Origin of the sequence: Enterobacter cloacae complex sp. P2B, assembly GCF_014895985.1 — a bacterium.
GTDB classification, from domain to species: domain Bacteria; phylum Pseudomonadota; class Gammaproteobacteria; order Enterobacterales; family Enterobacteriaceae; genus Enterobacter; species Enterobacter bugandensis.
Genome location: NZ_JADBQQ010000018.1, coordinates 115113 through 197388, shown reverse-complemented (window position 1 = coordinate 197388; position 82276 = coordinate 115113). Strand labels below are relative to the sequence as shown.

Here is an 82276-nt window from a genome sequence, read left to right as displayed (position 1 = left end):
AACCGTCCGCAGTCCGGGTCGTAATACCGGAACAGATTGTAGTGCAGCCCTGTCTCACGGTCCAGGTATTGCCCCTGCATCCGCAGGTTCTGAGAATATCCTGATACCTGCGTCTCGCTTTCCCGCAGCAGCTTGCCCCAGGCGCTGTTCACGCCTTCCCAGCGCACCTGCCCTTCGATATCCGTCATCCGCTCCGGCGTGCCGTTGGGCTGGCAGTGGAACCAGAAGATCTCCGGGGCATCAACGCCGTCTATGCGCGCCAGCGGATCGTAGCTGTCCTGATCGCTGTAGACGTAGGTCAGCGGCACGTCCCCGTGCACCTCCTGCAACAGCCGCAACCCTTCCCAGACAAATCGGGTGGTGACCGGCTTGCCGGTTGGCTGTCCGCCCAGCATCTGGCGGCGCGTTTTGCTGATGCGTCGCCCGAGCGGATCGTAGCGGAAGCTGACCTGCGTCTGCGGCCTGTTGCGGTCCCGCGGCTGGCTGATCACCTCCGTCAGGCGGTGCTCACCGTCGTAGCGGTAGTGCCAGCGGGTCTGTCCGTTATCTTTCTCCACGGTGCGGCCGTGGATGTCATAGCGCCAGCGAATACCGTTCAGCTGCGTCAGGCGGTTGTGCGTGACCTTCTCAGCAGTTCCTTCGAGCGGGTTACCCGCCGCATCCCAGCGCCACTGCTCCTGGCCGGGTAGCGTACCGTCCTGAACGAGCAGACGCCCGGCGCTGTCGTACTGCCAGCGGTACCAGCTGAACGGGTTATCGTCCCGCTCTTCCCTCACCAGGTTATTGCGATAGTCGTAATCCCAGCGGCGGGACCAGCGGCGCGGCGACGGGCGCTGGGCATTGCCGGTAAAGACGTCCCGGCGATGCAGTCGGCCAAGACGATCGTATTCGCTGCGGGTGGTCAGCAGCCCCTGCGTGCGGCTGGTTTCACGGTGAAGCTCGTCGCGGGTAAAGTCGGAGACCGACAGCTTATCGAGGGCAATGCTGAGCAGATGCCCGCTGCCGTAGTAGAACTGTTTCAGCTCGCGGCCATCGGGCAGCGTGACGGAGGTGCGGTTGCCCAGCGCGTCATACTCCCACGCCAGTTCGCCGTGCTCGCCCGCTTCGCGCGTGACGCGACCAAGCGCGTCGTACTCAAAGGCAAGCTCCTGCTCTGCCTCGGTGGTCCACGCGTCGACTGAAAGCGCAGGATGCAGCCCAATCCGGCTTAACAGCCCGGACGGCGTGTAGTGGTAGCGGGTCTGCCCTTCTGGCGTGGTGCGGGCGACCAGCTGACCGCTCGCGCTCCAGGCGAAGGCGTGGGTGATAGCCTCCGGATGGCCGGCGGCAAACGTGCGCGCTATCGTGCGTCCGCAGGCATCATAGCGATACTGCGAGGCCACGCCATCAAGCCCTACCTCTTCCAGCAGCAGCGAGTCAGCGCCCCAGCGGAACTGGTACGCTTCGCCGTTCTCGTTTTCCAGGGCAATCAGACGCCCGCGGCTGTCCCAGCGGCGACGGACCTCTTCACCCTGCGTATTACGGGTGGCGGTTAAGCGCCCCGCCTCATCGTATCTGAACTCACTCTCTTTCCCGTCGGCGCCCGCGTGCCTCACCGGCAGGCCACGTTCGTTCCATTTAAGCGACTCCGTCCAGCCTTCCGGACGGTCGAGCTGCACCGGGCGCCCTGCGGCGTCGTAGCGGTAGCGCGTCTCTTCACCGTCGGCGCTAATCTCTGCCACCAGCCAGCCCAGCGGGTGATAGCGATAGCGGGTAATACGCCCGGAACAGTCCGTCGAACGGACAATCTGCCCGGCCTCGTTGTACTCCTGATAGCGGCTGTTGCCGGCGGCATCGACCTCTTCAACGACCTGGCCGAACTCGTCCCGGCGCAGCTGCGTCGTCTGCCCCATCGGATCCAGCACACGCTTCAGTCCGTGGTGTTCGTCGTACCAGAACCGGGTCGCGCTGCCGTCTGCTTCAATGATTGACGAGGGGAGTGCGCGGTGCTCAAGCCAGGTGGTGGTGCGGGTATTGCCGTCGGCATCGATTTCCTGCACCCGGTTGCCCATCTCGTCGTAGACGAAGGTGACGGCGTTGCCGAGCGGATCGATGCGACGCGTCAGAAGCTCGTTATCGTCCCACTCGTAGCGCCAGTTTTCACCGCGCTCGTCGACGTAACACACAATCAGATTCTGCGCGTTCCAGTAGTGGCGTCGCGTCTGGCCGTCGTAGTGCTCGACGGTCGTCAACCCCGCGTCTAAATCGTAGCTAAAGCGGCAGCCATCGCCGGTGCTGGTGCGGTTTTCCACCACGCGCCAGTGATCGAATTGTTTCCAGCGGTATTCGCTCTCCAGCCCCCCCGGCAAGCGGTGCCAGACCATCAGGCCGTGGTCGTTGTAACGGTATTCACGCGTCACCACGCCGGAGGCGTCCGTCGCGCTCGCCAGCTGGCCGCGCGCATCGTAGCCCCACTGCATCAGCGGCCAGGTTTGGTTGCCGTCGAAATGGCTAGCTGCGGTAACCCGCTGCGGGAAACGTTCATCCTCATAGCGCAGGGTGACGTCTATCGCCCGCGGCTCGTCGTGAAGACCAACCAGCCTGCCGTGCTCGTCCCACGCCGTCAGCAGCGCGTTGCCGTATTCATCGCTGAGGGAGGCCAGACGCAGGATAGAAGGATTCGCGCGGGTCGGTTTGTACAGACGCCACACCGCGCCGTCATCGTCGGCAATCGCCACGTCGCCGCTCTCATTGCGGCGGATAATGATGCCTTCGCTGATGCTGTAAAACGCGCGGTCGACAGGCGGCAGCTCGAAGCTCAGCTCGCGCCCGGTTTCATCGAACCAGGTCGCATTGTTATCTTCCAGCGTCAGATAGCTGTCAAAAGTTGTAGCCCAGCCCAGACCGAACAGCCCTTCGCGGGTGGTCAGGCTGTTATAGCTGCGCTGCCAGCGCAGCGGGAAGCGCCCCGGCAGCGAGAAGTCGAGCTCGTCGTCGTCATTCAGCACCTTCACGCCGGTGGCAGCATGAACCGGGTGCGAGGAGCCAAACACGGCATTCACCGCCATATCCGCCAGCATCCCACCGCCTGCCGCCGCCAGCGCACAGGGCATGTTTTTCAGGATCTTGCCCGGACGCCCGCGCAGCAGGGAGAGCGCAATCATCCCCAGCGCGAGACCCGGCGTTTTACCGCTTTTGATATCGCGGACCGTGAGCGTGTCCCCGCCGATGATCACGTTAGGAGAGACATCGTCGGAAACGGTGCCTTCGCAGGTGGTGCGATCTTTCGCGCGCACCGCAGGCTGGCCGTTGATGAAGACGCTTTTGGAGCCTTCCGCCAGATACTGCGGCCCGGAGTGTTTTTCACACGCCACCTTGTCTTCTTCCAGCGGCGAGGTTCCCGCAGCGGCAGAGGCCACGCTCGGCTGCCACATTTCGCTGCCAAACTGTCCGGCGGCGGAAAGCAGCATGCCCGCGTAATCGGCAAAGCTGCCCGGCGACTGCGGCTCAGGGGGCGGGGTATCGGCGGGCGTGAGCGTGCCTGCCGCGCGCGCGGCAGGGATTGCGTTGGTCAGAACGTTGTTCGAACCGGTGGTGATTTTGCCCGCAGGCGACGGCGGGAAAAGCGCATTACCTAACCCTTCCGCGGCATTGCTGATATCGTCTGTGATCCCCGCCACGTTCGCCAGCACGCCGCCAATGATGCCGCTTAACAGACAACTGGATCCAATTGCTGCCACGCCTGCAGCTGCTGCCCCCGCCCCCAGCAATGGCGCCGCTACGGTTGCTGCTGCGCCTACCGCCGCACCGATCACCGCATAGGCGGCACCTTCCGCCACAATGCTGGTGATGTCAGCAAAAATGCTGGAGTGAATAATCTCGTCGCCCTTACGGGCCGCGTTGTTATCGCTCATGCCTTACACATTCCGGTTGTCGTTTAGCGTCAGACTCTGCTTAAGCGCGCTCCAGCGCACCTCGTCCTCTTCAGTGAATGCTCTGAGCGCTGAGAGGGTAAAAATCATCAATACCGGTTTGCCCGGCGTCTGCACGGCCAGCTGTTTTTGCCACAGACGCTGCCCGTTGCGGTCAAAGGTGGTCTCGACTTCCAGTCCGCTAATTTTTCCATCAGGCCCGGCTTTTACGCTCCGGAATTCGCTCTGGGCAATCTCACCCATCTGAGGACGCAGCACGTCCCACTGGCGGTGAAACTCTTGTTCGTAGTCGCTGCCGTCCGGGATAACGCCGCGGCTGACCACCACGGACAGCCCGCTTTCGTCATCGCGAATGATGTTCATGCTGTTATCCTGCCAGGCAGCAGGAAAAAGGGAAAATGAACCTTCCTGGAGGGTGTATTTCATAAGTGAACTCGGGATGATTAATATTGAGAGAAACAAAAGAGGCCAATCCATGCTGGCCTTTTGGCTGGCTGTTTTATTTAAGCCACTGGCCTGACTGTTCGACTAAAACATGACTGCCTTTGCTGACAACCAATTTCACAGGTGCATACGTCACGGTATAAGCGATCTCGCCATTCTTGTACGTTGAGCCGATTATTTTACCTGCGGAGTCGTGTAACGTTTTACCCCTTAAGGAGATCGTACTGTTATCGCTTTTGCGCACGCCGAGATAAACCATCTCGTCACATTTGCTCTCAAAATGGCCGCATTTGTTTATCAGCGAAATAGTGAATTTATCGGTGTCCAGTTTTCTGGTTTCCGCGTTTTGAACCGAAGCGGCTTTACGTAATGTATACCGCAGCGGGGCATAGTAATTTCCTTTTTGAGGAGGAGTAACTAAACGCCATTCCATTTCACGCCCCTTTATTTCCAGAACAGCCCGTCCACCTACGCCGCCAAATGATGAGTTGAACTCAACGCTGGCACGATTGCCAGCGATCGTACCGCTAAGATTTTGCTCATCATCTTCCGGGCAATCTATGCGGTTTCCTCTCTGGGAGATATAGCAATAAGAGCCGATGATTCGGTTGTCTGATTCAGCTAACCGCAGGGTTAACGTCGAGTCGTTCTTGTATTCGCCAGCCCACTCCCCGTCAAATACGAGTTTTGATTGGCCGAACGTTGCAAAATGCATCGCATTAAATCTGGCTGCCCACTGCTGAATATCGGCATGAATAACCGGGCTATTATCAGATGACTGGTAATGAATAACGTCCGACGTCGGAACCACCCAGGCTGCAAAGATTTTGCCGTCAGGATTGATGACCAGCGCGGATGCATTCTCCTGAAAGAGATCTTTTAACCAGCCTTCAACAAACAACCCACCACCTGTGGTGGTATGCGGTTCACCGAAGACATCAAAGTTATCAATAAGGTCTGGTAATGATTTCCCAGCGTTTTCCTGAGATTGTCTGTCACTTCGCTGTCGTTAACGATGTGACTGACCGTATCGAGCTTATTATATTGCGATAATTCAAGCGCCGTTGTGGTTTCAACGACGCCTGTCAATAACGCCGTGAACAAAACGACTGCCAGATACTTTTTGGTCATAAATCACTCTGAAGTACCATTTTCGTAATTCATTGTTATTTTTACAACCTTACTGTCTTTAAGCTCAAAAGAGAGCAATTTCTTTCCCAATTCATAGGAAACCCACTGCTCCCCGGAATCATTTTCGACCTGACCACTGCCGTAAGCTTTATTAAGTTCATTTATTGTTGAACCAATATGGATCCCGCGAACTGTTTTGCCATCCGGAGCAGTTAACGTAATCTGCGCCACAATATAATCGTCAACACTTCGCTCGGTTTTATCCCACCAGAGATTGGAACTGAATATTCTTAACCCAGTCTTCTGATGCTGGTAGAATTTATAGTTCGTTCCGTCAAAAGGAACTTCACCGACAAAACTACCTTCCACAGAAACTGCAATTTTACGCGCAACCTCAGGAGTCCATCTCTCACCCAGTGCCACAATCTGGTCGTTTAACTGCAGAGAAAAATCATCTTTAGCCAGAATGAGCGGCATAGTCTGAGCCATTACTTCATAACTGCTCAGAAAGGTAGACATGAGGGTAAAAAAAAGAGAGACAGAAAGGCGTTTTTTCACGTTAATCGTCATTTGTTGGATAAATGTTATGCTACTCACTACTTTAAAAAGCAGTGAGTAATGAAATAAACATTTTTAGTCAGCGCTAATAGCGACCCCACCCAAGCAGTCAGGTTTTTTTACCGTGAAACTGAAGCTTATTTTTTGCCCATTCATATCCTTTAGCGCTGTATAACTGGTCACTTCGTTCTCCGAACGGCCTCGTGGATAATCAGTTAACGTCAGTTGCGGATAATGTTTTTTAACAGTGTCGAGAGTGATGCACTGGCCGGACGGTGAAAAATTCAGTAACGGTGCCATCCCGTCACTTTCTTTACTTAAACGTAAATCAATTGCAGTAATGTTCGTTCCATCCGCCAGTTTGATATCGTCGGCATTGTAGAAATTGATATATTCATTTTGTTTCGTTAGCTTGAATGACAACGGAGCGTTATCCAGACTGTTAACGGACAATGTTTTGAGCGATGCGCTCATTTCTTCAATGAACTGCCAAAGATCCTGTTTCTGCATGTTACCTCCTGCCATTCCCGTCGTTAATAAAGCCGCAAGCACCGCACCCGTTTTTAGACTATGGATAATTTTTATCATACCAACCGCCATAATAATCTTCGTAATATTGCCCTGTGGTAGACGTTTGTTCGCCTTTGCCAAAGATACGGCCTATCTGCGTACGCGCTTCACTTTCCTTTATAGCCCCACGTTCGAGAGAATCATAGATACGATTATATTGTGTCTGATTTGCCGGATTGCCTGCAATACCTATATCCCCACCCTTGTTGGCTATGATTTCGCGTTGGACCCGGATATTGTTCAAGGTTGCAGCGCCTTCATCACTGAGTGTGCTGTTGAGATAGGCGTCGCGCGAAGAAAAATCAATGTTAGGTTCATATAAAGCGTGACCACTTTCATGTGACAGAGACTGAACGACTGCATTCGGGTTACCGAGCTCATTTTTATCAACGGTAATAACGCGCTTTTGACGATTGGCAAACGTCCCCTTGCCTGCTTCACCTTCTTCAAATGTCCAGCCTCGTTTCTTTAACGTCGCTATGTCATTTTTCATCGTCGGTGATTTATCGACAAGACTATCTACATCCTTTCCATATCCGCTTGAAGGAACATTGGATGCTGGAGGCGTAGCGTTTTTAGAGGTTTCGGCTGGTGCGCTGGCAGCCACACCAGCCTTACTCTCCTTTCCCGGCGTAAATTTCGCCTGCACCGCCGCATCAATATCCCCTTTATGCCCAGAACCCGGCGCCGTTGTGCCCGGCTTGGTGCCAGAAGTATTCAGATGCAGCTTACCGCCCGTGGTGATATAACCATCCCCTTCCACGAAGAAGTTAAACTCTTTGCCGATCAGGTTAATCTTGCCGTTAGCGTTCAGCTCAATAGCGCTCTCACCTGAGACCAGCCGCAGCTTCGTCCCGGATGCAATAACATACTGCTCGACCGCCGCATCCAGCTTGCCTTTCCCCGTCAGGATCTCGGTTCCACCTTTCACCGCTTGAGTCTGGTTTGCTTCCACACGATGCAGCTCATTTTTCTTCACGTAATGGCTGCGCGCCCCGCCGACGCTGTGCGTTTCATCATTTTTAACGCTGGTATCCATATTGCGCTCGGCCTGGATCCATACCTGTTCTGCGCCCGCTTTATCCTCAAAGCGCAGGGCGTTGGCGTTGTCCACGGAGCCCCCTTTCGTGCGGCTCATAAAGCCCATCTGCGTCGCTGCGGCCGGAAGCGCCCACGGCGGCATGCTCGCGTCGTTATACACGCGGCCGGTAATAATCGGACGGTCCGGGTCGCCGTTGATAAAGTCCACCACCACCTCGTCGCCGACGCGCGGGATCTGCACCCCGCCGTAGCCCTGGCCCGCCCACGCGCTCGACACGCGAACCCAGCAGGAGCTGGTGTCATCGCCCTTCGCCAGCCGGTCCCAGTGGAACTTCACCTTCACCCGGCCATATTTATCCGTCCAGATACTCTCCCCCTTCGGCCCCACCACCTTCGCCGTCTGCGGGCCGTAGGTGCGCGGCCAAGCCGTGCTCTGCGCCGGGCGGTAAACCACCGCCGACGGAATGACCGTGAAATCGGTACGGTGTATGGTCTCCCCCTCGCCGCTCGCGTAGCGGTTCTCCTCGAAGTGGTAGCCCGCTGCCGTCACCAGATACTCCCCGTTGTCGCTAAAGAACGGCGCGTTGGTTAACGTGAAGGAGTGCCCTGGCGCTATCCCCGCCGCCGTGGCGGTGGCCTGAATCTGCTGATGCTCCACCTGCCAGCGCTCCTGACGGATACGGGCATAGAACTCCCCGTGACCTTTGTCCACAAAGCGACCCGGCCAGTCGTACACGTCAATGCTGCCCGGCTTCGGCGACGCCGGGTTCTGCTGGGCCTGGAAAAGCCACGCGTTCGGCTTGCGGAAGTCATAGTCGTCGAGGCTGTAAATCCCCGGCGTCACGCTGTCCTCCAGCGCCCACTGGCTGATGCCCTCTTCATCCGTACTGCCGCCGGACGGCGTCTGGTGGTAAGGAATGACCTCATAGCCGCTGAAAGGCTGATGCTGCGTGGCGGCGTCAGTCAGCACCAGGGTGTGCTTGTCCGCATCGTGGCTGAAGTGATACGCAATCCCCTCCAGCTCCATCAGGCGGCTGATGAAGTCCAGGCTCGACTCCTGATACTGCACGCAGTAGTCCCAGACCCGGTAGCTGCCGGTGAGTTTATCCTCAACGTTGACCTGATGCTCACCCAGCAGGGTTTTCACAATCTGCGGCACAGTCTGCCCCTGGAAGATACGCAGGTTACGGTCGCGCTTCATTGGCCACAGGTCCGGCTCCACCGTCAGCTGATACACCGCATAGCGGGTGCCCGTCAGCTCAACGGCGCTGACCGCCACGCGGGTAATTTTTCCGTTAATATAGCGGGACGTCAGCAGATTCTGCGTCGGGATGGTCACCGTGACCGGCTGGCCCAGCAGCTTACTGCGGTCGATGCGTGCGTTCGTGCCGAGCACGGTCAGCGCCAGCGCGAACGACTCGGACATCGCCTCGCGGCCCGTCAGTTTCCAGAAAAGCAGCCCCTCCACCGGGAGCTGAACGGTAATTCGGTTGAGCATAATCATTATTCCACTATGGACTAATCTCAGTGCCAGAAGTTAACTCATTTCAATACGCAAAGCGTAAACGCTGCTGGTTTGATAATGAGTAGCTGTAAGATTGACTTCTCATGCCACAAAAAAACCACTTTTCCTGAATTTTCATCGAGATAAACAGTTACAAGAAAGTGTCTTCAGGGGCTCTATCGAACAATTCACCAGCCATTTTGGCGATACGTTCATGTTGTACGAGTTTATTTTTCCACTCCTGCGGAATAGCGGAATAACCATATAATGCTCCCGCTATTTGTCCCGCCGTTGCCGCAACGCTGTCAGCGTCATCGGCAAGATTGGCAGCCAGCAGAATCGCATCCCGGAAATTATCAGTATTCCATACGGACCACATCGAGGCCTCAAGCGTATCGATTACATAACCACTTGAACGAATCTGATCGCGAGTTTTTTTCTTATATTCACCCGCGTTGATAATCATTACACGTGGCTGAAGCGGCATGACATGCGGAGAAAAAATAAAATCTTTATTGCTACCATTAATCATATGCACAAGCAAATAACTTAAATACTGAGTGCTATTTATTGCTTCCGCGGCACCGTGTGTTGCGATACTTTGTTTTTTTGCTTCATAAAACGATTTGTTTAATGATTTTCTAAAAAAAATTGAGACAGGTGCTTGTCTGATAATGGATGCATTACCTGCAGTTTCTGGCGCAGTATTACCGCTCCACCCGGGACCAACAGTTAAATATTGATCTAAAGCAAATCGAGTTGTATTACCTATATCAAAACAGATGCCATTTGAACTGTTATAACCATGCTGATACCAGTCCAGAAGCTTATTCCTGAAGCATATAGTATCAGCATCACCTTTCTCAAGAAGCGTTTCCGCAAGACATAATGCCATGGATGTATCATCCGTCCATTCACCTGCGCGGAGTCGAAATGGCCCACCACCTATCATATCTTTGACATGTGCTTTGTCACGAGGTAAAAATTCAAGCGTTGTACCTACGGCATCTCCAACAGCAAGACCAATAAGCGCACCGACAGCACGATCCCGTGATTCCGCGAGTGAGATGTTACATTGTGGTGTTAAGTCCCATTGTTTTTGTACATCGCAATCAAAAGATGATTCTAATAGTTTATCATTATATTTATACTGCATCTTCTGCTGGACTGAAAGACTGCTAACAGGTAAGTACTTACGATATATATCTACATATTTTAACAATACATTCAAATTAGCATGTAAGTCTATCACCATTCACCCATAATAAAATATTTTTAATATCAACCCCTAGAATTCATCAGGATATTTCATTTTAAGATTATGTTGTTTCATTCTGTAATTGGCATCAACCTCATGCGGCAGTCTAACCTTTAAGCCTCGGCGGATTTGATCCACAATAAACCAGGCATCCGACAACCTTTCAAAAAACAACTCATCAGAGTTATCGAACTCCTTCACTGCATACATACCGAACGTCATTTCCCATAATTTCGCTTTATCCTTTTCCTTGCCTTCAATTAAATCCCAAAGAAATAATAATTGTTGTACAATAGAGTCGTACATTTGTAAAAGCGGAGAGTGAGGATCCTGATTTTTGACCTCAGCATATCTCTTTTTTGCTAAAATTAATGCTTTTTCAACATAACCAAAGATTGTCATTTTATCCTTTGCATGGGATTTAGTTAAATTAAAGCATCACACCAGATTGAAGTCATTAGATTCCACCGTTTATCATTGGCAATTCTAACTATAAGAAATTATCCTCAGGTGCTCTATCGAATAATTTACCCGCCATTGTAGCTATCCTTCGTGTTGTACGAGTTTGTTTTTCCAAGCCTGCGGAATACCGGAATAACCATATAATGCTCCCGCTAATTGTCCTGCCGTCGCCGCAACGCTGTCAGCGTCATCGGCAAGATTGGCGGCCAGCAGAATTGCATCCCGGAAGTTGTCAGTATTCCATACGGACCACATCGCGGCCTCAAGCGTATCGATAACATAACCACTTGAACGAATCTGATCGCGAGTTTTTTGCTTATACTCACCCGCATTTATGATCATTACGCGCGCGCACAGTGGGAAAACATGAGGGGAAAAAGCTTCTTCTTTTTGATAACCGTTAATTAAATAGTGCAATACCAATCCGAGAAATTGGCATGCGTTAATTGACTCTACCGCGCCATGCGTTGCTCGACTCTGAGCCTGGGATTCGAAGTAAATCGCACGCAGCGATTTTCGACGAAAGATAGACACCGGTGCTTGACGAATAACCCCAGCATTACCAGCAGTGTGTTTCTCTGTATTACCATACCAGGAAGGTCCGACACGCATATACTGTTCAAGTGCGAATCGCGTCGTATTCCCGATATCGAAGCACCGACCATTACTACTATTCTCTCCGTCAAGATACCATTTCAGGAGATATTTTCTAAGCACATCGGTGTGCATTCTGTTTTCTGAAAGATAAGTCTCTGCCAGACATAATGCCATGGACGTATCATCTGTCCATTCACCAGGTTTTAATTGAAAAGGTCCCCCACCAATCATATCCGCTACATGTTCGCTGTCTCTGCGTTTAAATTCAAGAGTAGTGCCAACAACATCTCCAACAGCCAAACCCACTAACGCCCCAAGTGCTTTATCGCGTGAAACATCTTCATTTGTGATTAAAGGTAATATTTCATCCCATACATGAGAGGAATTTGAATCATCAATGCTGCTTCTTATTACCTTACGAACATTAACTGGCATATAGTTACGATAACGATCGGCATAATGATTAATTACTGAGTCTTCGCTGTAAAGATCTATCATCCCGCACCCTTTAATCAAACGTTGTTTACCACTTGCGATATCGTTTTTGCCTTTTCAAATACTCAACGTCTTGCTCATGAGGGAGAATAAACTTCAATCCTTTTCCCATTTGCGAAGCTATATAATTAACATTGGACAAATGCTGAGCAAGTTCTGCATCGGTTGTATCAAACTCTTTTGACGCAAGCACTCCAAGATTTAATTTGTGCAATTTACTTTTATCTTTCTCAGACCCCGTTAGAATAGACTTAATATAGTCCAACTGATTCTTCGCCATAACATATAAAGAAAATGTAGGATTTTCATATAATCGATGATTAATTGCATCAATAGCATCATTGATATAATCCAGCGCGGTGTAATTTTCTTTACTCATGAGTCACCTCAAATACTGCCCTGGCGATGGCCTGAACCTGCGGATGCTCCACTTCTACCTGTTACACAGCATAGTGCGTGCCCGTTCTCTCAACGGCACCGTTCGCCACATGGATAATCTTGCCGTTAACATAGCGGGATGTCAGTTTTCAGAACAGAATATCCACTCCCGCGAGCTGAACGATAGTTCAGCTGAGCATGATTTTTTATTCCACGATGATCTGTTCTCAGTGCCTGAAGTTAACTAATCCTCAGAACGAGGGCGGTTATGATATTATTTCTGTGAAACAAAAAATAAAACCACATTTCTATGGTTTTATTTAGATGGCCATGAATTAACTTTGTCAGCTCATCGTTTTTCTATGCGAAACGTAGAAAGAATGATTTCCATGCATCGTTTATTGGCTTCGTAATAATAATCCTGATGATTACGATGAGGCCCAACCACCTCAACGTAACACCACAAATCATTCATTTTAAAAATACGCATATCGTAATAAGCCCTGATATTCTCAGCAGCACTGACTACCTCTCCCGTACAGCTATAAAGATCGCCTGTAAACGAGGGATTGATATCATTTGGGATGCTGGCAATGTCCGATGTCGTAAGAGAGACCGCACTATCGTGGCGGTTAAAGCGCGCAGTTGCTTCATCGAAAATAGCCTGCGCAGCGGGATAATCAGCCTGACGGAAAAGACAGAAATTAATCACTCCATGGTTGACGTTACCTATTGTGTGTTCAATTACCAGACGATTATCATCCAGCGTATTCACCAGCCATGAATCCGGAATTTTAAATCCACTGTCATTTTTGTTGCTAAGGCTGACTGTTTTCAACAGTTCTGAAAGCATCAAATTGCTGCGATGCAGTAAATCCCAGTTGATAGCAATCAGGAAAATAGTATCGGCAATCGTGTTGTAATCTTTCGACGCACAAGCCGTTTTCAAAAGGAAGTAATTTCCCCCACCATTTACAGGATTATAATCCTTCTGCACCGTATATCGTGAAACGACCTCATCACCCGATGGCATCGTTTTAATTGACAGGATATCCGCAAACTTCCCGCTTCCTGAAGGATGCGTAATTATTCTTTGGCTCAGTACTTTCTCACCCATTAAATCGAGCTTATTTATAAGCCAGTCTGACGCATTCATCTCCCACTGACAGTGTTCATATGCAGCCCAGACTTCAATATAGGGGCCGGTGTCATCGGCGATGTATCGTCCGATATTCGTCAGCCCAACCTCCTGAAATGTGATCGGCTTTAACTCTGCTGGCTTAACATTCTGGGGTAACAATAGCCAGTAATGAAGCATCTCTTTTTCTGCAGAGGTATAGAGACATTTCCAGAAATTTTCCCGAATCTCTTTTTCCTGATCCTTCATCTCAAGAGGAAAAAAATATTGTTTTTCAGCAACCATAATGCAACCTCACTCGTCGCGCTTACTTAAGCCATAAACCCGAAAACATAAGGAAGCTTCCGAGGGTAATTAAGCTTTTAGCAAAGATAAGTAAGCCAGGCGCCACGGCACGTGTCATAGACGATAATTTTTCATAATTTTCCGCGTTGTATCTTTTGTGCCCCCCCATAATCCCGGAAAATAACGTGCAGAGCAGCACTACTGTGATCTTTAATCCCCAAACACACAAGAAAGACATGGATAAGATGATCGAATAATGCTTGGCCGTTGCGACGGAAAATAATGACATTGACTGAGCAAGCCATTTCAACGTAAAGCCAATGACGACCGTAGCCACTAACACTAGAACGAACATTAACCCCGCAAGGAGCCATTGCTTTTTGTTAAATAAATCTTTTCCATTCCAGATAAGCGCTAGCGTCCAAATCATAAAGACTATAAAGAAAAACCAATGCATCACAACGTTCCCCATTTACACATTTTAATCTCCTATCAGGACTGTAACACAGCCAGTCTTAATCACACCATCGCCACTGCCCGCCGCTGGGGACGGCTTACTTTCATCATCGTCATAAATCCAGTCAAGGATCGGTTTGAGAGCAAATTTGATACTGGCATCCCCTCCCAGACCGAGCGCCGCTGCAAGCTCACCGGACACCTTAAGGTTGAATGAATAATCAGTGCTATCAATCCAGGTTCCCACGCCTGCAGAAGCGCCAGCGCTCCCTGCACTCCCTGAAAGCTTGCCATCGGCAACGACTACGCCATAAAAATCGGCTTTAGCCGTCGCCTCTCCTTTGACCGCCGCGGCTTCTGCGCCAAGTTCAACATTAAAACCATAACGCCCTTTATTTCCGTCATATAGTTCACTGACGGCCTTCGCTTCAGCGGTTGCCAGGTATACATCCCCACCGACGCCGCCGTATTGTTGCCCTTCTTTTCCAATGCTTCCCGAGGCGCCATATTGTATTGCGGTGGCGTTTGCATTGAGATTAATCGCCCCGTAATCAGCTCGATCGGTCACTAACGTGCCGCTGGCAGTCGCCACCCCTACTTTAGTACGTACCTCGCCTTTATATTTATCCTGACTTTTTGTATTCCCGACCGTGATATCGGCAAGTGCGAATCCGGCTGAAGCCGTATCGGGTTTTCCAAAGCCGGATTTATCTTCAAGGCTTGCATAGGCGCCAAGCACACGGGCGTCGTAAACATCACCATGTATAGCACCATCTTTACCCGCATCCTTCGCCGCCGTTCCGCCCCAGTATTGCGGAGGTGCGGGTTGAGTGGATGCGACCGCAGGGGTCGCTGAGGTATTGCAACCCGTCTTGTCACCTTCCCTGGCGAGAGGCAAACCATTCACAAATACCGTTGTTGAACCACTGAGAATACTTCCCTGACCATGTTGGGAGCATGAAAGCGGGTCGCCTTTTCGTGCTGCCGGAAATCCGCCAATAATTACGTTGGGACTTCCGCTTTGAATTGGGCCAGTATGTGCGCTGGAATCAATGCGCGCTCTGGCGGCTGGTTTTCCCATAATAGCGTTCTCTGTACGCAGATTAACTGTTAACTTTTACAATCGCGCCCTTAATATCGGTAAGGTTAGTTCCCGTTATACTCACCGTATCATTTGCTTTGAGCTCGGTATTGATCCCATCACCTAGTCTTGTAAGCTCATCACCTTTGAAGATGGCTTGTTCCACAGCCTCTGCTTTGAGGTTGCCTTGGCCTACGTGAATCTCAATGGTATCCGGGGCGATCAGAATATAGTTGTCTTTAACTTTGAGTTTAATCGTGGTCACAGATTCCAGCAGCGCGTTACCTTCTTTATCCATGGTCAAGACGGTTTGATCTTTCCCAACGTTTATAACGTGCTTGTTACCAATATTATGCGTTTCATTATTACCTACATCTGATTTCAGGTTCCGCTTAATCGTAATATTCTCATCCTGTCCGATGGTTTTTCTACGATCGACACCGACATCATGAGTTTCAGAATTTTCAATATCCGTATCCATATTTTTTTCTGCATGGATCCAGATCTGCTCGTGCCCGGCTTTATCTTCAAAACGGAGAATATTGGCATTGTCTTTATGGCCATCTTTGCTGCGGCTATAAAAGCCCATCTGCGTCGCCGCAGCCGGAAGCGCCCACGGCGGCATGCTTGCGTCGTTATACACGCGGCCGGTAATAATCGGACGGTCCGGGTCGCCGTTGATAAAGTCCACCACCACCTCGTCGCCGACGCGCGGGATTTGCACCCCGCCGTAGCCCTGGCCTGCCCACGCGCTCGACACGCGAACCCAGCAGGAGCTGGTGTCATCGCCCTTCGCCAGCCGGTCCCAGTGGAACTTCACCTTCACCCGGCCATATTTATCCGTCCAGATACTCTCCCCCTTCGGCCCCACCACCTTCGCGGTCTGCGGGCCGTAGGTGCGCGGCCAAGCCGTGCTCTGCGCCGGGCGGTAAACCACCGCCGACGGAATGACCGTGAAATCGGTACGGTGTATGGTCTCCCCCTCGCCGCTCGCGTAGCGGTTCTCCTCGAAGTGGTAGCCCGCCGCCGTCACCAGATACTCCCCGTTGTCGCTGAAGAACGGCGCGTTGGTTAACGTGAAGGTGTGCCCTGGCGCTATCCCCGCCGCCGTGGCGGTGGCCTGAATCTGCTGGTGCTCAACCTGCCAGCGCTCCTGACGGATACGGGCATAGAACTCCCCGTGACCTTTGTCCACAAAGCGCCCCGGCCAGTCGTACACGTCGATGCTGCCCGGCTTCGGCGACGCCGGGTTCTGCTGGGCCTGGAACAGCCACGCGTTCGGCTTGCGGAAGTCATAGTCGTCGAGGCTGTAAATCCCCGGCGTCACGCTGTCCTCCAGCGCCCACTGGCTGATACCCTCTTCATCCGTACTGCCGCCGGACGGCGTCTGGTGGTAAGGAATGACCTCATAGCCGCTGAACGGCTGATGCTGCGTGGCGGCGTCAGTCAGCACCAGGGTGTGCTTGTCAGCCTCGTGGCTGAAGTGATAGGCGATCCCCTCCAGCTCCATCAGGCGGCTGATGAAGTCCAGGCTCGACTCCTGATACTGCACGCAGTAGTCCCATACCCGGTAGCTGCCGGTGAGCTTATCCTCAACGTTGACCTGATGCTCGCCCAGAAGGGTTTTCACAATCTGCGGCACCGTCTGGCCCTGGAAGATACGCAGGTTACGGTCGCGCTTCATCGGCCACAGGTCCGGCTCCACCGTCAGCTGGTACACCGCATAGCGGGTGCCCGTCAGCTCAACGGCGCTGACCGCCACGCGGGTAATCTTGCCGTTAATATAGCGGGACGTCAGCAGTCTCTGCGTCGGGATGGTCACCGTGACCGGCTGGCCCAGCAGCTTACTGCGGTCAATGCGCGCGTCCGTGCCGAGCACGGTCAGCGTCAGCGCAAACGACTCGGACATCGCCTCGCGGCCCGTCAGTTTCCAGAACAGAAGCCCCTCCACCGGGAGCTGAACGGTAATTCGGTTGAGCATAATCTTTATTCCATTTAGCTTATGCGATGCAAAAAAGCGGGTCGCATCTCTGATAAAGCATCATTCAAGAAAGGGGCTTTTCCCGCTCGTTCATCCAAAAAACAAGAGAGTAGATTTTCAGTGACTCTGATGTGACAAATAACCCTACATTCAACCAGACGTTTGAAATTCCAAACACGCTTACTAAAAGAGGGAAAAATGAGACTGAACATCTGAATGAAATCAAACGAAATAATTCCTGAGCAAGAGCAAATTTGACTGCGCCGTTCTTTCGTTTGAAGAATAACCAGGCCGAAGCAAACAAAGAGAGTAGTAAAAGTAAGTCAAGCACAAAAAAAAGCATGACCAAAATGCTGAAACCATCACCTGCAAAATAATTCAACGAAGCACTAAATGCTTTTGCGTCAGAAAGAAATGGGATTCTGTTGTGGCGTACTGAATTCGCGCAATAAATTAAAATTGCGAGAAGATCCATACTTCCCCAGAAATACCCTGATTTACTCTTTAAATGAGCGACATTTTGTATATACACGTAATTAACACTGACAAAAATGGAATTCCGCATCTTCGCTTCAGCTAACTCTCCGGGGTCGGAGACAAAAGGGCCTGTCGTTTTTCACTGACGGTGGTCAATTAAGACCACCGCTACTAAGCCAACTGAGCTTTCAATCCTAAAGCGATTTTGTACATAAAGAGGAGAGACGCTCTTCGAACACCTTTGGAATAAGTCTCTGGCCTTGAAGATCGTGCATTACTAAGGATTCACCAGCCAGGTGCCCGGCTTGCTGATATCCAGCGTCTGGCTGCGCGTTCTCCCGTTGCCCTGCAGTTCAATCTTCGCCTCTCCGGCTGGCAGCTTGAGCGAGGCATAGCCGTTGGTCGCCGGACGCAGCGCTTTTGGTTCGCCGTTCACTTTCAGCATTTCACCGTCCTGGATACGGATATAGACCAGCGCAATCGGGCTCGCGGCAGGCGGTGGCGTCTGCTGTGCCGTCGCCGGCTCGCTCACCGTCGCCGTTTCTGGCTTCACCTCTGGCGCGTTCGCGGCAGTTTCTGTCGGACGCGTCTCTGACGGAGCCTGGGCAGCCTGCTCAGGCGCATCATTCCCACCGCTGAACAGCATCGCCCCGGCGACAACGCCCACCAGCACGCCCGCGGCAACCATGCCCGGGATCTTATAGCGACGCCAGTCGAGCACCGAAGCTGGCTTCTCTTCCTCAACCGGAACCAGCATGGTGCCGGTCTTTTTGGCGGTGAGCACGTCGTTGATCCCGGCGACCGGCATCTCAATCAGCGCCCCGAATTCGTCGATAGACTGCGGACGGTCCTCCATGTGCAGCGCCAGCGCGCGGTCGATGGCCTGCAGCAGCGGGATGGAGTAGCCCTGCGGCATGATTTCCACCAGCGGCTTACAGGTATCCTGGATGGAGCGCACCACGCTGACCGGCGGCGGAGAACCCACAATCAGGGTACGCAGCACCGCGCCGAGGGCGTAAATATCCGTCCACGGCCCCTGCTCGCTCTCGTTATCGTCTGTGTACTGCTCAATCGGCGCAAAGCCGGGGCGCAGCATGGTTTCCGTTTCGTCGGAAAGGTTACCGATGGTGCGGCGCGCGGAGCCGAAATCGAGCAGCACCGGCAGGCCGTTATCCTGGATCTGAATGTTATCCAGAGAGATATCACGGTGCAGATAGCCTTCGTCGTGGATGGTCTTGATCGCGCCGAACAGCATCGGCAGCGTGCGGCGGATCCAGGCCTCGTTGATCAGCTCCGGTTTTTCTTCGCGCAGGCGTGAAAGCGTGGTGCCGCTATAAAACAGCGTCCCCATGTAAGCCGTGTCGTTTTGCACCCAGAAACGCAGGACGTGCAGCAGGTTCGGGTGGTTAAAACGCGCCAGCAGACGCGCTTCCTGAATAAAGCTGTTCAGGCCCGCGGAAAATGCTTTGCCAAAGCGCTCGCTGCGCAGCACCAGGGTCATGTCGTCGCCGCGCACGGCGAGCGAGGAAGGCATAAATTCTTTGATAGCGATAGTGCGTTCGAGCTGGTGATCCCACGCGCGATAGACAATGCCAAAACCGCCGCCGCCGATCACCTCTTTGATTTCAAACTCGTTGAAGCGGTACCCGACCGGGAGCGCGTTTGGGACAGTCCGATTGTTATCATTATCCGTCATCTTTTACAGTTCTCTTGATGATTATTACGCGGCAAACTGACAGTGAAACTCGCCCTGCTCGCAGGTGACATGCAGGCGTCGGAACTGCTCGTCGCTGCGGCTGGCGGTAAGTAAGATCTGGCTCATCTGAGGCAGCAGGGTGTTAGTCAGAATAGCATCCACCATGCGGCCACCGGACTCCACCTCGGTGCAGCGCTGAACAATCTGTTCCACCACGCTGTCGTCAAACTCAGAAATAATGCTGTGATTCTCTTCCAGACGACGCTGAATGCGCTTGAGCTGCAGGCGCACAATCTGCCCGAGCATCTCGTCGCTGAGCGGGTAGTACGGCACCACCAGCAGGCGGCCCAGCAGCGCCGGCGGGAATACTTCCAGCAGCGGCTGGCGCAGCGCGCCGCTTAACGCGTCAGGCTCCGGCATCAGCTCCGGATCGGCGCACATGGCGCTTATCAGCTCGGTACCCACGTTGGACGTCAGAATGATAATGGTGTTACGGAAATCAATGTGGCGCCCCTCGCCGTCCTCCATCCAGCCTTTGTCGAAGACCTGGAAGAAGATCTCATGGACGTCCGGGTGCGCTTTTTCAATTTCGTCCAGCAGCACCACGCTGTAAGGGCGACGGCGCACGGCCTCGGTTAACACGCCGCCTTCACCATACCCTACGTATCCCGGAGGCGCACCTTTTAAGGTGGAAACGGTGTGCGCTTCCTGGAACTCGCTCATGTTGATAGTGATGACGTTCTGCTCGCCGCCGTACAGAGATTCCGCCAGCGCCAGCGCGGTTTCAGTTTTCCCGACGCCGGACGGGCCGCACAGCATAAAGACGCCCACCGGTTTGTTCGGATCGTCGAGCTTCGCCCGCGAGGTTTTCACGCGTCGGGCAATGAGATCCAGCCCGTGACGCTGGCCGATAACGCGCTGGTTCAGCGTATCGGCAAGGTTCAGCACCGCGTCGATCTCGTTTTTCACCATCCGGCCCAGCGGGATCCCGGTCCAGTCAGAGACGACTGCGGCGACCACGTTTTCATCTACCGCGGCAAACAGCAGCGGCTCGTCACCCTGTAAGGCGTTCAGCGCCTGCTGCTGCTCCGCCAGCTGGCCGCGCAGCTCGGCGGTCTCTTCCTCGCCCGCCGCAAACAGCGCGGCGCGCAGGCGGATGATCTCCTGCACCAGACCGCGCTCGTCTTCCCAGCGCCGGGCCAGAGCTTCGCGTTTTGTTTCATACGCGTCGCGCTCTGTGATTAACGACGCTACGCGGTCGGCCTCACCGGCGCCGACGCGCGCTTCGCGTTCAGCAATTTCAATTTCCACGTCCAGCGCGGCAAGATGGCGCAGGCAGTCTTCCAGCTGCGCCGGCGGCGCGCTCTGGCTGACCGCGACGCGGGCGCAGGCGGTATCGAGCAGGGCTACGGCTTTGTCCGGCAGCTGACGCGCCGGAATGTAGCGATGGGACAGCTTCACCGCCGCGCTGACCGCTTCGTCGAGCAGCAGGACCTGGTGGTGCGTCTCCAGCGGCGACACGGTGCTGCGCAGCATCAGAATCGCTTTCGCTTCGTCCGGCTCGTGAACCTGTACGGTCTGGAAACGGCGGGTCAGCGCCGGGTCTTTCTCAATGTACTTTTTGTATTCCGCCCAGGTGGTGGCACCGATGGTGCGTAGCTGACCGCGCGCCAGGGCCGGCTTCAGCAGGTTCGCCGCATCGCCTGTTCCCTGCTGGCCGCCTGCACCAATCAGAGTGTGGATCTCATCGATAAACAGAATAATCGGCGTGGCGCTGGACTGGACTTCGTTAATGAGCGCCTGCAAACGGGCTTCAAACTCGCCTTTCATGCCCGCGCCTGCCTGCAGCATGCCGATATCCAGCAGCCACAGCTGAATGTTCTGCAGTGGCTCCGGCACGTCGCCGTCGGCGATACGCAGCGCCAGCCCTTCAACGACTGCGGTTTTGCCGACCCCGGCCTCCCCGGTCAGCAGCGGGTTGTTCTGGCGGCGACGCATCAGGATATCCACCATCTGGCGGATCTCCTCGTCGCGCCCGACAACCGGGTCAATCTTCCCGTCGCGGGCGCGAGCGGTCAGGTCCTGGCCGTACTGGGCCAGCGTACCCTGAGCCGCCGGGACCGCACCCGCGGGTGCGTCGACGGCGGCAGCGGCCTGCTGCGTCTCTTTGCTGTTGGCGCAAATAGCGTCGAACTGCTCGATCAGAACTTCGACGTTGAGGCGGGTGAACTGCAACGAGATGCTTTTCAGCACGTTGGCCAGATTCCAGGTCTTGAGGATGCCGATCAGCAAATGGCCGCCGCGAATGCGGCTGACGCCAAACTTCAGCGAGCCGAAGACCCAGGCGCGCTCCACGGCGCTGTCGATATGTTCGGAGAGATCGGAAACGGAACTTGCGCCGCGCGGCAGAGCGTCCAGCGCCGCCACGATATCGCGCGTTAACTGCTGTTCGTCGAGGGCAAAGTGGCGGATGACCTGCTGCAGATCGCCATCCTGCTGCTGCATCAGCTGATGCAGCCAGTGCACCAGCTCAACGTAGGGGTTGCCGCGCAGCTTACAGAAGGCAGTCGCGCTTTCCAGAGAGGTAAATAACAGCGTATCCAGTTTGCCGAAAAGCACGGCACGGCTAATTTCTGACATGTTCGGTTCCGTTGATAACAATGCGTTAGAAAAATTTATCGCTCTGCGCGATACACCAGATCGCCACGCGGGACAGGCTGCGGCTGATGCCCCAGCCAGGTGTTAAAGCCTAATCGCCCATCGCTGCCGAGCGTGGTGCCCTGCACCGCGTCTTCACGCAGGATCACCCGTGTTTCCCATTCAAACTCAATTCCCGCGTACTGGCGCACCCAGTCGCGCAGCTCGGTGACCCACGCTTCGCCCGGCAGAAAGCGGTTGTACTCCTCCGCGCTCAGCGGGCCAATCTCGATACGAAACTTATGCTGCACGTCGCGGACGGCGACGCCGAGAAAAGCGGATTCCCCCATGCGCGGCATGCGGCGTCCTGCTCCCAGCTGCGCCTGCTCGCGGGTGGAGAGCGGCATCCACTGCGGCACGTTGCTCACCAGCTTAACCGGCGCTTTAAAATAGCTGCGCAGGATCTTCTCCAGCCCTTCCGGATCCCGCCCGTGGCGGGTCAGGTGCCCGGCGTGGGTAAAGCGGGCATGGGCGCTCAGGCTGCCCTTGTTCATCTGACCCGGCTGCCCCATGCCGATCAGCGACGCCAGGTAGCCCTCAAAGCGCTTATTGTCGGCGCGATCGAGGGAAACGGCAGGCTGCGCATCCGCCCAGGCGCGGTAAAACAGCAGCGCCAGACGATGATGGAACAGATCGGCAAACGCGCTGAGGCTGGTGTCCTGATGATGATGAATCCGCTCGCGGGCATACTCGGTCATGTGGACCGGCAGCGGGCCGTTCGGGCCAAACAGGCCAAAACTGAGGATCGACACCTCATGCAGCCCGCTTTCCTCACGCTGTCGTACCTGGGCCAGCGTCGACGGCGCAAAGCTCATTGAGGGCTGCTGGCCAATGCGCAGCGGCTCAAATTTCGGCAGCGGCGCGCGTCCCAGCGGGTAGCGCTCGCCGCCCTGTGCATCAATGCGCCTTAACAGCTGAAACAGATCGTAGCGCCAGGGCGTCTCGCGGACCCCGTGCCAGAACGTATCCGGCAGCTTCGTCAGGCGATGCACGCGCAGCGGTGCGGTGGCAGCGTCACTCATACCAGCGCCCTTTTACCCATGCGCGGCGCCCAGTAGCCTATCTCGCCGCGCTGCTGACTCTTCAGGGTGAACTCGGTGAAGCTGTTGATGGAGACCAGGCGGGCAAAAAGGCGCTCCATCACGCTGCCGAAAAGCCACGGGCTGGCGCCGGAAAACGCCCGCTCGTCCACCGTCAGGGTGATGCCAATTCCGCGGGCGAAAACGACCGGACCGGGTTCAGGCACGCGGCGGTGTACCGGCTCCAGCACGCAGTGGCGAACCCCCTCCACCTGACGCGCAACCGGCGTTTCGGCCAGGTTGGCGTACAGACCTAACAGCTGGCGCAGCGCCGCTGCCCCCTCTTCATTTTCGCTGTCCATCAGGCTGAGGTAGTTCATCTGCAGCTGGCTGATGAGCCGCCAGGTGCTGAACCCTTCCGCCAGCGCCGGACGCGGCGGCGTCGGGCCTTTGCGCAGGGTTAACCCCTTCACCGGCATGGAGTCGGCCATAATGAACTGCCCGAGCTCCTGCTGGAGCATCAGCGGCAGGTCGCGGCTGGTACAGAGCACCTCGGCAGAGATGTAGCGCAGGTTTTCCTGCCACGGGGCATGCTGCTCATCCACCAGCGAGACAAAGACTTCCGAGCCGATATAGCCGGTACGGGTGCCGTAGCGCAGGGCGTGCTCGGAGAGCACGCGCTGTTCCCGGCGCAGGGAAAAATAGGCCCCGTAGTTGCCCGCGTCGCCGCTCCAGGTACTCCAGAATGGACGAAACGTCTGGTCGTCGCGCTGGCCGTCGGCGCTGCCAAAAATTTTATTTACCGCATAAATTTCGTAGTCCAGCGGGCGGATGTTATCGACTACCAGATGGTATTCATGCTGGCCTTCATTCAGCTTCTGCCGGGCCGCCACTTTCGGGAACAGGTTGATGACCGGCGTGCAGTGCAGCGCCAGATGGCTGGCGTCGACCACGCGCTCCAGCTGTTCATCCGACTTATCCAGCAGAATGAAGATATCGAAGGCTTTTTCGTTTTCACAGCGCTGGATAAGCGTGCTCAGACCGCTCAGGCTGATAAAGCGGAAGCGGGCCGGAAACGCAAAATACTCCTGCAGCAGACGGTAGCCGTCAAAGTTGCGCAGATCGTCCGGGAGGAGCGCCTGGTCCGGCGCAAAGCCCTCCTGACGCAGCGCATCCGTTGCCAGCAGCTGTCGCTGCGGCTGCGGGCTGACCGTCTGGCAGACGATCCCGGCGTGGTGCTCCATCACCAGCTCCAGCAGCTTCAGCGCCTCAATGTCCGGGCCGCTGAGGAAAAACTCCAGCCGGTCAAAATTCAGGTGCCCGAGATTTTGCGGGCCGTCGCAGGCAATGCGGATCCGCAAGGCGCTGTTGATCCCCCGCTGGCTTAAGCCGAGCTGCGCCAGCGGCAGGTCAGCGGGCACGCCGCCGAGCTCCACTTTGTCGATTTTCAGCGGCAGCAGATTGACCTCGTGCGCGGTGGTATAGCTGCAGGTTACGCCGGTTTTTTTCAGCGCCAGGCTGTCCATCATGGTGCCGCGCGGCACGATAAAGCCGTTGCTCAGATCGCCGCGGCTGCTGTCGGGCTCAATTTCCGCAATCGCCATTGAAGGGGTGGGCGCGAGGTAGTTCGGCGCGATCATCTCCAGCAGACGCTGGGAGAAACGCGGAAACTCCGCGTCCATTTTCATTTGCACGCGGGAGGTCAGAAACGCGAAACCTTCCATCAGGCGTTCGGTGTACGGGTCCGCCACTTCGATGCCGCGCATGCCCAGCCGCCCGGCGACCTTCGGATAGCGTTCGGCAAACTCGGCCCCCATTTCGCGCAGGTAGGCCAGCTCACGGTTGTAATATTCGAGCAGTTTACTTTCCATGATTACCCCGCATCTTTCAGTTCAAAATGGCCGTTTTCCAGATCGACATCGGTGCGAAACAGAAACTCCAGCGGGTACGGCACACACCATAAGCGCCCTTTAATCTCAATGGAGAGCACGTTGTGCAGATCCAGCGAGGAGGTATCCGACACGCAGCGGACCTGCAGCCCCTGCGGCAAAATGCGCGGTTCAAAATTGATGATGGCCTCAGTGAGCTTGCGCTGAATGTCGTGCCATTCGATGTCCGACATCCTCTTCCCGGCGAGCGGCGCGACGCCGAAGTTAACCACCGAGCGGCTCACGTGCGGTAGCGCGCTTAAATCGCCGGAGGCATCGTGGTTGATGGTGTTAAACAGCCACTGCAAATCCCGCAGCACGTTACGACGCAGCGCGGCGTGGGTGATCAGGTTGCTGTTGGCCGGCTCGCGTTTTTTTTCCGGATCGTTATCGGTGAGGCGATCGAGCAGCGAAGGCTGCATTTTGTCGCGCGCCCCCACCTTCTCCTGCCTGCTGCGGGCTTGCCAGCCGCTGCGCAGCAGATCGCCTTCGCCAGCGGGATTACTCATCGTCTCCATCCATCGCAAACGACACGAGGCTTAACGACAGCAACGGGCTTTCGCTTTGCTCGCTGAGCCAGGCTTTCTGGCCCATCCCTTCGTACAGGGTGCCGTCCTCGTCGAGCGGCTGCCACTCGGTAGTGCGGCCCAGTTTGATCGCATCCGACGCATCGGCAGCAAACGGGTAACGCGCCGGGATCTGACATACCTGCTCCGTACCGTCAGTCAGGCGCACCAGCGCGTGACGCCAGACCAGATCGGTCACGCTGGCAGGCGCCTGGAAACGGATCTCGGCGATAGCGTTAAACGGCAGCCAGAAATAGCGGCCGTTCACGATGGTTTCGCACACCGGGCCGAGACGGGCATCGCCGTCCATCAGCCAGTCAAACGCCTGAGCTTCATCGTTTTCGAGGCTGATGTGACCGGGAGTGGCCTGCGCTTGGTCAAGCGCTTCCAGGCGCAGCGACCGGGCACGCTCGCCCTCCTCGCGGAGCGCCGCGGCCAGGGTGGTCAGCCACGGCCACTGCGTTTCAGGCATGGCCGGACGCGCCTGCCCCGCCATCACCTGTGCGCGCTGCAGCTCGCCCTGAATGGACTGCTCCAGCAGCGTGACGGTGGGTTTCGCCTGCGGCTTCAGCGCCAGCCAGCTTTTCAGCTGGGTCAGCGCGCGCGTCCCGTTGCCGCTGAGGATTAAAAACTGCACGAACGCGGCGCGGAGGTCTGCATCTGCCGGACGGGCTTTGATCTCCGCTTCAAGACGCGCCAGCGCGTCGTTGAGCGTTTCACCCGCCAGGTGTTGATAGAGCGTATTCATAGCCATTCCTTAATTCGCCGCGCGCCAGGCGCCCACTGCCGGATCGCGCAGCTGAGGACGCAGGGTATCAATCAGAACGATATTCAGCGGGGTGCCTGGGGCAACCCAGGCGCTCCAGGTTTTCTTCACCGCCGCAATACGCGCCTGCAGTTTTGCATCGTCGCTGGCGGTCTCGCGGGTTATTTCTACCGCTACCGTGCCGTTGCTCTTCCAGCTGTTCAGGGTGCTGTCGTAAGGCAGGATCATCCAGCTCTGATCGCTGTCTGACGTGCTGAATACCATGCGCTCTTTATTGACGGAGGTGATCAGCGCGTTTTCCGGATCGGCGCTCTGATTCAGCCCCATCACCGGGAAGCCGTGAATGTAGGTCACCGCCATCTCTTTCTGCCCGCCGTTGCGGGACTGCGACACGACGGTGTGACCGCTCAGCCAGCTGCCGTTACCGCAGCGGGTGGTGTCAGAATCCGGAATAAAGAGCGCCGGAGCGGACGCGCCGCCCTCCCAGAAGGTGCGCAGGTGGCAGCCATCCTGCAGGGTAAACTCCTGCCACGGCGTGCGGTCGGCGGCAACGGTGCGGGAAGCCACGTTCTGATCGGGTGGCAGTAACGCGCCGCTGGCTGGGGTTGCGGTGACGGTCTCGGCAGGCACGGCCTGCTGCTGTTTCACCACCAGCGCCCAGTCCTGCGCTTTAGCTGCCGTGCCCTGCGCCAGCGTCGTCCCCTCGGGATCGTTGAGCGTCCAGCTGAGTTTATTCACTTTGCTGCACTGGTGTTCCAGCAGCGAGCCAAGGCGCGGCACAAAGTTTTCCAGCACGGAGACGTCTTTCTTGCCGTTCGCCACAATGCGCAGCGCCACCTCAGGCTTACACCAGCTCTGCGGGGTGTTGTCTTTGATGTTGTCGATCCAGATATCCAGCTTCTGCGCAGGAGACTGCACGATGCGGAAATTTTCAGCCTGCGCGGTGGAGGTCGCCGCCAGAAGTGCCAAACCCGATAGCCAAAGTTTCATATCGTTCCTTGTGTGTCTAATCAGTTCCGCAGGGAAGAAATTGTGCTGCATCAGAGAGGGTGTGCAGCAAAGTGGTGTCCTGAGGGTTGCCCATCCATACCGCCAGGGCGGTATAGTTATCCTGCGCATTCCCCTCCTGCTCGCCATTCTTTTGAATGATTTGGTTCATTAAGGTCAGCCACTCCTGCGGCGTATTGACCATGTGCAGCGACTGCTTCATTTGCTCTTCGCTGACGCCGTGCCAGAACCCGTCGGTGCAGAGTAAAAAGGCATCGCCGTCTTCTACCTGCACCACGTCGCTGTAGCTCGCTTCCGGTCCGCCGTTTTCAATTCCCAGCGCCAGATAAAGCAGGTTGCTGTTGAGATCGTCCGTCTGATGCCCGGCATCCTTCATCTGCTGCACCAGACTGTGGTCCGTGGTGACGTGCCACAGCCACCCCCGGCGAAACAGGTACAGGCGGCTGTCGCCGGCATGCGCCCAGTACGCCAGCCCGTAATCCCGGTCAATGAAAAGGCTGACCAGCGTCGTGCCCATCCGGCGATAGTCCTGAACGGCCTGCTGTTCGCTCAGAATGGTGCGATTCGCCGTCTGCACGTAGTCGCGGATATGCTGCGCGTTGAGGTGCTTGTCGCCATCGAAGCGGGAGATAATGCTGTTACGGGCCAGTTCCGCGGCGACTTCACCACCGGGCAGACCCGCGATGCCGTCGCAGACGACAAAGCAGGCCGAGCGTTCCCCTATGGTTTCTCCCGTCTGATCCTGGTTGCTGGCGCGCGTCCCCTGGCGGGAGAGAGAAGCGGTTGCGATATTCATTTGTCTTCCGATCCGCTCTGTGAGTCTTTGTACTGATTCACCTCCATGTCATATGCATGAAGGAAGGCTTCGCCGAACAGGGTGTGGAAGTCATCCTCAATCTCGCCCGCCGTCTCGCCATAGCTACGAACAAAATAGTCCCACAGGGCGGCTTTGCGGCTGCCCGGCAGCGCCAGACGCGAGGTCATGCCGTTCTGCTTCGCCTGCTCCTCCAGCTGTTCCGGGTTAAAGGACTGCAGCATCGCGGCGATGATGGCGCGGATACCGGAGATCATCCCCAGCTGGTGCGCCTGCAGGTCGATCAGCGCGTCGCGCACCGATTTGGTCGGCGGCATAAAGCCCGGCATCGGGGTGCCGAACATCTGAATTAAGACGGTTTTCCCGGTCGGCAACAGCTTGAACGGGTTGTTGGCATCGTCCAGCACCATGGTCATATCGGCTTTTACGCCGCGTTTCAGGATGGAGCGCGACGAGAGCAGCGCCACGGTGCCCTGCGAGAACATGCCGAGAATCTGCCCCAACTGACGCATATTTTCCCGGTCAAACTGCGGAACAGGCTGCATTTCGCTCAGGCCCATACCTTCAAGCAGCGCCTGCAGCAGCTCGCCCTGCAGCACTTCACCCTTCTCGCCATTATTCGGGCTGGCGGTTGGGGATGCCGCGTTATTGACCGGGTCGATGCGCAGGCGCCCCTTCGGTGCCTGAGCGCTGCTGCGCGCAACGGCCTGCGGCGTAGGCATGGTGAAGCCTGCGTAATCCGGCCGCGCCGGCTCTTCTTCACGCGGCGTTTCCTGCGGCTCTGGGGCGAACAGCGGAGAATCGGCAAGCACGTCCTCTTCCTGCTCCGGTTCAGGCGTTGATGCTGGCTTTTCGTCTGCAATATCATCCGGGTGGGTTAACGGTGCTCCGCCCATCAGCCCGAGCGGGTCATCATTGCGCGCGGCTGGCGCGCTGGCCTTTCCACCGAACAGCGCCAGCGGGTCAAGCTCGTCCGCCGCGTCTTCTTTAGGTGCGGGTTGCCCCTCAACCGGCGGCACCAGCGTAGAAGGCGTCACGTCGTCAAAAATGCTCTCTTTTTTGAACAGCGCTTCGTCGCTGAACAGCGTGTCCGGGTCGACGTTCTTGCGCTCAAGCGTTGGATCGCTGTCGTTGAACATCGCCAACGGATCTTCGGCATTACGCTCCGGCGCGGCGGGCTGGGAGAAGGGATCCTGTGAGGCCGCAGGCTGCGGTTTTGCTCGGTTGCTGGAGATGCTGTCGGAGATGGAGAACTCCTGCATCAGGCTGTCCCAGATTTCGGAAGGCACGGCGGTCGGTTCCGCCTTCCCGCGTGGCGCGGGGTTAGCAGGCTTCGCTTGCGCTGCGGGCGCAGCGGGTGCGGCTGTCGGACGCGCCTGCTGCTGCATGCTGGCCGCCATACGGCTCACCGGCTGTGTGTCGTGGATCAGTTCGGTCACTTCGATACGGTAGTCATCAATACCGAGAATGTCGCCATCCTGCAGTTCAACCTGACGTCCGCGCTCCAGCGGAATATCGTTTAATACCACGCGGGTGACGCTGCCACGGTTGGTGACGCGGCATTCGCCCTGAGCGTCAACGTGGACAATGGCCTGCAGACGCGAGATGGTGCGGTCATTGTCCGGCAATACCAGATTGTTATCCGTACCGCGCCCAATGGTGCCGCCCGGGGCGTAAAAATCACAGCTGCTTTGCGGCGGCTGATGACCGGGTTTCGTAGAAATAATCGTGAATCGCATGGCGTATTCCTGCTGGTATGATTAGCGCTCAAACGCTGCCGCTCTCGGGAATGAGAACGGCGGGGTTTGGGGGTTAAGAACTGATTAGAGCTATTTGACTAAATTCAGGAAAATAATGCCGATAAGCAGCCATAGTGTAAAAAATAAGGCCTGAATTTTATAGCATCGATGCAGTTTTAATATCCAGCCAATTCTCTCTTCCGGTAAAGCCTGAATGAATTTATAGGCATCATCCTGAACATCTCTGTCTTTGGTAAACTTCATCTTCACGCCTTTGCGAAGACGAACAAACCAGATTATTTTTTGATAATTCGCCAGCGAACCAAAAAATGATGCGGAATTTGTCACCAGATCGAGATCGTAGCCTTTTTGCCTATATTCTGAAAGAAGTAGATTATATTCAGTTTCGTGTCTTTTAAAATAACGAGAACTAACGAGATCCATGATTACGACAATTAAGAATAAAACTACGATCAGAAATAAAAGAATATTTTCTACATTCACCATAGTTTATCCATTACATATTCCGTTGCTCCACCGGCTACTTCGCCACCAACGTATCCACCCGCAGCGGCGCCTACCACGGAACATGCGAGCAACCCTACACCACCTGTTGCCACTCCCAATGCAACACATACGCCAGCGCCAGCCATGGCTCCATATTTTCCGCCATAAATCCCGCCCGCAAGACTTGCACCGAATTGACTGTACTTCTTAACGGCGACTTTGGAGCAATTCTGCTCTCTACCTACTGTACAGGCATCATAAACTTCATTGGTTGTGTTTGCACCAGCGAAGCCGATAGCAAGCCATCCCCCCATTTTCAGGTAACGGGCAGCTTTTGATGCATTGTCTACATATGTTGAATACCCTCGTATCGAGGCAACACCTGCGGTACTCCATTCGTGGACAATTGACCTGCTTGATAAACCTAAAGCGTGCTTGATTTCTTCATAAGGTTTCAGTTTCAGCGTTAGTCTGGAAAGCTTATTTAATAAAACGTCCAGCTCAGAAAAAAGTTTTTGTCTCTCAACAAAAAACTGCTGCCCGATCAATGTCCCTTGCGTTCTGTATTGATTTTGATAAGCCAACTCAATAGCTTTTAATTTCTTTTCTATTTCGCTAAAGTACCTTTCACCCGCATCAGCAACCACCCCGAGGGATTTATCCATAAAATTTGTTAATGCGGCGATGGTATTAAAATGTTTGTTAAAGAAATTGGCCTCATCTGTATTTAGCTCAGACAAGGCTCCATTAACCTTTTGCTTTGCATTTTGTAATTGTTTTAGCTGAACAGTATTCTCAGCACCGGGGGTATTAAGAATTAATATTTGCCCTGGCTTCAACCATGCTGTATCCCTGTTGATTTGCATAAAGTAACGCGCTGCTTCACTATCAGGTTTACTGAACAGAAGTCTGGCCTGGAAATCTAATGTCCCCGCCTGCTGCACAACGCAATAACCCGGGGAAATCATTGATTTTACGCTCATAATTCATTCTCTAAAAAATAAATTAAGCCTTCCGAATAATGACCGGGGATATCTCCCCGGCCATATGCGCAATTACGCTTCTTTGTTTTCTTTGATGTTCCAGCCAGCGCTGCTTTCAGCACCTTTACCACCCGACGTGGTCTGCTCCCAGTACTGCTGTTTCACTTTCGCAGCCTGGAATGCATAGGTCACACCCACGGTGTCGCCGTTGTCTGCACCGGTGTACTGAACGGAAGTCACCAGCACATCTTCCAGCGTAATGCGGGAGTATTCCACCTGCTGACCGCCCGCTTTACAGACGGACAGCTCAACCTTAGTCAGGTGTTTACCGCTGGCGCAGTGTTTCAGGATAGCGGTGGTGGATTTGTCGATCAGCGCGTTAACGTGCAGGTCGTTAAAGTTAACTTTACCGGCACCGCCGCCACCGCCAACGCTCATATTACCTGGCTGGGAAGCGCCCCAGGAGAAGGAGGTAATATCAGTCCAGCCGGTGTGGTTAGAATCTTTAGATTCGCCCGTAACACCCTCGACCTTCAGAAACATATCAATAGCCATAATATCTACTCTTCGTGGATGAACAATATTGCTTTCGAAAAAGCCCTTATATGGCAAACAGGAAAGCATGGGGCTGAATAAAACCGTCCATATTTTACCTCTGCCTCATATCAAACGACCCATGTCATTTGACAGTCTTACATTCCCCCTGAATGAAAGGAAAGAATGTGAAGTCTTTTACTCTTGTGGATTATCCTGTAACCAGGTGCGGTCAGGATTTCCGATGATTAACTGAGGTGCAAGTTCGTTAAGTTCGTCGCTGTGATAAAGTCGTAAACAGTTTAAGGTTACGCCTTTGACATCGGGTTTTCGCTCTGAATGAAATCCGTTAATTTGATTTATATATTTCCCAATGAGGACATTCACTTTATCCGTGCCATTTTCGGCATCAAAAGGAATCCATTCAATGAATGCACTCGCACTGCGAGCCGCATCAGCAGAAAACTTACTGCCTTTATCTGCCACCTGCGCAAGGCAGCGCGCCAGAACTAAATCTTTTAAAACCTGCCGGTATGTTTGCTTATGATAAAAATCAGGATAGCTATTTCCGGCATTTACATAAGAAGTCATAAACACGAGGAGATAACCCAAATATTTCATCTGATATCCTTTTCTATATACTCAGTAACACACTGACCAGCATGAGGAACTAACATTTCTCTTTCCGCTTCTCTGCAACAACGTATATACCTATCGCTAATGCATTAAGTCCAGTACATAAGGATCCATGCATTACGATTTGCCGGACATCGTCCGGCCAGTTAAATATAAAGAAATAGTAGCCAGATACTGTCACAAATAGCACGAATGAAATAATGAGCAATGTATAACTGATTAAATAGCTGATGAATTTTCTTGTTATCGTTTTTAAAGGTAAATTCATTAGCTATCTCGAATTAACAGTAAAGCTGCCGGCCCCTGCGGGCCGGCAATCGTCATCACGCGTCTTTCGTCTTCAGCGACGGCAGTTTAGAAACCAGACGCAGAGAAACGGTCAGACCTTCCAGCTGGTAGTGTGGACGCAGGAAGAACTTCGCGGCGTAGTAGCCCGGGTTGTCTTCAATCTCCTGCACCTGAACTTCCGCAGCCGCCAGCGGTTTGCGGGACTTGGTCTCCTGGGAGGAGTTAGCCGGGTCACCGTCGACGTAGTTCATCACCCAGTCGTTCAGCCAGCGCTCCATCTCTTCGCGCTCGCGGAAGGAGCCGATTTTGTCGCGCACGATGCACTTCAGGTAGTGGGCAAAGCGGCAGCAGGCGAACAGGTACGGCAGGCGTGATGCCAGGCGCGCGTTGGCGGTCGCATCCGGATCGTGGTACTCCGCCGGTTTTTGCAGGGACTGCGCGCCGATGAAGGCGGCAAAGTCGGAGTTTTTGCGGTGTACCAGCGGCATAAAGCCGTTTTTTGCCAGCTCGGCTTCGCGACGATCGCTGATGGCGATCTCGGTCGGGCACTTCATGTCCACGCCGCCGTCATCGCTCGGGAAGGTATGGCACGGCAGGTTTTCCACCGCCCCGCCGGACTCCACGCCGCGAATCGAGGTGCACCAGCCGTACTCTTTGAAGGAACGGTTGATGTTGGCGGCCATCGCATAGGCCGCGTTCGCCCACGAGTAGCTGTTGTGGTTTGCGCCGTCGGTCTGCTCTTCAAAGTCAAAGCTGTCCACCGGGTTAGTGCGAATGCCGTACGGCAGGCGCGACAGGAAGCGCGGCATCACCAGCCCCAGATAGCGGGCGTCTTCGGATTCACGCAGTGAACGCCAGGCGGCGTATTCGGTGTTCTGGAAGATCTTGGTCAGATCGCGCGGGTTAGCCAGCTCCTGCCAGGACTCCATCTGCATCACGCCCGGCGCGGTACCGGTAATGAACGGACAGTGCGCCGCAGAGCCAATGCGCGCCATTTCCCCCAGCAGCTCAACGTCCTGCGGGCTGTGGTCGAAGTAATAGTCGCCGACGATGCAGCCAAACGGCTCGCCGCCGAACTGACCGTACTCCTGCTCGTAGATTTTCTTGAAGATCGGGCTCTGGTCCCAGCCCACGCCCTTGTAACGTTTCAGGGTGCGGCCCAGCTCCTGCTTGGAGATGCTCATAAAGCGGATCTTCAGCATCTCGTCAGTTTCGGTATTGTTGACCAGGTAGCTCAGGCCGCGCCAGGCGCTCTCCAGCTTCTGAAACTCTTCGTGGTGAATGATCTGGTTCACCTGCTGGGAGAGCTGCTCGTCGATACCGGCAATCAGGTTCTGAATGGTGCGGTAGGTGTCGTTCGAGAAGGTGACGGTATTTTCCAGCGCCTGCTGCGCCAGGGTCTTGACCGCACTCTCCACGGCGGAACGCGCCTGATCGGTTTTCGGGCGGAACTCTTTGTTCAGCAGCGCGCTGAACTCATCCTGGCTGAACGCCTGACCCGCCTGCTGATCGTGTTGTTGAGTCTGGTTGCTCATCGATTATTCCTCGCTACCTTTCGCACTTTCGTCATTTTTTGGCATCTGGCTCAGGGATTTGAGCAGCGTCGGATCCTGAAGGATTTTTGCGATCAGCTCTTCCGCACCGTTTTTGCCGTCCATGTAGGTCAGCAGGTTAGAGAGCTGCGTGCGCGCCTCCAGCAGCTTGTTCAGCGGCTCGACTTTGCGGGCCACCGCGTCCGGCAGGAAGTCGTCCATGCTGTCGAAGGTCAGATCGACGTTGAGCTTACCTTCGCCGGTCAGGGTGTTATCAACCTGGAACGCCACGCGCGGCTTCAGTGCCTTCATGCGTTCATCGAAGTTATCGATGTCGATTTCCAGGAATTTACGCTCGTCGACGGCTGGCAGGTTTTCCACCGGCTTGCCAACCAGATCGGCCATAACGCCCATCACAAACGGCAGCTGAATTTTGCGTTCTGCACCGTAGATCTCTACGTCGTATTCGATCTGCACGCGGGGAGCACGGTTGCGTGCGATGAATTTCTGTCCACTGTTACTCATTGCCATGATGTTCTCCATCAAAGATGCGCGGTGAAGGTGAAACGGCAGACTCCATGCCTGTCGTCATAATGCCAGGACGCGTCATTCGCGGCGTCCAAAGATGTTTTCCAGTTGGTTAACGCCGTCTGGCGCCAGGTCGCGAATAATGTCCATAAAGTTAAGTTCTGACAGCCGCTGCACCCGTTCAATCATCAGCGGCGCGGGGTGGCTCGGTTCGTACTGCGCGAAATACTGCTTCGCTTTTTCCAGCATTAGCTGCGCGTCGGCGCGGCTGGTAACCTGCACGCTGCGCCAGTCGGTGACTGGCTGAACGGGCTGCGCTGCCGCAGGCTGCGGCTCAGCGTGCTGTTCAGCCTGCGCTTCACGGTTCGGCAGCAGCTTGCTGATGTCGGTCACCTGACACGCGCTGGCGACCAGCCCCACGGTTTTCAACAGCTGTTCCATTTCCGGTACGCCGCTTTCACCGAGATGCCCGGTGAGCAGCTCGCGGATGGCCAGCAGTCGTTCGTTAATCACAATGACCGCTGTGGTCCCCGGCTGGTCGCCGCGGGCCAGTTCGTCAATCAGTCTTGGACGGCCGCCGGGATAGTCTGGACATTCGGTTTTACTGCCGTCCAGCAGCGCCTGGGCGTCACGCAGCGAAATTTCATCGCCGTTTGAACGCAGCAGCGAGGCGTTACGTACCGCGACGGTGAGCTCGGATTTATCGCTCAGCCCTGCCAGAGCGTTAATGCGATAGAACGGGTCGGTTTCGCCATACTCTTCCAGCAGCGGATAGAGCGGCTCCCAGTAGCGCGCGATAGCTTCCTGCACCAGCAACAGTCCGTCGGCGTAGCCTGCAAGACCGCGACGGCGGGTCCAGGCGTGGGTTAACGCCAGCATCACGCGAAGATCTTTGGTGCGGCTCAGCAGGCTGGTAGCGAATTTTTCTACCGTGTTCCAGTCCGCAGGCTCTGCCGGGATGATGGTGTCGCCAAACTGCTGTTCCGCTTTGCCCTGACTGGCCTGGTTCATCGCCTGGAAATCAGCGTCATATTCCAGATTGTCGCCACAGGGCTTGTCGGGACTTATTGGCGCGAGAAATTCTTCGATATTCATGAGATCCCTGCTTATTCAAACATAGGCGGATAGAGACCGTGACGCCCCGGGCGGGCGCCCCCTGCCGGGTCGAACAGCAGGGTAAAAAGCTGCCCGGTGAAGTTGCCGCTGTGAACGTGGGTGTATAGCGGGTAACCGTCGCAGCGGTTAGTCCACCAGTAGCTGGTCTGACGCAGCGGGTCAAAGCACTCTGCCGCCTGCGGCCAGCCCAGCGTGCTTTGGCCGTCCTCGTCGTAACCAATGACGTCGAGGATGTCAGAGCGCTTCTGTGGCCCGACGGGCTGCGGCGCCGGAATGGACATCAGCATCTCATCCAGCTGCGAGGCGGAAAAGCTGTTACGCACCGCGTGCAGCCCCAGACGACCAATTTGCTGATACCAGCTCTCCGCCTGGCTGAGCAGGCTGGTCGACCACTCTGACGGGGCGAAACTCAGCTGAATGCAGACCGGGTACTGTCGGCCAACGCTGTCGCGGCCGGGCAGCAGGCAGCCCATCTGGATCATCTGGCTGCCCAGCATCGGCGGGACGACGAAATTCCAGACCGGAGCTTTGGTGAACTGGCGCTCGCCGCTGCGCTGCTCTTCCTGCTGCCAGGCCAGCAGGCCAACCTGAAACCAGTGCGACCACTGGCGCTGTAAGGTGTCAGGAAAGCGACGCTGCAGGAAATCTCCGGCGCTGGGTAATTTGCCATACCAGCTGTAGCGGTTCATCGCAGGGGTATTCGTCATACGGCTGTCCTTGCGGTTATGGGCATGAAAAACGGGGAAGCTGGAACGGGTTGCGGATGCTGTTTGGCGCAAACTCCAGCGTGACCTGATGTCCGTCGACGTTGAAGGTGGCCTGACGGCTCAGGCTTCCCGCGCCCGGGCTGGTGCTCGCTTTGTCAAAAAAGCGGTTGAGCGCCCAGGAGCCGTTGGTCACAAGCGTCGCGGTGCTGCCGTTAGCCAGACCCAGCTGCATACGGACCTGGTTGGTGCCGCCCGGCCCCGGCCAGTTCATGATCTGCACCGCCTGCGGACCGTGGCTGTAACGCAGCAGCTGGCCGTCGACATCCAGCGTCAGGTTCAGAATGGTGTTATCCATTCGAACGGTGCGAACCGTCACCTTGAAAGACGGCGTGGTTGCGCCGTTAGCAAAGAAGGCGTCGCGAATCGACTGGGCCTGCTGGAACGGTCTCAGCAGCCCTTCGCTGCCCGGCAGGGTTTTACCGTCGATACCCGGCATAAAGCGCCAGTTTGCCTGCGTCGTATCCACTTTGCTGGTCAGGTTATCGCGAAAGAAGGTATCCATCAGCCCGGTGCCCGGCGCGAACATGCGGGCGAGATCGTCCGGAGTGACCTCAGTGCTGGCGCTGCGCACTAGCGGGTAGCGACCGGCGATCGCCTGACGGCAGAAACCGCCGACTTCAACGTTGATCCGCTTACGCACGTTTTCCAGATCGCGGCGCTGGGTATCGCTGCTGGCCCCCACCGCCATGTTGCTGAACATGGTTTGCAATCCGCCCGGCAGTCGACCGGCGCTGGCCTGCAGACGGCTGATCGCCTCGCCGCCCGGTGCCGGCATACCGCTGTTGGCGGCGTCCTGCACGGCGGTCAGGTAACGATAAAGCTCATCCACCTGCTTAAGAAAATCATCAAAGACGATGGTCTTGCCACCCTTTTCCAGCGGCTGGGCCAGCTCAATCATCGGCGCGTAGTGGTCCGTCACCAGCTGCTCCGGCGCCTGAGTAATCGCGGCGGCCTGCGTCGGGGCATTGTCATTATTGCTGAACAGCGCTTCCAGCGTGCGGGTGGCGCGGTTGCTCTGCGCCTGCGCTTTATCGGCATCTTCCGGTGCCGGGGTATCTCGGGAGAGCGTCAGCACCTGGCTCAGGTTCTGCACCAGACGGCGCAGGGGCGAGTTTGCGCCAGAGAGCAGGCGCGCAGTGTTGATGCGCTGGGAGAGATCGGCGCTGTTGTTAAGCTGGATGTCGGCGAGAAAGCGATCCCAGTTCGCGATAAAGTCGCGCATGTAGAGCTGGCGTACGGCGTTATCGATCTGCTGTTTATCTTCCTGCGCGGTCGCGGCGCCCAGCACCCAGGCGTCGTCTTCATGCAGAGCGGTCGTTACGCTGTCAATCTGGCTGTTAAAGCTTTTCCAGTAACCGTCCGGCGTATAAAGACCCGGCACCCCTTCGCTCACCGGCTTACCGCTTTTGCGGGAAAACACCAGCTCGCTCTGTGGCCCGCCCAGGTCGGAAAGGGAGACCGGTTTGAGGTTGTCGTCATGTTCCAGCAGGCGCTTCAGGCGACCGTAGACGCGGGTTGAAAGCGGCTGCTGGTTGATCAGCGCTCTTTCACGCGCCACCAGGGATTCGTCCTGCGCGTACGGCGAGGCCTGAATTTTCGGCTCCAGCAGCTGGGTGAGGTGCCATTCGAGCTGCTGCAGCTGCGCCTTCGTGACGTTTTGCGGCAGGTTGCGCTGCAGGTTGAGCATCACCCAGGAGTGCAGGAATTTGCCGTCGTAGTGCTTCGGCTGATAGAGCATCTGATAGGCTTTCAGCGCCTCGTAGCTGTACTCCACGTCGCTGCCGTTGTCGTTGCGCAGCCAGGTGGTGATGTGCATAGCAACGGCGGGCAACAGCAGCTGATCCAGCGCCTTCTGGTACAGGGACTGCGAAGCATCGCTGACGTCATCCCCACGGTAAAGCCCCATGCGGCGGGAGACCGGCGGATCGTTGACATCAAACGCATCGCTTTTCGGCAGGTCCACCAGGCCATTCAGCAACGGCAGCAGATCGAACAGGTCACGCTGCGGCTGGTTCTGCAACGCTTTGCTCTGCTGATCCAGCAGCGGCACCTTCGCATCCACCTCTTCCAGATAGGCCTTGTTTTTAGCATAGCTGGTCAGCCACAGCCCGCCGAGGATCGCCAGTAGGGCCAGCAGCGCCACGTAGCCGGACCAGATCACCGCCCGGTTGCGCAGTTCCCACCAGCGGTTTTCCCCGGCGATCCCGGCTTCCTGGAAAATAACGTTTTGCAGCAGGTTCTTGATGAAGAAACTCTGGCCCTTCGCGCCCGGGATTGGGGCTTCTTTACTGACCGAATCCCAGTTATCGCGCTCTGCCCCTTCCGGCAGGGAGAGCGCGCGGTTCAGTTCGCCCATTACGCGGTCAAACGGCATGCCTTCCTGCGTCCCGCTGGCGAAGTAGATCCCGCGCGTGGAGAACTCAGTTTCGAAGTTGGAGCGCGCAAAGACCGTGCTCAGGTAGTCCGCCAGCAGCGGACGCAGCGCGGCGAACTCCTGCGGGAAGAGATACGCTTCGGCGCGGGTTTTCGCGTCATGCTCTTTGAGCATGGTTTCCGGCAGCCCGGCATCAAGACGCTGCTGTAACAGAGAAAATTCCTGCTGGAAGTTGCCCATCAGGTCGTAATCGGCGTGTTTGGTCTGCTCCCACGGCAGCGTGAAGCCCCAGATCTGGTCGCGCTGCGCTTTATCGTAGTCGGCAAACCAGGCGCGGAAGCCTTTAAGCAGGTCGGCCTTGGTCACCATCACGTACACCGGGAAGCGGATACCCAGCTGTTCATGCAGCTCGGACAGGCGCTGGCGCAGGTTCACCGCCTGCTGGCGGGACGCCTCGGCAGACTGGGTCAGCAGGTCCGAAATGCTGATCGTGACGATGACGCCGTTGATCGGCTGGCGGCGACGGTACTTGCGCAGTAGCCCCATGAACTGCAGCCACTCACCGGCATCCTGCGCCTGCTCGCTCTCCTGGGTGGTATAGCGACCCGCGGTGTCCAGCAGCACGGCCTCGTTGGTGAACCACCAGTCGCAGTTGCGCGTGCCGCCAATACCGCGCAGCGCGGTCTTACCAAAACGGTCGGCCAGCGGGAACTGCAGCCCGGAGTTCACCAGCGCCGTGGTTTTACCGGAGCCCGGCGCGCCGATAATGACGTACCACGGCAGTTGATAGAGATATTGCGTGCTGAAGCGCTGGGTCCACTGGGCGCCCTGGCCCGCTTTGCTGAAGTGCGCTTTTTTAAGCATCTGCGCGGCTTCATCAAAACGGCTGGCGAGGATCTGCTCCTCACTGTTCAGGCGCTGCTGCGGATCCGCCGCCTCCGGGCTGGTAGTGTTCTCGTTGAGCTTGTCCATCAGCTTGCGGTTCAGCCAGGCGTTATAAAGGCGCGGCAGAATATGGCCCTGCGCCCACAGCAGGTAGACCACGGCGATACTGATGATGCGGTTCTGTTCGGATTCGAGCGGTCGGGTGTCCACGATGGACAACAGCGGGCCAATCATCCAGATCACCGCCGCCAGCGCCGTTACGCCGAGGAAGCTCCACAGAATGCGGTTGGTCAGAATGGAAAGAAGTGTAGTCAGCATCCTTAGTTTCCTTGCGGCAATCCGTTCAGCTCGGCCTGGGTGTTTTCAGGCGACACCAGCAGAGTAATTTCCACACGGCGGTTACGGGCGCGGTTTTCCGGCGTCGTGTTCGGCGCCACCGGGTTAATCTCGCCCCGCCCTTCCGCCTTCACGCGGCCAGGCTGAGAGAGGCTTCCCTGCAGCATTTTCTGTACGGAGCGCGCGCGTTCCAGTGAGAGCTCGTAGTTAGAGGCAAAGCGCGCACTGCGGATCGGCACGTTATCGCTGTAGCCCACCACCAGAATTTTGCCGCTGACGTTGTTCATCGCCTGCGCAATGCGGTTGATGACCGGTTCATAGCGGTCGCGCACGACGGTCGAGGCAGAGGCAAACAGCCCATCGCCCTTCAGGATCACGACGCTGCGATCTGCCTGGTCTTTTACCGCCACCAGGCCCGCCTCAATTTCAGGCTTCAGGAAGCCGCGCAGGTTAAGCACCGCGGGCAGCTGACGCGCCGGCTGCTGGATGGTGGTTTCCGGCAGCTGGGACTGATAAATCTTCGCCAGCACCGGGTTGGTGTTGTCGCCAAGGCGCCAGTTAAGCACGATGTAAAACAGACAGGCGATAAACCCGGCCAGCGCTACGCAGGCCCACAGGGGAACCATCGGCCGCCAGAGCTTGCGCAGCACCGGACGATCTTCCGGATGGGGAGAAAGCGGCGGCGGATAGCTACCGCGCACGCCGCGGATCATTTGCCACAGCCGCTGCTTGATGGTTTCAAGCTGGGTGCGGCCATTGTCCAGCACCCGATAGCGCCCCTCGAAGCCGAGCAGCAGGCAGTAGTTGATCATCTCCAGCAGCAGGATATGCTCGCGCGGGTTCTGCGACAGGCGCGCCAGCAGCTGGAAGAACTTTTCGCCGCCCCAGGTTTCGTTATGGAACGTCACCAGCAGGCCATTGCTGGACCAAACGCCGCTGCTGCCCCAGGGAGTCAGCGCGGCGGCCTCGTCCAGCGCCGTGCACAGGCAGTAGCGCGCCCCGACGATCACTTCGTAGGGCAGCCCCGCCTGCTGACAGCGGACTTCAAAACGGCGAATCTCATCGATCAGGCGCTGGCGTAACGCCACCTGATCATCATGTGATACCGAATGACGGATCTGCGGAATCGCGTTGAGCAGCGGATTGGCGGCCGCCACCAGCTGATTGTTGCTACTGGCTCCGGTAAACGCGGCATCACTGCCGCTATCCTGTCGTTCCTGCATATTAAGCGCTCGCTTTATTATTCTGTCGGGCTACGGATGGCCCAAAACTCCATATCCAGCCCCGGGAACTCCCCTGCAAGGTGCAGGGCGAATGCGCCGGACTTATCCATCTCGTGCCACAGCTCGCTGCCCTTCTCCAGCTCAAAGTAGCTGTAGCCGGCATGCCACGGGATCTGCGGCGGCGCGACCGGCATGGCGCGCAGCATAATGCCCGGCAGCTGCAGCTGAACCAGATCGCGAATTTTCGAGACCGGGGCAATTTTCATCTGCGCCGGGAAGTGGGTTTGCAGGTGTTCGCCCGGCACGTTGGCTTTCACCGCCAGCACGAAGCCAAATTCGCGCACCATGCTGGTTTCAGGAACGGTGGCGATGTTCAGGCCATGCGAGCGCTCGTTAAGCGGCAGCTGAATGGCGTGGTCTTCCATCACCAGCGACAGCCCCTGGCGCAGCATCAGCATCAGCTTGCTGAAGCAGTTCGCCAGATCGTCGTGATCGTAGATCGGCAGCACGCTCTCGGTGGTGCGCTGCGACGTCCAGGTCGTGAGCTCGGTGGCAAACGGCAGCCAGCTGCGCCAGAGCGTTTCCGGGTGCAGCAGCGGCAGCGTTTTTAAATGTGAAACCTCGCCCAGATGACGGTTCACGAGCGAAAGCAGCGTAAATTCAATCAGTTCAGAGGTGTTAAAGCGGCCAGGCTGACGCAGGCGGCCGCCAATCTGCTGGCTGCGCTGCACCAGCAAACCGTGCAGATCGTTGATCATGCTGTAGATCTGCGGGCTGTTATTGGCGTTCAGCATCGGCGGGATGTAGCTGTTATCCAGCCGCACGTGGTTGTCGTTGCGTTTTTCAGTCACAAACGCCACGCCGATGGATGTCCATTCTGCCGTGAGGTCTTTTTCCAGCATCAGCGTCAGGCGCAGGCGGCCAAACTGGACGGTGGCATCACCCACCGACATGGCGTTATCGTCCTCCACCTCCTGCTCAAACGCGACGAAGCGGGCCAGTGAGGCAGGCTCTTCGCTGAAAATCACCTCTTCCCGCTCGCCACGACGAACCGGCAGCGCGAGCACCACCTTTTCGTTGGTGAGATTGTCAGGAATTTTTAGCGGCGCGGGACCATTGCGTCCGTTGCGGACCTGGAAAAAGGTGCCGTCCGGCAGTAACCCGCTGCAGTAGCTCAGGGCAATGCAGCCCTGGCGAAGCATCGCTTCGTCCAGTTCTACGTCGAGAAAGCCCCAGAGATAGGAACGCTGCAGCGCACCCCACTCACGAACATGGTTGAGCAGATAACTTTCAGTCCGCTGAAAATGGTGTGGACGCAGGAACATGCCTTCGGTCCAGACGACCTTTTCTGCTTTGGTCATGATGATGTGTTTCCTGTTGTGAAGCGCGTTACTGGCTGATGACCCGAATGCCGTTTACGTCGAGAAAAACGTTGGCCTGGAGTTCATCCGCGGACCATTTCCAGAACTGGTAGATATGATTTTCGCCTGGCACAGGCAGCGGGAGTGAAACGCGCCATTTTTTACCGTCCAGCTTCTGATATTCCGCCATCACGCCGATATAACGCGCCTCAGGATCGCTCTGACCGCTGAGGGTTTTGGACAGCTGTCCCGGCATCAGGAAGAAAACGTCGCTGTTCAGCAGATTCGCGCCAAGCGTTGCTGACGCGTTGTTCTGCAGGGAATAGAAGTCGCTGGACATAAAATCCGCATCGGATTTCAACAACAGCACCCGGACTTTAAGTGGCGCAGAATCATTGATTTGTGGATGAGCCTGAAACTGCAGATTGTAGCGGGAAGGGTCGCTGTGTGAAGACGACGTACAACCACTGACAAGGGCGAAAATCGCCGCGTAAAAGACTAACCACAGCCTATGAAACTTTTTATTATTCATAAAAATACGCCCACGAAAGCCGTTTAGTTCAGGATCCAGGTACCGTTAGCGCTGTCTTTGCAGGCTTTGCTGTTGCCATCCACATCGACGCAGGTCGCTTTTTTACGCACCTTAGGACGAATGGCCTGTTTGCGGACGGTGGCTTCGTACTGGTCGGCTTTGATAACGGCACGCATCGGGACGTAGCCAATCAGCTGGTCGTTCCCCTCATCGGCGAGCGCCATCCAGTAGTGTTCAACCTGCCCCAGCACTACATAGGTTTTTCCGGTTTCCAGCGTACGGATAACCTTTCCGCCAAAATCAGGACGGCTCATCAGGGAGGCCGGGTACATGGCACGATAAGGCTCGTTGAGCTGGGCGAATTCCGTTGGCGGCACCACGGCGTGACGGTGGGTCAGGGTGACACCGTTGACCTGGCTGGTCACGATCGTGTCGTCGGTGATTGCCGGTTTCTGTGGCGCTTTACAGCCCGCCACCGCCATTACAAACAGAAGTGAAAACAGTACGCGCATTTTCATATGCTTTTCCGTAGCGATATTTTGATGATGGAGATAAGGGGATGAAATTTGACTTAGGTGCTATTGTTAAAATAGTCAGGATAATTTCGGGGCGTTACTAATTTAAAGGCATAGCTACCGCACGAGCCCTTCAGAATAAGGCCCAGCGTCTTCCTGACATATTTTGACAAACGGTAAACAAGTTTACATGAGCTTTGCTTCAATTCAATATTTACCGCAGCGTAAGTGGTGGTAATTGAAGCAGCCAAAACATTATAGGAATAATCTGATAAAAAAACCCGACATGGCCTGGATCTACTTATTTCAACACCAGCTAATGATATAACACACTGTTATTAAAGCACAAAATTCAAAAGAGAACGGATTTCATTAACGCAATAATGCTATTATCGCCACTACCATAATTAGTAGAAATGTCGTTTTGGTGATATCAGAAGAAGATATCGACGATGAATTATTTGTTGCACTAACAGGGTATGTTTAATATTGCCGCATCACCTGACGACACCATCACTATTTAACTTATTGACTGCGCCTTTAATTTCACGACTCAAAATAACTTATATTTCATGTTGTGATAATAACCCTGTAAGTGATTATATATTTCCATTAATCATTAAGCCTGAGTAAACCTTCTCGTCACTATTTCGAATACCGACGTAGCTACAGTGCCTGTCAGCCGCCATGTTTCCACTTTTGAGCGACCGTCTCTTTCATTCGAAATTTTACCTTCGCTACATACTTTCTCTCTCGACGCTATCTATCCTGCCTACCGGATGATAGATACAATTTATTATTAAAATGATAAAATTTCGTTATAATTTCTTTAAATAGTTGCATGCCAACACTTTTAACTCATTGTTATAAAGATAATTACAGGCAAGAGCCGTAACTCGACCGCGTGGATTTCCATCTCCGCCAGTCATTGCTTTTGCTTATTACCCAGCCGTTGCGCGACCAAACACGTCAGGAGTCAGTATGAACACGAAAAGACGCTCAGTTCCCGGTATCAGACACTACGATGGTCCTGCCGGCGGCTGGGGCGCGTTGAAGGCGACGGCCATTGCAGTTCGTACCCAAATGGATACCCTGGACGCTCCCGCGACGCTGCTGCGTACCAACCAGCCGGACGGTTTTGACTGCCCCGGCTGCGCGTGGCCCGATAAAGAGCACAAGTCGACATTCCAGTTCTGCGAGAACGGCGCGAAAGCGGTAACCTGGGAAGCGACCAGTAAGCGCGTGACGCCCGATTTTCTGGCGGAAAATAGCGTCTCCTCGCTACTGGCTAAATCAGACTTTGAGCTGGAAGGTTATGGTCGTCTGACGCATCCCCTGCGCTATGATCGGGCCAGCGATACCTTCCGGCCCGTCGACTGGGACGAGGCGTTTCAACGCATCGGGGAAATATTGCGCGGGCTCGAACCGGACCAGGTCGAGTTCTATACTTCCGGGCGCGCCTCTAACGAAGCGGCGTATCTGTTCCAGCTGTTCGCCCGCGAGTACGGCACCAATAATTTCCCGGACTGCTCGAATATGTGTCACGAGGCCACCAGCGTCGGCTTGCCGCGCTCCATCGGAATTGGGAAAGGCACCGTCTCGCTGGACGATTTCGACAAGACTGAGCTGGTGATCTCCATCGGTCACAACCCCGGCACCAACCATCCGCGAATGATGGGTACCCTGCACGAGCTGGCGCGTCGCAATGTGCCGATTATCGTTTTCAACCCGCTGCGCGAGCGCGCCCTCGAACGTTTTGCCGACCCGCAAAGCGTGATTGAAATGGCAACCTATAGCTCTACGGACATCGCCTCGACCTACTTCCAGGTGAAGGCCGGGGGCGATGCCGCCGCGCTGAAAGGCATTGCTAAACACCTTCTGGAGATGGAGGCCGAACGCGGTGACGTGCTTGACCGCGCGTTTATTGCAGAACACACCCGGGGTATTGAAGATTTTGCCGCCGATATCGCGCAGACCCGCTGGGACGACATTGAGCGCGAGTCGGGGCTCAGCCAGGCGGCGCTCAAAAAGGTGGCCGAGGCCTATGCCAAATCAAACGCCACCATCATTACTTACGGAATGGGGATTACCCAGCACAATAAAGGCACGGCGAACGTCCGCCTGATTGCTGACCTGCTGCTTCTGCGCGGGAACATCGGCAAGCCCGGCGCGGGGATCTGCCCCCTGCGCGGCCACTCTAACGTTCAGGGGAACCGGACCGTCGGGATTAGCGAGAAGCCTGCCCCGGCCTTCCTGATCCGCCTGAAAGAGGTGTTTGGCTTTGAGCCCCCTTCCCGTCACGGACACGATGCGGTGCAGGCGACGCGGGCCATGATCGACGGTCGCGCAAAAGCGCTCATTTGCCTCGGCGGTAACTTTGCCGTCGCGATGCCCGACCACGAGAACGGTTTCCCGGCGATGGGTAACCTGGATCTGAGCGTGCACGTCGGGACCAAGCTGAACCGTACCCATCTGCTGGTGGGTAAAGAGACCTTTATTTTCCCGTGCCTCGGCCGCACGGAGCTGGATATGCAGGCCACCGGCCGTCAGTCCATCACCGTCGAAGACTCTATGTCGATGGTGCATGCTTCCTCCGGCAAGCTGAAACCCGCCTCGCCGTTGCTCCGTTCGGAGCCTGCCATAGTCGCTGGCCTCGCAAAGGCTACCCTGCCGGAAACACGCGTGGACTGGCTGACGCTGGTCGAGGATTACGACCGCATCCGCGATTTGATCGAGCAGACCATTCCGGGCTTTGAGAACTACAATGCGCGGATCCGTGTTCCCGGCGGCTTCCGCATGCCGCTGCCTCCGACACAGCGTATCTGGCCGACCGCAACGGGCAAAGCGATGTTCTCGGTTTTCGACGGCGTACAGGAAAACGCCAGCGGTGAAGGCGAGCATGTGCTGCGCCTGATCACGCTGCGCAGCCACGATCAGTACAACACCACCATTTACGCCCTGGACGATCGCTACCGTGGCGTATTTGGCCGCCGCGACGTGCTGTTTATGAACGAAGAAGATATGGCGCAGTCAGGGCTGGAACACGGCGATCGCGTGGATATCGAAACCGCCCTCCCCGGCAGCGCGCAGCGTCTGGAAGATATTACGGTGGTGGCGTACAACATCGCCCCGGGCTCCGTCGGCGCGTATTACCCGGAGGCCAACGTGCTGGTGCCGCTCGATTATCTTGATAAGGACAGCGGTACGCCGTCGTATAAATCGGTTCCGGTTCGCATTACCCTGCGCTCGAAAGAGATCCGCATGCTGTAAGGCTTTACGCGCAGAGAAGAGTGATGGACATAAAACAGTTAAAATATTTACTCGCGCTCGACGAGACCCGCCACTTTGGTAAAGCGGCATTGCGGTGCAACATCACCCAGCCGACCCTCTCCATGCGCATCCGCAGCCTCGAAGAGGAGCTGGGGCTGGTGCTGATCGTGCGCGGGCAGCGTTTTGAAGGGTTTACGCCGGAGGGAGAGCGCATCCTAGCATGGGCGCGCGCGCTTCTTGCCGCACACGACGGATTGCAGGCGGAAGCCGCGCTGTGTAAAGGCCAGGTGGTGGGAGAAGTACGTCTGGGGATGGTGCCGCTGGCGAGCGTGGATCCGATGATCTTTATCCGCCTGCTTACGCAAAAGTACCCGGATCTGACCTACAGCCTCTATTCTATGTCTTCGGCGCAGATTGCCGACGGCGTCAGCCGCAATCAGCTTGAGCTGGGGATTTGCTACCTGAACAGCATCGACACCAGCCTGTTTGACATTATCCGGTTGCCAGAAACGAAAATGGGCCTGCTGCACGACACCCGTCATTTCCAGCTTACCCCGGAGACGCTGACCTGGCACGACCTGACGGATTTTCCGCTGGGGTTCCTGACCAAAGGGATGCACTACCGGGCGCATATGGAGGCCAGCTTTAAAGCTGCTGGCATCGAACCGACGGCCGTTTTTGAGAGCGACTCCACGTTCCAGATCATTCAGGCAGTTCAGAGCGGCGTATGCTGCGCCGTGATGCCGCTGAATAACGGGCTGGAAGCCCTGAACGGCACTTTCAGGATTATCCCCATCGCCGACGCGAACATTGAGGCTCCCATCGGCCTGATTATGCGCAGGCAGAAACCCGTCTCTTCGCTGGCGCTGCGCTGTTTTACCGACGCGCAGGCGATTTATCATGCGGGCAAGGAGGCGTAAGCCTGGCGCGTCACCACGCTGAAACCGCCGATCAGCACCGCGGCGCAGACCTCCCGGTATTCCGGCGCACTCACCAGCTCGCGCAGCGCATCGCGAATGGCGCTGAGCGTTTCGGGGGACGTGCGTCGCGACGTGATTAATGGCAGCCCTGGCGTCAGCGGCGTTCGATCGAACGCCGCCAGCCCCGCAAGCCGTTCCGGCTCATGACGCTCCAGCAGCGCCCAGGTCACGCAGTCTATGGCGGCGATATCGCTCTTCCCGCGCTGCACGTCAATCAGCGACTGACGGTGGCTGCCGCTGAAGGACGTTTGTGAAAAAAATGGCCCGTCAACAATCAGGGGAGCCACCTTTTTGCGCAGCGCGTTATAGCCGGACTGCGAGTCTTCCGAATTACAAACCGCCCGACGTCCGCGAAAATCCGCCAGCGTGAGATGCCTTTCCTCCGCGCGCGCTACCAGAAAACTGCGGTACTGGCTCCCTTCGCAGCCCGCGGCGGTGTAGTGAAAACAGCCCACCACCTGTACCTCCGGGAGCTGCGTCACCAGCGGGTAGCCGCATGTCTGGCTGAGGATAAGCTCAGGCTGCTGCCAGTGGGCCAGCAGGTCAGACTCCGGCCAGCCGGGAGCACCACCGACGGGCACGCCACGCGCGGCCAGCAGATGCTGCACCGCCAGCCAGAGCGCGCGGGTATCGCCGCGATCCACGGCGTACATGGGAAACGCCAGCAGGTTACTCATACCTCTCCTCCTGTTGTTTTCCGGGATGGACGGTGACCTCCACTGGCCGGGTCCAGAACTGGCGTAGCCATTCACCGTAGCCCCGGACCACAAAGCCGTGGTTACGCAGCCGGTACGCCTCCCGGTTTTGCCGGTAGATCGTCGGCAACCCGTACCAGGGAACGCCCGGTAAATCGTGGTGAATAGAATGGTAGTTGAGATTCAAAAACAGCACCCGCCAGACTAGCCCGGCCTCGTTAATGACCGAGCGCGCGAGCGGATCGTCCGCCGCCCGATGTTCGTAGAACGAGCGGACTTTGGTCAGCGCCAGCGCCGGATAGCTTACCGCCAGCACAAACCAGACGGGTGAAAAGTCGTGATGCACCATCCACGCGAAAAGTGCCGCCAGCAGCAGAGCGTGAACCAGCCACATCGCCATCGCCCGCAGGTGAAAATGACGAAACGCCGCCCCGGCGCTGCCCAGCGTCTGAAGGATATCCAGCAGCGGCGCCAGCAGAAGCCGCCCGGCAAAGGTATTCCGGGCCCGGATCAGGCGCTTCTGCCACGGGGAAAAGCGCGCCCAGCTCGCCTCGGTGAAATAATACGACTCCGGGTCATCCGCCGGAAAGGTCAGGCTATCGTGACGGTGATGGGCCAGATGGGAATCCCGGTACAGGCCGTACGGATACCAGACCGCCAGCGGGAGCGTGCCGAACAGCTGGTTAAGCCAGGCAAAACGGGTGGGATGCCCGTGGATCAGCTCGTGCTGCAGGGACATGTACCAGGCGGTAAACCAGATAAGCAGCAGCGTGGCGGGAAGCAGGCCGAGCGTTTGCCAGAATGTTAGGGTGGAAAACCAGCCGGTATAGATAATGACGATCAGCAGCCACGTAGGGAGTTCACTTCGCCACAGAACCCCAGATGCAAGTCGGTGGATGTGATTGCGCTGCTGCGGATGTAAATAGAGGGAGCTTCGTTTACTCATTCCTTCAGATGCCGTTTCGCCAGAGACAATACTCTGACGATCGGGGATAACGCCTGAAATGACAAAGAACTTAAATCGCTTTGCTTTGCCGGAAACACAGGGTCACGCCCGGCTTGACTTATTCTGTGGTAAATGTACTTTTCAGGACATGAAGAAAATATTAATTATCGTACCTGACGGCGGCATGCTGTTTGAGGCCGCCGGTATCGCCGACATTCTGATGCAGGCCAACCGGCTGCATCCGGAAGGGCTTACCCAGCCCCGCTACCGTATCATCATTGCCACCACGCAGCCCCACCAGGTGATCCACGGCCAGTCTGGCCTGAACCTGCTGGCGGACTATCGTCTGCCGGAGCTGGATCCGCGCGAACCGCTGGACACCATTATCATCACCGGACGCGGGATCAACGAGCAGGAGAGCACGGCGGTGGTGGACTGGCTGCACCTCGCTGCCCCGCACGCCCGGCGGGTCGCCTCCATTTGCGGGGGCGCGATGCTGCTTGCCCAGACCGGCTTGCTGGACGGCCGCCGCGCAACCACCCACTGGCGGCTGCTGGAGACGATGCAAGCCCAGTACCCGGCTATCCACGTCGAAGGCGGCCCGCTGTATATTCAGGATGGCCCCATCTGGACCTCCGGCGGCGTGAGTTCCGGGTTCGATCTGACCCTGGCGCTGGTGGAAGACGACTACGGATTTACCCTCGCCCGCGACGTGGCGCAGGATATGGTGATGTATCTGCGTCGCCCCGGCGGACAGCTGCAGTTCAGCCGCTATAGCCTGCAGCAGTCTGGCGCATCGGGGCCTATCAGCGAACTTCAAACCTGGATCCTGCAGAACCTCACCGCCGACCTGTGCGTGGAAAATTTGGCCGAAAAGGTGGCGATGAGCCCGCGCAATTTCACCCGGGTTTTTACCCGCGACGCGGGCGTCTCGCCTGCCCGTTACGTGACGGAAGCGCGCCTGGCCGCCGCCCGACAGCTGCTTGAGCAGACCCATGATCCCCTTGAGCGGGTTGCCGAGCAAAGCGGGTTTGGCACCAGCATTAACCTGCGCCGCGTGTTTGAGAAACAGCTCCACCTCACGCCAGGCGAGTACCGCCAGCGCTTCCACTGCCGCAAGATGGCGTAATCTGATCCTTTTTTGTCGTTTACGCCAACCGGCCCCGCGCCTACAGTGACTCCAGACAACAGAGATAAGGAGTGCACCATGGTTAAGGTCGGTATTAACGGTTTCGGCCGTATCGGACGTAATTTCCTACGCGCGGCGCTGGGTAACCCGGATCTTCAGATTGTGGCCATTAACGATCTGACGGACAGTAAAACCCTCGCCCACCTGCTGAAACATGATTCCCTTCTGGGCAAACTGCCCGCGCCCGTTGAAGCGGCTGACGGCGCGCTGCAGGTGGACGGTCAGCGGATTGTGGTGTTTAGCGAACGCGATCCGGCAAATATTCCGTGGCGCGATGTTGGTGTTGACGTGGTAATTGAGGCCACCGGCTTCTTTACCGATCGGGAAAAAGCGGCGGTGCACGTCACGCAGGGTGGCGCAAAGCGCGTCATCATCTCCGCGCCCGGCAAGAATGACGATCTGACGGTTGTGATGGGAGTGAACCACGATCGCTACGACCCGGCTCAGCACGTGGTCGTCAGTAACGGGAGCTGTACCACTAACGGTCTGGCGCCGGCGGCTCAGGTGCTGCATCAGCAGTTCGGGATCGAGCATGGTCTGATGAACACGACGCACGCCTACACCAACAGCCAGGCGCTGCACGACCAGCCGGAAAAAGATCTGCGCGGCGCGCGCGCGGCGGCGCTGTCGATTGTGCCTTACTCCAGCGGCGCGGCGAAAGCGCTGGGCAAAGTGATCCCCTCCCTGGACGGCAAGCTGACCGGGTACTCCCTGCGCGTGCCGGTGCCGGTGGTGTCGATTGTGGATTTAACGGTAACGCTCAGCCGTAGCGTAACCGCCGAAGAGGTGAATGAGGCGTTCCGCAACGCGGCCGCCAGCGGGCCTCTGAAAGGGATCCTGGGCTATAGCGATGAACCGCTGGTCTCCAGCGACTACCAGGGCGACCCGCGCTCCTCCATTATCGACGGGCTTTCCACGCTGGTGATTGGCGGGAACATGGTGAAGATCCTGGCGTGGTATGACAACGAGTGGGGCTTCTCTAACCGCCTGGTGGATCTGGCGGTGCTAATGGATAAGAAAGGGCTGTAAGCCTGGAGCCGGGTGGCGCGAACGCTCACCCGGCAAAAAATCATTCCGCTTTCACTTTCACGCCCATCAACACAATCACCATCGCCGTCACCAGCAGGAACCCGCTTCCGGCGAATACGCCGCTGGCACCGTTAAGGTCAAATACCGCCCCGCCCCCGGCCGCACCGGCGCTTATCGCCAGCTGGATTGAGGCCACCAGCAGCCCCCCTGCACTTTCGGCTTCATCCGGAACGGTGGTGGCAAGCCAGGTTGACCAGCCCACCGGAACCAGACCAAACGCAAAGCCCCACAGCGCCACCAGGAAACCGTCCAGCATTGCCAGATGGCCAAACGCCACCATCGTCAGCGCCAGTATGCCCATGGCGAACGGCACCAGCGCCAGCGTCAGGCGCAGATTACGTGCCAGCAGATGTCCGGCAACGGAAGTACCGACAAAGTTCGCCAGCCCAAAGCCCAGCAGGATCAGTGAAATGGTCTCAACGTTCGCCTGCCCCACCGTTTCCAGAAACGGGCGCAGGTAGGTAAAGAAGGCGAAATGGCCGCTGAAGATCAGAATAGTGGCCAGCATGCCGCCGATCATGCCCGGTCGACGCAGCACGCGGAACAGCGTGCTGAGGCTACCGCTGCTCTCGGGCTTCATGGACGGCAGCACCCAGATCTGCCACAGCAGCGCCAGTACGCTCGGCAGTATGCAGAGCACAAAGACGTTGCGCCAGCCGATCAGGCTACCCAGATAGCTCCCCAGCGGGGCAGCAACCACGGTGGCAATCGACACGCTGGAGAAAATCACCGCCAGCGCCTTCGGTACTTTATCCGTCGGAACCAGGCGCATCGTGGTGGCCGTCGACATCGCCCAGAAGCCACCGATGGCGACTCCTAACAGCAGACGCCCCATCAGCAGGACGTGCAGCGTGGGCGCAAAGGCCACCAGCAGGCTGGAGATGATTTGCAGCACGGAGAAAAACATCAGTACCCAGCGACGGTCGATACTTTTGGTCGCCGGCGTAATCAGAAGCCCGGTGACAAGCGCCACCAGCGCGGTGGCGGTGACGGCCTGCCCGGCCATGCCCTCGCTGACGCCCAGGCTCGCGGCCATCGGCGTCAGCAAACTGGCTGGCAGGAACTCAGCCGTTATCAACCCAAACACGCCCAGCCCCAGTGAATAGACGGCCCGCCAGGCGGGTCTGGCAGGCGCCACGGCCTCTCTCGCCACGACACATGAATTCATCTGTTGTTCTCCCGTTATAAAAATGTGACAACTGTCGCAAAAGCATAGAGGGTTCACCGTGGACGATCTATGACATATAATCTCCACTTATTGATTATTCGTCCGGAGTTGCGCCATGACCGTTCAGTCCCCCGATTTGATCAGCGAACTCTTACGCGGCATGCGCCTGTCGGGTGTGAAATACCGACGGATTGAAGCCAGCGCGCCGTTTGGCGTGGCGTTCCACCAGGCGCCCGGTAAGGCGCAGTTCCATTTTGTGAGCCACGGTAGCGCCCTGCTGCGTATGGAGAGCGGTGCGACCTTCGAACTGAGCGGCGGCGACGCGCTGTTTATTCCTGGCGGGAATGCCCACGCCCTGCTCTCTGACGCGCAGGCAGCCATTACCCCGGTGAACGCTTTTCCGAGCGAACCTATCTGCGGCTCGGTGTGCGCCATTACCTGCGAGCCCTGTCCGGAGAGCGAGAACACCATCATCTTTAGCGGGTGTATGGATTTTGAGCTCGGCGGGATGCAGCCGCTGATCAAAGCAATGCCGGAAGTGATGATGGTCAGCCGGCTGATGTCCACCTGGCCGGAAATTCATCCGCTACTGGCGGCGATGGAGCGAGAATCCATGACCCGTCAGGCCGGGTTCGCCGGGATCCTTGCCCGGCTGGCTGATGTGGTGGCGGCGTTAATTGTGCGCGGCTGGGTTGAGGGCGGCTGCGGTAAAGCCACCGGCTGGGTGCAGGTTTTACGCGATCCGCGCCTGAGCCGGGCCATTTACGCCATGCACCAGCAGCCTGGCCTGAACTGGAGCGTGGCGGATCTGGCGAAAGAAGCGGGCACCTCACGCTCCGTGTTTGCCGAACGGTTTCTGGCCGCGACGGGGACGACCCCGGCAAAGTATCTCAGCGAACTGAGAATGCGGCTGGCGATTCAGTACATTCGTCACGAAAATCAGCCGATTGAAACGGTCGCCCTGCGGCTGGGTTACGGATCGCTGGCGGCGTTTAGCCGGGCCTTTAAGCGCATCATTGGCCATGCGCCGGGCACGCTGCGGGAAGCCGGCCAGGCCCCGGAAGAGGTCTGACCGGCAGGCTGGCATCAGAAAGAGTATTTAAAGCGCACGCGGCCACCGTAGCGATCGTCGTTTTTCTTATCGCCCGCTTTCGGGGAAGCGTTGACCCAGGACGCATACGCGCCCAGATAGATGTTGAAGTTTTTCATCTTCAGGACGTTCGGGATCAGATCGTATGGATGGTATGAATATCGTACTCGCCCTTCGCGTCCAGGTAAGCGGTGTTGAGGTTGATGACCACGCCGTTCTCCGGATCGGTTTTAAGCCCGTCCCAGGTCATAGTAAACCCGTAGCCGTCGCTGTAGAGATCGTCCGACTTTAATTTCCCCGTCGTTCACAGAACCGAAGAAGAATACCGCATCATCGAGATACATTTTCCCGCCGAGAGGCTGAACGGAAAATCCGGCAAAATTGCCGTTATCCCTTTTTCGATAACCATCAAAACCTCATAAATTACGCCCGTTAATATCCCAGCGTTCTTTATATCCCGGTGCCTGGTCGCTATTAGCGCTTTGCTTAATGGAGGTCAGACTGCCTGTATTACTGGCGGCATCTATATTAAACTCCACGTCACCATAAAATTTAATATCACCAAACCCTGAAAGCGTCAGCTTTGGCGGTTCGGCTTTGCTCACCGGCTCTTCGGACTGCACAACAACGGCGGGTGCTGCCTGCGCGGCGGCCGCCTGCTGCTGTCTAAGCGCCGGAATAAAATGCACTTATCAGTATTACCGTTTTTTTTAATTTCATAAAATCCATCCTGATTATAAAAGTGAATACGCAAATAGAGAGCATCGCCATTTCGACTACATAGCCTTTTGGGTTCTATTATTTTTTTTGTTGCACAACAAATCCTTCCGGACAGGGCGTGCGAAGCGGTAAATTGTCTGGTTCTGCGCAAAATGGGATATTCAACACGCGAAGCGGGCAATATTCGTCTAAGGTTTTCAGGTGATTGATAACAGCGGTCACGCTGCTCAGGAATACAGGAGACGAACCGATGATAAGACCTCGTACTTTACGCCCTGCTCTTTTGCACCTCGCGCTGGGAGGCGCGCTGCTCGGTGTGGCAACGATGAGTTATGCTGAAGAACAACCAGCCTACCAGAAAAATTCACCCGATATTTTGCTTGGCCCTCTGTTTAACGACGTGCAGAGTGCCAAACTGTTTCCCGATCAGAAAACCTTTGCCGATGCCGTTCCCAAAAGCGACCCGCTGATGATTCTGGCGGATTACCGGATGCAGCACACCCAGACAAGCTTTGACCTGCGCCACTTTGTGGAGATGAACTTCACGCTGCCTGCGGAAGGTGAAAAATATGTGCCGCCTGCGGGACAAAGCTTACGTGAGCACATTGACGACCTCTGGCCTGTGCTGACGCGCACCACGGATAAAGCCAGTAACAAATGGGATTCCCTGCTGCCGTTACCGAAACCTTACGTTGTGCCCGGCGGGCGCTTCCGCGAGGTCTACTACTGGGATAGCTATTTCACCATGCTGGGCCTGGCGGAGAGCGGCCACTGGGACAAAATCAGCGATATGGTGGATAACTTTGCGTATGAGATTGATACCTTCGGCCATATCCCCAACGGCAACCGCAGCTACTACCTGAGCCGCTCCCAGCCGCCGTTCTTCTCACTGATGGTTGAGTTGCTGGCGACGCATGACAAAGACGCGCTGAAAAAATACCGTCCACAAATGGAAAAAGAGTACACCTACTGGATGGAGGGTGTAGAAAGCCTTCAGCCAGGGCAGGCTAACCAGCGCGTGGTGAAGCTCGATGACGGTTCCGTACTCAACCGCTACTGGGACGATCGCGATACCCCGCGCCCGGAGTCCTGGCTTGACGATATCACCACGGCGAAGAGCAACCCTAACCGGCCTGCGACGGAAATCTACCGCGATTTGCGCTCCGCAGCGGCCTCGGGGTGGGACTTTAGCTCCCGCTGGATGGACGACCCGCAAAAGCTCGGCACCATCCGCACCACCAGCATTGTGCCCGTCGATCTGAACGCCCTGATGTTTAAAATGGAAAAACTGCTCGCGCGAGCAGGCCAGGAGGCGGGCGACAGCGCGGCGGCGAGTAAATACGAGGCATTAGCCACCGCGCGTCAAAAAGCCATTGAGCGCCACCTGTGGAACGATAAAGAGGGCTGGTACGCCGATTACGATCTCAAGAGTAAGAAGGTGCGCAACCAGCTCACGGCGGCGGCCCTCTTCCCGCTCTACGTGAAGGCGGCGGCACAGGATCGCGCCGATAAAGTGGCCGCGGCCACCTCCGCGCGCCTGTTGAAGCCGGGGGGTATTACCACCACCACCATCAACAGCGGCCAGCAGTGGGATGCGCCAAACGGCTGGGCGCCGCTGCAGTGGGTGGCAACGGAAGGGTTGCAGAACTATGGGCAGGATAAGGTTGCAATGGACGTGACCTGGCGCTTCCTGAAGAACGTTCAGCATACTTACGACCGCGAGAAGAAGCTGGTGGAGAAATATGATGTCTCTTCTACCGGTACCGGCGGTGGCGGCGGTGAATATCCGCTCCAGGATGGGTTCGGCTGGAGTAACGGCGTGACGCTGAAAATGCTGGATCTGGTTTGTCCGAAAGAGAAACCGTGCGACAGCGTGCCGGAAAATCAGCCTGCGGCGAACGATGAGGCTGCGCCGATGAAAGCTGCGGCGCAGTAAGGGAGTATTGCCGGGTGATGGCTACGCCTTACCCGGCCTTCATTTTGAACTCACAGGGATTTAGAAGCTGTAACTCGCCCCTAGCTGATACGTCCTGTCACGCCCAATCCAGCAGTTGGTCGCATCGTAGCAGGTCAGCGTCTCTTTATTGGTGATGTTCTGCATACTCGCCTTAAGCGTCAGCCCCGCCAGCGAAGGCAGAATTTCGCCCATCCGGTACGACGCCGCCAGATCGTACTGCGTAGTGCCCCCCAGCTTACCCGCATCGTTAGACGGTGAAATCTCCATCGGCCCGGTATAGCGCGCCCCGGCGCCCAGCATCAGCCCCTTCAGCGGCGTGCTCTCGAAGGTGTAGTCCCCCCACAGGTTGAACGCATTTTCCGGCACCTGAGTAGGACGCTTGCCCTGGTATTTATCATCTTCGGTATTAATTACGTGGGTGTAGGCATAGTTGGCAATCAGCGTCAGGTTGTCAGTCGGGCGGCTGATGGCGGAGAGCTCCGCGCCTTTGGATTCCACTTCACCAGTCTGACGGTAGTTCAGGAAGCCCGGGTCGGAGGTGACGACGTTTTTCTGCCGGATGTTAAACACCGAGGCGGTAAACGTCGTGGCGTACTCTGCCAGCAGATATTTTACCCCGCCTTCCACCTGCTTGCTGGTGGTTGGCTTGACGTCTTTCGCCGTGAGCGTCCCCTGCGGCGAGACCGGTGCAAAACCTTCTGAATAGCTGATAAACGGCGAAATACCGTTATCGAAGGCGTAAAGCGCCCCCAGGCGTTTGGTAACGCGATCCTGCGATACCCAGGCCTTATCGCCGTTTTGCAGGTAATCGGTGGTGACGGAGCGGTAATCGTCGTAGCGCAGGCTGCCTAACAGATTTAAGCCACCAAATTCCACCTGATCCTGCAGGTAGTACCCGTTCTGCTGGTAGCTGAGACGGTTTTTCTGGGCGGTGTAGAGCCCCAGCGCGCTTTCGTGGATTTGCGAATAGTCCGGATTACGCATATCCATGCCCGGCGTAGTCGACGCGTAGCGGTAGTGGAAATGGGAGTTCAGCCTCTGATAGTCAAACCCGGCCAGCAGATGGTGTTTCCATTCGCCCAGCGCAACGGTTTTAGTCACCTGGTTGTCGATGTTGAAGCTCTTAAGATCTTCATCGGTGGTATAGGCAAAGCGGTTAAGCTGATAGACCTCACTTCCCGTTCCCGTCGCGTAGACGCTGTTCTGGTGGGTATCGACGTCGAAATAGCGCGCTTTCTGATTAAAGCCCCAGCCGCTGTCGAACTCATGCTCGAAGCTGTAGCCCAGCATCCACTGCCGCTGCTTAAACCCGCTCCACTCATCTCCGGCGTAATCCCGGCGATCGGCATATTTGGACCGCAGGTAAGCGAGCGGCAGCGGGTTAGACGGCGTCAGGCTCGGGGAGTTTTGCGCCAGCGCATCCAGGGTGAGGCGGGTTTTACTGTCGGGTTGCCATGTAACGGACGGGGCGACCAGATAATTTTCATAGCGGCTGGTGTGCGGCTGATCTTCATTCTCCGTCGCCTTACCCAGCAGGCGGTAATTCCAGTCGCTGTCGGCAATTTGTCCGGTCGAATCGAGGTAGCCTTCTTTCAGATTACGGTTCCCGGTGTTAAAACCGACCTCGGTTCGGGCTTCCCGCTGCGGCTTTTTGCTTTGAATATTTACCAGCCCGCCCGGCGAACCGCCGCCGTAAAGCACCGATGAAGGCCCTTTCAGGATATCGACGCTCTCTATTAACAGCGGATCGATGCGCGCCTTGGTGTTGCCGGTGACGTTATAGGGTAGCTGCAGCCCGTTGTAAAACTCCTGATCAACGGTAAAGCCACGAATTTTGTATTCGCTCATATAGGAGGTATTCCCCCGCACCTCGGTTGAGACGCCTGGGGCATAGCGCAGGATTTCATTCACGGAGTTCGCGTGACGCTTTTCGATCTCCGGCGCAGAGAGCGTGTTGATAACCTGCGGCGTTTTACTTTCGGCAACGGTCGATTTGGTGGCGCTGTTGGTCCAGGCCGGCAGCGCGCTGCCCTGCTCTGAGCCCGTGACGACAATGGTTGATTCTTCGGCGAAAGCCTGGACCTGCAATGCCAGCGTGACGGCACCCGCCAGGGTGCATAACGTAAAACGTGAGGAGTTCATAATGTCGTCTTGTTATTACATGTAATACGGAACGACAATTATTATCATTTAGATTAGCAAATCAATATAGCGGCAAAAAAAACGGCCCTCCGCAGAGAGCCGTTCTGTCATTTTATGCTCGTCGCAGTAATCTGAATATGCCCAGCACGACAATGGCTCCCACGACAGCGACCAGGAAACTGTGCATGTCGAAACCACTGATGTCACCACCAAAACCAAACATCGTCGCCAGCCAGCCGCCTACAACCGCACCAACGACCCCGAGTACGCAGGTCAAAATAAAGCCGCCGCCATCGTTTCCCGGCATGATCAGTTTTGCGATAGCGCCGGCAATAAGGCCAAAGATAATCCAGGCGATGATACCCATAGCAATGCCCTCTTGCAGATTAAACGCATGTACAGAAAACCTTCTGCACAGCTAACTTAAGTATAGGTCATCACCGGAAAACCAGTTTCGTCTCACCGACTTATCCTGCGGACAACGGTAAAAAAATCTCACCGGTTTGTATTAAGTTTGAGGGTGGATTGCCGATAACGCTAAGACAGTCTGTCATCAATCAAGGAGCCATCCGGCGTGAGTCATTACAGTGAGCAGTTCCTCAAGCAAAATCCGCTGGCTGTATTAGGGGTATTACGCGACCTGCAAAAAGGCGAAGTGCCGCTGCGCATCAGCTGGTCGAATAATCAATTTATCAGCAAGATCCTTGACGTCTCGCAGGAGAGGCTGGTTATTGACCTGGGCAGCCTGGAGTATGAAAACCGCGCGGCGCTGAAAGCAGAGAATATCGTGGTCATGGCCGAAACCCATGGGGCCAAAGTGGAATTTGTCCTGCCGCGACTGGAACTGAGCGAATACCAGGGACTTCCGGCTTTTGTTACCCTCCTTCCTGGCAATCTCTGGTTTGTCCAGCGCCGTGAATATTTCCGCATCAGCGCCCCCCTTCATCCTGCCTATTTTTGTAAGGCCAAAATGCCGGACAAAAAAGAGATCCGCTTCCGTCTCTTTGACCTGTCGCTGGGCGGAATGGGCGCGCTGATGGATACCCCGAAGCCGGAGGGTCTGGTAGAAGGCATGCGGTTTACGCAAATAGAACTGGATATGGCGGGCTGGGGCCGCTTTTATTTCGATGCACAGCTGATTGCCATCAGCGAGCGCACGGTGGTGGACAGCAAAAATGAAACGATTACCACGCCGCGTCTGAGCTTCCGTTTTCTGAACGTCGGGCCCGGCGCGGAGCGCGAGCTGCAGCGCATTATCTATTCGCTGGAACGGGAAGCACGGGAACGTGCGAATAAGGTTCTGTAGGAAAAGTCGGGCAGCGAGCGCCGCCCGTTTGCGGCATTACATGGCATCCATCGCTTTCTGTACTTTCCAGATATAGCGAGGCGCCTGCGGTGCCGGATGATTTTTCGCCACATGCTCGACGAACTCATCTTTGTCCATGTCGTTGATCTCCTCAATCGCCTCTTTGCGGTCAGAGGAGAAAGTTCTGAGCAGCGCCCCGGCGCCGTTCACGTACGAGACCACCAGCGCGTATTGCATCACTTCCGGATCCTCAATGCCCTTCAGCACGCCGTGTTCCAGAATGCTCAGGTAAGCGGTCCCCATAGAAATGTTGCGTTCCGGATTCTTCAGCTCGCTGGTCGACGGCTGGCCGCTCCAGCCCATATAGCGGTAGACCTCTCTCCCCGCCGTAGAGGCTTTCAGCTGCATCAGCCCCACCGCGTTGGATTTGCTGACAAGCGTGGGATTGCCGCCGGACTCCACCGCAATAATGGCGGTGATCAGCCGAGGGCTGACGCCCCATGCCTTCCCGGCTTGTTCACTGATCGGCATCCACTGCATGGCCCGTTTCACCGGCACTTCCGGGTTCCAGGGCGGGTTTTGATAATCATGTTTTGAACTACAGCCAGCCAGCAAAACAATCAAAAAAGCAAACCATCTCAATTTCACGTCATCTATCCTTATAGCCGGTCATCGCGGTGCGCCGCCCTTGAAGCAGGCGACGTATACGCGGCATGATATAGACAATTAGTTTCTCATTCAGCAAGGAATTGCCATGTCTCAGTTTCATCTCATCGCGCCATCGGGCTACTGTATTAACCAGGACGCGGCGCAGCGGGGCGTTCAGCGCTTACTGGAATCCGGCCATCAGGTAGAAAATCAGACAATTATCCCACGCCGCCAGCAGCGTTTTGCCGGAACAGAAGCGCAGAGGCTAAATGATATCAATAGCCTGGTGAACCTGAAGGGCGAAAACCGAATAGTCCTTGCGGTGCGCGGCGGCTATGGTGCGAGCAGGCTGCTTGAGAGCATTGACTGGCAGGGCCTGGCACAGCGCCAGCAGCAGGATCCGCTGCTGATATGCGGCCACAGCGATTTCACCGCCATCCAGCTTGGTCTTCTGGCGCTGCATAACGTCATCACGTTTAGCGGCCCGATGCTGGCCGGTAACTTCGGCGCGCCGGAACTGGACGCGTTCACCATGGAGCATTTCTGGCGCGCGCTGCGCAATCCCACCTACAGCGTGGAATGGCAAGGCAATGGACCGCACTGGGAATGTGAGGGCCAGCTCTGGGGCGGTAACCTGGCGATGCTGGTCTCGCTCATCGGCACGCCGTGGATGCCGCAAATCAAGGACGGCATTCTGGTGCTGGAGGATATTAACGAACATCCGTTCCGCGTCGAGCGCATGTTATTGCAGCTTTATCATGCCGGTATTCTCGATCGCCAGTCCGCGATCGTGCTGGGCAGCTTCAGCGGCTCTGCCCCGAATGACTATGACGCGGGTTACTCCCTGGAAACCATGGTTGAGTTCATTCGCTCGCGGCTGGATATTCCAGTGATCGCCGGTCTGGATTTCGGCCATGAGCAGCGAACCGTCACCCTGGCGCTCGGGGCGCACGCCGCCCTGACCCATAATGATGCCGGCTCCCGGCTGACCATCAGCGGCCATCCTGTCATAAAGGCATAAAAAAGCCGTTATACCCGCTTAATAAAACGCTGTTGCCGTCGTTAATATGTTAGGGTTTTAGTAACAGCGTTAACATTGAGGTGGGAGTAAGAGAACATTGGATGCCGCAGCGATAATCAGCCTTTTCATTCTGGGTTCGGTCCTTGTAACCAGCAGTATTTTATTAAGTTCATTTTCATCGCGTCTCGGCATACCTATTCTTGTTATTTTTCTCGCCATCGGCATGCTGGCCGGCGTTGACGGCATCGGCGGTATCCCCTTCGATAACTATCCCTTCGCCTACATGGTGAGTAACCTCGCGCTGGCGGTGATCCTGCTCGACGGCGGGATGCGCACTCAGGCGAGCTCCTTCCGCGTGGCCTTAGGGCCTGCGCTGTCGCTGGCGACCGTCGGCGTGTTGATCACCTCCGGCCTCACCGGGATGATGGCCGCCTGGCTTTTCGATCTCAATCTGATGGAAGGCCTGCTGATTGGCGCAATCGTTGGCTCTACCGATGCGGCGGCGGTCTTTTCCCTGCTTGGGGGTAAAGGGCTTAACGAACGCGTTGGCTCAACGCTTGAGATTGAATCCGGCAGTAACGATCCGATGGCGGTGTTCCTGACCATCACGCTGATAGAGATGATCCAGCAGCACGAGACGGGCCTGAGCTGGATGTTTGCCCTGCATATTCTGCAGCAGTTCGGGCTGGGGATTGTCATCGGCCTGGCAGGGGGATACCTGTTACAGCAGACGATCAACCGCATTTCTCTGCCCTCGGGGCTTTACCCTCTGCTGGCGCTGAGCGGCGGCATTCTCATTTTTGCCGTCACCACCGCGCTGGACGGCAGCGGTATTCTCGCCGTCTACCTCTGCGGGTTCCTGATGGGCAACCGCCCTATTCGCAACCGTCATGCTATTTTGCAGAACTTTGACGGCCTGGCGTGGCTGGCGCAAATCGGCATGTTCCTGGTGCTGGGCCTGCTGGTGACCCCGTCGGACCTGCTGCCGATCGCCGTTCCGGCGCTGCTGCTGTCGGCGTGGATGATCTTCTTCGCCCGTCCGCTCTCCGTATTTGCAGGCCTGCTGCCGTTTCGCGGTTTTAACCTGCGTGAGCGAGTCTTTATCAGTTGGGTCGGCCTGCGCGGCGCGGTGCCGATTATCCTTGCGGTGTTCCCGATGATGGCCGGTCTCGACAACGCGCGGCTGTTCTTCAACGTGGCGTTCTTCGTGGTGCTGATTTCCCTGCTGTTCCAGGGCACGTCGCTCGGGTGGGCGGCGAAAAAGGCCAAAGTGGTGGTGCCGCCCGTAGGCTGGCCGGTCTCCCGCGTGGGGCTGGATATTCACCCGGAAAACCCCTGGGAGCAGTTCGTCTATCAGCTGAGCGCCGATAAATGGTGCGTGGGGGCCTCGCTGCGCGATTTGCACATGCCGACTGAAACGCGCATTGCCGCCCTGTTCCGCGATAATGTCCTGCTGCACCCGACCGGCAGCACCCGCCTGCGCGAAGGGGATATTCTGTGCGTCATTGGCCGCGAGCGCGACCTGCCCGCGCTGGGCAAGCTGTTCAGCCAGTCGCCTCCCGTGGCGCTGGACCAGCGTTTCTTCGGCGATTTTATTCTGGAAGCCAGCGCCAAGTTTGCGGATGTGGCGCTCATTTATGGCCTGGATGAAGGTGCAGAAGACGGTGATAACCCGCAAACGCTGGGCGAAATCATTCAGCAGCGGCTTGGCGCTGCGCCGGTTGTGGGTGACCAGGTGGAGTTTGCCGGGATGATCTGGACGGTGGCAGAAAAAGAAGATAACGCGGTGCGGAAGGTCGGTTTGAGGCCGATGGAAGAGGACGAGGAGTAGTTTTTTTACCGGGTGGCGGCTTCGCGTCACCCGGTAAAGATACAAGTTACACCGTCACAACCGGCACTCTTGGTGCCAGGGCACACATCAGTTCATACCCTACCGTTCCCGCCGCGGCCGCCACGTCATCAATTTTGATTTCATTGCCCCACAGCTCGACCGGTGAACCGATGCCCGCCTGCGGGCATGGCGTCAGGTCAACGGCCAGCATATCCATTGAGACGGTCCCCACCGTGCCCGTGCGCACCCCATCCACCCAAACCGGCGTGCCGGTCGGCGCGATACGCGGATAGCCGTCGGCATAACCGCCCGCGACGATGCCAATCCGCTGCTCGCCCTTCGCCCGGAAGCGGCTGCCGTAGCCTACCGTGTCGCCCGCCTTCAGCGTCTGCACGCCGATGATCTCGCTGCGCAGGGTCATGACCGGCCTCAGGCCGCTGTTGGCGATATCCTGCCACTGGCCTGAGGGTGATGCACCGTACAGAACGATCCCCGGACGCACCCAGTTATAGTGGGCTTCAGGATGCCAAAGCGTCGCCGCCGAGTTCGACAGGGAGCACGGACAATCGAGCCCTTCAGCCGCCTGCTCAATGCGGACCATAGCATCAGCAATGCCGTCCGGTTTTTCCGCATCGGCAAAGTGCGCCATCAGCGTCATTTCGCCGACGTTTTTCAGGCCACGCAGCTGCTGCCAGACCGTATGCACCCGCTCGGGCTGGAAGCCCAGGCGGTTCATGCCGCTGTTCACCTTGAGATAAATATCCAGCGGAGCGTGGAGCTTCGCATCCTGAATGGCTTTAATCTGCCAGTTGCTGTGAACGCTGGTGGTCAGGCGATACTTATCCAGCAGCGGCAGATCGTCCGCGTGGAAGAACCCCTCCAGCAGCAGAATAGGCCCTTTCCAGCCGCGCTCGCGCAGCAGGATTGCCTCTTCCAGATTGAGTAACGCAAAACCGTCGGTCGCGCCGAGCGCGCTCCATATACGGTCAATACCGTGGCCGTAGGCGTTTGCCTTGACGACTGACCAGACGCGCGAACCAGGTGCTGCCCGGCGAACAATTTGCAGGTTTTCCTTCAGGGCCTGCAGATCCAGCTGAGCCAGAACAGGACGGGACATGACAACTCCTTAATTATGCGCGCCGTGCAGGTGCTGAGGACGCGATGGCGTAAATCCTGATTGATACCGCGCAGCACTTAAATCGTCAAACGGAATTGCCGGCGTGCGCCCGGAAATCAGGTCGCTCAGCAGCTGGCCCGAGCCGCAGGCCATCGTCCAGCCGAGCGTGCCGTGTCCGGTATTGGTCCACAGATTTTTGTATGGCGTGCGGCCCACAATCGGCGTGCCGTCCGGGGTCATCGGACGCAGGCCGGTCCAGAACGTCGCCTGTTCCACAAACCCGCCGCGCGGGAAGAGATCGCCCACCACCATCTCCAGCGTTTCACGACGCGGCTGCAGCAGCTCGGTGTTGAAGCCGACAATCTCCGCCATGCCGCCGACGCGAATACGGTTATCGAAGCGGGTAATGGCGATTTTATAGGTTTCATCCAGGATGGTTGACACGGGCGCCCCGCTCTCCTCTTTCACCGGGATAGTCAATGAGTAGCCCTTGAGCGGGTAGACCGGAATATCGAGGATGCCTTTCAGCATGGCGGTGGAGTAGGAACCAAACGCCATCACGTAGGCATCCGCCTTTATCACCTCGTCGCCGCACTTCACGCCGTAAATTTTTTCGCCTTCCGACAGCAGCTTGTCAACGGAGGTATTAAAGCGGAATTTCACCCCAGCCTGCTCGCACATCTGTGCCAGACGCTGGGTAAAGAGCTGACAGTCGCCGGTTTCGTCATTCGGCAGACGCAGACCGCCGGTCAGCTTGTGGGCCACTTCGGCCAGCGCGGGTTCCACCTGCCCCAGCTGGCTGGCTTCCAGCAGCTGATACGGTACACCGGCATCTTCCAGCACGGCGATATCGCGGGTGGCGTTTTCATACTGTTGCTCGGTGCGGAACAGCTGCAGCGTGCCGCCCTGACGGCCTTCGTACTCAATCCCCGTCGATGCGCGCAAGGCTTTGAGGCAGTCACGGCTGTATTCCGCCAGACGCACCATGCGGCCTTTGTTTTCCATGTAGTGCCGGGTGTCGCAATTGCGCAGCATCTGCCACATCCACTTCAGCTGGAACTGCGTGCCGTCAAGGCTGATGGCCAGCGGCGCGTGGCGCTGGAACATCCATTTGATTGCCTTCAGCGGCACGCCGGGCGCCGCCCACGGGGCCGCATAGCCAGGAGAGATTTGACCGGCATTTGCCGCACTGGTTTCAAGCGCCGGGCCGGATTCACGATCGATAACGGTAACCTCATGTCCCGCCTGACTTAAATACCAGGCGCTGGTTACGCCAACGACACCACTTCCCAGTATGACAACACGCATAGCCACTCCATTATGAGCAAAAGAACAATCATCTAATTACAGATTGATAACCTAGTTGAAAATATTATTCAACATACGACTTTTTTATGGTGACTTACCTCACACATCCCCCAGCATCAGGGGACAGGGATAATTTGGGATCTCCTGCTGAGCTTTATTTTTAACCAGCATAAAATTCTGATGAGTGCGCTTTTTTTGCCGTATCAAAAACGGGAAATCGCAAAGAAAAAATTTCTGCGCCAGCACGCTTTTTAACACGTTGATCTATGCTTGAAAGGAGGCTCTCCAGACAGAGAGAGCACCCACAACGAGGGCGCGCTAATGGCTACTATTGATTCCCTGAACAAGGACAACACACGTCTGAGCGATGGACCCGACTGGACCTTCGAGCTGCTGGATGTCTACCTCGCCGAAATCGACCGGGTGGCAAAACTGTATCGCCTGGATACCTATCCCCATCAGATTGAGGTGATTACCTCCGAGCAGATGATGGACGCTTACTCCAGCGTCGGGATGCCGATCAACTATCCGCACTGGTCGTTTGGTAAAAAATTCATTGAAACGGAGCGGCTGTACAAGCACGGCCAGCAGGGGCTGGCGTATGAGATCGTCATTAACTCCAACCCGTGTATCGCCTATCTGATGGAAGAGAACACCATTACCATGCAGGCGCTGGTGATGGCGCACGCCTGCTATGGCCATAACTCCTTCTTTAAAAATAACTATCTGTTCCGCAGCTGGACGGACGCCAGCTCCATCGTCGATTACCTGATCTTCGCGCGTAAATACATTACCGACTGCGAAGAGCGCTACGGCGTGGACGAGGTAGAGAAGCTGCTAGACTCCTGCCACGCGCTGATGAACTACGGCGTGGACCGCTATAAACGCCCGCAGAAAATCTCACTGCAGGAGGAGAAAGCCCGGCAGAAAAGCCGCGAGGAGTATCTGCAGAGCCAGGTGAACATGCTGTGGCGCACCCTGCCGAAGCGTGAGGAGGAAAAAACGATTGCCGAAGCGCGTCGTTATCCGTCCGAGCCGCAGGAAAACCTGCTCTATTTTATGGAGAAGAACGCCCCGCTGCTGGAGCCGTGGCAGCGCGAGATTTTGCGTATCGTGCGTAAGGTGAGCCAGTATTTCTATCCGCAGAAACAGACCCAGGTGATGAACGAAGGCTGGGCAACATTCTGGCACTACACCATTCTCAACCATCTGTATGACGAGGGGAAAGTCACCGAGCGGTTCATGATGGAATTTCTTCACAGCCATACTAACGTGGTGTTCCAGCCGCCCTACAACAGCCCGTGGTACAGTGGGATTAACCCGTATGCGCTGGGCTTTGCGATGTTCCAGGATATTAAGCGCATCTGCCAGTCGCCAACGGAAGAGGACAAGTACTGGTTCCCGGATATCGCCGGTTCTGACTGGCTGGAAACGCTGCATTTTGCGATGCGCGACTTTAAGGATGAGAGCTTTATCAGCCAGTTCATGTCGCCGAAGATCATGCGCGATTTCCGCTTCTTCACCGTGCTGGACGATGACCGCAACAACTATCTGGAGATCTCCGCGATCCACAACGAGGAAGGATACCGGGAGATCCGCTCCCGCCTCTCCTCTCAGTACAACCTGAGCAACCTTGAACCCAATATTCAGGTGTGGAACGTGGACCTGCGCGGCGACCGCTCCCTGACGCTGCGCTATATCCCGCACAACCGCGCGCCGCTGGATAAAGGACGTAAAGAGGTGCTGAAGCACGTGCACCGCCTGTGGGGCTTTGACGTACAGCTGGAGCAGCAGAATGAGGACGGCAGCGTGGAGCTGCTGGAACGCTGCCCGGCGCGGTTGAATACGCTGTAGCGCCACCGGGCGAAAAAAAACCTCTCGATTGAGAGGTTTTTTATTTTAGCGGCTCTGAATCGCCAAATCGCCCGGCAGCGTTTTCTGCATACGGTGCCAGATTTCACCGGAGTCGTGGCCGTAGCGGCGTACGGTTTCATAAACCTGATCGTGCAGGCCTTCGGTGCACAGCTTGCTCAGCTTATGGTAGAAGCCCAGCGCCAGACTGCGGGCTTCAGGGTTAGCGAAGTAGTGACGACCAATGCGGGTATAGAGCCCTTTCATACCGTTGAGGATCAGGCCGTAAACCGGGTTGCCGGAGGCAAACGCCAGGCCGCGAAACACGTTGTAATCGAGGGTGGCAAAGGCGTCGGCGTGATCTTCAACTTCATTCGCGCTGGCCAGCACCGCAAGCGCATCTTCAGGATGCTGACGGAAAGCGGTACGAATAAAAATAGTCGCGATGTTGGTGCGCACGGAGAGCAGATTATCAATCAGTTGCGGCACGCTTTCGTGGTCGAGGCGCGCCAGCGTTTCAAGAATGTTCAGCCCCGAGGTTTCCCAGAAGTTGTTTACCTTTGTTGGCTTGCCGTGCTGGATCGTCAACCATCCATCACGCGCCAGTCGCTGAAGCACTTCACGCAGCGTGGTGCGAGTGACGCCAATCAGTTCAGAGAGTTCGCGTTCAGCCGGAAGAATGGACCCCGCAGGGAAACGATTATTCCAGATGCTTTCAATGATGTACTCTTCCGCGAAACCCGCCGGGCTCTGCGCCTTAATGACCATAGTGAGATTTCCATTACACAGCTTTTTGCAAATTGGACTCATCATACCAGAGGCGTGCAACGGCAGGTAGCGCGGCAAAGTGAGAAAAGAGGGATCGCCGTTTCATTTTTGTGAAATTTACAATGCGGTCTTATCCGCCTCCGGGCCGCGATTTTTGCGTATACTGATGTTTTGTATTACTTAACGGGAAGGACGTCTGTTGTGGAAATTTCTTTTGGGCGCGCGCTGTGGCGCAATTTTTTAGGTCATTCTCCTGACTGGTACAAACTGATACTGCTGGTTTTCCTGGTCGTTAATCCCATCATTTTTAGTGTGGATCCGTTTATCGCCGGGTGGCTGCTGGTGGCGGAATTTATCTTCACCCTGGCCATGGCGCTGAAGTGTTATCCCCTGCTGCCCGGCGGTTTGCTGGCGTTTGAAGCCGTTGTCATCGGCATGACGTCCGCAGAGCATGTAAAAGCAGAGCTGGCCTCCAATCTGGAAGTGCTCCTGCTGCTCATTTTTATGGTGGCCGGTATCTACTTTATGAAACAGCTGCTGCTGTTTATCTTTACCCGCCTGCTGCTGAGCATTACGTCAAAAACGATCCTCTCGCTGGCGTTTTGCCTTGCCGCCGCCTTTCTGTCGGCCTTCCTGGATGCGCTCACCGTTGTCGCGGTGGTGATCAGCGTCGCCGTCGGATTTTACGGCATTTATCACCGCGTGGCCTCCTCTCGCCCAAGTGAGGATTTACAGGACGATAGCCACGTCGAGGCGCATAACCGCGACGTGCTGGAACAGTTCCGCGCGTTTCTGCGCAGCCTGATGATGCACGCAGGGGTCGGTACGGCGCTGGGCGGCGTGATGACCATGGTGGGCGAGCCGCAGAACCTGATCATCGCGAAAGCGGCTGAATGGCATTTTGGCGAGTTTTTCCTGCGCATGGCCCCCGTCAGCGTGCCTGTGCTGGTCTGCGGGTTAGCGACCTGCATTCTGGTCGAAAAATTCAGGCTGTTCGGCTACGGCGCACAGCTACCTGAACCGGTCCGCAAAGAACTGCATAAATTTGACGAGCAGAGCCGCAAACAGCGTACGCGCCAGGAGACGCTGCGTCTGATTGCGCAGGGGATCATCGGCATCTGGCTTATCGCCGCGCTGGCGTTGCATCTTGCCGAAGTCGGGTTGATTGGCCTCTCCGTCATTATTCTTGCCACCACCTTTAGCGGGGTTACGGACGAACATGCTATTGGTAAAGCCTTTACCGAAGCCCTGCCGTTTACCGCGCTGCTGGCGGTCTTTTTTGCGGTCGTGGCGGTGATTATTGACCAACACCTTTTCGCACCGATTATCGCGTTTGTGCTTCAGGCCTCGCCGGACTCGCAGCTTACGCTGTTCTATCTCTTTAACGGTCTGTTGTCCTCTATTTCCGATAACGTCTTTGTCGGGACGGTGTATATCAATGAGGCCAAAGCGGCGATGGAGCAAGGGATCGTCAGTACCGGGCAGTTCGACCTGCTGGCGGTGGCCATCAACACCGGAACAAACCTGCCCTCCGTTGCAACACCGAACGGCCAGGCGGCATTTCTCTTCCTGCTGACCTCGGCGCTGGCGCCGCTCATACGGCTTTCTTATGGAAGAATGGTCTGGATGGCGCTGCCGTACACGCTGGTGCTCACCGTTGTTGGTTTGCTGTGCATCAAAATTACTCTCGTTCCCTGTACGCAATGGCTGCTACAAGCGGGTATACTTGCGGCGCATTAAAATTCGTTTACACTGCGCTTTCTAAGCATGTTCCAGGGAAATGATTATGTTGAGATTTTTAAACCAGTGCTCCCGCGGTCGCGGAGCGTGGTTGTTGATGGCCCTGACCGCCTTTGCGCTGGAAATGGTTGCGCTGTGGTTCCAGCACGTGATGGGACTCAAGCCCTGCGTGCTGTGCATCTACGAGCGCTGCGCGCTGTTCGGCATTATGGGTGCAGGCCTGGTGGGCGCAATTGCCCCAAAAACGCCGTTGCGCTATGTGGGTATTGCCATCTGGCTGTACAGCGCCTGGAAAGGGATTGAGCTTTCCTGGCAGCACACCATGATGCAGCTGCATCCGTCACCGTTTATGACCTGTGATTTCGCCGCCCGCTTCCCGAGCTGGCTGCCGCTGGATAAGTGGCTTCCGCAGGTGTTTGTCGCATCCGGTGACTGCTCCGTACGTCAGTGGGAATTCCTGACGCTGGAGATGCCGCAGTGGCTGGTGGGCATTTTTGTGGCCTACTTCGTCGTGGCGCTGCTGGTGCTGATCGCTCAGCCGTTCAAACCGAAGAAACGCGATTTGTTTGGAAGGTAAAAGCAAAAACCCGCCACGGCGGGTTTTTTATTATCACCGATTAGGGTGATTCATGATGTGATCTTCCCAGTCCCGTACCTCGGACTCCTTCACCGCAATGTGGCGTACCGAGATACGCTCGCCGTGCATCGCCGCTTTTGAACCGGTCAGCAGAGGATGCCAGGCCGGTAGATCTTTCCCTTCCGCCAGCAGGCGATACGCGCAGGTGTGCGGCAGCCACTCAAAAGTCGGCAGATTTTCACGGGTGAGCTTGATGCAGTCCGGCTCGAACTCGAAGCGGCGTTCGTAGTTGCGGCACTGGCAGGTTTTAATGTTCAGCTGCCTGCAGGCGACGTTGGTGAAATAGATCTCATCGGAGTCTTCATCCATCAGCTTGTGCAGGCAGCACTGCCCGCAGCCGTCGCACAACGATTCCCACTCCGCGTCGGTCATTTGGTCAAGAGTTTTGCTTTGCCAGAAAGGAATGTCGTTCATCAGGATGTCCACACGTCAAAAGAAAGCGCACCTTATAACCAGTCTGGCACGTGGTTGCAAGTTTTGCCGCCCTTTGCAGGCGGCAAGATGCGGTTACAGCACGCGGGTTTTTAGCGACAGGCCGTTAAAACCGACCTCAAGCTCATCGCCGCTGGCGAGCGGGCCCACGCCTTCCGGCGTGCCGGTGAGGATCACATCGCCCGGCTTCAGGGTGAAGAAACGGCTCATGTAGGCGATCAACGGCACGATCTTGTGGATCATATCTGCCGTGGTGCCCTGCTGGCGGATCTCTCCGTTAACCTTCAGGCTGAGCGGAGTGTCCTGCGGATCGTTGGTAAATTCATTCACCGGAACAAACCCTGAAATCGGACATGCGTTATCAAAGCCTTTGGCTTTTTCCCACGGCTGCCCTGCCTTCTTCATTTTGCCCTGCACGTCGCGCAGGGTCAGATCCAGCGCCACGCCGTAGCCAGCAATCGCTTTCTCGACATGCTCTTCGGAAGCCTGGCGCAGCGTGGCGCCGATCAGCACGGCAAGCTCTACTTCGTGATGTACCGACCCCAGCCCCTGCGGCAGCGCCAGCGGCTGGCGGATGTCGCATAGCGCCGTCTCGGGCTTAATAAACAGGACCGGCTCTTCTGGGGTTGCGCTGCCCATCTCCTGAATATGCTTCGCATAGTTGCTGCCCACGCAGACCACTTTGCTGACGGGATAATCCAGTAATGCACCTTGCCAGTTATGATGTTGATACATGCTCGACCCCTAATCGGTTGATGTGTTATGCCCGAAAACAGCTGAGGCTATTTTTTCCCGGACGCCTCGAGGTGCTGTTTTAATAAATTCTCAGGCGGCGGTGGAAGCTGTAAATAATAGCCCTGCTCGGCTAATGCCGTTTTCACTTTTTCCAGATTGGCATTCACCAGTTTCTTACGGCCGTCCAGCGGCAGCAGCATCGCCAGCTGTGGTCGGCCAAAGTTCTTCATTAATTCTTCCGGCACGCGTGAAAAATCGTCTTTCTTTTCGACATAAAGATAGGTCTGGTCACGGCTTGTACTTCTGTAGATCACACAAAACATGTTTTTACTCTGAATTAATGGGTGGTTGCTTGCCTCAATATACTCCTGACTATAACATGCCTGATACTCTTCGGAATATCGCAGCGAATGGTTGCGGTTAATAGCAAATTGAGTAAGGCCAGGATGTCAAACACGCCCATCGAGCTTAAAGGCAGTAGCTTCACCTTATCAGTGGTTCATTTGCATGATGCAAAACCCGAGGTTATTCGTCAGGCGTTAGAAGACAAAATCGCCCAGGCTCCCGCCTTTCTGAAGCACGCCCCCGTCGTCATCAACGTCAGCGGTCTTGAGGCGCCGGTTAACTGGACACGTCTCCAGCAGGCGGTCTCCTCTACCGGGCTGCGTATTGTCGGTATCAGCGGCTGCAAAGATCCCGAGCTGAAAGCGGAAATCGACCGTGTGGGGCTGCCGCTTCTTAATGAAGGCAAAGAAAAAACCCCACGTGCAGCACCCGCTGCCGTACAAACGCCCCCTCCTGCGGCGCAAAACGTTACCGCTCTCACAAAAACGCGAATGATTGATGTGCCGGTTCGTTCCGGTCAGCGCATTTATGCGCCAAACTGTGATCTAATTGTTACAAGCCACGTCAGCGCTGGCGCAGAGCTTATTGCAGATGGCAATATTCACGTTTACGGTATGATGCGTGGACGTGCGCTCGCGGGCGCAAGTGGCGATCGGGACGCGCAAATATTTTGTACTCACCTGACGGCGGAACTGGTGTCCATCGCAGGTGAATATTGGCTGAGCGACAAGATCCCAGCCGAATTTTATGGCAAAGCGGCTCGCCTGCTTCTGGCAGACGACGCGTTGACCGTTCAACCGTTGAATTAATCCCTTTTTAACAAGGAATTTCTATGGCACGCATTATTGTTGTTACTTCGGGTAAAGGAGGCGTTGGCAAGACCACCTCCAGCGCGGCCATCGCTACTGGTTTGGCCCAGAAGGGAAAGAAAACCGTCGTTATCGACTTCGATATCGGTCTGCGTAACCTCGACCTCATCATGGGATGTGAGCGTCGCGTCGTATATGACTTCGTGAACGTCATTCAGGGCGATGCCACGCTGAACCAGGCGCTGATTAAAGACAAGCGCACCGAGAACCTCTTCATTCTTCCGGCTTCTCAGACGCGTGATAAAGATGCCCTGACCCGTGAAGGCGTGGAAAAGGTGCTCGACGAGCTGAAAAAAATGGAGTTCGACTTCATCGTCTGTGACTCCCCTGCCGGCATTGAAACCGGTGCCCTGATGGCGCTCTACTTTGCTGATGAAGCGATCATCACCACCAACCCGGAAGTCTCCTCCGTGCGTGACTCCGACCGTATTCTCGGTATTCTGGCCTCCAAATCCCGCCGTGCGGAAAATGGCCAGGATCCGATCAAAGAGCACCTGCTGCTGACCCGCTATAACCCGGGTCGCGTAAACAAAGGTGACATGCTGAGCATGGAAGACGTGCTGGAGATCCTGCGCATTAAACTGGTTGGCGTTATCCCGGAAGACCAGTCCGTGTTACGCGCCTCTAACCAGGGCGAGCCCGTGATCCTTGATACAACGGCAGATGCAGGTAAAGCTTACGCCGATACCGTTGACCGTCTGCTGGGAGAAGAACGTCCTTTCCGCTTCATTGAAGAAGAGAAGAAAGGTTTCCTCAAACGCCTGTTCGGAGGATAAGTTATGGCATTACTGGACTTTTTTCTCTCGCGGAAAAAAAGCACCGCCAACATCGCAAAAGAACGCCTGCAAATTATCGTTGCGGAGCGTCGTCGTAGCGACGCCGAGCCTCACTACCTGCCGCAGCTGCGCAAGGACATCCTGGAAGTGATCTGTAAGTATGTGCAGATTGACCCGGAGATGGTCACCGTACAGCTGGAGCAAAAAGACGGGGATATTTCGATTCTGGAGCTGAACGTAACGCTTCCGGAAGCGGAAGAGTCGCGTCCGTAGGTTCCTGGTGTCGTAGCCCCGGTAAGCGCAGCGCCACCGGGGAGAATATGCCGGGTATATCGCCCGGCATATTTTTATCGCGGATAACCTTCCAGCAAGGTATTCAGGCGATCGGCCATCAATACCCCGCGCCAGCCAGCCATCAGTTCCGGCACGCCATTCTGCGGTTTCAGCTTCCAGTGCCAGTTCAGCAGCTGGTTAATCTGTCTGCGTGACGCCAGCAGTTCAGCGCTCAGCTTGCTTTCCGTTGCGACATCCTGCACCAGCGCTTTGATATCCTTAAATGCTTTACGATAGCCCGGCATATCCATGAGATTCAGCAGCGTCTCAGGCAGTGCGTCCTCCGGCAGCGCCTGCGCTTTGGCGACCAGCGCCAGCAGGGTTTTACCATGGAAACGGATCTCGCTGCCGGAAAGGCCAATGCTGTCCAGCTCGCCCAGGCTGCCCGGCATATAGCGCGCGACCGCCCAGAGATGCTCTTCACGCACCACAAAATTCACGGCTAGATCGCGCTCGCGCGCTTTACGCAAACGCCAGTCCGCTAACAGCTGCAGGCAGGCCAGCTGACGCGTGCGAAGCTGCCAGGCGTTGGTGATATCACGCCAGGCCTCTTTCGGGTCAACCACTTCCTGGCGACGCTGCTGCGTCATACGGCACTCGTCCAGCGCGGCAGACAGCCAGCCGGAGGCTTCCGCCTCTTTCATCAGCTGTCCGGCAATCGGCAGCAGGTAAAACACGTCTGCCGCCGCATATTCCAGCTGACGCTCGGTAAGCGGACGCGCCAGCCAGTCGGTACGGGATTCACTTTTATCCAGCGTCAGGCCCGTGTACTCCTCCACCATGGCGGCAAAGCCCCACGACAGCGGACGACCGCTGAACGCCGCGAGGATCTGCGTATCAATCAGCGGCTGAGGCATGATGCCAAAGGTGTTAAGAAAAACTTCCAGATCTTCACTGCCCGCGTGCAGATATTTCGTTACCGCAGTATCCAGCAGCAGGTCACGCATCGGCGCCCAGTCGGTAATGCCGAGCGGGTCGATCAGCGAGACGTGCTTACCGTCGTACATCTGTATCAAACCCAGCTGTGGATAATAGGTGCGAGTACGGACAAACTCGGTATCCAGAGCGATGGCAGGAAAGTCGCGCGTCACTTCGCACAGCGAAGCCAGCTCGTCGTTGGTCGTGATCATCTGGTAATTCAAATCGGATTCTCTTTTGTTTGCGCCCATAAAAAACGCCGGCTTAACCGGCGTCTGGGCGATTAACGTGAAGCTCAGGCCTTATTGTCTACTTTGGCACGGGCTTCGTCACGTAATTCTCGTCGTAATATCTTCCCGACATTGGATTTCGGCAGCTCATCGCGGAATTCCACCAGCTTCGGCACCTTATAGCCCGTCAGCTGACGGCGACAAAACGTTATCAGCGCTTCCTCGGTAAGAGAAGGATCTTTCTTGACCACAAATATCTTCACCGCTTCACCGCTACTGCCGGAAGGAACGCCCACCGCCGCCACTTCCAGCACGCCGCTGTGCTGCATCACCACGTCTTCGATTTCGTTCGGATAGACGTTGAAGCCGGAGACCAGGATCATATCTTTTTTGCGATCGACGATGCGCAGGAAGCCTTCGTCATCCATCACCGCAATATCGCCGGTGTGAAGCCAGCCGTCTTTAATGATTTCGTCGGTCGCATCAGGACGCTGCCAGTAACCCAGCATTACCTGCGGCCCTCTGACGCACAGTTCGCCCGGCTCGCCGTGAGGCACTTCGTTATCCTCATCATCCACCAGCTTTGCTTCCGTCGACGGGACCGGCAGGCCGATGCTGCCGCTGTGGTAGTCGATATCGTGCGGGTTGACGCTCACCAGCGGGGCACACTCCGTCAGGCCGTAGCCTTCCAGCAGATATTGCCCGGTTAGCTTCACCCAGCGCTCGGCCACCGCCTGCTGAACCGGCATGCCGCCGCCCGCGGAGAGATGGAGCGTGGAGAAATCAAGCTGCTGGAACTCTTTGTTGTTAAGCAGCGCGTTAAACAGGGTGTTCACCCCGGTCATGGCGGTAAACGGGTATTTTGCCAGCTCTTTCACCAGACCCGGGATATCGCGCGGGTTGGTGATCAATACGTTTTGCCCGCCCAGCTCGATAAACAGCAGGCAGTTCATGGTCAGCGCGAAGATGTGATACAGCGGCAGCGCGGTGATTACCAGCTCTTTACCCGGATGCAGCAGCGGCCCGTAGGTGGCATTAACCTGCTCAAGGTTCGCCAGCATGTTGCGGTGGGTCAGCATCGCCCCTTTGGCCACGCCGGTGGTGCCGCCCGTGTATTGCAGGAAGGCCAGGTCTTCGGAGACGACTTCAGGCTTGACGTACTGCATGCGATAGCCCGCATGCAGCGCGCGGCGGAAGGAGATAGCATCCGGCAGGTGGTATTTTGGTACCAGACGTTTGACGTATTTAACGACAAAGTTAACCAGCGTCCCTTTGGCGGTGGAAAGCTGATCGCCCATGCGCGTCAGGATGACGTGCTTCACCTGGGTTTTGTCGACCACTTTTTCCAGGGTATGGGCAAAGTTAGAAACAATGACAATCGCCACCGCCCCGCTGTCGTTCAGCTGATGTTCCAGCTCGCGCGGCGTGTAAAGCGGGTTAACGTTGACCACAATCATCCCGGCACGCAGGATGCCAAACAGCGCCACCGGGTATTGCAGCAGGTTCGGCATCATCAGCGCGACGCGATCCCCTTTTTGCAGCCCAAGTCCTTCCTGCAGATAAGCCGCAAACGCCCGGCTACGCTCCTCAAGCTTACGGAACGTCATCACCTCGCCCATATTCACAAACGCGGGCTGGTCTGCGTAACGTCTTACCGAGTGCTCAAATAATTCCACCAGGGATTGATAACGGTCAGGATTGATCTCCGCAGGCACATCTGCGGGATAACGGTTAAGCCAAACCTTTTGCAATGCATCACCTCTGAAATGAGTGTTCGTCGTCATCACAGCCCCGATAATAAACAGCTTGTTAACATTATATTAACTCAGCGTACCAGTTTATTAATTGTTCAGATTGCAGGTTGCGAAGCGCGTCACTCTTTTTTTTCGTTTTATCCGTAAAAAAACAGAGACAGCGGCTGAGCCGCTGTCTCTTTCTTAACAATAACAGTAAGTTACTCAGTTACGATCGTTTGCACCTGTGCAGGGCCCGGGTTATACCAGCCCCATCCCGGATAACCGTAACGATAAGGATGTGGACCCCACATCCACGGGTCGATTGGCTGAGGCGGCATCACCACCTGCTGGGCGATACGCCAGCGCTTATAGCCGTTCACCTGCATGGTCATAAATTTATACGGCGTGTTGCCGATTTTGCCCTGCACCGAACCGGTAATCGGCCCGACAACGGTTACCAGCTGTCCGCGAAAATCGACCGGGTCGAGGAAACCACTAACGTCGGCATAGATACGCCCGCGAGAGGCTTCACCGAGTACGGGACGCGCGCCGCTGTCGAGCGGTACCGTGGCAATTTCCAGACGGGTTTTCCCCTGCTGGTTCTGCACGTCGATCACTTTCCCACCGAAGCGGGCTTCCTGGCCGACATAAAGCTCGGGCGCATTCATTACCCGAACCAGATCCTGCTGTGGCGTCGGGCTGCTGCCCTTGATCGCATCAGGTACGGTTACGCAACCGCTCAGTGCTATGGCAACCGCGCCTGCCATAAAAAGGCGTACTACTTTAGTCTGAACCGCCATGATGCGACTCCTTTTTCTCAGTTCCTGTTACTGAGATTCATTCGCGGCCCGGAAGTTTCTTCCACGCGACGGTGTTTCGCAAATAAACCGGCTCCGCATGCTCAACGGCAACGGTTTTTCCTGCTGCAAGCAGTTGACGGGCAATCGGGAGCATATCTTCTGCCGCAGGCAGGAGCATGTTGCCGTCCACCAGCGTCACGCCGGTGCCGCTCGCCATCTCTGGCCACGCCGGCCAGCCCGTGCCGACCGTCGCCCACTCGCCGGACAGCTGCTTCAGGCGCTCAGTAACGGCTTCAGGCTTAAGCACTGCTTCCGTCTCTTCGCCGTGCCAGACGCCATTTTCATCGCGGGTGTATTCCGCCCAGTAAACTTCACCCATGCGAGCGTCAATAGCGGCGAGCACGCGGGTCGCGCCCGTCATGCGCCAGGCTCCCTCGGCCATCGTCGCAAGCGTAGAGACGCCGATCATCGGCAGGTCAGCGCCCAGCGCCAGCCCCTGCGCGATGCCAATCCCAATGCGCACGCCCGTAAAGCTGCCGGGGCCGCGGCCAAAGGCCAGCGCGTCGAGGTCGGTTAAGGTGGTGTTGCCCTGGGTTAAAATGGCTTTTACCAGGGGCAGAATACGCTGGGTGTGTTCCCGTGGGCACTCTTCGAAATGAGCAGAAACAGCACCGTCGTTCAACAGAGCAACAGAGCAAGCCTCTGTCGCGGTATCAATAGCCAGAATTCGCATCAGTCGTCGCGCTCTCGCAAGGGTCAGTCACAAAATGGCGCGCATCTTAGCACACTCCGGAGCGAATTACTCCGCCGTTGGGTTTGCCAGGAAACGCACCGCGCGTTTAATGTCCCGCGTACGCGGGGCGGGCGGCAGGCTGGCGAGGAAGGTTGCGCCGTAAGGACGCATCACCAGGCGGTTATCGCAGATCACCAGCACGCCGCGGTCGGTGACGTCACGGATCAGGCGCCCTACCCCCTGCTTAAGCGTGATGACCGCGTCCGGTAGTTGGACGTCGTCGAACGGATCGCCCCCGCGCAGGCGGCAGTCTTCCATCCGCGCCTTGAGCAGCGGATCGTCCGGCGACGTGAACGGCAGCTTATCGATGATCACCAGCGAGAGCGTGTCGCCGCGCACGTCCACCCCTTCCCAGAAGCTGCTGGTTGCCACCAGCAGGGCGTTACCGGCGCTGACAAACTGCTGGAGCAGCTGGCCTTTACTGGTTTCCCCCTGCAGCAGCACCGGGAGGGTCATGGTGGCGCGAAACTGCTCGGCGAGATCGCGCATCATGGCGTGTGAGGTGCAGAGCATAAAGCAGCGCCCGTTGTTGGCCTCAATCATCGGCTTGAGCATCGCCGCGAGATGCCGCGCCGCCCCCGGCTGGTTCGGCAGCGGGAGATTGCGTGGCACGCAGAGCAGCGCCTGCTTTTCGTAATCAAACGGGCTGGGCAGCAGCAGTGATTCCGCCAGCTCAATACCGAGGCGCTCGGTGAAGTGGTGCAGATCGTCATTTACAGACAGGGTTGCGGAAGTGAAGATCCAGCTTCCCGGCTTCTGCGCCATCACCTCTTTGAATTTATCGGCCACCGTCAGCGGCGTGAGCGCCAGGGTAAAGTGGCGTGAGGTGCATTCATACCAGTAGCTGTACCCCGGCTGGTTGATCTCTTTTAGCCGTTTGAGCCGCCCGCGATAGAGCGTGGCGCGCTCGAAGGCGGCGTCAAGCAGCGCGGAGCGTCCGAGGGACAGCTTCGCCACGTCGTAGCAGAGCTCAAGTGCATCATCGAGCAGCAGCAGCGCGCGCTGGATATTTTTGTCCGCGAGCAGTTCGCGCAGGTTGCCGCGATAGCCCGGCTCGCCAAGCTGTAAGCGGAAATCCTGCGCGCTTTGCGCCAGACGGTCGGCGCACTTCTGCAACTGCTGGGTATCTTTGAGTTCGGTCCGGTAGGCAATGGTAAAATCTTTCGCCAGATCCTGTAGCTGGCGGCTGGAGAGCGACTGGCCGAAATACTGGCTGGCGATATCCGGCAACTGATGGGCTTCATCGAAAATCATCACGTCCGCCTCCGGGATCAGCTCGCCGAAACCGCTGTCCTTAACCACCATGTCCGCGAGGAACAGGTGGTGGTTCACCACCACCACGTCTGCGTCCATCGCGGTTTTGCGCGCTTTCACCACAAAACAGTCTTTATACAGCGGGCAGTCGCTGCCGAGGCAGTTGTCGTTGGTGCTGGTCACCAGCGGCCAGGCCGGGGAGTCTTCCGGCACGCTCGCGCAGGTGCTGATATCGCCCTCTTCGGTCTGGTTCGCCCAGGCGCGCAGGATAATGACGTCGCTCAGTGTTTGTACCGGCAGATCGCCGCCGGCCAGCGCCTGCTGTTCAAGTCGCTCCAGGCAAAGGTAGTTCGATCGCCCTTTCAGCAGTGCCAGGCGTCCTTTGTATTTCAGCGCTTTTGCTACGGTAGGCAGATCGCGGCTGTAGAGCTGATCCTGCAGCGCTTTCGATCCGGTGGAAATTATCACTTTCTTTTTCGCCCGCAGCGCCGGCGCAAGGTAAGCATAGGTCTTACCCGTGCCGGTTCCGGCTTCAACCACCAGCGGCTGGGCCTTATCAATGGCGCGGGCAACGGCGTGCGCCATCTGTCGCTGAGGCTCACGGGGCTTGAAGCCGGGGATCGCCTGCGCTAATTGACCTTCAGGGGAAAAATCGTCTGCCACGTTGCTCTCTCACTGTATTTTTGCACAGGGATTATGTCAGCCCATCTTCTCCTGTGCCACCCCAAATAGTGACGACGGCAGAACAATATGGCAGTCTTGCCGCCTGACGACGAAAAATAACGAGGAAACGTTTATGACAATTGTGCGCATTGATGCCGAAGCCCGCTGGTCTGATGTGGTGATCCATAACCAGACGCTGTATTACACCGGTGTACCGTCAAATCTGGAGGCGGATGCGTTCGAACAGACGGCGAATACCCTGGCGCAGATTGATGCCGTGCTGGAAAAACAGGGCAGCGATAAATCCCGCATTCTGGATGCGACCATTTTCCTGGCAAATAAAGACGATTTCGCGGCGATGAACAAAGCCTGGGATGCGTGGGTGGTAGCGGGTCACGCGCCTGTACGCTGCACCGTACAGGCCACGCTGATGAAACCGGAATACAAGGTTGAGATCAAGATTATCGCGGCGGTTTAAGCCCGATTACTCTTCATCTTCATCCTCAAAACGCGCCACGATCCGCTCGCCGGTATGGGTGGCGCGCAGCTCCTCCGCCACCTGGGAAATCGCCTGTCCGCTGCTCATCCCCTGGGACATCAGTTCCTGAATTCGCTCAACCGCTTTCTGCTGCTGTTCATGGCTCAGAGAAGGTAAACCTGCAAACATCGTCAACTCCTGCTAAATTATTCGCGCTAATTATTTCACGCTGCCCGGTAGTATGCCATACATGAACATGCGCTTCCCCACTGTTGTTACCTTACCCTGGCGCGCTGACGCCGCTGAGTTCTGGTTTGCCCGTCT

General features: G+C 56.4%; 72 protein-coding genes and 2 pseudogenes (1 of these 74 running past the window's edge). 17 read left to right on the top strand and 57 right to left on the bottom strand.

Going from position 1 to position 82276, the window contains the following annotated elements:
* The 38 genes and pseudogenes from IM313_RS16790 to IM313_RS16610 all read right to left on the bottom strand — a co-directional run.
* Positions 1 to 3893 (bottom strand): DUF6531 domain-containing protein (locus IM313_RS16790; protein WP_193056101.1); only part of this gene is annotated, 3893 nt, incomplete at its 3' end.
* A 3-nt stretch (positions 3894 to 3896) separates the two neighbouring features.
* Complete coding sequence (locus tag IM313_RS16785) at positions 3897 to 4337, bottom strand: DcrB-related protein (RefSeq protein ID WP_047366812.1); 441 nt, start codon at positions 4335 to 4337, stop codon at positions 3897 to 3899.
* Between the two features lie 73 nt (positions 4338 to 4410).
* A complete protein-coding gene (locus tag IM313_RS16780; RefSeq protein WP_226837514.1) occupies positions 4411 to 5256 on the bottom strand; it encodes a hypothetical protein in 846 nt (281 codons plus the stop codon).
* Complete coding sequence (locus IM313_RS22600) at positions 5235 to 5486, bottom strand: hypothetical protein (protein ID WP_226837512.1); 252 nt, start codon at positions 5484 to 5486, stop codon at positions 5235 to 5237. The genes IM313_RS16780 and IM313_RS22600 overlap by 22 nt, the downstream gene beginning before the upstream one ends.
* Positions 5487 to 5489: 3 nt before the next feature.
* Positions 5490 to 6044 carry a hypothetical protein gene (locus tag IM313_RS16775; protein WP_074147927.1) on the bottom strand — a complete coding sequence of 185 codons (555 nt, stop codon included), beginning with the start codon at positions 6042 to 6044 and terminating at the stop codon, positions 5490 to 5492.
* A gap of 75 nt (positions 6045 to 6119) precedes the next feature.
* Positions 6120 to 6632 carry a hypothetical protein gene (locus IM313_RS16770; protein ID WP_047366809.1) on the bottom strand — a complete coding sequence of 171 codons (513 nt, stop codon included), beginning with the start codon at positions 6630 to 6632 and terminating at the stop codon, positions 6120 to 6122.
* Positions 6613 to 9153, bottom strand: coding sequence for a type VI secretion system Vgr family protein (locus IM313_RS16765; protein ID WP_192971788.1), 2541 nt, complete (start codon positions 9151 to 9153; stop codon positions 6613 to 6615). The genes IM313_RS16770 and IM313_RS16765 overlap by 20 nt, the downstream gene beginning before the upstream one ends.
* A 157-nt stretch (positions 9154 to 9310) precedes the next feature.
* Positions 9311 to 10411 carry an ADP-ribosylarginine hydrolase Tri1 gene (gene tri1 / locus IM313_RS16760; protein ID WP_370528622.1) on the bottom strand — a complete coding sequence of 367 codons (1101 nt, stop codon included), beginning with the start codon at positions 10409 to 10411 and terminating at the stop codon, positions 9311 to 9313.
* 36 nt (positions 10412 to 10447) lie between these two features.
* Positions 10448 to 10819: an immunity protein Tsi6 family protein gene (locus IM313_RS16755; RefSeq protein ID WP_048958537.1), complete on the bottom strand. Its 372-nt coding sequence runs from the start codon at positions 10817 to 10819 to the stop codon at positions 10448 to 10450.
* Positions 10820 to 10907: 88 nt separating this feature from the next.
* A pseudogene (tri1, locus tag IM313_RS16750) lies at positions 10908 to 11974 on the bottom strand (ADP-ribosylarginine hydrolase Tri1).
* A gap of 25 nt (positions 11975 to 11999) precedes the next feature.
* A complete protein-coding gene (locus IM313_RS16745; protein WP_192971786.1) occupies positions 12000 to 12350 on the bottom strand; it encodes an immunity protein Tsi6 family protein in 351 nt (116 codons plus the stop codon).
* Positions 12351 to 12698: 348 nt separating this feature from the next.
* Positions 12699 to 13772, bottom strand: a complete 1074-nt coding sequence (locus IM313_RS16740; protein WP_047366826.1) for a hypothetical protein — start codon at positions 13770 to 13772, stop codon at positions 12699 to 12701.
* A 22-nt stretch (positions 13773 to 13794) separates the two neighbouring features.
* Complete coding sequence (locus tag IM313_RS16735) at positions 13795 to 14229, bottom strand: hypothetical protein (RefSeq protein WP_028013479.1); 435 nt, start codon at positions 14227 to 14229, stop codon at positions 13795 to 13797.
* 24 nt (positions 14230 to 14253) lie between these two features.
* Positions 14254 to 15309 carry a PAAR domain-containing protein gene (locus tag IM313_RS16730; protein ID WP_024909805.1) on the bottom strand — a complete coding sequence of 352 codons (1056 nt, stop codon included), beginning with the start codon at positions 15307 to 15309 and terminating at the stop codon, positions 14254 to 14256.
* A gap of 22 nt (positions 15310 to 15331) precedes the next feature.
* Positions 15332 to 17290 (bottom strand): type VI secretion system Vgr family protein, encoded by a 1959-nt coding sequence (locus tag IM313_RS16725; RefSeq protein ID WP_192971785.1) that lies wholly within the window; start codon positions 17288 to 17290, stop codon positions 15332 to 15334.
* 64 nt (positions 17291 to 17354) lie between these two features.
* Positions 17355 to 17765: a hypothetical protein gene (locus IM313_RS16720; protein ID WP_223824753.1), complete on the bottom strand. Its 411-nt coding sequence runs from the start codon at positions 17763 to 17765 to the stop codon at positions 17355 to 17357.
* Between the two features lie 279 nt (positions 17766 to 18044).
* Positions 18045 to 19463 (bottom strand): serine/threonine-protein kinase, encoded by a 1419-nt coding sequence (locus IM313_RS16715; RefSeq protein ID WP_192971784.1) that lies wholly within the window; start codon positions 19461 to 19463, stop codon positions 18045 to 18047.
* A 24-nt stretch (positions 19464 to 19487) separates the two neighbouring features.
* Entirely contained in the window at positions 19488 to 22103 is a 2616-nt protein-coding gene (gene tssH / locus IM313_RS16710) for a type VI secretion system ATPase TssH (protein WP_192971783.1), read from the bottom strand.
* A 35-nt stretch (positions 22104 to 22138) separates the two neighbouring features.
* Positions 22139 to 23182: a type VI secretion system baseplate subunit TssG gene (tssG, locus tag IM313_RS16705; RefSeq protein WP_045630816.1), complete on the bottom strand. Its 1044-nt coding sequence runs from the start codon at positions 23180 to 23182 to the stop codon at positions 22139 to 22141.
* Positions 23179 to 25050 carry a type VI secretion system baseplate subunit TssF gene (gene tssF, locus IM313_RS16700; RefSeq protein WP_045260272.1) on the bottom strand — a complete coding sequence of 624 codons (1872 nt, stop codon included), beginning with the start codon at positions 25048 to 25050 and terminating at the stop codon, positions 23179 to 23181. Before tssF ends, tssG begins: the two co-directional genes overlap by 4 nt.
* A 2-nt stretch (positions 25051 to 25052) precedes the next feature.
* Positions 25053 to 25616: a type VI secretion system baseplate subunit TssE gene (gene tssE, locus IM313_RS16695; RefSeq protein WP_028013485.1), complete on the bottom strand. Its 564-nt coding sequence runs from the start codon at positions 25614 to 25616 to the stop codon at positions 25053 to 25055.
* A complete protein-coding gene (locus tag IM313_RS16690; RefSeq protein WP_192971782.1) occupies positions 25609 to 26421 on the bottom strand; it encodes a type VI secretion system accessory protein TagJ in 813 nt (270 codons plus the stop codon). The genes tssE and IM313_RS16690 overlap by 8 nt, the downstream gene beginning before the upstream one ends.
* Before the next feature lie 9 nt (positions 26422 to 26430).
* Positions 26431 to 27429 carry a hypothetical protein gene (locus IM313_RS16685; RefSeq protein ID WP_192971781.1) on the bottom strand — a complete coding sequence of 333 codons (999 nt, stop codon included), beginning with the start codon at positions 27427 to 27429 and terminating at the stop codon, positions 26431 to 26433.
* Between the two features lie 16 nt (positions 27430 to 27445).
* The gene (locus IM313_RS16680) at positions 27446 to 28243 is read right to left on the bottom strand and encodes a PP2C family serine/threonine-protein phosphatase (RefSeq protein ID WP_023336024.1); all 798 of its coding nucleotides are present in this window, start codon (positions 28241 to 28243) and stop codon (positions 27446 to 27448) included.
* A complete protein-coding gene (gene tagH / locus IM313_RS16675) occupies positions 28240 to 30000 on the bottom strand; it encodes a type VI secretion system-associated FHA domain protein TagH (protein ID WP_059358138.1) in 1761 nt (586 codons plus the stop codon). The genes IM313_RS16680 and tagH overlap by 4 nt, the downstream gene beginning before the upstream one ends.
* A 90-nt stretch (positions 30001 to 30090) precedes the next feature.
* Positions 30091 to 30507, bottom strand: coding sequence for a hypothetical protein (locus IM313_RS16670; protein ID WP_080472173.1), 417 nt, complete (start codon positions 30505 to 30507; stop codon positions 30091 to 30093).
* Positions 30501 to 31490, bottom strand: coding sequence for a hypothetical protein (locus IM313_RS16665; protein WP_131638171.1), 990 nt, complete (start codon positions 31488 to 31490; stop codon positions 30501 to 30503). Before IM313_RS16665 ends, IM313_RS16670 begins: the two co-directional genes overlap by 7 nt.
* A gap of 72 nt (positions 31491 to 31562) precedes the next feature.
* Positions 31563 to 32045 (bottom strand): type VI secretion system tube protein Hcp, encoded by a 483-nt coding sequence (locus tag IM313_RS16660; protein ID WP_008502640.1) that lies wholly within the window; start codon positions 32043 to 32045, stop codon positions 31563 to 31565.
* Between the two features lie 177 nt (positions 32046 to 32222).
* Positions 32223 to 32645 carry a T6SS amidase immunity protein Tai4 family protein gene (locus tag IM313_RS16655; RefSeq protein WP_048998701.1) on the bottom strand — a complete coding sequence of 141 codons (423 nt, stop codon included), beginning with the start codon at positions 32643 to 32645 and terminating at the stop codon, positions 32223 to 32225.
* A gap of 338 nt (positions 32646 to 32983) precedes the next feature.
* Positions 32984 to 34483, bottom strand: a complete 1500-nt coding sequence (gene tssC / locus IM313_RS16650) for a type VI secretion system contractile sheath large subunit (RefSeq protein WP_006810956.1) — start codon at positions 34481 to 34483, stop codon at positions 32984 to 32986.
* A 3-nt stretch (positions 34484 to 34486) separates the two neighbouring features.
* On the bottom strand, positions 34487 to 35011 hold the full coding sequence (tssB, locus tag IM313_RS16645; protein WP_022648413.1) for a type VI secretion system contractile sheath small subunit: 525 nt from the start codon (positions 35009 to 35011) through the stop codon (positions 34487 to 34489).
* Between the two features lie 75 nt (positions 35012 to 35086).
* Positions 35087 to 36103, bottom strand: a complete 1017-nt coding sequence (gene tssA, locus IM313_RS16640) for a type VI secretion system protein TssA (protein ID WP_192971780.1) — start codon at positions 36101 to 36103, stop codon at positions 35087 to 35089.
* Positions 36104 to 36114: 11 nt separating this feature from the next.
* Positions 36115 to 36831, bottom strand: a complete 717-nt coding sequence (gene tagF / locus IM313_RS16635; protein WP_192971779.1) for a type VI secretion system-associated protein TagF — start codon at positions 36829 to 36831, stop codon at positions 36115 to 36117.
* 16 nt (positions 36832 to 36847) lie between these two features.
* Positions 36848 to 40468: a type VI secretion system membrane subunit TssM gene (gene tssM / locus IM313_RS16630; RefSeq protein ID WP_192971778.1), complete on the bottom strand. Its 3621-nt coding sequence runs from the start codon at positions 40466 to 40468 to the stop codon at positions 36848 to 36850.
* A gap of 2 nt (positions 40469 to 40470) precedes the next feature.
* A complete protein-coding gene (locus IM313_RS16625; protein ID WP_028013493.1) occupies positions 40471 to 41709 on the bottom strand; it encodes a DotU family type VI secretion system protein in 1239 nt (412 codons plus the stop codon).
* Positions 41710 to 41726: 17 nt separating this feature from the next.
* Positions 41727 to 43070 carry a type VI secretion system baseplate subunit TssK gene (gene tssK, locus IM313_RS16620; RefSeq protein WP_041909533.1) on the bottom strand — a complete coding sequence of 448 codons (1344 nt, stop codon included), beginning with the start codon at positions 43068 to 43070 and terminating at the stop codon, positions 41727 to 41729.
* Between the two features lie 28 nt (positions 43071 to 43098).
* Positions 43099 to 43602, bottom strand: coding sequence for a type VI secretion system lipoprotein TssJ (tssJ, locus tag IM313_RS16615; protein WP_028013495.1), 504 nt, complete (start codon positions 43600 to 43602; stop codon positions 43099 to 43101).
* A 23-nt stretch (positions 43603 to 43625) separates the two neighbouring features.
* Positions 43626 to 44120, bottom strand: coding sequence for a hypothetical protein (locus tag IM313_RS16610; RefSeq protein WP_048960692.1), 495 nt, complete (start codon positions 44118 to 44120; stop codon positions 43626 to 43628).
* Between the two features lie 978 nt (positions 44121 to 45098).
* On the opposite strand from IM313_RS16610, the gene IM313_RS16605 reads away from it, so the two are divergent.
* Both IM313_RS16605 and IM313_RS16600 read left to right on the top strand, forming a co-directional pair.
* Positions 45099 to 47387: an FdhF/YdeP family oxidoreductase gene (locus tag IM313_RS16605; RefSeq protein ID WP_192971777.1), complete on the top strand. Its 2289-nt coding sequence runs from the start codon at positions 45099 to 45101 to the stop codon at positions 47385 to 47387.
* Between the two features lie 23 nt (positions 47388 to 47410).
* Positions 47411 to 48307 (top strand): LysR family transcriptional regulator, encoded by an 897-nt coding sequence (locus IM313_RS16600; RefSeq protein ID WP_192971776.1) that lies wholly within the window; start codon positions 47411 to 47413, stop codon positions 48305 to 48307.
* Here the strand turns inward: IM313_RS16600 and IM313_RS16595 are convergent.
* Complete coding sequence (locus tag IM313_RS16595) at positions 48286 to 49044, bottom strand: phosphate/phosphite/phosphonate ABC transporter substrate-binding protein (RefSeq protein WP_049138804.1); 759 nt, start codon at positions 49042 to 49044, stop codon at positions 48286 to 48288. The genes IM313_RS16600 and IM313_RS16595 overlap by 22 nt on opposite strands.
* Positions 49037 to 50008, bottom strand: coding sequence for a fatty acid desaturase (locus tag IM313_RS16590; RefSeq protein WP_192971774.1), 972 nt, complete (start codon positions 50006 to 50008; stop codon positions 49037 to 49039). The genes IM313_RS16595 and IM313_RS16590 overlap by 8 nt, the downstream gene beginning before the upstream one ends.
* Positions 50009 to 50156: 148 nt before the next feature.
* On the opposite strand from IM313_RS16590, the gene IM313_RS16585 reads away from it, so the two are divergent.
* On the top strand, positions 50157 to 51137 hold the full coding sequence (locus IM313_RS16585) for a GlxA family transcriptional regulator (protein ID WP_192971773.1): 981 nt from the start codon (positions 50157 to 50159) through the stop codon (positions 51135 to 51137).
* 78 nt (positions 51138 to 51215) lie between these two features.
* A complete protein-coding gene (gene gap, locus IM313_RS16580; RefSeq protein WP_049138809.1) occupies positions 51216 to 52226 on the top strand; it encodes a type I glyceraldehyde-3-phosphate dehydrogenase in 1011 nt (336 codons plus the stop codon).
* Between the two features lie 40 nt (positions 52227 to 52266).
* Here gap and IM313_RS16575 read toward each other — a convergent pair whose 3' ends face one another.
* Positions 52267 to 53454, bottom strand: a complete 1188-nt coding sequence (locus tag IM313_RS16575) for an MFS transporter (RefSeq protein WP_045260284.1) — start codon at positions 53452 to 53454, stop codon at positions 52267 to 52269.
* 115 nt (positions 53455 to 53569) lie between these two features.
* Here IM313_RS16575 and IM313_RS16570 point away from each other — a divergent pair, with 115 nt between their 5' ends.
* Positions 53570 to 54526 carry an AraC family transcriptional regulator gene (locus tag IM313_RS16570; RefSeq protein ID WP_028013503.1) on the top strand — a complete coding sequence of 319 codons (957 nt, stop codon included), beginning with the start codon at positions 53570 to 53572 and terminating at the stop codon, positions 54524 to 54526.
* A gap of 14 nt (positions 54527 to 54540) precedes the next feature.
* Here IM313_RS16570 and IM313_RS16565 read toward each other — a convergent pair.
* Positions 54541 to 55233 (bottom strand): annotated as a pseudogene (locus IM313_RS16565) (carbohydrate porin).
* Between the two features lie 281 nt (positions 55234 to 55514).
* On the opposite strand from IM313_RS16565, the gene IM313_RS16560 reads away from it, so the two are divergent.
* Complete coding sequence (locus IM313_RS16560; protein WP_192971772.1) at positions 55515 to 57200, top strand: alpha,alpha-trehalase; 1686 nt, start codon at positions 55515 to 55517, stop codon at positions 57198 to 57200.
* Positions 57201 to 57260: 60 nt separating this feature from the next.
* On the opposite strand, the gene IM313_RS16555 is transcribed toward IM313_RS16560, so the two are convergent.
* Together IM313_RS16555 and IM313_RS16550 are read right to left on the bottom strand one after the other, a co-directional pair.
* Complete coding sequence (locus tag IM313_RS16555) at positions 57261 to 59363, bottom strand: TonB-dependent siderophore receptor (RefSeq protein WP_192971771.1); 2103 nt, start codon at positions 59361 to 59363, stop codon at positions 57261 to 57263.
* 112 nt (positions 59364 to 59475) lie between these two features.
* On the bottom strand, positions 59476 to 59730 hold the full coding sequence (locus tag IM313_RS16550) for a GlsB/YeaQ/YmgE family stress response membrane protein (RefSeq protein ID WP_028013508.1): 255 nt from the start codon (positions 59728 to 59730) through the stop codon (positions 59476 to 59478).
* A 207-nt stretch (positions 59731 to 59937) separates the two neighbouring features.
* Between IM313_RS16550 and IM313_RS16545 the strand changes: the two genes are divergently transcribed.
* A complete protein-coding gene (locus tag IM313_RS16545) occupies positions 59938 to 60669 on the top strand; it encodes a flagellar brake protein (protein ID WP_028013509.1) in 732 nt (243 codons plus the stop codon).
* Between the two features lie 36 nt (positions 60670 to 60705).
* Here the strand turns inward: IM313_RS16545 and emtA are convergent, their stop codons facing one another.
* Positions 60706 to 61317: a membrane-bound lytic murein transglycosylase EmtA gene (gene emtA / locus IM313_RS16540; protein ID WP_041909508.1), complete on the bottom strand. Its 612-nt coding sequence runs from the start codon at positions 61315 to 61317 to the stop codon at positions 60706 to 60708.
* 106 nt (positions 61318 to 61423) lie between these two features.
* Between emtA and ldcA the strand changes: the two genes are divergently transcribed.
* Entirely contained in the window at positions 61424 to 62338 is a 915-nt protein-coding gene (gene ldcA, locus IM313_RS16535) for a muramoyltetrapeptide carboxypeptidase (RefSeq protein ID WP_192971770.1), read from the top strand.
* Between the two features lie 97 nt (positions 62339 to 62435).
* Positions 62436 to 64169 carry a potassium/proton antiporter gene (locus IM313_RS16530; RefSeq protein WP_192971769.1) on the top strand — a complete coding sequence of 578 codons (1734 nt, stop codon included), beginning with the start codon at positions 62436 to 62438 and terminating at the stop codon, positions 64167 to 64169.
* 46 nt (positions 64170 to 64215) lie between these two features.
* Here IM313_RS16530 and dadX read toward each other — a convergent pair whose 3' ends face one another.
* Positions 64216 to 65286, bottom strand: a complete 1071-nt coding sequence (dadX, locus tag IM313_RS16525; protein WP_192971768.1) for a catabolic alanine racemase DadX — start codon at positions 65284 to 65286, stop codon at positions 64216 to 64218.
* Between the two features lie 9 nt (positions 65287 to 65295).
* Entirely contained in the window at positions 65296 to 66594 is a 1299-nt protein-coding gene (locus IM313_RS16520) for a D-amino acid dehydrogenase (protein ID WP_041909503.1), read from the bottom strand.
* 321 nt (positions 66595 to 66915) lie between these two features.
* On the opposite strand from IM313_RS16520, the gene IM313_RS16515 reads away from it, so the two are divergent.
* Positions 66916 to 68448, top strand: a complete 1533-nt coding sequence (locus IM313_RS16515) for a SpoVR family protein (RefSeq protein WP_023293929.1) — start codon at positions 66916 to 66918, stop codon at positions 68446 to 68448.
* 45 nt (positions 68449 to 68493) lie between these two features.
* Here IM313_RS16515 and fadR read toward each other — a convergent pair whose 3' ends face one another.
* Entirely contained in the window at positions 68494 to 69213 is a 720-nt protein-coding gene (fadR, locus tag IM313_RS16510) for a fatty acid metabolism transcriptional regulator FadR (protein WP_028013515.1), read from the bottom strand.
* A 201-nt stretch (positions 69214 to 69414) separates the two neighbouring features.
* On the opposite strand from fadR, the gene nhaB reads away from it, so the two are divergent.
* Both nhaB and dsbB read left to right on the top strand, forming a co-directional pair.
* Positions 69415 to 70953, top strand: coding sequence for a sodium/proton antiporter NhaB (gene nhaB, locus IM313_RS16505; RefSeq protein WP_028013516.1), 1539 nt, complete (start codon positions 69415 to 69417; stop codon positions 70951 to 70953).
* A gap of 46 nt (positions 70954 to 70999) precedes the next feature.
* The gene (gene dsbB / locus IM313_RS16500; RefSeq protein WP_028013517.1) at positions 71000 to 71530 is read left to right on the top strand and encodes a disulfide bond formation protein DsbB; all 531 of its coding nucleotides are present in this window, start codon (positions 71000 to 71002) and stop codon (positions 71528 to 71530) included.
* Between the two features lie 33 nt (positions 71531 to 71563).
* Here the strand turns inward: dsbB and IM313_RS16495 are convergent, their stop codons facing one another.
* The 3 genes from IM313_RS16495 to IM313_RS16485 form a co-directional block, all read right to left on the bottom strand.
* Positions 71564 to 72004, bottom strand: a complete 441-nt coding sequence (locus IM313_RS16495; RefSeq protein WP_028013518.1) for a YcgN family cysteine cluster protein — start codon at positions 72002 to 72004, stop codon at positions 71564 to 71566.
* Between the two features lie 93 nt (positions 72005 to 72097).
* Entirely contained in the window at positions 72098 to 72757 is a 660-nt protein-coding gene (locus IM313_RS16490; protein WP_028013519.1) for a fumarylacetoacetate hydrolase family protein, read from the bottom strand.
* Between the two features lie 47 nt (positions 72758 to 72804).
* Positions 72805 to 73080 carry a YcgL domain-containing protein gene (locus IM313_RS16485; RefSeq protein ID WP_192971767.1) on the bottom strand — a complete coding sequence of 92 codons (276 nt, stop codon included), beginning with the start codon at positions 73078 to 73080 and terminating at the stop codon, positions 72805 to 72807.
* Positions 73081 to 73203: 123 nt separating this feature from the next.
* Here IM313_RS16485 and minC point away from each other — a divergent pair, with 123 nt between their 5' ends.
* Genes minC through minE form a run of 3 tightly spaced genes read left to right on the top strand, consistent with a single transcriptional unit; the run spans position 73204 to position 75020 of the window.
* The gene (gene minC, locus IM313_RS16480; protein WP_048998675.1) at positions 73204 to 73911 is read left to right on the top strand and encodes a septum site-determining protein MinC; all 708 of its coding nucleotides are present in this window, start codon (positions 73204 to 73206) and stop codon (positions 73909 to 73911) included.
* A 23-nt stretch (positions 73912 to 73934) separates the two neighbouring features.
* Positions 73935 to 74747 carry a septum site-determining protein MinD gene (gene minD, locus IM313_RS16475; protein ID WP_028013522.1) on the top strand — a complete coding sequence of 271 codons (813 nt, stop codon included), beginning with the start codon at positions 73935 to 73937 and terminating at the stop codon, positions 74745 to 74747.
* Positions 74748 to 74750: 3 nt separating this feature from the next.
* Positions 74751 to 75020, top strand: a complete 270-nt coding sequence (minE, locus tag IM313_RS16470) for a cell division topological specificity factor MinE (RefSeq protein WP_010432714.1) — start codon at positions 74751 to 74753, stop codon at positions 75018 to 75020.
* Between the two features lie 74 nt (positions 75021 to 75094).
* On the opposite strand, the gene rnd is transcribed toward minE, so the two are convergent.
* From rnd to IM313_RS16445, 5 genes are all read right to left on the bottom strand, one after another.
* The gene (gene rnd / locus IM313_RS16465; RefSeq protein ID WP_028013523.1) at positions 75095 to 76222 is read right to left on the bottom strand and encodes a ribonuclease D; all 1128 of its coding nucleotides are present in this window, start codon (positions 76220 to 76222) and stop codon (positions 75095 to 75097) included.
* A gap of 71 nt (positions 76223 to 76293) precedes the next feature.
* Positions 76294 to 77979 (bottom strand): long-chain-fatty-acid--CoA ligase FadD, encoded by a 1686-nt coding sequence (gene fadD / locus IM313_RS16460; RefSeq protein ID WP_072252102.1) that lies wholly within the window; start codon positions 77977 to 77979, stop codon positions 76294 to 76296.
* A gap of 203 nt (positions 77980 to 78182) precedes the next feature.
* Complete coding sequence (locus tag IM313_RS16455; RefSeq protein WP_041909497.1) at positions 78183 to 78764, bottom strand: Slp family lipoprotein; 582 nt, start codon at positions 78762 to 78764, stop codon at positions 78183 to 78185.
* A gap of 37 nt (positions 78765 to 78801) precedes the next feature.
* On the bottom strand, positions 78802 to 79497 hold the full coding sequence (tsaB, locus tag IM313_RS16450; protein WP_047367799.1) for a tRNA (adenosine(37)-N6)-threonylcarbamoyltransferase complex dimerization subunit type 1 TsaB: 696 nt from the start codon (positions 79495 to 79497) through the stop codon (positions 78802 to 78804).
* 66 nt (positions 79498 to 79563) lie between these two features.
* Positions 79564 to 81474: an ATP-dependent DNA helicase gene (locus IM313_RS16445; RefSeq protein ID WP_192971766.1), complete on the bottom strand. Its 1911-nt coding sequence runs from the start codon at positions 81472 to 81474 to the stop codon at positions 79564 to 79566.
* A gap of 133 nt (positions 81475 to 81607) precedes the next feature.
* Between IM313_RS16445 and IM313_RS16440 the strand changes: the two genes are divergently transcribed.
* On the top strand, positions 81608 to 81952 hold the full coding sequence (locus IM313_RS16440; protein WP_048998672.1) for a RidA family protein: 345 nt from the start codon (positions 81608 to 81610) through the stop codon (positions 81950 to 81952).
* A gap of 6 nt (positions 81953 to 81958) precedes the next feature.
* Here IM313_RS16440 and IM313_RS16435 read toward each other — a convergent pair whose 3' ends face one another.
* Complete coding sequence (locus tag IM313_RS16435) at positions 81959 to 82141, bottom strand: YoaH family protein (protein ID WP_008500497.1); 183 nt, start codon at positions 82139 to 82141, stop codon at positions 81959 to 81961.
* 61 nt (positions 82142 to 82202) lie between these two features.
* Between IM313_RS16435 and pabB the strand changes: the two genes are divergently transcribed.
* Positions 82203 to 82276 carry the 5' portion of an aminodeoxychorismate synthase component 1 gene (pabB, locus tag IM313_RS16430; RefSeq protein ID WP_048998671.1) on the top strand. The gene runs 1255 nt beyond the window's last position, so 74 of the gene's 1329 nt are visible here — the first part of the coding sequence; it begins with the start codon at positions 82203 to 82205; its stop codon lies beyond the right edge, outside the window.

Coding starts and splice junctions, on each gene's coding strand:
- IM313_RS16600 (WP_192971776.1), top strand. CDS start 47,411: ATGGACATAAAACAGTTAAAATATTTACTCGCGCTCGACGAGACCCGC.
- IM313_RS16440 (WP_048998672.1), top strand. CDS start 81,608: ATGACAATTGTGCGCATTGATGCCGAAGCCCGCTGGTCTGATGTGGTG.
- IM313_RS16665 (WP_131638171.1), bottom strand. CDS start 31,490: ATGAGCGTAAAATCAATGATTTCCCCGGGTTATTGCGTTGTGCAGCAG.
- IM313_RS16495 (WP_028013518.1), bottom strand. CDS start 72,004: ATGAACGACATTCCTTTCTGGCAAAGCAAAACTCTTGACCAAATGACC.
- tssJ (WP_028013495.1), bottom strand. CDS start 43,602: ATGAATAATAAAAAGTTTCATAGGCTGTGGTTAGTCTTTTACGCGGCG.
- IM313_RS16685 (WP_192971781.1), bottom strand. CDS start 27,429: ATGAAACTTTGGCTATCGGGTTTGGCACTTCTGGCGGCGACCTCCACC.
- IM313_RS16725 (WP_192971785.1), bottom strand. CDS start 17,290: ATGCTCAACCGAATTACCGTTCAGCTCCCGGTGGAGGGGCTTCTGTTC.
- IM313_RS16455 (WP_041909497.1), bottom strand. CDS start 78,764: ATGGCGGTTCAGACTAAAGTAGTACGCCTTTTTATGGCAGGCGCGGTT.
- tssC (WP_006810956.1), bottom strand. CDS start 34,483: ATGAGCAACCAGACTCAACAACACGATCAGCAGGCGGGTCAGGCGTTC.
- dadX (WP_192971768.1), bottom strand. CDS start 65,286: ATGTCCCGTCCTGTTCTGGCTCAGCTGGATCTGCAGGCCCTGAAGGAA.
- IM313_RS16735 (WP_028013479.1), bottom strand. CDS start 14,229: ATGCATTGGTTTTTCTTTATAGTCTTTATGATTTGGACGCTAGCGCTT.
- tssH (WP_192971783.1), bottom strand. CDS start 22,103: ATGTCAGAAATTAGCCGTGCCGTGCTTTTCGGCAAACTGGATACGCTG.
- IM313_RS16755 (WP_048958537.1), bottom strand. CDS start 10,819: ATGACAATCTTTGGTTATGTTGAAAAAGCATTAATTTTAGCAAAAAAG.
- tssM (WP_192971778.1), bottom strand. CDS start 40,468: ATGCTGACTACACTTCTTTCCATTCTGACCAACCGCATTCTGTGGAGC.
- dsbB (WP_028013517.1), top strand. CDS start 71,000: ATGTTGAGATTTTTAAACCAGTGCTCCCGCGGTCGCGGAGCGTGGTTG.
- IM313_RS16515 (WP_023293929.1), top strand. CDS start 66,916: ATGGCTACTATTGATTCCCTGAACAAGGACAACACACGTCTGAGCGAT.
- IM313_RS16585 (WP_192971773.1), top strand. CDS start 50,157: ATGAAGAAAATATTAATTATCGTACCTGACGGCGGCATGCTGTTTGAG.
- IM313_RS16770 (WP_047366809.1), bottom strand. CDS start 6,632: ATGATAAAAATTATCCATAGTCTAAAAACGGGTGCGGTGCTTGCGGCT.
- tssB (WP_022648413.1), bottom strand. CDS start 35,011: ATGGCAATGAGTAACAGTGGACAGAAATTCATCGCACGCAACCGTGCT.
- IM313_RS16785 (WP_047366812.1), bottom strand. CDS start 4,337: ATGAAATACACCCTCCAGGAAGGTTCATTTTCCCTTTTTCCTGCTGCC.
- IM313_RS16680 (WP_023336024.1), bottom strand. CDS start 28,243: ATGAATATCGCAACCGCTTCTCTCTCCCGCCAGGGGACGCGCGCCAGC.
- IM313_RS16745 (WP_192971786.1), bottom strand. CDS start 12,350: ATGAGTAAAGAAAATTACACCGCGCTGGATTATATCAATGATGCTATT.
- IM313_RS16660 (WP_008502640.1), bottom strand. CDS start 32,045: ATGGCTATTGATATGTTTCTGAAGGTCGAGGGTGTTACGGGCGAATCT.
- tssA (WP_192971780.1), bottom strand. CDS start 36,103: ATGAATATCGAAGAATTTCTCGCGCCAATAAGTCCCGACAAGCCCTGT.
- tagH (WP_059358138.1), bottom strand. CDS start 30,000: ATGCGATTCACGATTATTTCTACGAAACCCGGTCATCAGCCGCCGCAA.
- IM313_RS16610 (WP_048960692.1), bottom strand. CDS start 44,120: ATGAAAATGCGCGTACTGTTTTCACTTCTGTTTGTAATGGCGGTGGCG.
- minE (WP_010432714.1), top strand. CDS start 74,751: ATGGCATTACTGGACTTTTTTCTCTCGCGGAAAAAAAGCACCGCCAAC.
- IM313_RS16690 (WP_192971782.1), bottom strand. CDS start 26,421: ATGAATACGCTCTATCAACACCTGGCGGGTGAAACGCTCAACGACGCG.
- IM313_RS16715 (WP_192971784.1), bottom strand. CDS start 19,463: ATGACGGATAATGATAACAATCGGACTGTCCCAAACGCGCTCCCGGTC.
- IM313_RS16575 (WP_045260284.1), bottom strand. CDS start 53,454: ATGAATTCATGTGTCGTGGCGAGAGAGGCCGTGGCGCCTGCCAGACCC.
- IM313_RS16730 (WP_024909805.1), bottom strand. CDS start 15,309: ATGGGAAAACCAGCCGCCAGAGCGCGCATTGATTCCAGCGCACATACT.
- IM313_RS16625 (WP_028013493.1), bottom strand. CDS start 41,709: ATGCAGGAACGACAGGATAGCGGCAGTGATGCCGCGTTTACCGGAGCC.
- IM313_RS16605 (WP_192971777.1), top strand. CDS start 45,099: ATGAACACGAAAAGACGCTCAGTTCCCGGTATCAGACACTACGATGGT.
- tssF (WP_045260272.1), bottom strand. CDS start 25,050: ATGGAAAGTAAACTGCTCGAATATTACAACCGTGAGCTGGCCTACCTG.
- tssK (WP_041909533.1), bottom strand. CDS start 43,070: ATGACCAAAGCAGAAAAGGTCGTCTGGACCGAAGGCATGTTCCTGCGT.
- IM313_RS16765 (WP_192971788.1), bottom strand. CDS start 9,153: ATGCTCAACCGAATTACCGTTCAGCTCCCGGTGGAGGGGCTGCTTTTC.
- IM313_RS16670 (WP_080472173.1), bottom strand. CDS start 30,507: ATGGTGAATGTAGAAAATATTCTTTTATTTCTGATCGTAGTTTTATTC.
- minD (WP_028013522.1), top strand. CDS start 73,935: ATGGCACGCATTATTGTTGTTACTTCGGGTAAAGGAGGCGTTGGCAAG.
- fadR (WP_028013515.1), bottom strand. CDS start 69,213: ATGGTCATTAAGGCGCAGAGCCCGGCGGGTTTCGCGGAAGAGTACATC.
- IM313_RS16560 (WP_192971772.1), top strand. CDS start 55,515: ATGATAAGACCTCGTACTTTACGCCCTGCTCTTTTGCACCTCGCGCTG.
- tssG (WP_045630816.1), bottom strand. CDS start 23,182: ATGAGTGACGCTGCCACCGCACCGCTGCGCGTGCATCGCCTGACGAAG.
- tagF (WP_192971779.1), bottom strand. CDS start 36,831: ATGACGAATACCCCTGCGATGAACCGCTACAGCTGGTATGGCAAATTA.
- IM313_RS16740 (WP_047366826.1), bottom strand. CDS start 13,772: ATGGTTGCTGAAAAACAATATTTTTTTCCTCTTGAGATGAAGGATCAG.
- IM313_RS16720 (WP_223824753.1), bottom strand. CDS start 17,765: ATGGATCTTCTCGCAATTTTAATTTATTGCGCGAATTCAGTACGCCAC.
- IM313_RS16655 (WP_048998701.1), bottom strand. CDS start 32,645: ATGAAATATTTGGGTTATCTCCTCGTGTTTATGACTTCTTATGTAAAT.
- IM313_RS16550 (WP_028013508.1), bottom strand. CDS start 59,730: ATGGGTATCATCGCCTGGATTATCTTTGGCCTTATTGCCGGCGCTATC.
- gap (WP_049138809.1), top strand. CDS start 51,216: ATGGTTAAGGTCGGTATTAACGGTTTCGGCCGTATCGGACGTAATTTC.
- minC (WP_048998675.1), top strand. CDS start 73,204: ATGTCAAACACGCCCATCGAGCTTAAAGGCAGTAGCTTCACCTTATCA.
- IM313_RS16590 (WP_192971774.1), bottom strand. CDS start 50,008: ATGAGTAAACGAAGCTCCCTCTATTTACATCCGCAGCAGCGCAATCAC.
- IM313_RS16555 (WP_192971771.1), bottom strand. CDS start 59,363: ATGAACTCCTCACGTTTTACGTTATGCACCCTGGCGGGTGCCGTCACG.
- tsaB (WP_047367799.1), bottom strand. CDS start 79,497: ATGCGAATTCTGGCTATTGATACCGCGACAGAGGCTTGCTCTGTTGCT.
- IM313_RS16435 (WP_008500497.1), bottom strand. CDS start 82,141: ATGTTTGCAGGTTTACCTTCTCTGAGCCATGAACAGCAGCAGAAAGCG.
- IM313_RS16595 (WP_049138804.1), bottom strand. CDS start 49,044: ATGAGTAACCTGCTGGCGTTTCCCATGTACGCCGTGGATCGCGGCGAT.
- IM313_RS16485 (WP_192971767.1), bottom strand. CDS start 73,080: ATGTTTTGTGTGATCTACAGAAGTACAAGCCGTGACCAGACCTATCTT.
- IM313_RS16520 (WP_041909503.1), bottom strand. CDS start 66,594: ATGCGTGTTGTCATACTGGGAAGTGGTGTCGTTGGCGTAACCAGCGCC.
- IM313_RS16490 (WP_028013519.1), bottom strand. CDS start 72,757: ATGTATCAACATCATAACTGGCAAGGTGCATTACTGGATTATCCCGTC.
- IM313_RS16570 (WP_028013503.1), top strand. CDS start 53,570: ATGACCGTTCAGTCCCCCGATTTGATCAGCGAACTCTTACGCGGCATG.
- ldcA (WP_192971770.1), top strand. CDS start 61,424: ATGTCTCAGTTTCATCTCATCGCGCCATCGGGCTACTGTATTAACCAG.
- IM313_RS22600 (WP_226837512.1), bottom strand. CDS start 5,486: ATGACCAAAAAGTATCTGGCAGTCGTTTTGTTCACGGCGTTATTGACA.
- tssE (WP_028013485.1), bottom strand. CDS start 25,616: ATGAGTAATCCCGCTGGCGAAGGCGATCTGCTGCGCAGCGGCTGGCAA.